The sequence below is a fragment of the Allorhizobium paknamense genome, assembly GCF_030815125.1.
Lineage (GTDB): Bacteria > Pseudomonadota > Alphaproteobacteria > Rhizobiales > Rhizobiaceae > Allorhizobium > Allorhizobium paknamense.
In genome coordinates this window covers 57672-173014 of record NZ_JAUSWH010000003.1, presented here as the reverse complement: position 1 = coordinate 173014, position 115343 = coordinate 57672, and the positions used below count along the sequence as shown (strand labels likewise).

Sequence of the window (115343 nt, the reverse complement as noted above, 5' to 3'; positions counted from 1 at the left end):
CTGCTGGTGGCCTGGGCCCGCATGGGGTCTGGCCGTGGCAAGGAAGCGCTGGCGCAGATCGATGCGCTGAAGGGTCCCGGCTGGTACGGCATTTTCAAGAACTACAATGCCGGCGTGATGGCGGCCGCCATGGGCGATACGGCCAAGGCCCGCAGCTATCTTTCCAGCGTCATCACCGACCGTGAAGGCGGTGCGACTGCGCCCGACACCTTCCTGCGCTCCGTCATGGCGCTGGCAACGCTGGAGGCGAAGGCCGGCAACAAGCAGAAGGCGCTGGATGCGCTGGCCGCTGGCGACGAAATGATCAGCAATTACGCGCCGTTCAAGGCCTTGCAGGAGAAGATCGAAAAGGGCGAAACACCGCCGCAGGCCATTACCACGGCTCAGCAGGGCGCCGCCTCCGTGCTGTTTTCCATTGGCGGCGCGCTGAACCGCCAGGGCGCGCAGGATACGGTGGCGCTCTACCTGCAGCTTTCGCGCGCGCTCGATCCCACGAGCGCCGACATGCTGATCATGCTGGGCGGCATTGCCGAAGCCAACAAGCAGACCGAGCAGGCCATCTCCTATTATCAGCAGGTGGCGCAGGATTCGCCGATGCGGCGCATTTCCGAACTGCAACTTGGCCTGGCGCTGGCCGAAACCGGCAAGACCGCCGAATCCCGGGAGCATCTGAAGGGGCTGATCGCCTCCGACCCTTCCGATATCCGCAGCTATCTCGCCTATGGCAGCGTGCTGTCCGACGCCAAGGACTACGCCGAGATGGCGGATAATTACGACAAGGCCGTCGCGGTGATCGGCCCGACGCCCGCAAAGAGCAACTGGTCAGTCTTCTTCCAGCGCGGCATTGCCTATGAGCGGCTGAAGAAGTGGGATCAGGCGGAGCCGAATTTCCGCAAGGCGCTGGAGCTTAACCCCGACCAGCCGCAGGTGCTGAACTATCTTGGCTATTCCTGGGTAGACATGAACCGCAATCTCCAGGAAGGCCTGGAGATGATCAAGAAGGCCGTGGAGCTGAAGCCGGATGACGGCTATATCGTCGATTCGCTCGGCTGGGCCTATTTCCGCCTTGGCCGTTTCGACGATGCGGTCAATGAGCTGGAACGCGCCGTGCAGCTGAAAGCGGGCGATGCCACCATCAACGACCATCTGGGTGACGCTTATTGGCGCGTGGGCCGTCAGTTGGAAGCCATCTATCAGTGGCGTCAGGCGCTGGCCTTCAAGCCGGAGGCCGATCAGGAACCGAAAATCCGCGAGAAGCTGGAAAACGGCCTGCCGGAACTGCCGCCCGGCCCCGGTGCTGCCGATGCCGTGAAGCCGACGCCGCCGGCCAGCACCGAGCCTCCGGCAGCCGATCCGGAAAAGAAGACCTGATCGTTTGTTCTCGACGCTGATGAAGCGTTTGGAAGAAAAGGCTCCAGCCAAGGTAAACCTCGCCCTGCATGTCACGGGAAGGCAGGATGATGGCTATCATCTGCTGGATTCGCTGGTGGGTTTCAGCAGCAAGGGGGACCGGCTGATCTTCGAACCGGCGGCAGTGGATGGCTTCACCATCTCCGGCCGGTTTGCCCCATTGTTGCTGGAGGAATCAGGCGGCGAAAATCTGGTGCTGAGGGCGCGGGATGCGCTTCGCCGCATGAGCGAGGCGCTTGGCCATGCCGCACCGCCGGTGGCCATTCATCTGGAAAAGAACCTGCCGCTGGCCTCCGGCATCGGCGGCGGCTCCGCTGATGCTGCTGCTACGCTCCACGGGCTGCAACGCCTCTGGCAATCGTCCCTTTCGCCTGAGAGGTTGATGGAAATCGGCCTGACGCTCGGAGCTGACGTGCCCATGTGCCTTGCGGGAAAGCCGCTACAGGCGCAGGGAATTGGCGAACACATCACACCGGTTGCGGATTTTCCGTCCTTCGGCCTCGTGCTGGGCAATCCGCTGAAACCGGTTTCGACACCAGCCATCTTCAAGAGACTTGAAAGCCGCCACAATCCGCCGATTGGCCACCTGCCGCGCCTGGGGGCGGATCAACGGACATGGATCGCCTTTCTGCAGACGCTGCGCAATGATCTGGAACCGGCGGCCCGCCTGCTCTGCCCCGAAATCGCCGATCTGGCCGCGCTGATGGCCGGAACCGGGGCGCTCATCACCCGCATGTCAGGCTCCGGCGCCACCTGCTTCAGCCTCTACGCCACGGAGGATGAGGCTGAAAAAGCCTGCGCCGCCCTTCTCTCTGCAAGGCCGGACTGGTATTTTTCCGCTTCAACCCTCATGGGATCAGGAGACTGACATGACCGGACTGGATAACGACAAGCCCTTCATCCCGCTGGGCATCGCCGTGCTCACTGTCTCCGACAGCCGCACGCTGGCCGATGACAAATCCGGCACGACGCTGGCCGAGCGCATCGAAAAGGCCGGCCATCGGCTGGTGGACCGCGCCATCGTGCCGGATGATCGCGACCGGATTGCCAATCAGGTCCGGGCCTGGACCCAAGCACAGGATATCGATGTGGTCATCACCACGGGCGGCACGGGCTTTACCGGCCGCGACGTCACGCCGGAGGCGATCGAACCCCTGTTCGACAAGCGGATGGATGGCTTTTCCGCCGTGTTCCACCGCATTTCCTATGAGAAGATCGGCACCTCGACCATCCAGTCGCGCGCGACGGCCGGGCTCATTAACGCCACTTTCGTTTTCGTGCTGCCGGGCTCACCCGGAGCCTGCAAGGATGCCTGGGACGGTATCCTGGGCCAGCAACTGGACTATCGCCACCGGCCCTGCAATTTCGTGGAGATCATCCCGCGTCTGGAAGAGCATTTGCAGCGCGGCAAGGGGTGAGACATTCACACCGCCGTTCCCATTCGGGAACCCTTCAAAGCCCGGGCGGGCACCAATTCGCTGGACAGCGCCTTGCTGGAAAGCCCGCTGACCAGATCGGCACTGCGCATTCCGGTACGCGCCAAGCTTAAAGCCTGCTGTTTTGGCAGCAGAAACCCGTGTTCCAGCGGCGGGCAGCGGCGGCCAAGACGCCGAAACAGCGAGGGGCGATGCGCCCGCGACGGGGAAAATCGTGCAGGCGCGGTATTCAGCGCCACATATTCGGCGATTTCCTCGATCCAGCCGGAATTGGGCCGCGCGCCTGGCTCCACCAGCAGCAGCCACTCGCCACGCGCGGCGGTAATGATATCCTTCAGCTCCCAGCGAGCATAAAACCGGCAGCCTGCCGCGTCAGCCAATCGCGGCGTACCGTCCCGTGAGCCGTTATCCAGAATCACGACATCGGAAATCACCCCTTCGACAGCGCCTGAAACCAGCGCCATCAGGGTGTGCGCAAGCTCGCTTTCCTGATCTTGGCATTCGATAATAACGGTCAGCATGGCTTTTCTTAACCCATCGCAAAACGCTTTGCCATATGTCCGCACTCGTACAAAACCGAAAAGCGGCATTTGGCATTTGCCCGCACGCACTCCGGTTTTTGTTCTTGCAATGTTCTCTTTTTGGGCGTAAGACTGAAGACACGAATGGACGACTGAAGCATGTCGCGCAAAAGTGTGCAGCGGTTTTGCGATAACGACATGCGTTAAAAAAAGAACGTAAAGCACGTTGCATGAGGCTGATAAGCCGCAACGGGCTTTAGAGCATAATCCGACCGGAGTGAAACGAGGATCGACAAGATTATGCTTCAAAAAGAAAACGTTAGAGCGCCGATCTGATTCAATCAGATCGAAAAGCGCTCTAAGTCCTAAGGAGCCCACAATGACACTCTTGTCTGATGTGCGGCAGGCTGCCTTTCAGCCTGCCCATACGCCGGATATTGCCGATGCTCTGGTGGCAGCCTCCGGCCTGCGCGTGGATGGCGAGCGGCGGCGCGGTCGAGGCGCGGGTCTCAATCCGTCCGGACGGTTAGAAAGCCAGGAACGCGTGGCCTTTGACGACGGCTGGCAGGGGCTTGCCGATCTGCCGGTGTTCAAGACCGAGGTACAGGTGGAGCGCCCGCGCAGCGTCATCACCCGCAACGATTCGCCGGATGTGCCCTTCGACCGCTCCATCAATCCCTATCGCGGCTGCGAGCATGGCTGCATCTATTGCTTTGCCCGGCCCACCCACAGCTTCATGGGGCTTTCGGCGGGGCTGGATTTCGAGGCGAAGCTCTTTGCCAAGCCGGATGCCGCTCGCCTGCTGGAACGCGAACTGTCCAAGCCCGGTTACAAGCCGCGCACGATTGCCATTGGCACCAATACCGATCCCTATCAGCCGATCGAGCGGGAATGGCGCATCATGCGGCAGCTTCTGGAAGTGCTGCGCGAGGCCAATCACCCGGTCTCCATCGTTACCAAATCGGCGCTGGTGCTGCGGGATCTCGATATTCTCGCTGGCATGGCCGAAAAGGGTCTGGCCCGCGTCGGCATCTCGGTGACGACGCTGGACCGCAAGCTTGCCCGCAGCATGGAACCGCGCGCCTCCACCCCGACACGGCGGCTGGAAGCGGTCAAGGGCTTGAGCGAGGCAGGGGTGCCGGTGGGGGTACTGGTCTCGCCGATCATCCCGGCGCTGAACGATCACGAGATCGAGCGGATCCTCGACGCGGCCAAGACCGCCGGCGCGCGGGAAGCGAGCTACGTGCTGCTGCGTCTGCCGCTGGAAGTCAGCCCGCTCTTCCGCGACTGGCTGCTGCAGCATTATCCGGAACGCTACCGCCATGTAATGTCGCTCATTCGCTCCATGCGCGACGGCAAGGATTACGACGCGGAGTTCGGCAAGCGCATGAAGGGGGCAGGCCCCTATGCCTGGCAGATCAGCCGCCGTTTCGAAATGGCGACCCGGCGCCTTGGCCTGGGACGGCGCAGCATGCAATTGCGCGACGATCTCTTCACGCCACCCAATGGCAGTGGGGTGCAATTGTCGCTTTTGTAATGCATCGCACGAAAGCCGGAAGCCCTTGGGTCAAGAAAAACCAGTCACGCTGCCCCGTTTGACCGAACGGAGCGAGGAACGTTTTATTGTTTCGCAGCACCTTTGATTTCGAAACGTGTGTCCGCCGCAAAGCATACGTTTCGCGAGAGCGGCGGCAATCCCCGATATCCGCCGCCGCTCTCCCCCTTTTTCCTTGGGCTGCTGAGGCCTTCCTTCCATCAGATTGTTCTTCCCGCGCGCATCATACCCGAAAACCGGAACCACTTTTCGGGATGCGCTTTGCCTGACGCGCATCTTATCCGAAAACCGGAACCACTTTTCGGGATGCGCTGTGTTTGCCGGCGCGGCGCGCTCCCCTGCCAGCCGCACCGGCGTCGCCGGTCCTGTTGTCGCTGCCATCGCGGGCGGGCGGCAGCATGGGCCGGCGATCATGCCTTCCAATACTCGGCAACCGGCCCGGTCAGCAAAGTTCTTGCGAGGTGCGTTCGGCTATGCCACCAGTTCCGGCATGGTAAAACGTTCCACGCCCCGCTCCTCCTCCGCCAGAGCTCCATCGCTTTTCGATGCGCTCCCTCCCGTTCCTGATTTTTCGCTGGAAGAACGCAGCCGATTACAGGGGCACTGGCCGATCGCAGGAACCGACGAGGCGGGGCGCGGGCCGCTGGCAGGGCCGGTTGTCGCTGCTGCGGTCATCCTCGACCCGGACAACATCCCAGCGGGCCTGAACGATTCGAAAAAACTCAGCCACGGTCGGCGAGAAGCGCTCTTCGAAGAGATCCTGGGCACCGCGACGGTCTCCATCGCCTCCTCCGGCCCCGCCCATATTGACCGCCGGGATATTCGCAAGGCCAGCCTCGACGCCATGCGCCGCGCCGTCGAAGGGCTGACACTGTTACCCGCCCATGTGCTCTGCGATGGTCGCGATGTGCCGGAGGGTCTGCCTTGCGGTGGCAGCGCGGTCATCAAGGGCGATGCCCGCTCCCTCTCCATCGCCGCTGCCTCGATTGTCGCCAAGGTGATGCGTGACCGGATGATGGCGCGCTCCGCCGCTCTCTTCCCCGCCTACGGCTTTGACCTGCACGCGGGATACGGCACGGAAGCCCACAGAAAGGCCATCGAGGCCCACGGCCCTTGCCCGCTGCATCGCATGTCCTTCCGCCCGCTCAAGCGGGACGAGAGTTGATCCCGGAGCGTTTCATTGTGTCGCGGAGCCACTTATACGAAGAGTCATTGAAAATGGCAGTTCGTATTCCCTTTTCGAATATCTCAAACCCCTGATGCATTTGAGATATTCGAAATCTCTTCAAGGCGAGGATGCGTTAGCATCTTCGAGCCTTGGTATTACAGCGCCCTGCGCCGTATAGGACGCACAAAGGTTCGCTGTAACGTTTTACATCTGCTGCATGCCCGGCCCCTGCCCAAAGAAAAACCCGGCCACATGGACCGGGTTGTCATCATCAGCGCTGAGGCCGTTTTCAGTTCAGGCGGCTCTTGACCTGGCCGATGGAGTCCTTGAACAGGCTTGCCTGCACATCGCCACCCGTCTGCTTGGCCAGCAGGGTTTCCGCAGCGGCAACAGCCAGATCGACGGCGGCGGAACGGACGGCCTTGATGGCGTCGTCTTCGGCCTGCTTGATCTTCTGCTCCGAGATCGCATTGCGACGGGCGACGAATTCCTCGGTCTTCTGGCGGGCTTCCTCGGTCAGCGCAGCGGCTTCCCGCTCGGCAGCGGCGAGAATGGCCTTGGCCTCTTCCTCGGCCTCGCGGCGCTTCTGCTGATATTCTGCCAGAAGCTGCTGGGCTTCCTCCCGCAGTTGCTTGGCTTCATCAAGCTCTGCCTGAATGCCGGTGGCGCGCTCGTCCAGGGCCTTGGCCATCATGCCCGGCACCTTGAGATAGGCGATCAGGGCGAAGAACAGCAGCAGGCCGACAAAAGCGTAGAAAGTTGCATCAAACTGCATCGTCTCAGGCTCCCTTACCAGCGGCGACAGCAGCCTTGGCGTCATCATCGCTGATGCGCTTGCCGGTCAGCTGTTCAACGATCGGGCCGACCGTTTCAGCGGCAATTCCATCCACCTCGGCAAAGGCGCGTGCCTTGATCTCGGCAATGCGGGCTTCGGCGCTGGCGATCTTGCTGGCCAGTTCCGCCTCGATGGCCGCGCGGTCAGCATCGGCCTTGGCCTTGGCTGCATCGCGGGCTGCATTGGCGATCTGGGCGCCCTTGGCGCGGGCGGCGCTCAATTCTTTTTCATAGGTTTCGACGGCAGCGTCTGCCTCGGCCTTCATGCGCGTGGCCTCCTGGAGGTCGCGGGCGATGCGGTCGTGACGCTGGTCGAGAATGGCGCCGATGCGCGGCACCAGCACCTTCTGCATGAGCATGTAGAAGAGGCCGAACGTGATGACCAGCCACAAGACCTGCGAGGCGAAGTGGGTATGGTCGAAGGGCGGGAATACGCCACCGCCATGGCCGCCCTCATGGGCAACGCCGGTCTCGGTATGGGTCTCAGCCGCCGCCGGAACATCCTCGGCATAGGCAGGAGTCACAAACATGCTCACCTCCAGGTGTATTCGCAAAAACACGGGATCACGGCTGCGCTTTCAGCAAGCCGTGATCCCGATCTCCAGCCGAAAATCAGACGGCGAACAGGAGAAGGAGAGCGATGAGCAGCGAGAAGATGCCCAGAGCTTCCGTAACGGCGAAGCCGAAAACCAGACGGCCGAACTGGCTGTCGGCAGCAGAGGGGTTGCGCAGAGCGCCGGTGAGGTAGTCACCGAAAATACGGCCGAGAGCCAGCGACGTACCAGCCATGCCGAGGCATGCGAGACCCGCGCCGATAAACTTTGCTGCTTCCGCTTCCATGTGGATACTCCTTCGAAATGGTTGTTGCGGCTAGTGAGGACACCCGGTCGCCCCGGGGCCAGCGACTGTTTTCTCAGTGACCCCCGTGCACGGCGTCATTCAGGTACATGCAGGTGAGTACCGCGAAGACATAGGCCTGCAGGAAGGCGACGAGAAATTCGAGGCCGGTCATGGCGACCGTCATCAAGAGGGGAAGGATTGCGCCACCGACGCCGAGCGCACCCAGCGCGCTCATCGAGGCGACGAAGCCCGCGAAAACCTTCAACGTGATGTGACCGGCCAACATGTTTGCGAAAAGACGCACGGACAGGCTGATCGGACGCGACAGGAAGGAAATGATTTCAATTGCGGAGACCAGCGGCAAGAGCGCCTTCGGCACGCCAGCCGGCGCAAAGATGCCGAGGAAATGCAGGCCGTGCTTGTAGAAGCCGTAGACCAGCACCGTGCCGATGACGAAGACCGCCAGCGCGAAGGTCACGATGATCTGGCTCGTCACCGTGAAGAAATAGGGCATCATGCCGAGCAGATTGGCCGTCAGCACGAACATGAACAGCGAAAACACCATCGGGAAGAAGGTCATGCCATGACCGCCGGTGCCCTCGCGCAGCATGGACGCCACGAATTCATAGGCCATCTCGGCGACCGACTGGGCGCGACCCGGCACCACGGCGCGGCGCGACGTGGCGAAATAGAGAAAGCCTGCCGCAGCGGCAACCGTGGCCGTCATGAACAGCGAAGCGTTGGTGAAGGACAGATCCACACCACCAATTTCGATCGGAATTATCTTCTGGATCAGGAACTGATGAGTCGGATCGTTTGACACCTGATGCTCTCTCTCGCTTTGCCGCCTTGGCGGCCACCCTCATTATCCATTACGGCAGAGCCGTAATCATTTCCGTTTTTCGTTCGGATCGCGATCCGCGGGATGCGGTGAAGCCACCTTTCCCACGGCACGCAATACGTTCAAAACTCCGGCACAGAAGCCGAGGAGCAGCAGAATGATCAGCCCCCATGGCGACGTCCCGGCAAAACGGTCGATCAGATACCCGAGCAACGCGCCGACAATGACGGCGGACAGAAATTCGCTTGAAAGCTTCATGGCCTCGCCAAAGCCTTTGCGGCTGGCGGAGGCCTGCTCGCCCCTCTTCGCGTCTTCCCCTGCCTGCAGATCCATCCGGGCCAGTTTATCCCCAAGCCGGCTGCGGCGACGTTCCAGGTCCTTCTCGTGCTCGTCCATGATGCCCCTCCTCCGTCCGAAACCGCCGGCCCCTCAGCAAAGGTCCGATGCGGTTATGCAAACGGCCTGGAAAACACCCGTCCGGCCCGTTTTGAAGTCGGGCGCACCATAATTTTGCCGCCTCATATAGTCAAGCGCAACCGGACGATTGCTCACCACAAATTAACTTTTTAGAATCAAACCCTTAACGGTCAAAATCGGTTTAAGTGCTGAAAGCTGCGCCAATTTCGCGCGCCGGGCAGGCGGGAATCTCCGGGAGAATCCCGGAAATCCCGTCTTTCAGGCCGTCAGATGATGACGTGGCTTCCCAGTTCCACAACGCGGTTTGCCGGCAGACGGAAATAGTCCGACGGATCGGCGGCGGAGTTGGCGAGCGCGATGAACAGCCTGTCCTGCCAGTTGGGCATGCCGGCCTTGGCATCGGGCACCAGCTTGCGGCGGCCCAGATAGAAGGAGGTGGACATGATGTCGAATTTCAGCCCGCCCTTCCTGAGTTTCGCCAGCGCCTGCGAGACGTTCTGCTGCTCCATGTAGCCGAAGCGGATCTCCACCCGCGAAAAGCGTTCCGACAAGCTTTCGGCCACAAAACGCTCGGCCTCGCTGGCGCGCGGGCGGTTCACCGTCTTGATGGTCAGGATGATGTTCTTTTCATGCAGAACATGATTGTGCTTGAGATTGTGCAACAGCGCCGCCGGTGCGGTTTCCGGGTCGCTGGTCAGGAAGATCGCCGTCCCGGGCACAGAGACCGGCGCATGATCGCTCTTGCGCTCGATCGAGGGAATGAAGGAGGACAGCGGAATATCGGCATGGCGGGTCTTGGCGAAGAGGATCGCCGTGCCGCGCCGCCACGTCCACATCACGATGGTGAAGCCTGCGGCAAACAGCACCGGAATATAGCCGCCATCGTGGATTTTCAAAAGGTTTGCGCCCAGGAACACCATTTCCAGCGCCAGAAGCGGCGTCAGCAGCAGCAGCGCCAGCAGCACCGACCATTTCCACTTCACCCGCACGAATTCGAAGGCCATGATGGTGGTGACCACCATGGCGCCGGTGACCGAGATACCGTAGGCGGTTGCCAGCGCATCCGAGCTTTCGAACAGCAGCACAAGGCCGAGAACGCCGATGAGCAGCAGCGTGTTGACCGACGGCAGGTAGATCTGGCCGGTATGGGTTTCCGAGGTGAAGAGGATTTCCATACGCGGCAGGAAGCCGAGATGGATGGCCTGACGCACCATGGAAAAGGCGCCGGTGATCACCGCCTGGCTGGCGATGACGGTGGCGGCGGTGGCGAGAATCACCACCGGCAGGATCGCCCAGCTCGGGAACATCAGGTAGAACGGATCGGACGCAAATTGCGGATCCTTCAGCACCAGCGCCCCCTGCCCCAGATAGTTCAGCACCAGCGCCGGAAAGACCAGCACGAACCAGGCCCACTGGATGGGGCGGCGGCCGAAATGGCCAAGATCGGCATAGAGCGCCTCGGCCCCCGTCACCGTCAGGAATACCGAGCCCAGCACCACGAAGCCGAGGAATTTTTCCTGAAACAGGAAGGTCACGGCGTGGATGGGGTTGAAGGCGCGGAAGATCGCCGGATCGTCGAAGATATGGGAAATGCCGCCCGCCGCCATCACGATGAACCAGACGGCGGTGATCGGGCCGAAGAAATTCGCCACCGTCTCCGTGCCGCGCGACTGCACGACGAAGAGCGCAATCAGGATGACCACGGAAATCGGCACGATGAAGCCGCCCGCATGCGGGGCGACGAGCTTGAGACCTTCCACCGCCGAGAGAACCGAGAGCGCGGGCGTGATCATCGCATCGCCGAGGAAAAGTGCCGCACCCACAAGGCCTAGCACCATCAGCACCACCGTATGCTTGCCCGCCGATTTGGAAAGCAGCGCCAGGAGCGACAGCGTGCCGCCTTCGCCGTCATTGTCGGCGCGCAGCAGGAACAGCACATATTTCAGGGTGACGATGATCGTCAGCGTCCAGACGATCAGCGAGGTCAGCCCGATGACTTCGAAACGGGTGATGCCATCATGGGAAATCGGCTTCAGCGCTTCGCGAAAGGCGTAAAGCGGGCTGGTGCCGATATCGCCATAAACGACGCCGACGGAGCCGAGCGCCAAGAGCAGGAAGCTGCGCAGGTCCTTTTTGGCTTCGGGCGTATGGGAGGTTTCCTGGGACATCGATCGATACAGGCTCTTCAGAGCCAGCCTTTCCAACGGAAAAACAGGAAGGGAATGACAGCGGACAGGGCCATGGCAAAGAGCGCGAAGGGATAGCCCAGGCTCCAGTCCAGCTCAGGCATGAGCTTGAAATTCATGCCGTAAACGGAGGCCACCAGCGTCGGCGGCAGAAACACCACGGAGGCGATGGAAAAAATCTTGATGATGGCGTTCTGCTCGACATTGATCAGGCCGAGCGAAGCATCCAGCATGAAACTGATATTGTTGCCGACAAAAGCCGCATGTTCCGACAGCGACTGAACATCATGCGCCACGACGTGACAGAGGGCCGATGCCTCTTCATGGCGGCGCAGCGGCTCCACGGACAGGACGAAGCCCACCAGCCGCGACAGCGAGACGAGGCTGTCACGGGTTTTGCTGACGAGGCGCTGGAAACCGGCAATGTCGAGAAGCTTGTCTTCCAGCTGCCGGGCCGGACGCTTCTTGGCGGCCCGGCGGTCCAGGAAGATTTCACTGGCCAGCCGGTCGAGCCGGGCGCCGGCCATTTCCAGGATTTCCGCCGTCCGGTCCGCGACCGTTTCCAGAAGCCCGGCCAAGACGGCCGCGCCGCAATGATAGCCGGCCTTGCTGCGGCCAAGGGCTGCGGTAAACAGATCGAAGGAGCGGGGTTCGGCGTAACGCACCGTAATCAGCCGGTTGCCGCCCAGAATAAAGGCCACATCGGCCAATACCGGCAGGTCGCTATCGGCCTTGCAGATCAGGGAAGCGGTCATGTAAACGCCATGATCATCCACATAGAGTCGGCTTGAGGGTTCGATGTCCTTCAAATCCTCGCGGGTTGGAAGAGGCATGCCGAGAAGCCCTTCCACAAGCCTTTCCTCGGTCTTGTCCGGATGAACGAGATCGATCCACACAATCGCATCGTCCAGCCTGTCCGGCGCTTCGCTGGGCAGAAGGATCCCCGCGGTCCCGTCACACCTGTACGCCCTGATCAAATATCCGATACCTTCGTCCGCTTTCGGCGGGAGCGCCCCCAGTTTCAGAAACGCTCCTGCTGTTGTTTTCAGATCTTTCCGAACGGCACCCGCTTCACGCCTGTCTCAGGTGCTCACGCGTCAGCGCGCTTTGGTCTTCAGCAGCGAACCAATAACACCTGCCGACAGGATGGCAAGGGTAATTACGAGCGAAACCAGCGGCGGCATCTTGCCCAGCCCCAGCATTTCACCCGCCAGAATCTTGCCGCCGATGAAGATCAGCACCGCCGAAAGCGCGTATTTCAACAGAACAAAGCGTTCCAGCATGGCCGAAAGGGCAAAATAAAGCGCGCGCAGGCCGAGAATGGCGGCGATATTCGAAGTGAAGACCAGATAAGGATCCGTGGTGATCGAGAAAATCGCCGGAACACTGTCCACCGCAAAGATGACATCGGCAAATTCCACCATCACCAGGGCCAGGAACAGCGGTGTGGCGAAGAGCTTCGGCTTGCCCACCGCATCGCCAGGCTGGGGCAGACGCACGAAGAATTTTTCCCCGTGCAGGTCTTCGGTGATCGGCAGGTGGCGGTGCAGGAAGCGCAGGATGGGGTTGCCCGCCACATCATATTCTTCCTCCGCCGACAGCAGCATCTTGATGCCCGTATAGACCAGGAAGGCGGCAAAAACATAGAGAACCCAGTGGAACTGGTCGACAATGGCCGTGCCCGCCGCCACCATGATGCCGCGCAACACCACCACGCCGATAATGCCATAGACCAGGGCGCGATGCTGGAGATGCTGGGGAATCTTGAAATAGCCGAAGATCAGGGCGATGACGAAGATATTGTCGAGCGAAAGGCTCTCTTCCACCACATAACCGGTGAGATAGAGCACGGCCGCTTCATGGCCCATGCGCCACCAGATGAAGCCGCCGAAGGCGATGCCCATGGCAATATAAAAGGCGGAAAGCTTCATGCTCTGCGCGACACTGATATGGCGCGACTTGGCGCTCAGCAGGCCAAGGTCGATAACGAGCAGGATGAAGACGAAAGTGAGAAAGCCAAGCCACATCCACAGTGGCTGACCGAGAAAATCAGCAGTGATCCATTCCATGATTGGTCAACTCTTCGGCGTTGTCGATCACAACAACTCCGACATCACGGGAAAGCCGAATTTTCCCGCCAGAGGGGCCCGCAGTTGCGCACCATTGCGTGCGTGACAGCGATATGCCGCAGGCTCACGGAAAATTCAAGGGTGCGTCACCAACTGTGAGTGGATTTGATTTCGGTCAATGCGACTGCATCTTTTTGTGGCATTATGGCGTCGTTGCAATCCGAGACTGGAGCATGGCGCAAGCGCCCCGGTCTGGGTGGGACCGCTTTCGCCGCTGTGGGCTTGATGCGTCGAAACCGGCTTCCCGGCAGCTTTCATCCCGCCGAAGAACCCTACACGTTGGCGGCGCCGCCGCGGTCCGGTCAAACCGGATCGCGGCGGCTCTTTACTGCATAATTCCTTAAACCGGAATCCGGTTTTCCGTCCGGAAATGCGTAAAAACCTTTATTCGAAGACGATCGTTGGCGCCTGTCTGCCGGGCGCCGTGCCGATCTGCTGCCAGAGCGCCGTTGCAATCTCTTTGTAGACGGCGGCCTGCGGACCTTCCGGCTCGGCCACCACCACCGGCGTGCCGGCATCGGAATGCTCGCGGATCGACATGGTCAGCGGCACTTCGCCCAGGAAGGGCGCGGAAATGGCCGCAGCCTCCTTGCGGGCGCCGCCATGGCCGAAAATATCGTAGCGCGCGCCCGTATCGGGGGCGATGAAATAGCTCATGTTTTCGATGATGCCGAGGACGGGCACTTCCACCTTCTTGAACATGGCAATGCCCTTGCGGGCATCGATCAGCGCCAGATCCTGCGGCGTGGAGACGATCACCGCCCCGGTCAGCGGCACCTGCTGGGCCATGGTCAGTTGCGCATCGCCGGTGCCGGGCGGCATGTCCACCACCAGGGCATCAAGCTCACCCCAGGCCACTTCCCGCAACATCTGCAGCAGCGCCGATTGCACCATCGGGCCACGCCAGATCATGGCCGTGCCCTCGTCCACCAGAAACCCCATGGACATGGCCTTGATGCCGTATTTCTCCATGGGCTTGATCAACCGGCCATCGATCTGTTCGGGACGGCCCGAAATCCCGAGCAGGCGCGGCATGGATGGACCATAGACATCGGCATCGAGAATGCCGACCTTCAGCCCGATGGCCTTGAGAGCGAGAGCCAGATTGACCGCCGTCGTGGATTTGCCGACACCGCCTTTGCCGGAGGCAACGGCAATGATCGTCTTGATGCCGGGCACACCGGCCTTGGTGGGCCGTGAGGCGGCTGAAGGCTGCGGCTGAGGCCGCGACGCGGGTTGGGACGGGCTCGCCTTTCGCTCTGCTGTCAGACTGACCAGAGCACCCTTCACACCGGGAATGGCCTTGACGACCCGTTCCGCTGCCTGCCGCATCGGTTCGAGTTCGCGGGCGCGTTCGGCGGGGACGTTCAGGGAAAAATAGACCTTGCCGTCGGAAATGAAGACATCCGACACCAGGCCATCCTCCACGATATTCCCGGAAAGGTCCGGGCCGCGCACCGTCTTCAGGGCCGCCAGCACAGTGTTTTTATCAAGCGCCATGGATCAAATCCTCGCGTCTGCCGGGGCAGGCGGAAAACGCCGCCGGACAAACAGAATGAAAAAAGGAGCCTGCCGGATCGCAGGCGCCTGCTCTTGTCGCTGAGATAAGGTGTTCGGGCGGAAAACGGAAGGGGCACGGACGGGCGCCGTACCCTCCGTGAACAGTCGCAACCAACAGAAAAGCCGTCCGGCAGTCTCTGCCGAACGGCTTTTTTGGACGAGGCGTCTTGTCGCGCCCTTCCCGTGGCCCCCTCTGGACCTTGTTTTGTAGAACGAGAAAGCAGGAAACGTGCCAGATGGCAGCGCATCGATGGCAGTTTCGGGCATGAGTGCAGCAAATACCCGTATTTTCGAGGGAATTTTCCATCATCTTTCAGATCACGGAGAAACCCTACACCTTCAAATACCATAAATATCAGGGGTATTTTGAAACAGAATTCCATAGCGTGCCCAACCCATGGGCAAAACGACCGGTTTTTGACCGATGATCTTAAGGATTTTCCAGATAGGCCTCGAACGCCTCCGGATCGAAGACCCGGGCATCGAAAAAACCGGCACCATGGCGTTCGTTATAATCTTCGCGCCTGAGATCGCCCTGCGGCAAAGGTGCGAAGATCGGGCGGAGCGCCCGGCGATAGAGATCGGTACGATAGCAATCGCGAACGCCTTGCACAGCGCCCGGGTCGAACCGCGCATGGCCCCAGCGAATCATCTGGGTGTAAAACCACAGCCCGTAACTTTGCCAGGGAAAACCAGTGAGCGGCGGGTCGAGCACCAGAAAATCGGCAATGAAGGCGTGGACACCGGGCGCAAGACTGAGCTGGCCGGTGAGAGACGGCGTGATGAGCCGGGCTTCGACGCCGAGATGGTGCGGGGCGGAGAGAATGGCTGCAAGTTCTTCCAGATTGGCCGGATTGGCGCACCACTCGCCCGCCCGGTAGCAGGCCCGCAGCAGTGCATCGGTGGCTTGCGGATGCGCCTCAGCCCAGCTTGCGGACAGGCCCAGCACCTTGTCCGGGCCGCCTTGCCAGATCATGCTGTCGGCCAAAGCCAGCCTGCCGATATCCCGGTCCACGGCAACGCTGAGCCAGGGTTCGCTGGCTGTGAAGCCGTCGATCTTGTCGGTGGCGAGTGCATCCACCATCAAAAGCGAGGGCAGTTCCACCAGTTCGACATCCCGGCCCGGCCGAATGTCGCAGGCTGCCAGCCAGTAGAGCAATTGATAGGCCTGGCTGGAATGGATATGCGCGACCGCAAGCCGCAGCGGCGGCAGGGTGCGGCGGCGGCGTTTGTCGGTCACGGTCTTGAAAGCGGTCCCGACCCGTTCCGGCTGAAGATCGGCTAGCGACAGGCCCTCATCCAGCATGGCATGATAAAGCGGCTTGGAAACGGCAATGCCGCCGCCCCCCAGCGACAGAACCAGAGGCGTCATGAGCGCCGAGGGCACGGGATCGAGCCCGAGCGCTGCCGCCACCGGCATGGGGGCCTGCATCAGCGCCCCTTCGAAATGGCCCACGGCGACGCGGTCACGGATGGTTTGCCAGGAGATTTCCCGTTTCAGGCGAAGATCGATGCCCTCATCGCCGGCAAAGCCCTTTTCACGGGCAATGATGAGGGCGGCGCTGTCGATCAGCGGCACATAGCCGAGGGTGATCTGCTGCCGCTCAGCCATGACGGCTCCGCGCCTTCCAGCGGAAAAGCATCACCCAGGACACAGGCCTATATCGCAAGAAAGCACCAAGCCGTTGGAATCACCTTGAAAACAGTTTTGACTGAAATCAGGTCGGGGAGCAAGGCGTCCTGCCAGCCATCTACTTGATCAACCCCAGCCTGAGCGCTTTTGCCACGGCCTGCGTGCGGTTGACGGTATCGAGTTTCTTGGTGGCGCGGTTGAGATAGTGATTGATGGTATGTTCGGACAGGCCCATGATTTCGGAAATTTCGATGGAGGTCTTGCCCGCAGCCGTCCAGTTCAGGCACTCGATCTCGCGTTCGGTAAGCGTTTCGGTTACGCGGGCATCCATGTCGCGAATTTCCGCCAGCCGGTTGAAGATATGGGCGGAAAGATAATTGAGCGCCATCATGTCCGGCGTTGAAAACGCCGGCATGTCGCCCGTCCAGGTGACGATGCCGCGATTGCCCGCGCCGTCACAGACGGGAAAGCACCCGCCCCTTGGCATGTTGAAGCGGGAAAACAGCGATTTGGTGATTTCCGAGGTTTTCGCGTCCCGCTCCCGCGCCACCGCCATCATGTCGAAGGCAAAGGGAACGGATACGCTGCGCAGGCGTTCGAAGACCGGACTGGACAGAAGAAGGTTGTGACTGTCGTATTCACTCAGCATTTCCGCCGGCCAGTTGGTGATGACCGAACTGGCGGCAAGGGTCGGAGAGCCGACCGGCGGCATGTTCATCACCATGAAGACGCGTGCGGAAAAATAATCCGTCACCCGTTTCATCAGACGAAAGACATCGAATTGCGTGCGCGACAGGCCAAGTTCCTTGATGAAACCTTCCACGGCATCCAGGCGCGCTTTCATCTGCTCGACGGGTAGCGGTGCGCTGATAAGATCGTCACCCATTCGCCTGCTCAATCCTGTCTTTGTCGTAAATATCTGTTCCGCAATCTGTCGCTTGTTGAAAGACAGCGGATGAGCACCATAACCTTAGCAGGTCTGGCTGTCACACCCGATCTTTCCACGAAATATCCTGCACCCGAGTAAAAAAGCGCAATAATGCTTCAGATGGCTGTGGCCGATACAGAAAAAAGCCGGAAGTTGCAATGACAGCTTTGCATTGCCGGTATTCGGCAGGCGTTTAGCAAAGTCTCACTTGCCTCTCACCAACACCGGCGCCTGACGCTTGCAAAAAGGGAAAATATCGCCCCCATTGCACCAAACCATGACCGTGGTGCATGACAGCGGAAACGGTTCGCAACCGTCGCAAGGACAGCCGGTCACCGGCCTTGTCCGCGGCGCAATTTCATCAGGGAGAAGTATTTTGGAACAGTCTTTCGACGGAACGATCCTGCCGGTGGCGCGCATGCATCTGGGCGAAGGCCCGACATATGATGCCGCGACCGATACCGCCTTCTGGTTCGATATTCTGGGACGCACGCTCTATGAATATGAACTGGGCAGCGGCGAGATCAGGGCGCACGGCCTGCCTTTCATGGCCAGCGTGCTGGCGCGGCTTGAGGATGGCCGTCAGTTGCTGGCCTCGGATGAGGGCCTGTTCCTGCGTGACCGCGCCAGCGGCGCATTGTCGCTCCACGCGCCGCTGGAAGCCGACAAGCCGGGCAATCGCTCCAATGACGGACGCGTGCATCCGTGCGGCGCGTTGTGGATCGGCACCATGGGCCGCAGCGCCGAGGATGGAGCGGGCGCCATCTATCATGTGGCGGGAACGAAGGTCACACGGCTGTTCGAAAGCCTCAGCATTCCCAACTCCATCTGCTTCTCGCCGGACGGCAGCATCGGCTATTTCGTCGACACAAGGGTCAATAAGATGATGAAGGTGGCGCTCGATCCGCAGACAGGTCTGCCGCTCGGGCAGCCGGACGTGCATATCGACGGCACCGGACAGGACGGCGGCATCGACGGGTCCGTCTGCGATGCCCGGGGCGGGATCTGGAATGCCCGGTGGGGCGTGGGCGCGGTCGATCATTATGACGCAACCGGACAGCATCTGGCCCGCTACCGCGTTCCGGCGGCCCAATCGACCTGCCCGGCGTTTATCGGGCGGGATGCCTCGCAATTGCTGGTGACCTCAGCGACGGAAGGCCTGGACGCAGCCGGGCTGGAAGCAGATCCGCATGGTGGCAAGGTATTTCTACTGTCGGTAAAAGTAGAGGGGCGGCACGACGCGGCCTTTCGCCTCTGAAAAAGCCAAAAGATAAAGCCATCTCTGCCGGATGGATGTATGAACAAAGCAATAAGGCGCGCAAGAGTTATAACGCTCTTGCGCGCATCCGCGCCCTAACCCTTGCAGGTTGCCCAGGGTTCCGGCCAAATGCAAAAATAAATTGCATGTTTTTTTAGGAACCAGCCTCTTTCTCAGGCATTTTGTTTTCGAACCGACGCGGCGGCCAGCCACTTGGCTTCGCGTTACTCACTCAACATATGAAAAGGTAGGTTCGAGATGAAAAAGTCGCTTAACGTCATCGCAGCAGCAGTTCTGGCAGGCACCACCGCGCTCGCCCCGATGGCTTTCGCCCAGGGCGCTGGCACAGGCGCAGCAGGCACCGGTGCGACTGGCGCCCCGAACACCGGCACCATGGGCACCACCGGCAGCGGTAGCGGCAACATGACGCCCGCCACCCCGGGTGCGACGGGTGCTACTCCGGCAGCGCCGGGCACCACCGCCGCCAGCGGCACCTACATCACCCAGCAGGGTGCCGACCAGCTCGCCGCGTCCAACTTCATTGGCCAGAATGTCTACACCTCCGACAACAAGAGCATTGGTGAGGTGAACGACCTCATCCTGCAGCAGAACGGCGGCGTCGTGGCTGTCGTAGTGGGTGTTGGCGGTTTCCTGGGCATGGGCCAGAAGGATGTCGCCATGCCGATGGACAAGATCAACGTGACGCGTGACGGGCAGGACGCCACCAAAGTGCGTCTGACCACGATGGAAACGGCAGATGCGCTGAAGTCGGCACCGGAATTCAAGACGCTGGAAAATCAGCGTGACGGTAGCACCACGTCTTCGACGACAAAGCAGTAAAGCTGAGCGTTTCCAGAAAAAGTGGGAACGGGCTTTCCAGCCGGAACCACGGAAACAATATAGTCACAAAGACGTGATATGACGTTCGTGTCGTAAGTAAGCAGGATTGATCTCCAGCTTGCGCAGGGGGCGGCTCTCCCCGGAAGCCGCCCCCTTCCTTTATTCTTCATCCCTCATTTCGCTTGGGCTTGACCAGCGGTTCCGGTTGCAGGACCGGACGGTTGAACAGCATGTGGCTGCCTGCCCTGACACCTTCGACGGCCTGGATCTGCAACCTTTCCTCATCGCGGCGGCGAATATCGGCCGTGATGGCTTCCGCCGTATCTTCATCCACGCCGAGCGCCTGGATGGCCTGCCTACCGAAAACAAGACCCGATTCCAGCGTCTCGCGCAGTTCGTATTCGACATTGCGCTCCCTGAGCGCCAGGCTGTGCACGCGGTCATAGGAGCGCACGAACAGCCGCACATTCGGATATTCGCTGCGAATGAGATCAACGATCCGGTCGGTGATCACCCGGTTATGGGTGCACACGGCGACGATCTTGGCCTTTTCAATGCCGGCAGCCCGCAAGATATCCAGCCTGCCGCCATCGCCGAAATAGATGCGGAAGCCGAAGGACGCGGCCTGGCGCACACGATCGGCGGAATCATCAATGATCGTCACGTCACGGCCACTGGCCAGCAGGATCTGCGCTGCGATCTGGCCGAAACGGGAAAAACCGATCATCAGGATATCGGAGCCAGCGCCGTCGAAATCCTCATCCAGTTCCTCATGGTCTTCACCGGAGAGAAAGCGCGAGGAAAGCGCCGCCACCACCGGCGTCAGCGCCATGGTCAGCGTCACAACCGAAATCAGCAGAGAGGCGGTCGCGCCTGAAAAAATGCTGACCCCGGTGGCCGTGGTGAACAGCACGAAACCAAACTCGCCGCCCTGCGGCAGAAGGGTGGCGATGCGGATGGCGTCATTATGGGGCGAGCCGCCGATCCGGCAGAGCGCATAGATGCTGAGGCCCTTGATCAGCATGACCGCCGGCACCGCCGCCAGCAGCACACCGAGATTGGCGAGGATGATATCGAACTGGACCGAAAGCCCCACCGCCATGAAAAACAGCGCCTGGAGAATGCCGCGAAAGGGCTCGATATCCGTTTCCAGCTCATGGCGGTAGGAGGATTCGGCCAGCATGACGCCGGATAGAAACGCGCCCATGGCCATGGAAAGACCGACCACCTGCATCAGCAGCGCCGACCCAAGAACGATGAACAGGGCGGCTGCAATCATGACCTCGCGCGCGCCTGTGCGCGCAATGATCTGGAACAGCGGATTGAGCAGGTAACGCCCGGCGAGAATCATGGCCGCGACGGCGGCCAGCGCCACGCCGATATCCCGCCACGCCGCCGCCGGGCTTGGCTGCGCCTGACTGGCGAGGATGGAAATCATCGCCAGCAGCGGCACGATGGCAAGATCCTGAAATAGCAGAATCGAAAAGCTGCGCTGGCCATAGCGGCTGTTTCGGTCATTGCGGTCGTTGAGGATTTGCAGCGCAAAGGCGGTGGAAGACAACGACAGGCCGAAACCAGCGACCAGCGCCCCCCGCCAGTCCAGGACGCCTGTAAAGACGGCCGCCCCCATCAAAAGCAGCCCGCTCACCACCACCTGCAGCCCGCCGAGTACGAAAATATCGCTGCGCATGCGCCAGAGCGTCGAGGGTTTCAATTCCAACCCGATGATGAAGAGCAGGAACACCACGCCAAGCTCCGCGACCGACAGGATTTCCTCCGCACCGGTGATCAGATGGGCGATGGGGCCGATCAGCGCGCCCGCCGCCAGATAGCCGAGCACGGTGCCGAGGCCGAAGCGGCGAAACAGCGGCGCGGCCACCACGGCGCCGCCCAGCAGCATCAACGCTTCTGCGAAAAAATGGTTGGGGGCGCTCATGCCAGTCCTTTCAATATCGTGCCATCAATATCGTGCCATCTGGCGAATCCCGCGGGGAGAATCACCGCACGGCCTTGATGCAGGTGCTGATGCACAATAAATGGGGAGGATGAGAAAGGCCAAGCCATGTCATCTGAAATCAGCCCCGATCATCTCCTGTCCCGTGCCGAACAGCTTGTGGAGCTTGCCCTGAAGGCAGGCGCCGATCAGGCCGATGCGGTGGTGGTGCGCTCCCGCTCGCGCGGCGTCAGCGTGCGGCTCGGCAAGGTCGAGTCGACCGAATCCTCTGAAAGCGACGATTTTTCCCTGCGGGTTTTCGTAGGCCGCAAGGTGGCCTCGGTCTCGGCCAATCCGGGCTTTGACCTGAAGGCACTGGCCGAACGGGCGGTCGCCATGGCGAAGGTTTCGCCGGAAGATCCCTTTACCGGTCTGGCCGACGAGCGATTGCTGGCCCGCAGCTTTCCCGATCTCGACCTTTTCGATGCCACGGACGTCTCCAGCGATCAATTGCGCGATGCAGCACTTGCCGCCGAAGATGCCGCACGTGCCGTCAAGGGCGTCACCAATTCGCTCGGGGCGAGTGCTTCGGCGGGCATGGGCGGGCTGGTGCTGGTGACCTCGCATGGGTTTTCCGGCAGCTATTCCGGCAGCCGCTTCAGCCGCTCGGCAGGCGCCATTGCCGGGGAAGGCACCGGCATGGAGCGCGACCATGATTACGATAGCCGCCTGTATTACGGTGACCTCGACAGTGCCGAGGAGATCGGCCGGCGCGCCGGTGAGCGGGCGGTCCGCCGCCTTGCCCCCCGCAAGATCGAAACGGGGCGCAATGTCACCGTGGTCTTCGATCCGCGGGTCGCGCGCGGCTTTGTCGGGCATATCGCCGGCGCCATCAACGGCGCGGCAGTGGCGCGCAAAACCTCCTTCCTGCGCGACCGCATGGGCGAGCAGGTTTTGAAGGCCGGGCTGAACATCACCGACGATCCGCTGGTGGTGCGTGGCTCCGCCTCGCGTCCCTTCGATGGCGAAGGCATCACGGGACAAAAGCTGACGATGATCGAGGACGGTGTGCTGAAGCACTGGTTCCTCTCCTCCTCCGCCGCCCGCGAGCTTGGGCTGGAAACCAACGGACGCGGCGCACGCGGCGGCACCTCCGTTTCCCCCACCTCGACCAATCTGGCGCTGGAACCGGGCGATATCTCCCCGGAAGAGCTGATTGCCTCGGTGGGCGATGGGTTTTATGTCACCGACATGATCGGTCACGGGGTGGACATGATCACCGGCGATTACAGCCGGGGCGCCTCCGGTTTCCGCATCGAGAAGGGCGAATTGACCTATCCGGTTTCGGAGGTCACCATCGCCTCCAACCTCAAGGACATGTTCATGCGCGTCACACCCGCCAGCGATATCGACCGTAAATTCGGCGTCGCGGCCCCCACGCTTGCGGTGGAAGGCATGACGCTTGCCGGAAAGTAAGGAGAAGACCGTGGCCCCAGCACCGGGACACAGGGCTGACGGCTGGCAGGACGACCTGGCGCTGATTGCCGAGGCCGCCCGCGCCGCCGGAGAGGTGGCGCTCGAACATTTCGGGCGCGATCCGGAAGTATGGTGGAAGAATGAGGGCCGCTCGCCGGTGAGCGCCGCCGATTACGCCGCCAACCGGCTGCTGTCCGAGCGGCTGCTGACGGCGCGCCCGCATTACGGCTGGCTTTCGGAAGAAACCGATGACGATGCGGCACGGCTTGGCCGCGAAACCCTGTTCGTCATCGATCCGATCGACGGCACGCGCGCCTTTTTGAACGGGTTGCAAACCTGGTGCGTTTCGGTTGCCGTGGTGCATCAGGGCCGCCCCGTGGCGGCAGCCCTGGTTGCGCCCGCCCTTCAGGAAACCTATCTCGCAACCGTTGACGGCCCCGCGACACTGAACGGCGCAGAAATCCGCGTGACGGAGCCGCAAACAGGCGACAGCCTGAAGGTGGCCGCCCCGCCTGAGCTTTTGAAAGCCTTTCCAGAAGACCTGCGCGACAGGCTGGTGCGGGTGCCGCATATTCCCTCGCTGGCCTATCGGCTGGCGCTGGTGGCAGCGGGCCGCATCGACGCCACCTTCGTGCTGAAGAACGCGCACGACTGGGACCTTGCCGCCGCCGATCTCATTCTCGAACGGGCGGGCGGCGCACTGGTGGACGGCGCGGGAGACCTTCTCTCCTATAACCGCCCCGACGTGCGCCACGGCCATCTGCTGGCGGGGGCTTCCCCTCTTCTTCCCCTCCTGGTCTCCAGCTTCAAGCTCACGTGAACCGGTTGACCTTTTCCTGGAAATACCCCAGAGAAATCTCCGGGGGAGACAACAAGCGGAAAAGACGACAATGACCGAAACAGGCGATAAAAGACAGCTTCTCCATCTGGTGTTCGGGGGCGAACTCAGCGATCTCAACGACGTGCAGTTTCGCAACCTTCAGGACCTCGACATCGTCGGCATCTTTCCTGATTATGCCTCGGCGCTGACGGCCTGGAAGGCCAAGGCCCAGCAGACCGTGGACAATGCGCATATGCGCTACTTCATCGTCCATATGCACCGTCTGCTCGATCCCTCCGTTGTAAAATAATGAAAAGATGTGCGGATAAAGCCTGAAGGTGATATCCGCTCCCTTTTTAAACCGTATTCGCCGTGCAAGAATTGATCTTGACCGTGATACGGAAAACACAACAAAACAGGGAATCGTCGCAGGGCCGTTTTGGTCGTCCTGCGGCATTGCAGGCACCTGTTAGAGGGCGCTCGGCGCTCTCGGCATGATGCTGAGACAGGCTGGAGGACAATGACCGCATTGGCCCGCATTGGATTGGCCGCCTATCGCTGGGCGGGTTTGATCGGCTATCCCCTGGCCGGGGTCGCGTTGCGCGCGCGTGCCGCGCGCGGCAAGGAAGACCCGAGCCGCCGTCTGGAACGCGTCGGCTATGCGGCGGCAGCGCGTCCGCACGGGCCGCTGGTCTGGCTGCATGCCGCAAGCGTCGGCGAGATGATGGCCGTTTCGGCGCTGATGCGGGAACTGAACCGCGCCGATATCCGGGTGCTTCTGACCACCGGCACCGTCACCTCCGCCGATATTGCCGGCAAACGGCTGCAAAACGAAGTGATCCACCAGTTTGCCCCGGTGGATCTCTGCCCCGCCGTGCGGCGTTTTCTCGATTACTGGCAGCCGGATGTGGCAATCTCGGTCGAATCCGAAATCTGGCCGACGACGCTGATGGAATTGCACAACCGGCAAATCCCGCAGATCCTCGTCAATGCCCGGCTGTCGGACCGGTCCTATGCGCGCTGGATGCGCCATCCGGCGCTGGCACAGGCGCTGTTTTCGAAGCTGGCGCTGGTGGTGGCGCAATCGGATATGGATGGCGAGCGCTTCCGCGACCTCGGCGCCTGGCCGGTGACTGTCTCCGGCAATATCAAGGTGGATACCGATGCGCCACCCTGCGATCCGGCGGTGCTGACCGCCTATGAACGGCAGATTGGCCATCGCAAGACCTGGGCGGCGATTTCGACCGCCGACAGCGAGGAAAAGATCGCCGCCATGGTGCACCGGGCGCTGAAGGCCTCGATGGGCCAGCTCAGCATCGTCGTGCCGCGCCATCCCGAGCGCTGCGACGAGATCGAGGCGATGATGACGGCGCAGGGCCTGACGGTGGCCCGCCGCAGCCGTAACGATGCGATCACGCCCGAGACCGATATTCTTTTGGGCGACAGCATCGGCGAAATGGGCCTTTACCTCCGGCTCACCGAAATCGCCTTTGTCGGCCGCTCGCTCTATCAGGGTGGCGGCGGCGGTAATCCCATGGAACCTGCGGTTCTGGGCTGCGCGGTGCTGAGCGGTCCGCATGTGGAAAATTTCCGCGAAAGCTATCAGCGTCTGGTGCGCAGCGGCGGCGCACGCATGGTTCGCGATGCCGAAATGCTGGCAAAGGGCGTGCATTTCCTGATGAACAACCATCTTGCCCGCCACAAGATGGCCGATGCCGGGATGGAAACGGTCCAGCAGATGCGCGGCGCACTGACCGCGACGCTGAAGGCCTTGGAACCCTACACCAATCCGCTCACCGTCAAAGCCCGCCTTGAACCGCGTGCGGCAGCGGGAGAGTGAGTGTGGAGAGCCGCAAGACGCCCGTTATTTCCGGTATCGTCTTCGACAAGGACGGAACCCTTCTCGATTATGACGCAAGCTGGGGGCCGGTCAATCGGCAACTGGCGCTGATGGCCGCCGATGGCGACCCGGTTCTGGCCGATCGTTTGCTGATGGCCTGCGGCATGGACCCCGAAAGCGGCCATGTGGTGCCGGACAGCCTGCTGGCGGCTGGCAATTCCGCCGAAATCGCGGAAGGCTTGGCCGAGGCGGGTTCCCCCTTCGACGCCGAGGTCCTCACCGCAAAACTGGACGCGATTTTCGCCTCCGCCTCCGAGCTTTCGGTGCCGGTGACGGAGCTTGCGCCGCTGTTTTCCCGGCTGAAGGCACGGGGCCTGAAGCTCGGTATCGCCTCTTCGGATAACGAACGCTCCATCCGCACCATCATCCGCCGTTTCGGGCTGGAGGAACTGGTGGATTTCGTGGCGGGCTATGACAGCGGCCACGGCTGCAAGCCGGACCCCGGCATGGTGCTGGGTTTTTGTGCCGCCACGGGGCTCACGCCGGAACAGGTGGCGGTGGTGGGCGATAACAATCACGACCTGATGATGGGCCGCAATGCCGGCGCCGGACTGGTGGTGGGCGTGCTCACCGGAACCGGCTCGCGGCTGACCCTGGAAGCGGGCTCCGATGCCTGCCTCAATGATATCACCGAGCTGGAGCAGATACTTGCCTAGAGCGTTTCATTGTTTCACGGAAACATTGAAACGCTCTAGTTCTTTGTTTCTACGCATTTCCGGACGGAAAACCGGCTTCCACTTTTCCTGGAAATGCTCTAGCATACCGGACCGGAGCGCAGGGGTCGATTTTCGGACAAATCCGTTGCGAAAACAGAAGCTTGACGCACCCTCCTTCTGGTGGCGAAAGCCGGATTGGCGCGCCTTTGCGCTGCTGCCGCTGAGCCTTCTTTACGGACACATTGCCGGACGGCGCATGGCGAGAGCCAAGCGGCAAAGCGCGGACTTGCCCGTGATCTGCGTCGGCAATTTCACCCTCGGCGGGGCGGGCAAGACGCCGACGGCGCTGGCGCTCGCCAAGGCGGCCAAGGCCATGGGCCTCAGGCCCGGCTTTCTCAGCCGTGGCTATGGTGGCCGGTTGAAGACGACCACGCTTGTGTATCAAACACGCCACACGGCGGCGGAAGTGGGTGATGAACCCCTGCTGCTGGCGCGCGAGGCCATGACGGTGATTTCACCCCACCGGACGGAGGGCGCGGCGGAACTGGCGCGGCAGGGCGTTGACCTGATCATCATGGATGATGGCTTTCAAAGCGCCCGGCTCACGCTCGATTTCGCGCTGGTGGTGGTGGATCGCAGGCGCGGCACCGGCAATGATCTGGTCTTTCCCGCCGGCCCCTTGCGCGCGCCGCTGCCCAAACAGATCGCCGCCATGGACGCCATGCTGCTGGTGGGTGAGCCAACGGCAGGGACCGATGGCTCCGAAAGCGTTGTGCGGCTTGTGGCCCGGGCCGGAAAGCCGGTGCTGACGGCACGGCTGCATCCGGTGACCGGAAGCCTCTCCGGTGAGCGCGTTCTGGCCTATTGCGGCATTGCCGATCCGACGAAATTCCACCGCACCCTGGAGGAATTGCAGGCGGATCTCGTCGTGACCCGCGCCTTCGGCGACCACCAGCCGCTGTCACCCGATGAGATCGAGGGGCTTCTCGCCACCGCCGATGAGCAGGATCTGCAACTGGTCACCACCGCCAAGGATGCCGTGCGCCTGAAAGGCGGCAAGGGCCGTACAGCAGAGCTTGCCGCCCGCTCCAAAGTCGTGGAGATCGAGATGCGCTTCGATGATCCCGATATGCCGCGACATGTCATTGAACAGGCGCTGGCGAATTTTCGGGCAAGGGTCGCAAAATAAAACGCTTCCAGAAAAGTGGAACCGTTCACCCCTTCTGGTTCGGCAGGTTTCCGGCGCGCTTTTCGGCCTCCAGCGAGGCGCCGGCATCGACATAGGCTTCCTGACGGTCGACGCTCCAGTATTTCAGCTCATCGACGGTGATCGGACGGCCGGTGATGGCGCAGACGACATAGGAGCCGGGATCGATGATCTGGAAATCGGCATCCAGATAGCGCACCGTTGCTTGCTTGCCGCCGCTCTTTTCAAACCGGTTCATCATCTGCTCCTTCAATGCCTGTCCCTGCACGGGATAAGACTGTGTGCCCTCAGGACTTGCGATGTCCTGAAATAAGGGCAGGCCGCCAAAATTACCAGAGATTTCCCGAGAGGGGGAGGTTTCCCGTCTGCGGGGAGGTGACCGCCCTGCCCTGCCGCCCATCTCAACTCCTGCCGAACAGCCGCTCGATATCGGCAAGCTTCAGTTCCACATAGGTGGGCCTGCCGTGATTGCATTGGCCGGAGCCGGGCGTTTCTTCCATCTTGCGTAGAAGCGCGTTCATTTCCTCGACCCGCAAGAGACGGCCGGACCGCACCGAGCCGTGGCAGGCCATGGTGGCGGCCACATGTTCCAGCCTCGCAAACAGGCCGCCCGCGGTCTCCCATTCGGCGATCTCATCGGCCAATTGCCTGAGCAGCGCCTGCACGTCCATTTCACCCAGCATGGCTGGCGTTTCCCGCACCGCCATCGCGCCCGGGCCGAAACGCTCCAGCGCCAGACCCAGCCGGTCGAATTCCTCGGCATGGGCGGCAAGACGGTCGCAATCCTCTTCCGGCAGGTCGACGATTTCGGGAATGAGCAGGCCCTGCGATGGCAGGCGGCGACCTGTCAGCGCCTTGCGCATGTCCTCGAACACCAGCCGCTCGTGGGCGGCGTGCTGATCGACGATGACCAGACCATCGCCGGTTTGCGCCACGATGTAATTGCCATGCACCTGCGCCCGCGCCGCGCCCAGCGGAAACTGCCGCTCTGGCCCGGCAGAGGCCGAAACCTCCGCCACCGGCTCGGAGAACTGCGTTTCGGCGCGGGCGGCGGGCATGGTGAGGCTATCGAACCGGCCCTGCACGCCTTCGCTGAGGCCCGGCTGCAGCGGTGAAAGTCCAAGCGGGCGGTGGGGCGAGGCAGAGGGCGTCCAGCCCGCCGCTGCGGCGGGACGGCCCGCAAAGCCTGCACTGGCGCCGGGATGAAACCCCGGACGGAAGGCCCGCAGCATGGCATCGGCGCCGGCGGTCGACGGGCGCGCGCCCTCCCGCGTCAAAGCTTCGCGAATGGCGCCGACGATCAGCCCGCGCACCAGACTCGGATCGCGAAAACGAACATCGGATTTCGCCGGATGGACATTCACATCGACATAGGCCGGATCGAGTGTCAGCGACAGCACCGCCACCGGATAGCGCCCCTGCGGCACGGTTTCCGCATAGGCGCCGCGAATGGCGGAGAGGATCAGCTTGTCCTGCACCGGGCGACCGTTGACGAAAGCATATTGATGGGCGGAATTGCCGCGATTGAAGGTGGGGATGCCGGCAAAGCCCTGAAGGCGCACCTCTTCCCGCTCCGCATCCAGTTCGATGGCATTGCTGCGGAAATCCGCGCCCAGCACCTGGCCGATCCGCGCCAGATGATCCTCGCCGGTGGCGGGAAATTCCAGAAGCGAACGGTCCGTGCCGGAGAGCACGAAGCGAATGGCCGGAAAGGCAATCGCCATGCGCTTCACCACCTCGGTGATGGCGGCGGCCTCGGCGCGCTCGGTCTTCAGGAATTTCAGCCGCGCCGGTGTGGCGAAGAAGAGATCGCGCACCTCGACAATCGTGCCGAAATTGCCGGAGGCCGGGCCAATCTCGGAGACCTTGCCGCCCTCCACCTGGATGCGCAGCGCATGCGGCGCGCCGGGCCTGCGGGTGGCGATGGACAGCTTCGCCACCGACCCGATGGAAGGTAGAGCCTCGCCGCGAAAACCAAGACTGCGGATCGTCGCCAGAGACCCCTCCAGCTTGGAGGTGCAGTGACGGCGCACCGCCAGCGCCAGATCGGCCTCATCCATGCCTGCGCCGTTGTCGGTGATCCTCAGCAGCGCCTTGCCGCCGCCCGCCGTGGCAATCTCGATGCGGGTGGCCCCGGCATCGATGGCGTTTTCGATCAATTCCTTGGCCGCGCTGGCCGGTCGTTCGATGACCTCACCGGCGGCGATCTGGTTGATCAGGGTTTCTGGGAGCTGCTTGACGACCATCTCTTTATTTTCAAGGATTCCCCGCCGTGAGGAAAGAGCGCACGGCCCTCTCTCCCCAGAAAGCGGGGGACAAGGGTGTTTGGATGCCGTTAAGCCGTCGTTAATCACAAACCCATAGGCTTGTTTCAATTCATAACGTCTTTGATTGAACGATCGAGGGGATCATTTCGGGCGAAAAACCAGGCGTCAGGGCTTGCCCCGCCGCCTGACGGACCGAAAAACCCTTCGCATCGCTAGGGATCGTCACCGATGCTGACCGAAGAAAGGGCCGCATTTCCTGCCACGCCGGCTTGGAAGGCTGCGCGATGACAGAGCATGTGCTGGAACGGGGGTTGCTGGATGCGGTCTGCGATGCCCAGGGCAGTGCCCTGCTGGTGATCGACCGCGACGATCTCGTCGTCTATGGCAGCCCGCAAGTTCTCGGCTTCTTTCCAATCCCTGAGTTCCACCTGCAGCCGGGCACCCGGCTCCGGGATCTGCTGGGCAGTATCTATGACCATTGCATCCGCAGGCTGAGCAACCCGCCGTCGCGGGAGGACTGGATTGCCGAACGGGTGGCCGGGCAATGGCGGGAGCGCTGGGAAGGTGTGGATCGCACGGAAAAGGGCCGCCAGGTCCGCATGTCGAAACGGCGCCTGCCCTCCGGCTTCGGCCTTTGCCTGATGACCGACGTGACCGAGCAGAAAAAGCGTGAGGAACAGTGGCGGCTGGATCAGGAGCGCGTCGAAGTCACCGAGGAAATTCTGGACCGCCTGCCGCAGCCGCTCTTCGTGCTGGATGATGCCGCTGTCATCGTGGCGATCAACCGCGCCATGGTCTCGCTCACCGGCCTCAGTGCCGCCGCCTTGCAGGGACAGAGCGCGGGCGTCATCTTTGCGGCGGAGTTCCTGGAAGAGATCCATCGCAGGCGTGACAATGCCGGCCATCTGGGCGAAGCCGTCGCGCTGGGCGACTACCGCGCCTGGCTTTACCGGGTGGAAAAGGCGGGCCGCATCTTCACCATCGTCAGCTTTGCCGCCGAGGCCGGTGACAGCCGCCGGATTCTGTCCGCAGCGCCGTCTCTAACGCTCACAAAGCCCACCGCCGTCACCCGTCTGGAAGGGCCTGCCATGACGCGGGCAGATCTTGCCGGTTTGAAAATTCTTGTCGTCAGCAGCGATGACATCTTGTCCCGGAGCCTGACGGCATGGCTTCAGGCGGCGGGCGTGGATTGTTGCGCGGTGGCCAGTGGAAGCGAGCAGCGGGCCTTTCTCGGCGTTGCCCGTTCCGCCGATATCCGCATCGACAGGGTGCTGGTGGACAGGCGCATGCCGCCGCTCTGCAGGGCGCTCGCCGAAGAACAGGCCCTTGCGGCGGTGATGGTCGACGCGGACTGGACACCGGAGACCTTGGGGACCGCCCTTGCCCAAAGCCGCGAAAAGCCCTTTGCCCTCACACCGCCAACAGAGGCTGTCCAGACGCCGCAGCCTGCCGCAGCCCCATCTCCTTCCGCCGGCATTCTGGTGGTGGAAGACAATGCGGTGAACCAGATTGTCTTTTCACAGATCCTGGAAGGGCTGGGCTGCCGCTATACGCTGGCGGCCAATGGAACGGATGCCTTGCGCATCTGGCAGGAATTGCGGCCTGAAGTGGTGCTGATGGATATCTCGCTGCCTGACATTCATGGCCTCGACCTTGCACGGGTGATGCGCGAGCAGGAAAAGGCAGGCGGTCCGCGCTCGCTCATCGTCGGCGTCCTCGTGCCCGCCTTCGATCAGGACCGACCGAAATGCCTGGAAGCGGGCATGGACGATGCCATCGTCAAACCGCTGAGCCCGGACATGATCGAGCATCTGCTGCAACGTCATGGGCATGTGGCCAGGTCCGTGCTTCAGGCATGAGGCGTTGCTGGCTTGAAATGGCACAGTTAATGATGATTTTCCCAAAATGAGCCATTTTCGCGCAGATTGAAGACCATCTGTGCAGGATGCGCAAACGGATAACGGGAAACCACCCTGTCAATATGCTAAATCACGGGTGAGAATCCACAGGTCCCGCAGTCGCCGAAACTAAAATTTTATTAGGATTTGCCGCCCATCCTAAGCATCGGAAGCCGTATCTCCAGATGCGTCTTTCGTGATGGCAGTGGAATGCGATGAAGAAATGAACAGATTCAGCGGAAGCGCGTTTCCTGGAATGATTGCAACGGACGCATTTTAGGGATTTTCCATGGGCGCTGCTGATATGCCGGCAGACGAGAGCGGGAGGGCCGGACCGGCCTTTACCGATTCCCTGACGGGGCTGGGAAATCAGCGCCGGCTGAAGGAAAAGGTATGTTCGCTCGCTGCCGAACGGGCAGCCGACCCTGCGCCGTTCACGGTTGCCCTCGTCAATCTCGACGGCTTCAAACCCATCAACGATCTCTTCGGCTCGCAAGCGGGCGATGAAATCCTCTGCCAGGTGGCGCACCGGCTGAAGGCCTGCATTCCCGATGGCAGCCTTGTCACCCGCCATGACGGCGATGAATTCGCCATCATCCTGCCGCTGATCTTCGAGGCGGGCAGCGCCGAACGTATCGGCCATCTCATCAAGGACGTGCTCTCGGCCCCTTACGATCTGGGCGACCGCAATGTGCGGCTCTCCGCCTCGCTGGGCTTTGCCATCTATCCGTTTGCGGGTGCGGAATTCGATGACCTGATGAAAAGTGCTGAAACCGCGCTTTATCGCTCCAAGCGGCGCGGGCGCGGACAGGTGACGGTCTATACGCGCGAAATCGCCCAGGAAATGCGCCGCTCCACCCAGCTTGAACAGGCGTTGCGCAATGCCATCATCAACGATGCGGTGGATGTGCATTTCCAACCCATCGTGTCGCTGGCCGATCAGCAGGTTCTGGGCTTCGAGGCGCTGGCGCGCTGGATCGATGCCGATCTCGGCTTTGTCTCCCCCGCCGTCTTCGTGCCGCTGGCCGAGGAGCGCGGCTTTATCGATACGCTCTCGGAAACCCTGTTGCGCAAGGCCGCCGATGCAGCACTCACCTGGCCGCGCGACCTGTTCCTTTCATTCAACCTGTCTTCCGTGCAACTGACCGATCCCTCCACCACCTCGCGCACGCTCTCCATTCTCAGCAGCGTCGGTTTGGACCCTGCACGGCTGGAGCTTGAAATCACCGAAACCGCCGTGATGGCCTCGGCCAGCACCGCCAGCCGGATTATTGAGGAATTGCGTCAGGCTGGCGTGAAGATTTCGCTGGATGATTTCGGCACAGGCCAGTCCAGCCTGGGGCGGCTGCGCGAATTCACCTTCGACAAGGTCAAGATCGACCGCGCCTTCGTCTCGGCCATCACCACGGACCGCACCTCCGAGCATATCGTCAAGGCGATCATTACCATGTGCGACGGGCTGAACCTCAAGGTCGTCGCCGAGGGTATCGAAACCGAGGTCGAGGCGGAAATGCTGCGCGGGCTGGGTTGCGCCATGGGCCAGGGCTATTACTTCGGCAAGCCTGCCGATGCCGCCGCCACGCTGCGCTATCTCTACCGCCACTATCAGGACCTGACGGCAACCCGGCACAGGGGCCAGTTCATCGCTGGCTAGGGTGTGTGGGGATTCAGCTTTGGGCGGGCTGCAAACGGCAATTTCCTGCGCTTACCTAGGCTCATGTACTCAAGTACACTCCGCTCCGGTTCTCGAAAATCACCGTTTTCGCCTCCCCCAAAACTGAATCCCCACACACCCTAGAGCATTGTCCCGAGAAAAGGGGAAACCGGTTTTCCGTCCGGAAATGCGTAAAACAAGAGATTACTGCATAATTCCTTAAATCTGAATCGATTTAAGGAGAAAATTATGCAGCAGATATAAAGCGCTACAGCGAACCTTTGTGCGCCATATATGGCGCACGGCGCTGTAGAGCATGTCCGGTGCAATCAGGCTTGAAGCAAAGCAAATTGCGCTTCCACCGCCCGCTTCACCTCATCCTTGACGGCAATCGACACCTCGAAAATCTGCCGGGCCTTCAGAAAGTCCAGCACGCCGAAGCCGTTGACGGGCGGGCGGATGAAAATGGCAGGCGCACCGAGCTTCAGCTTCAGCGCCAGATGCGATTGCATCATCAATTGCGAGGCGCCGAACAGGCTTTCAATCCGGTTCGGCAGTTCCAGCCCCGTTCCCACCGGCCCGCCGACGATATCGACGCCGATGACGATATCCGCCAGACCGAACAGATGCTCATAGGGCACCGGATTGAAGATGCCGCCATCGATCATCAGCCGCCCATCGAGATTGACGGGTGCAAACAGCGCCGGAATGGCAGCAGAGGCCGCAAGCGCCTGATAGAGATCGCCCTCCTCGCAGACCCGTTCGCAATGCCCGTAATAATCGGTGGCGATGACCTTGAGCGGCAGCGACAGCTCTGAAAAATCGGCGGGAATCCGCTCCGGCAGGAAGGCCCGCAGGATGCGTTCCAGATTGAACTGGCCCAGCCGGAAGCCGCCCAGCGCATGCTTGACGGAGGGCGGACGCAGGCTCCAGATGCGATTGAGGACGGCAGTACGGTTGCCCATGGTTTCCAGTGCATGTTCGCGCATTTCGGCAGCCGACATGCCGCAGGCCTTGCCAGCACCGATAATGGCGCCGATGGAGGCCCCCGCGATCGCCACGGGCTGGATACCCAGTTCCTCCAGCGCTTCCAGCACATGGATATGGGCAAATCCCCGCGCCCCGCCAGCCCCCAGCGCCACGCCAACAGTGGGGGTTGCGCGCGGCTTGCCAGCGGCCAAAGCGCTATGCTCATTCATTTTCTGCATTGCGTCTTCCTGAAAGCGCCTGCGCGATATAGCCGTTTTTCGTGTGCCCTCCTGCATAATTCCTTAAATCGGAATCGAGTTAAGGTGAAAATCATGCAGCACATTTAAAGTCTTACAGCGTCTTTTGTGCGTTTGATAAAACGCACGGCGCTGTAAGACTGTGGGAAACAAAAAGCACGACACCTCTCAAAACAAAATGAAGACAGGCGAAAATTGCACCTGATACCGTTGGCGCTTCCCTTGCCACCCGCGACAAGTGTCTACAAGACACGTTCGCGCGAGTGGGCATGGGATCAAGCCGGCCGGTAGCGATAGAAGTGAATGCGCGTATCCCCGAAGGTGCGGCTGTCCAGAGGTTCGAAGGGAGCCTCGACAGCCACCTCGACATCGCCGCGCTCCTCCAGGATGGCCAGCGCCCCCGGCACCAGCCAGCCGCCCTTGTGGGCCGCGGCAAAGGCCTTTTCGCCGAGGCCCTTGCCGTAGGGCGGGTCGGCAAACAGCAGATGGAAAGGCTCCATGGTGCTCACGGCCCCAAGATCGGTGGCATCGCGCCGCAGGATTTTCGCCCGGCCATGCAGGCCGAGACTGTCGATATTCTCCCAGAGCAGTCCCCTGCCCTCGACGCTGTTTTCCACAAACAGCGCCGAGCGGCAGCCACGCGACAGGGCCTCCAGCCCCACCGCGCCGGTGCCGGCGAAGAGATCGAGAATGCGCGTGCCCTCCAGGCTTTCGGGATGGGCATGCAGGATGATGTTGAACAGGCTTTCCCGCGTCCGGTCGATGGTGGGCCGGATGGCATTGGATTTCGGCGAGGCAATGGTGCGGCCGCGAAACTCTCCTCCAACGATCCGCATGGCTTACCTCTTGCCCTTGAAACCGCCTGGCTTGCCGCCCGAAGGCCTGCCCCCTGAAGGCTTGCCGCCGAAAGGCCTTCCACCCGGTTTACCGCCGGCTGGCTTCCCGCCAAAGGATTTGCCACCGCCCGATTTACCGCCAAAGGACTTGCCCGCACCTGGGGCACCCCTGCGCTCGTCGCCATTGCGCTCTGGGCGGTCCCGTCCGCCATCACGGCTGCCGCCGAACTTGCCGCCCTCGCGGCCCTTGCCGAAAGAACCGCCCTCGCGCCCTTTCCCAAAAGAGCCACCGTCCCGGCGGGGACGTGCGTCCTCTTCGCCCTGAGGCTTGCGGGCCGGGGCTTCGGCGCGAATCCATTCGCCCTCCTCGTCGCGGGCGCGGCTCACCGCCACGCGCGGGCCGCGATCCATCGGCCTGCCGCCGCTTTTGCGGTCCGGGTCGTGCTTGGAGAGCGTGCGGGTGGCGGAGCCATCCTTGTTGCGGCCATAGCGATTGTCCGGGCGCTTGCCATCACGGCTGCGGATCGGCTTTTCGCCTTCGGCAGCCCCTTCCGCCTTGGCGGCGGCCACCGGCCTTGCGCCGGGCGCCATCCATACATTGGCGGTGCGGCTGGTGCCGGCAGGCTTGCGTTTCGGCCTGTCGAAGTCGCGATCGTCGCGGCGGCTGGTGTCCAGCCGCTCCAGCGCCCGTTCGCGGCCACCATCCCTGCCACCTTTGCGCTCCGGCTTGCCGCTGCGGGCGGGCCGCTCGTCATCCTGACGCTCCGCCCTTGCGGCGCGGGCGGGCTTGGCCCCCTTCGGTTCCTCGTCTTCCTCGCGGCTTCCGGCAGCGTTGAAGATCGGCGCGTCGAAATTGGCCTTGGCCTCCTCGATCAGGCGGGGACCAAGCTGATCGCGCAGCATGCGGCCGCGCACCTCCATGGCCTTGCCTTCCGGCAGGTCGCCGAGCTGGAACGGGCCATAGGAAACGCGGATCAGCCGGTTCACGTCGAGACCCAGCGCGCCCAGCACATTCTTGATCTCGCGGTTCTTGCCTTCCCGCAGGCCCATGGTGATCCAGACATTGTGGCCCTGGGCGCGGTCCAGCGTCGCGTCGATAGCGCCATAGAGCACGCCATCGACGGCAATGCCGTCCTTCAGCTTGTCCAGTGCCGCCTGATCGACAGAGCCATAGGCGCGCACGCGGTAGCGGCGCAGCCAGCCGGTGGTGGGCAGTTCCAGCACGCGGGCAAGGCCGCCGTCATTGGTGAGAAGCAGCAGGCCCTCGGTATTGATGTCGAGGCGGCCGATCGACATGACGCGCGGCAGATCGGCCGGCAGGTTGTCGAACACTGTCGGGCGGCCTTCCGGATCGGAATTGGTGGTCACAAGCCCTGCCGGCTTGTGGTAGAGCCAGAGACGGGTGCGTTCGATGCCCTGCACCGGCTCGCCATCCACCTCGATGCGGTCGGCAAAGGTGGCGTTCAGCACCGGCGTTTCCAACACCTTGCCATTGACCGACACCCGGCCTTCCATGATCATCCGCTCGATATCGCGGCGCGAGGCAATCCCGGCGCGGGCAAGCAGCTTGGAAATACGCTCCGGCTTCATGGTCTCGTCGCCCGTCACGGCGCCAGGGGCCTCCGTACGCTTCGGGCGGAAAGCGGCCTTCACCGGCCGGTTGCCCTCGCCCTTCGCGGCAGCGGCCTTGAAAGGCTTGCCCGGGTTTGCGGTGCGCGCGCCAGACCTGCGGTCAGGTTTGCCGCCCGTCTCGCTGCGGGCCTCATCCTTGCCGCCAAAGCGGGCGGGCTTGCCCTCGCCCTTGGCAAAGCTGCGGCCACCCTTTCCGGAGCCACCCTTGCCGGACGCATTGGTTTTCTGGCCGAAGGGCTTGCCGCCCCGGCGCTGGAACTTCTCGTTATCGGTCATTTTTCTATTTGCCTGTCGTTTGGCCTGTGTCCTATCAGTTCCGGCAGGCTTGGTTAAGCAGAAAGTTTTCAACATGCTGCCGACACGGCGTTTCATGGACAAGGCCCTCCTTGAGGCAGAGGCCGCCGCCGCCCGCGGCGAGGTGCCGGTGGGCGCGGTGATCGTCCGGGAGGGTGAGATCATCGCCAGCGCCGGCAATGAAACCCGCGCCTTGAAGGACGTGAGCGCCCATGCCGAAATTCTTGCCATTCGCCGGGCAGCACAGGCGCTGGGCGAAGAGCGCCTCACCGATTGCGATCTCTACGTGACGCTGGAGCCCTGCGCCATGTGCGCCGCGGCAATATCCTTTGCCCGCATCCGCCGCCTGTATTACGGCGCGGAAGACCCCAAGGGCGGCGGCGTCGATCATGGACCGCGCTTCTTCGCCCAGCCCACCTGCCACCATGCCCCGGACGTCTATTCCGGCCTTGCCGAAACCGAAGCCGCAAGCCTGCTCAAGCGCTTTTTCCGTGATCGCCGCGACGGAAGCGGAGCCGCGTGACAGTCTCATGACAGTTTGTCATGGCCGATGGAAAGCATGTTGCGCCGCACCCTAAAATATTATGGGTTTATATTTCCCACGCATCGATTCTTTTTGTCATCTTCTTCAAATAGAATACCCCTACTTATTCCAGGATTCTGCAAATTTACGTGCTCAAGGCTTAAGCATCAACTGCCTAAAATTTGCGTTTATTTGACTTTTATCCAGTCCATCCCAATAAAGACCATCGCGAACAGGCTTCTCTCGTTGACTTTTCGAAAGTTAGCATGTTATGCGCGCAAAAGTCGCAACCTAACAAAATTACAATATTTTGTGGAGATTTTTGCATGAGTGACATTGAAGAGCTGATTCAGAAGCACACCGAAACCCGCAGCGGCGCGATCAATCTGATCGTCAGCGAAAACCGGATGTCCGAGAAAGCGCTGGCTGCTCTCAGCTCCGATCTCGCCTCGCGCTATGCCGCGCCCTTTTATGCCGGAACCGATTATTCTCAGCAGATCATGTCCCTGACGGAGGAAAAGGCCCGCCGCGTGTTCGAGGCCGATTACGTCAATATTTCTCCCATTTCCGGCAGCGCCAGCCTGATGGCGGTGGTCTTCGCGCTGACCTCGCCCGGCGACAAGGTGGGGCGCGTTCCGCCCTTCTTCCCCGGCGGCGGCTATCCGTTCCAGTATGAGGTGTTCGACCGCGTTTCGCTGCCGCTGCCCTTTTCCGACGAGGAATGGCAGCTTGACCTGGAAGCGACGCTGGAGCTTCTGGAGCGGGAAAAGCCGAAGCTCGTCATTCTCGGCGCCTCCATCTTCACCTTCCCCATGCCGCTGCAGGAAGTGGCGGATCTGGTGCACAGCTATGGCGGCATTGTCGCCTATGACGGCTCCCACAGCCTCGGTCTGATCGTCGGCAAGCAATATCAGGACCCGCTGCGCGAAGGCGCCGATATTCTGTTCGGCTCCACCCACAAGACCTTCCCCGGCCCGCAGGGCGGCATGATCGCCACCAACAACAAGGAACTGCATGAGCGGATCGAGCTTGTCTCCAACTTTACCCCGCTTAACGGCCCGACCATGATCTGCAACCCGCATCTGGCGCGCATCGCCTCGCTCGGCATCGTGCTGGATGAGGTTCCGTGGGAGCGTTACGCCGAGCAGGTGGTGAAGAATTCCCGCGCCTTTGCCCGCACGCTGAACGATGCCGGTTTTGAAATGCGCGGCCAGTCCACCAAGCGCTTCAGCGAATTCTCCTATTGCCATCAGGTTCTGCCGAAGATCGACAAGCAGATCGCCATGGGCCATCGCGACAAGCTGAAGCACCATAACATCCATGTGGATGGCTTCATGCGCGTCGGCACCGCCGAAATCACCCGCCTGGGCTATGACGAGGATGATTGCACGCGCATCTCCGAAATCATGCTGGAGGTGATCTCCAGCAATATGGATGTCATTCCCTCGCTGAAAAACGAAGTTATTGCGATGAACGCGGCCAAAAGCCGGATCGTGATGTAATACCAAGGCTCGAAGATGCTAACGCATCCACGCCTTGAAGAAATTTCGAATATCTCAAATGCATCAATGGCTTGAGATACTCGAAAAAGGAATACGAAGAGTCATCTTCAATGACTCTTCGTATAACGCCTGCCCAGTTTTGCGTATAAAAAGGCTTTTCCACTATGGCGACACCCGTCAACAATACATCTCTTCAGGAAGTCATCATCATCGGTTCGGGCTTCGGCGGCAGCGTTTCGGCGCTGCGGTTGAGCGAAGCCTTCCGCGACAAGGGCTGGACCGGCGACAAGCCGGTTCTGCTTCTGGAGCGCGGCCAGGACTGGTGGGGCAATCTCACCGGCAACCCGGTCACGACACCGCCCTTCTGCAATTATCGCCAGCCCGATCAGCGGGCAGGCTGGTTCGTCACGGCAGAACCGCTCGGTACGCCGCAGAACGGCCCGGCCATGGACGACCAGACGGTGAATTTCAACACCGCACAGACCTATGCCTGCCGCCCGATCACGCAGTTTCCAGGCCTGCTGGAAGCCATCGCCAATCCGGGCCTGACCATGACGGCACTGGTGGGTGCGGCGCTCGGCGGCACCTCGCATGTCTACAACACCTTCTTCCAGAAGCCGTCGAAGCTCGCCTTCACGCTGGCTTTCCGCGATCCGGAAAATCTCAGTTCCATCGATGATGTCCTGCTGAACTATGACGATCTTGAAGGACACTACGAGACCGTGAAGGCGATCATGGATCCGAACAGCATTCCGGATGGAGTCCTGAATAGCCCAGCCTATCTCTCGACCAAGGCTTTTATGGAACAGGTGGAAGCGATCAAAAAACACGATGGCGACGACAGCTTCCATCCGCCGATCAAAGAAACGCATCTGGAAAAAACCGAACTGGCGATGGACTGGGATGTCGTGAAGAATGAAATCGCAGCCACTATGCTGCCTTCGGCCATCATCGGCGAAATGTGGTATGGCATGAACAGCTTTACCAAGGAAACCGATGGCAGCCTGCGCGGCATCAAGAAGGCACTGGACCAGAACTATCTGAAACAGGCCAATGATACCGGCATGCTGCAAATCCAGTGCCTGTGCGAAGTCACGAATGTCTTCATCGACCCGGCCTCCTCGGCAGATGAGCCGATCTATGTCGTCACCGCCAACCTCATCAATCCACAGAACCCGCTCAGCCCTTCGCCGGTCGTCTACCGTGCCAGGAACGTCATCTTCTCGGCGGGATCGATGCACAGCGCGCCGATGCTCCTGGAATTTGCCAACAACCCGAACCCGCTGGACATCAGCCAGAACGGCCTGCCGGCGCTTAGCAGGTATGTCGGCATGTTCTGGGGGCAGAACGGCGATGTCATGGGCACACAGACCATGAATGGCCGAACCCGCCCGTCCGATGGCGGCCCCGGTTCGGTCGACGCTTCATTCTATTACGTCAAAGATCCCTCGCTCTTTGAATCAGATGGAAACAAGGTCGATGATGAGACTTTGAAAAAGGCCTTCGATGAGTGCATAGACTTCATGCTGGATCATCATGCCGCTCCATTCATCCGCTTTCTTCTCTACCCCGCATGGTATGAGGAAGTCGATAACCTGCAGAACACCTACAATATGGCGATCTGCTATAAGCCGGCTCCCGGTCAATTCGTACCGACCACCAAGCAGAAAGAGGGCGGGCGTCAGACCTATACGCTATTTTACCCGAGCAGCGAGGAGCCAGCCACCAACCCCCTGCTATCAAAAATGGTCAGGGGCGAGGCCTCTGAACTCAGCGGCAAGGGTGTGACAGACTCCCTGAATACTTTGATCACCACTCTACATCGCTGGTGCGAGGCGAACGAATCTAAAGGGCCAGGCGAACACTCTTATGGTCTTTCCAAGCCGCTTCGCTATGGCGGACCGATGCCGATTTTCCCATCGAGCGGTCTGTATGCTTCGAGAGACTCGGATAAAGAGCTGCTGAAGAGCACAAAGGAGCAGTTCATCACCGCTTATGGCATGACGGCGCATCCGCTCGGTGGTTGCGTGCTTGGCAAGGCCTGCGACAAGCGCGGGCGGCTGCTGGATTTCGGCCAGAACCCGATCAAGGGCCTCTATGTGGTGGACGGCTCGCTGATCCCGGGCTCCACCGGCGCCTGCACCCCGGCCTGGACCATTGCCGCCGTGGCGGAATATTGCCTGACGGACATCACCCGGGACATCGTGCACTAATCTTGTGCTATTAGAGCATGTCCAGCAAAAGTGCGTTAGCGGTTTTGCGTCCGGACTGCGTAAAAACAAATAGATAGAGCATTTCAGGTGATCCCGTTTTCACCGGAAATGCTCTAGTACCAAATGTCAAAGCGCCGGTCTGGTTCAATCAGATCGGCGCTCTACAAGCTCACGCCTCGTCGGCGAAGGCTTTCAAGGCATCGCCGGACAGGCGGTAGCGGATCCATTCGCTCTGCGGCTCGCCGCCGATGGACTCGTAAACCCGGATGGCAGGCGTATTCCAGTCCAGCACGCTCCATTCGAAACGGCCGCACCCCTCCTCCACCGCCCGGCGGGCGAGATGACGCAGAAGAAGCCGTCCGCCACCCTGGCCGCGAAAGGCCGGATCGACATAGAGATCTTCCAGATAGAGCCCCTTGCGCGCAAGCCAGGTGGAGAAACTGTAGAACCACAGCGCAAAGCCGGCAGGCTTGCCTTCGCTTTCGAGAATGACGGCGCGGGTGACGCTTGCCTCTCCGAAAAGGCTTTCCGCCAGGCTTTCCGGCGTGGCCTTGACCTCATGCTCGGCCTTCTCGTAAATCGCAAGATCAGTGATGAAACGCAAAATGACCGGCACATCGCCGACCTCGGCATCGCGAATGATAAAGCTCATGGTGTACCCAAAATAAAAAGGGGCCGAACCGGCCCGCAGATCAATGATCAGCCTCTGTGATCCCCATCGGTCATCCTCGGGCTTGACCCGAGGATCCATGCTGCAGGCGCCTTATGGATGGTCGGGTCAAGCCCGACCATGACGGAGGAAAAGCTGGGACCCTGGATTAGAAAATAATAATCGGCTCTTATTGGAAGGGCTGCCACCAGTTCTTGCCGGAATTGCTGATCTGCGCTTCCTTCTGGCGGCGCTTTTCCTTCTTGGCTTCCGGTTCACCCAGATCGGTCAGCTTGGATTCGTCCACCATGCGGTAGCTGTCCGGCGGATCGGAAAGCACGCGGCGCTGATCGAGATAGGCACCCTTCTGGATCTTGCGCGCGTCACGGAAGGCCTGCCACTTCTGGGTTTCTGTCATCGTGCCATTGGTGCCGTAACCGGCCAGCAGCGGCGAGCGGTAATTCGGATTGTTGGAATTGGCGTCGGCCTCGGCCACCAGACGCTTGCGCGTATCTTCCGGCGATTCCACCCATTCCGGATTGTCCTTGCTGGCAAGCGAGGTCTGCGGCTGCACAAGTTCTGCCTGGGCACCCTTGGGCGGCAGCACAAGATCGGGACGCGGGCTATACTTGCCCTCGGGCTTCTTGTTGCCGGAGATCGAGGCGGCGGAACCAAGGTCATCCGCCAGCTGTTCCATGGCGGTCTTGTCCGTCCCGTAGGTCGGGCCGCTCATGCAACTGCTCAAGCTGGTGCAGGCGGCAAAAATGCCGGCCAAGGTCATGCCAACGCGAACCATACGTGCCTTTACCATAAATCTTCCAGCCTTTCAGCATGACGCGCCAGAGCAGCGCCACAGCTCGATGCTCCACCCCAGCCACCACGGCCTGTGCAGCGTATCTGCGCAGGCTCGCGGAGATTTCAGGCGAGTGTCTCTCGCCTGAAAGAAAATTCCGGCCAATTTCAGGCAGCTTTTACCGAAAGATCAGCAAAAGAGCAAATGCCGCGAGAAGAAATCAACCCTGCACCGCAGCAAGTTCGCGCAAGGCAGCGGCATCGCGGGCCGAAACCTCGGGATAATCGGGATCGGAACCGACATCCGGCGTGATCCGCCACGAACGGGCGCATTTGCGGCCTTCCGCCAGTTTCGGCTCCACGGCAACGCCTGCGACCTCGGGCAGGCGGAAGGCTTCCGCCGGGCCCTCACCCTTGACCACGGAAATGGCCGAGGTGATGCAGATTTCCGCCATATCCACCCCGTCAAGGGCTGCCAGCAGCGCGGCATCGGCTACATGCACCACGGGGGCTGCCTCCAGCGAGGAGCCGATGCGCTTGTCCTTGCGCTCCACTTCCAGCGCGCCGGTAACGACCGAGCGGACCTTGCGGATCTTCACCCACTTCTCGTCCAGCGCCGGGTTCAGCCACTCCGCCGGAATGGTGGGGAACTGTTCGAGATGCACGGATTCAGCTTGCGGATTGCGCGACAGCCAGGCCTCTTCCGTGGTGAAGGGCAGCATGGGCGCAAACCACAGCACGATGCAGTCGAACAGCTTGCGGATGACATAGAGTGCCGCGCGGCGGCGGGCAGACGACGGCGCATCGCAATAGAGCGCATCCTTGCGGATATCGAAGTAGAAGGCCGACAGTTCGACATTGGCGAAATCGGTGAGCGCGCGGGTGATGCGCTTGAAATCGAAGGCGTCGTAGCCCTCGCGCACCAGCCTGTCCAGCTCCGCCAGCCGGTTCAGCATCAGCTTTTCCAGATCCGGCAGATCGGCATAGGCAAAGGCGTCGCCGGTGTCATGGGCCAGCGTGCCGAGCATCCAGCGGATGGTGTTGCGGATCTTGCGATAGGCGTCGATATTGGTCTGGAGGATGGTCTTGCCGAGGCGCTGGTCTTCGCCGTAATCGGTGTTCATCACCCACAGACGCAGGATATCCGCGCCCGATTGCGCCATCACATCCTGCGGCACCACGGTGTTGCCGAGGGATTTCGACATCTTGCGGCCCTGCTCGTCCATCGTAAACCCGTGGGTGACGACGGCCTTGTAGGGCGCGCGGCCCCGCGTGGCGCAGCTTTCCAGGAGCGAGGAATGGAACCAGCCGCGATGCTGGTCAGACCCTTCCAGATAGACATCGGCAGGCCATTTCAGATCGGGCCGGTCTTCCAACGTAAACGTATGGGTGGAACCGGAATCGAACCACACATCGAGAATATCCTTCACCATGGTCCAGCGGTCCTGATCGTCGCGACCGGCCAGGAAACGCTCCTTGGCGCCTTCGGCAAACCAGGCATCCGCGCCTTCGGCCTCGAAAGCTGCGATGATGCGGGCATTGACCGCGTCGTCCACGAGGATTTCGCCCTTTTCATCCGCGAAGATGGCGATCGGTACACCCCAGGCGCGCTGACGCGACAGCACCCAGTCCGGACGGTTTTCGATCATGGCGCGCAGGCGGTTCTGGCCACCGGCAGGCACGAAGCGTGTGTCATCGATAGCGGACAGGGCGCGAGACCGCAGGGTCGAGCCGTCACCGAAATCCTTGTCCATGGTGACAAACCATTGCGGCGTGTTGCGGAAGATCACCGGCTTCTTAGAGCGCCAGCTATGGGGATATTCATGCTTGATGCGGCCCCGGGCGAAAAGAGTGTTGGCGGCGATCAGCGCCTCGATGACGCGCTTGTTGGCATCGCCCTTCTTGCCGTTATCGTCCATGACACGGGCCGCACCGCCTTCCGCCGAGGGGCCGAAACCGGGCGCATCCTCGGTGTAGAAGCCGTCATCGCCGACAGTGAAGGGGATTTTCGAGGAAATGCCGCGCGCTTCCAGTTCACGGGCATTGGCCATCCAGGCATCAAAGTCCTCGCGACCATGGCCGGGGGCGGTATGGACGAAGCCCGTACCGGCATCGTCAGTGACATGATCGCCGTCGAGGAGCGGGACGGCGAAGTCGTAGCCGCCAGCGAGACCCTTGAGGGGGTGGGCGCAGGTGATGGCTGCCAGTTCCTCGGCCTTCACGTCGCGCAGACGCGTGAATTCCAGCTTTGCCTTGGCAAAGCACTCAGCGGCCAGCTTGTCGGCGAAGATCAGTTTTTCACCCGGCTGCGGACCGAATTCATTGGCAGCAGCGGTGACTTCATAGAGGCCATAGCCGATCTTGGACGAGAAGGAAATCGCCCTGTTGCCGGGGATCGTCCAAGGGGTCGTCGTCCAGATGACGACGAACGCATCGGACAGGCTGCCTGCACCACCCACCGGAAACTTCACCCAGATCGTATCGCTCTCGACCTCGGCATATTCCACTTCCGCTTCGGCGAGTGCTGTACGCTCCACCACAGACCACATGACGGGCTTGGAGCCGCGATAGAGCTGGCCGCTCTTGGCGATCTTCAACAATTCACCGGCAATGCGGGCTTCGGCGTGGAAATTCATGGTGGTGTAGGGATTGTCGAAATCGCCCTCGATGCCGAGGCGGCGGAATTCCTCGGCCTGCACCTTGATCCAGCCGCTCGCGAAATCCCGGCACTCCTTGCGGAATTCGTTGACCGGCACTTCGTCCTTGTTCTTGCCCTTCTCGCGGTATTTTTCCTCGATCTTCCATTCGATCGGCAGGCCGTGGCAATCCCAGCCGGGCACGTAATTGCTGTCGAAGCCGCGCATCTGGAAGGAGCGGGTGATGACGTCCTTGAGGATCTTGTTCAGCGCGTGGCCGATATGGATATTGCCGTTGGCATAGGGCGGGCCGTCATGCAGCACGAATTTTTCGCGGCCTGCGGCAGAGGCACGCAGGCGCTTGTAGAGATCCATCTTCTTCCAGCGCTCCACCAGTTCCGGCTCCTTTTGCGGCAGCCCGGCGCGCATGGGAAATTCCGTCTGCGGCAGATAAAGGGTGGAGGAATAGTCCTGCTTGTCCGTGGTCTCGGTCATGGTCCAACCATTGAATGGGCGGCTTTGCGCGCGCCTTGAAGTGCGATGAGGGAGGAAAGGGGCGTTTCGGCAGCACGTCTGCGCGCGGGGCAGACGCTGGACAAACGCCAAAAACCCGGACCCTTCGGCTGGCCTTCAGGCCGCGCGAAAGGCCGGGCCAATAATTCGCAGCGTGCTTATTGGCTCAAGCTTTGTCATCGGGCGGTTGTTTAAGCGCTTTTGCCCCGAAAGAAAAGCAAAAAGAAGGGTGGCAGCGGGCCTAGACCGCCGCCACCCGATCCCTCACAGTCCGTCCAATAATCGCCGCTGGCCGTCTGCAAATGGCAATTTCTGCGCTTCCGGTACTCACGTACGTTAGAGCATAATCCGACCGGAGTGAAACGAGGATCGGCAAGATTATGCTTCAAAAATAGAAGCTTAGAGCGCCGATCTGATTTAATCAGATTGAAAAGCGCTCTAAGTACGCTCCGTTCCGGTTCTCGAAATCACCATTTTCGCCAGGCCAGCAGCAATTCTTGAACAGACTGTCAGGCGCGGGCTTTGCCCCCGCCTGCGACAAGATTGACGAGCACCGCCACGAGGATGTTGGCGGCAAGCGCCAGCAGCCCGATATAGACGGTGACCGGCGCACCGCCGAGCGAGAGGGCATGCAGCGGCTTCCAGCCATTCAGCCAGACCAGCCAGGTGCCGCCGGCAAAGCCAACCACCCAGCCCGCCAGCAGGCCGGACGCGCGGAACCAGTTGGTGTAAAGACCGAAGACCAGGGCCGGAAGCGTTTGCAGGATCCAGATGCCGCCCAGCAATTGCAGATCCAGCGCAAACTGGGTGGGCAGGAAGACGATGACCAGAAGCGCCCCCACCTTGACCAGCAGCGACGTGACCTTGGCCACCTGCGCCTCACCCGCATGCGAGACATCTGGATTGACATAGGCCTTCCAGAAATTGCGGGTAAAGAGATTGGCCGCACCGATGCTCATCACCGCCGCAGGCACCAGCGCGCCGATGGCGATGGCCGAGAAGGCAAAGCCCGCGAACCAGTCCGGAAACAGCGTATCGAACAGCATCGGCACGATGTCGTTCGGGCTCTGGGGCTTGAGCCCCGCCGCATGGCCCATATAGCCGAGCAGCGCCAGCAGACCGAGCAGCAGCGTATAGGCGGGTAGCAGCACGGCGTTCTTGCGAATGGTATTGCCGCCATTCGAGGCGAAAATACCCGTCAGCGTGTGCGGATACATGAAGGCGGCCAGCGCCGAGCCCAGCGCCAGCGAGGCATAGGCAACAACCTGGTTGGAGCCGAGCAGCAGCCCGCCCGAGCCCTTGGCCTGGAAGGCGGCATCGGCGGCGGCAAACACATTGGCATAGCCGCCGAGCTTCAGCGGAATGGCGGCGACGGCCGTGATCACCACGATATAGATCATGATGTCCTTGACGAAGGCGATCAGCGCCGGGGCCCTGAGGCCCGCCGAATAGGTGTAGAGCGCCAGAATGATGAAGGAAATGGCAAGCGGCACTTCCCCATGCAGGCCGAGCGCCTTCAGCACCGTCGCCATGCCGACCAGTTGCAACGCGATATAGGGCATGGTGGCAATGACGCCGGTGAGCGCCACGGCAAGCTCCAGCGCGCGCGAACCATATTGGCCATGCACCACATCGCCCGCCGTGACATAGCCATGCTCCTTGGCGCGCCGCCACAAAACCGGCATGACCAGAAAAACGAAGGGATAGACGATGATCGTGTAAGGCAGCGCAAAGAAGCCATAGGCCCCGACCGCATAGACGAGCGCCGGAACGGCAATGACGGTATAGGCGGTGTAGAAATCGCCCCCCACCAGAAACCAGGTGATCCAGGTGCCGAACTTGCGGCCGCCAAGCCCCCATTCATCGATATGGGCGAGCGTTTCCGGCTTGCGCCAGCGGGCGGCGACGAAACCCATGACGGTGACGAGGACGAAGAAGAAGATGAAGACGGACAGCGCCGTCACGTTGATGTCATTCGTCATCGCGGAAGCTCCTGTAGGCGACGAAGATCAGGAGCGAGGCCAGCGGCACCCAGCCGAGCTGATACCAGTAGAAAAACGGAAATCCGAAAAGCTGCGGCTCGCTCTTGTTGTAGAACGGCACCCAGAGCAGCCCGATATAGGGAATGACAAGCAGCCAGCAGGCCGCCGTCCATAAAGGTTTGTGCATGAAAGCCTCCCAAGGCAGGACCGAGGGCGTTTTCCCCCGCCGAACGCGGAGACTTCCGCATTCGCTGGCGTGCCGCAACCCTAAAACCGCCCAGAATATGACTTTGCGCAATTTAACAACACTTTTTACGCAAAATAATGCAATATTAAAATCTAAAGTAGTAGTTACGAACAAAAAAACAGCCTGTCTTGAGTGAGACAGGCTGTTTTTTACAAATTTCTTGAACGCCCCCAAAGAGGCAGGCGCGTCAGGCGGCGCGGGAAAGGCGTGTTTCGCTGGCAGCAAGCTCGACCGTCATGGATGCGGGAGCACGGCTGATCTCGGCGGTGTGATCCTTGCATTCCTTCGATACGAATTTCAGCGCTGCTTCCTCGCTGGCGAAAAGGCCGCCGAGCCGGTTGGTCTTATCCTGAAGGACCCAGAAGCCTTTTTGATCACGGCCAATGGTAAAACGCGGGGAAGACCGGAAAAGCGAACGCTGATCAACACACTCATTCATGACACGTACTCCTTCTATCTGGCTCTCTGAACGGTTATGAGGCAGTTGCCTGCAAAAAATGCGCAAGCACGGGCTTCTACAGCATTTTTCACCGCGCAGACCCCGCTTTTCGGCAGACCTGCCCTGCGCCTGACGCAAGCCTTGCTACAGCGCCGTGCGCCATACATGGCGCACAAAGGTTCGCTGTAACCCTTTACATCTGCTGCATAATCCGACCGGAGTGAAACGAGGACGAATAAGATTATGCTTCAAAAAGAGAACCTTAGAGCGCCGATCTGATGCAATCAGATCGGCGCTCTAAAAAGCGATTTTCTGATCCAGGGCGCTCAGCGGCCGCACGCCGGAAAGCATGGCGCGGGCGTCCTGTTCATCCTTGCGGATCTGGGTGACGAGCGCGTCGAGGCCGTCGAACTTCCACTCGTCCCGCAGATGGCCGAAGAAAGAGACGGCGCAGACCTCGCCATAGAGATCGCCGGAAAAATCGAACACGAAGGTTTCCAGAAGCGGCGCACCGTCTTCCGTCACGGTCGGGCGGTAGCCGAAGCTTGCCACGCCATCGCGGATCACGCCATCGGCGCGGCGCAGGCGCACGGCATAGATGCCGGGCCTGAGGGTTGCTTCCGGCTGCAGCGCCATGTTGGCGGTAGGAAAGCCGAGCTGGCGGCCAAGCTGCTTGCCCTTGATGACCTCCGCCTCCACCGTGAAGCGATAGCCGAGCAGGCCGTTGACCTCGGCAATGCCGCCTTCCGCCAGCAGCGCCCGGATGCGGCTGGACGAGACGACCTCGGCATTTTCATCGCGGAAGGCATCGAGAAGCGTCACGCCGAAACCATGGCGGCGGCCCGCATCCATCAGAAAGGCCGGTCCGCCTTCGCGGCCCTTGCCGAAGTGGAAATCGAAGCCGGTGACGACTTCCGAAGCGCCCAGCCAATCCTGCAGGATGGACTGGACGAAATCCTCCGGCGAGCGCTGCGAGAAATCACGGTCGAAGGGATATTCCACCACCGACTGAAAGCCCATGGCCTCCAGCAGCCTCGCCTTCATCGGTGCCGGGGTGAGGCGAAAGACCGGGTTTGCGGGCTGGAACAGGCTGCGCGGATGCGGCTCGAAGGTCAGGACCAGCGCGGGCACGCCGCGTTCCTCGGCAAGATCCAGCGCGCGGTTCAGAACCGTCTGGTGGCCGCGATGCACGCCATCGAAATTGCCGATGGCGACAACGCCGCCCTTCAGGCCATCGGGCAGCGGGGTCTTTTTTTCATTGCGATGAAACACAGTCATGGAAAATGTCCGAAAACTCAGGCGAGGCGTTGCATCCAGAAGGCGGGCGTCACACCTTGGCCCACCAGATAGGTTTTCAGCAAGGCCTCATCGGTCTTGCCATGCAGGGAATATTCCGCCGCATGAATGCCGCCGGAGATATAGAGAAGATCAAGCCCGGCGGAAACCGCGCCGCGCACATCGGTGGGCATGCCATCGCCGATGGCGATGATGCGGCTCTTGTCGAGCTCGCCGCCGCGCGCCTCCCGGGCCGCTGTCAGCGCCGCCTCGTAAATCGGCGCATGCGGCTTGCCGGCAATACGGGTCTTGCCGCCCAGCTGTTCGTAATAGGCGGCAACGGCCCCCGCGCAGGGGATCATCCGGTGGCCGCGCTCGACGATCAGGTCAGGATTGGCGCAGATCAGCGGCACGGAGCGGGCGGCAAAGCCGGTCAGCATCTCATGATAATCTTCCGGCACTTCCGTCTCGTCATCGAAGAAGCCGGTGCAGACCACGCATTCGGCCTCTTCCGCCGGGGTCAGCGTCACATCCAGCCCATCGAACAGCGGCAGGTCGCGCTCCGGACCGAGCAGGAAAACCTTCTTCGGTCCCTCGGCAATCAGGCGGCGCGTGACATCGCCGGAGGTGACGATGCGGTCATAGGCGCTGTCCGGCACGCCAAGGGTGCGCAATTGCGGCACGACGCCGGAGGAAGGGCGCGGCGAATTGGTGATCAGCACCACCGTCATGCCCTTCTGCCGTGCTGCCGTCAGCACCTCGCCCGCGCCGGGAAAGGCATCGACACCATTGTGCAGCACGCCCCAGACATCGCAGAGCGCAACGTCGTAACGGCTGGCGGCATCGAGAAAGGTGGAAAGCTGCTGCGGCATGGATCATTCCTGACATGACTTCATCGGTGGGCTGACATTGCAAAGGATGAGAAGGATGGCAAGGGAATTTCTCTCTCCCCCTTCGGCCATAAGCTCCTCATAGCCACAGGCCGCCACGCCAGAGAAGGCCGAGGATTGCAGCCAGCGTCAGCACCCGGCCGACACCCTGCCGCAGCCCGAAGAGGAGCAAAGCGGAGACAAGCGTGATGGCCAGCGCCGGAAACTGGAGAGAGGCAAGCTGCGGCCAGGGGAATGCCGCCCCCGCCAACGGGCGGATCTCGCCGACATCGGCAAACAGCACATGCAGCGCCAGCCAGACGGCCAGATTGAGGATCACCCCCACCACCGCTGCCGTAATGGCGGAGAGCGCACCGGCGACCCGTGCCTCACCGCGCAGCCGCTCGATCAGCGGCGCGCCTGCGAAGATGAAGAGAAAGCTGGGACCGAAGGTGGCCCAGGCCACCAGCAGCCCGCCGACAAGGCCCGCCACCACGGGCTCCCATCCGCCCGAGGCGCGAAAGGCGGCGAGAAAGCCGATAAAGGAGAGAACCAGCACCAGCGGCCCCGGCGTGGTTTCGGCCAGCGCCAGCCCATCCAGCATTTCCTGAGGGCTCAGCCATCGATAATGCTCGACCGCCACCTGCCCGACATAGGCGAGAACCGCATAGGCCCCGCCAAAGGTGACGACGGCCAGTTTGGCGAAGAAGGAAAACAGCAGCGGAAAAATCCCGGACTGCGGCGCTGAGGCGAAGATCAGCAGCGGCGAGAGCCAGAGCGCCGTCCAGGCCAGCACGGACAGCGCGAGGGTTTTCGGCTGCAACGGGGGCAAAGGCCCCTCCTCTACCGGCGGCGCGGCGATCCGGACGCCAACCACCGTCCGCAGCAAACCGCAGAACGCCGCCAGGGCCACGACCAGCGGAAAAGGCAGGGAAAAGACGAAGAGCGCGAGGAAGGCGAGCGCTGCCAGCAGAAGGTGGAAACCATCCTTCAGCGCCCGGCGCGCAATGCGCAAGAGCGCCTCGAAGACAATGGCGATCACCGCCGCCTTGAGGCCGAAGAACAGGCCCGCCACCCAGCCGATATCATGCCACAGCGCATAGGCCGCCGACAGGCCGAGCATCACCGCCAGTCCCGGCAGCACGAAAAGCAGGCCCGCGATCAGCCCGCCCCGCACGCCCTGGAGAAGCCAGCCCGTATAGGTGGCCAGTTGCTGCGCCTCCGGGCCGGGCAGCAGCATGCAATAGTTCAAGGCATGCAGGAAACGCGCTTCGGTGAGCCAGGCCTTTTCCTCCACCAGCAGCCGGTGCATCAGCCCGATCTGGGCGGCGGGGCCGCCGAAACTCATGAGCCCGACCCGGAAAAAGGCGGCAGACAGGTCCGCTTTCGAAACGGCAGGGCGTGAGGGGGCAAGCGGCAGGGATGGACATGGTTCTGTCATATGCATGCTCTACCGTTTTTTCATGAATTTTTTTCGCACGATCATTCTTGACTCCCCTCGGGAGCGTGCTTATCTCAACGCCGCTAGCACTCGCAGGCAGTGAGTGCTAACAGGTTCAAGGCAATCCAACCCGGATTGCGAATGTCATTTGATCGAGGGATTAGACAATGGCAAGCACCAATTTCCGTCCGCTGCACGACCGCGTTGTGGTTCGTCGCTTGGAGTCTGAAGAAAAGACCAAGGGCGGTATCATCATTCCCGACACCGCCAAGGAAAAGCCGGCTGAAGGCGAAGTCATCGCTGTTGGCCCGGGCGCCCGCAAGGACAGCGGCGAGCTGATCGCTCTGGACGTCAAGGTCGGCGACCGCGTTCTGTTCGGCAAGTGGTCCGGCACGGAAGTGAAGATCGACGGCGCTGACCTTCTGATCATGAAGGAAGCCGACATCATGGGCGTGATCGGCTGATTTCAGCCGGATACCCTTCGTTCCAATCCACAGATTTAGGGGCGCAAGCCCGGGAGTCCTGAAAAATGGCAGCTAAAGAAGTCAAATTCGGCCGCAGCGCACGCGAAAAGATGCTGCGTGGCGTTGATATCCTCGCAGACGCCGTCAAGGTCACGCTCGGCCCGAAGGGTCGTAACGTGGTTATCGACAAGTCCTTCGGCGCTCCGCGCATCACCAAGGACGGTGTATCGGTCGCCAAGGAAATCGAACTGGAAGACAAGTTCGAGAACATGGGCGCCCAGATGGTCCGCGAAGTTGCTTCGAAGACCAACGACATCGCAGGCGACGGCACCACCACCGCAACCGTTCTGGCCCAGGCTATCGTTCGCGAAGGCCAGAAGGCTGTTGCCGCCGGCATGAACCCGATGGACCTGAAGCGCGGTATCGACCTCGCCGTTGCTGAAGTCGTCAAGGATCTCCAGGCCAAGGCCAAGAAGATCAACACGTCTGAAGAAGTTGCCCAGGTTGGCACGATCTCTGCCAACGGCGACACGCAGGTTGGCAAGGACATTGCCGAAGCCATGCAGAAGGTCGGCAACGAAGGCGTTATCACCGTCGAAGAAGCCAAGACCGCTGAAACCGAGCTGGAAGTCGTCGAAGGCATGCAGTTCGACCGCGGCTACCTGTCGCCCTACTTCGTCACCAATCCGGAAAAGATGGTTGCCGATCTGGAAGACGCCTTCATTCTCCTGCACGAGAAGAAGCTCTCCAACCTGCAGGCCATGCTGCCGGTTCTCGAAGCCGTCGTTCAGACCGGCAAGCCGCTCGTCATCATCGCTGAAGACGTTGAAGGCGAAGCTCTTGCAACGCTCGTCGTCAACAAGCTGCGTGGCGGCCTGAAGATTGCTGCCGTCAAGGCTCCGGGCTTCGGCGATCGCCGCAAGGCCATGCTGGAAGACATCGCCATCCTCACCGGCGGTACCGTGATCTCCGAAGATCTCGGCATCAAGCTCGAAAATGTCACCCTCGACATGCTCGGCCGCGCCAAGAAGGTTTCGATCTCCAAGGAAAACACCACGATCGTCGATGGTAACGGCCAGAAGTCCGACATCGAAGGCCGCGTTGCCCAGATCAAGGCCCAGATCGAAGAAACCACCTCTGACTACGACCGCGAAAAGCTGCAGGAGCGTCTTGCCAAGCTCGCTGGCGGCGTTGCCGTGATCCGCGTTGGCGGCGCAACGGAAGTCGAAGTGAAGGAGCGCAAGGACCGCATCGACGACGCTCTGAACGCGACCCGCGCTGCCGTTCAGGAAGGCATCGTACCGGGCGGCGGTACCGCTCTTCTGCGTTCGGCCCAGAAGATCACCGCCAAGGGCGCAAACGATGACCAGGAAGCTGGTATCAACATCGTTCGCCGCGCGCTTCAGGCTCTGGTTCGCCAGATCGCCGACAACGCCGGTGACGAAGCTTCGATCGTTGTTGGCAAGGTTCTCGACAAGGCTGACGACAACTACGGCTACAACGCCCAGACCGGCGAATATGGCGACATGATCGCCATGGGTATCGTCGACCCGGTCAAGGTTGTTCGCACCGCTCTGCAGAACGCCGCTTCGGTTGCTTCGCTGCTGATCACGACGGAAGCCATGATCGCCGAACTGCCGAAGAAGGACGCTCCGGCTATGCCGGGCGGCATGGGCGGCATGGGCGGCATGGACATGATGTGATAAGGCAGTAGCCTTATCGCAGCGCGGCCATAAAGCTTCGCCCATGCACTTAAAGTGGTTCAGCGCGTCAAGCGCGCGACATTCTTAGGGGTTCAGCGCGTCAAGCGCGCTGAACGGGCGGCATGGACATGGATCGTGATAAGGCAATAGCCTTACATATCTGAGCCAGTCGGTTCATTTCGGAAAGGGCGGTCTTCGGGCCGCCCTTTTTGCGTGCGCTTTAGAGAAAATCTGAGAAATGGCGTTAAAATCTTAATCTGTAACGTATCTGAAATATTGTATCCGTTTAAATTCGAATTTATGGCTGGATCGGCAAGAGGCAGCCACTGGGAGGAGCGAGGGCGACTTCGCCCGGAAATAGTCTCGCCAGACAACCACACAACTGACATCTTCCCGCTTTTTTTTGACAGGTTTTTTCAGTATGTGAGGATTATTCATTTTTCTCAGCGGGAATCACCGGGATCTGTTCAGGAAAGCGGGCGGGAATTCTTCATGGGAACGCATAAAAGCAAAACTCCGGCTGTTTCGGGTTTTCCGTCCGGACATGCGTAAAAACAAAAAGATAGAGTCTGTCCGGCAATCCTGTGTTCGCCGGACATGCTCCAGATGTCGGGACGGCAATGCCTCGCCCCGACCTTCGCAAGAGCATGCATCAAAGGTGGAGAAGGCCGGGTAAGGGGTATGACCCCGGTCTGCTCCGAACTGACATTTCCAGGGATGGTGGGACACCGTTTCCCGTTTGGACATGGCTGAAAAGCAGAGAACATGTCTGAGCCGGTTTTGCGCTTGGAACGAAAAAAGCAAGATAGAATGACAGCGTCCCTGGTGTGTCTGGCACAATCGGGGCGGAGTTGGGGACAAAGGAAGGGGTGGAGCCGTCCGCGTTCTACCTCGGGGGTGAGCACATTGTTTAAGATTTTAACGGCACTCGATCCGAAGGCAGACCTGACAACAGGCCTGGTGGCGGACAATGATGATTATCCCGCGATCGCCCCCTATGCCGCCGTGGAGGAATGGACGAGTGACCTTGCCAATGGCGTTTTGAAACTGGGGCCACGGGCGGTGGCGCTCCACGGTCTTTCATTGCCGGAATGCGGACTGCTCAGCCTGACACGCTGCTATGAAGCCGAAGACCGGGGCCATATCCTGTCGATCTTCGAACAGGCTGCCACGACGCCTTCGTCCTTCTGCTTTTCCGCCACCATCGTCAACAGCGGCTTTCGCTATCCGGTCTTCTGTCTGGGACGGTCGCTGGAGCGGCTGACGGATCCGTGCCCACCCTCCTCGCTGATGCAAGCGCTGGCAGGGGAGCCGCATCGGGTAAGCCTGCCGCTCTCCAGCGTCAGTCCACTGGACATGCTGCGGCCTCCGGTCGAGGTGATCCGCGGTATCTTCGTCTTTCCGCACTTTACCGCACCACCTGCCGGCGACGATCAACGGGTGATGGACTAAAAAAGAGACCCGAAATTTTCGGGTCCCTGTAGATGCGTGAATGCCGAGATGACCGATCAGCCGCCGAAGATCGTTCTCAAGATGTCAATGCCGCGATCGTCATAGCTGACATCGCCCTGCTTGTTGCCGGGGCCGACGACGATGACCTTGGTGCCGATTGGCGCGCGGGCATAAAGATCCTCGACATCCTTGTTGTTCATGCGGATGCAGCCGGAGGACAGGTTGAGCCCGATGGACCAGGGCTGGTTGGTGCCGTGAATACGGAAAATCGTATCCTGATTGCCCTTGTAGAGATACATGGCGCGCGCGCCCAACGGATTATCGATCCCGCCCGGCTGCACCACCGGCAGCATGTGACCCCGGCGCGCCTCGCGCACCCGCATTTCCTCGGGCGGACGCCAGCTCGGCCATTCTTCCTTGCGGCCGATCTTCACCACGCCGGACCAGCCGAAGCCTTCGCGGCCGACGCCGACACCGTAGCGCGTGGCGCGATTATTGCCTTCGACCAGATAGAGAAACTTGTTGTTGGTATCGATAATGATCGTGCCGGGCTGCTCGCTGGTGGAGAGCCGCACCAGACGGCGCTTGAACTTGTCCGGCACCGGACGCTTCATCATGTCCGGCGTCACCACCGAACTTGCGGTGGAGTTGGCCGGATCATCCGCTGGCCGGGGAGCGGCCTCGGCCGAAGCCGCCATCACCATCTGCAATGCCAGCATTCCGGCCAGCACGCTCTTTACCGTCATCATTCCCATGAATACCCCTCTCCATCGCTTGATGATCGTGATGTTTATGCAATGAAAGCAAGGTTTCAAGCATGCCCATCCGACCTTGACGCATTGGCGACACAATCTGTCTGCTTGCGACAAAAAAGCCTCACATGACAATCACTTTGGTGCCCACCGGCACGCGTTCATAAAGATCCGTGACATCCTCGTTGCGCATGCGGATGCAGCCGGAGGACACACCATAGCCGATGGTCCAAGGCGCATTGGTGCCGTGAATGCGATAGAGCGTCGAGCCAAGATAGAGCGCGCGCGCACCCAGCGGGTTTTCCGGCCCACCGGCCATGCGGGCGGGCAGATAATGGCCCTTGGCCGCTTCGCGCTCGATCATTTCCTGCGGCGGAATCCATTCCGGCCACTCGCTCTTGCGCGTCACGCGGTGCTCACCGGCCCATTCGAAGCCCGGCTTGCCGACCCCCACGCCGTAACGCTTCGCCTTGCCGCCCTCCATCACCAGATAGAGAAACCGGTTATTGGTATCGATCACCAGCGTGCCCGGCTTTTCCTCAGTCTGGTAAGAGACGATCTGCGGCAGGAATTGCGGCGCCGTCGGTGTGACCTGCCGGGGCAGCGGCTGCATGGCCACCTGCTGCGCCTTGGGCTGTGGCGCCATGGCCGGACGCAGCGGAACCGGCTGAACGGCAGCAGGACGGGCTGCCTGATAGACGACCCGGCGATTGTCCATGGGGGCTGGGCGCGGCGGATAGACGGGTGCCGTCTGACGCATGACCTGCGGGGCAGCGGCACGCGGCTGATCCACCGCCCCTCGCGGCTTGACGCCCAGTTGCAGCAGCCAGGGCGCCGCGAGATCGGGGCTGACGATCACCGGCGGGCGGCTCTGATAGCGGTCATCCGCGTTTGCGGCAAAGGGCAGAACAAGTGCGGCAAGGCAGAGGCTGAAAAGAGATTTGCGGCAAGACATGGCACGGCCCCGGAAAAAATATTGACGCGCCGACCGTGACACCACGCGGGTGCTCAAAAGGTAAACAGGCCTTCGCTTCAACTTTAACAATTGAGGAAAGCTTTTATCAGGGTTAGCAATCCGTTTGAAAAAAGAGTGAACAAATAGTAAACAAAACTGAAGACAAGGGAGAATCACCATGACGGAAACGGCCGGACTGATCGCGGATGAAAGCGGTGCGCTTCGCTGTTTCTGGCATGGCGGACTTGAGGATTATCGTCGCTATCATGACGAGGAATGGGGCCGCCCGGTCACCGATGACCATCGGCTGTTCGAGAAGATTTGTCTGGAAGGGTTCCAGTCGGGCCTGTCCTGGCTGACCATTCTGCGCAAGCGGGAGAATTTCCGCGCGGCCTTTGCGGGTTTCGATTTCGAAAAGGTCGCGCACTTCACCGAGGAGGATATTGCCCGCTGCCTTGCCGATGCCGGGATTATCCGCCATCGCGGCAAGATCGTCTCCACCATCAACAATGCCCGCCGGGCCGTAGCGCTGAAAGAGGAGTTCGGATCACTTTCCGCCTACTTCTGGCGTTTCGAGCCAGAAGCTCAGGAGCGCCCGGCACGGATGGATTATGAGACGCTGCGCGCCAACCCCACCTCGCCAACCTCCATCCGCCTTTCCAAGGATCTGAAAAAGCGCGGCTGGACCTTCGTCGGCCCCACCACCGTCTATGCCTTCATGCAGGCCATGGGTCTGGTAAACGACCATCTGGAAGGCTGCATCTGCCGCCCGCAGGTGGAGGCGCTGCGCGCCGCCTTTCTCCGGCCTACTGCATAATTCCTTAAATCCTAATCGATTTAAGGATAAAATTATGCAGCAGCTTTAAAGGCTTACAGCGTCCTTTGTACGTTTGATAAAACGACGGCGCTGTCGCTGATCAGCTATTGATGGAAGCCACAAGCTCCGGCAGGGCGCGCAGATCCGGCAGTTCGCGAAAGCGCGGCGCATCCACCGGCTTTTCGACATGTTCCAGCACCCAGGTCAGTTCATGGGGCACGAACACGCCCCAGGCCCCGGTGGCCAATGCTGGCACCACATCGGATTTCAGGGAATTGCCCACCATCATTGCCCGCTCCGGCTCCTCGCCATGCTTGGAAAAAATCCGGCGATAGACGGTCGCGGTCTTGTCCGACACGATCTCGATGGCATCGAAGAAATCGCCGAGGCCGGATTGCGCCAGTTTCCGCTCCTGATCGAACAGGTCGCCCTTGGTGATCATCACGAGGAAATAGTGACCCGCCAGTGCCTCCAGCACCTCTTCCACCCCCGGCACCGTCTCCACCGGATGCTGCAGCAGCTCGCGGCCAATCTCCAGAATGCGGCTGATGACCGCCCCCGGCGCTCGACCCTCCGTCACCTCCAGCGCCGTTTCGATCATCGACAGGGTAAAGCCCTTGATGCCGAAGCCGTAATGGGCAAGATTGCGCTTCTCCGCTTCCAGCAAACGCCCGGAAATCATCTCCGGCGCGGCATAATCGGCCAGCAGGCTGCGAAAATGCTCTTCCGTCAGGCGGTAATAATGTTCGTTCTGCCAGAGCGTATCGTCGGCATCGAGGCCGATCATGCACAGCGAACGGGTCATGCTCTCCTCCTTCTCAGAACCGGGAGCGGCGGCACCGCTCCCGTCCTGCCTCTGCTCTTCAGCATTTCTACACGGAAAACCGTGACGACACTTTTCTCAGGACAATGCTCTATCGCGAATGTTCGGCAAGCCACGCCTTCATCATCGCAATCTCACCCTCCTGGGCGGTGATGATGTCCTGAGCCAGTTTGCGCAGCTTTTCATCCTTGCCATATTGCAACTCCACCTTCGCCATGTCGATGGCGCCCTGGTGATGGGCGATCATGCCGCGCACGAAATCCACGTCGGCATTGCCGCTGTAGTCGATGTCCATGGCCTTGTGCATGCGGGCATTCGCAGCCGCAAAGGCCTGTGAGGACGGGCTTTGCGCCTGCTCCTGCCCCGCCATGGCGCCATGCATGTGCATGGGTTTGTCCTCGGCAGAAGCTCCGAAGGCGGCGGCCAGCAGCAAGGCTGCCGTGATGATGGTCTTTTTCATCTCTCGTTCCTTTTCAAAACAGTCTTTGTCGATGACCCGGCGCTTGGCCGGGCTGGAAAAGTCTGTTTCAGGAACGAGGGGGCGGCAGCGGCGGCGCAGCCTTTTCAAAGAGCAGCGCCAGGCTGAAATGCGGTGGCGGCGCGTCATGCAAAAGCGAACCTGCCCGCGCCATGGGCGGGGTGGCTGGTAGCAGAAAACAGAGCGCGCAATGACCGCTGAACATTTGCGCCCCCTGCCCGCCACAATGGGTTTTTTCGGCAGAGCCGGGCTTTGCCGTCTCCCCATGCGCGCTCATGTCATGATGCATGGCAGCCTGTATTTCATGGCCGCTCACATCCATTCCGCAACCCATGCCGGAAACAGGCAGGGCTGCGTAGCCAAGCACGGCCAACAACAGCAGCAGACGGACGACTGTTTTCATGCGTATATAGTAGGAGCGGGACCGCGGCTTGTGAAGTCACCATTCACGCGGGTCCAATGATCGGCGATCAAAACCACGCACCCACCTGGTGCACGATCTGATAATCGCGGCTTTCCTCGCCAAGCGGCGCTACCGGCCAGTTCCACTCGGCTTTCGCAGCGGCAAGCGGCACACCGGCCATGAGATCGGCTGCATCGCGCACCGCCCCGGTGCGATCGACAACCTCAAAGCGGGTATCCGTGACCAGACAGGTTTTGGCGGGAAGCTGATGCAATCCATCGATATGGGCGGCGATCAGGCGGGCCACCGCGTCCTCTGGCAGGGTGCCGGGCGGCTCTTTTTCCAGACGGCGCTTAACCCCGCGCCCGATCTGCGACAGCAGATTGGCCGAGATGACGAGATCGAGATAGGGAACGCGCCGCAGAAAATCGAGCGGCTCGGGTGTCTGCCCGGCCTTGAGCGCATCATAACCGGAAAGATCGCGCTCGATCAGCCGCACATTCTTCAGCCCCTGCACGCCAAGCCACAGCCTCACGCTGGCCAGATGCACAAGATCGATCAGCACCACCGTATCGAAGGCGGCGGCCAGCGGGCGCAGCGGCACATCGCGAAGCAGGCCAGAGCCCAGCACCACCGCCGTGCGGCGCGGCTTGGCAGCCGAAGCCGCCGCCAGAATGGCGCCACGGGTATTGTCCTCATGGGGTGCCCAGGCCTTTGCGCAGCGCCTTGCCCGCGACCAGAGATTGACCGAGGAACGGATAAAGGGCCGATGGGCGGGCGTGGTCACCGGAAAGGTCGCGGCATAATTCAGGGCTTCCAGGATCATGGCAGCTAAGCCGCCCTTTTGCGCGCAACCAGCGTTTCCGCCAGCGCAATCCACTGTTTGGCGCGGGTGGACCAGCTATAGGCCTCCCGGGCGTAAGCCGCGCGGGCGGCGCGGCGGGCTGCGGCCTCGGCAGGGTTGGCGCGGGCTTCCTTCAAGGCGCCGATGACCATGTCCGCATAGGGCAGGATATCGAAGGGCGTGCGCACCAGCGCCTTGCTCAGATCCGTCGGCGCGATCATCCGGCCATGGCCGTTCAGCGTTTCCGGCAGGGCGCCAAGGGCGGTGGTCAGCACATCGGCCCCGCTCGCCATCGCCTCCATCACGGTGATGCAGGAGGTTTCCTCAAAATTCGAAGGATAGGCGAGTGCCGCCGCATCGCGATAGGCCTCGGCCAGTTTCTGCTGCGGCACCGGGCCGACATAATCTGCCCCCGGCAACGCCCGCGTCAGATCGTAGAGATAGCGATAGGGATCGGTATTCGGGTCTTCACCGTAAAGCGCCATGCCGGCAAAGACCTTGAGCGTCACATCCGGCACGGCGGCGCGGATGGTGGGATAGGCGAGCAACAGCCGGTCCAGCCCGCGAAAGGGTGTGCTGCTGTAGAAAAGCGAGGGGGCGGCCCCCGTCTCGAACCAGGCGGGCTGCAAGGGCTCCCGTCCGAAGGCGGGAGAAATCGCATTGCCAATGACATGGACCTTGTCCAGCGATACACCGAGATGCTGGTGATAGCGTTCCGCCTGCCAGCGGCTGACGGTGACGAACCCATCCCAGGTCAGCATTTCCTCCTGCTCCAACAGCTTGCGCACGCCGGGCTGGTCGCTCATCAGATGGCACCAGAGCACCATGGGCGTGGACGGGCCGATACTCTGGCGCAGCTTCTGCCCGAAGGCGCCGGAAACCACCACCACCAGATCCTGACTGCGAACCTGATCGGGCGAAAAAGCCTGCGGCGGCACCACCCGCACCCCTTGCACCACCCGCTCCGGGGCTCTGGGGTTCAGCAACGTGACCGTTGCGCCAGCCCGCGCCAGTTCGGCGGAGAGATAGGCGACGGCGGATTCCGTGCCGCCCAAAGGCCGCTCATAGGGGGTCTGCGGATCGAAATCCGGGGCGAAGGGAATGAAGAACAGGATTTTCATGATGCACGCCAGCCTGACAGTTTCGAGCGGTGTAGCGCGTAACCGTTTCCTGAGGCTGACCTTGGGCAGAGATCGTCATGCGTCCAGAATGGTGCTTTCACCTTGCCCCGCCCTGCCGCATCCTCTAAGAGACAGGCACTTTTGAACACACAGACAATCGGTTGCCGATCATGAGCGAAAAGACCAAGAAGCCGCAGAAACTCAAAGCCCGCCTGCCGCGCGGTTTCGTGGATCGCGAGGCTCATGACATCCGGGCCGTCAACGAGATGGTGGAGAAGATCCGCGCCGTCTACGAGCGCTATGGCTTCGACCCGGTGGAAACGCCGCTCTTTGAATATACCGATGCGCTGGGCAAGTTCCTGCCCGATAGCGACCGCCCCAATGAGGGCGTGTTTTCGCTGCAGGACGATGACGAGCAATGGATGAGCCTGCGCTACGACCTCACCGCGCCGCTCGCCCGCCATGTCGCGGAAAATTTCAACGAGATCCAGCTTCCCTACCGCACCTATCGCGCCGGTTACGTCTTCCGCAATGAAAAGCCGGGGCCGGGCCGTTTTCGCCAGTTCATGCAGTTCGATGCCGATACCGTCGGCGCGCCCGGCGTGCAGGCCGATGCCGAAATGTGCATGATGATGGCCGATACGCTGGAAGCGCTCGGCATCAAGCGCGGCGATTACGTGATCCGGGTGAACAACCGCAAGGTTCTGGATGGCGTGATGGAGGCGATTGGGCTTGGCGGCGATGAGAATGCGGCGCGTCGGCTCAACGTGCTGCGGGCGATCGACAAGCTGGACAAGTTTGGCCCGGAAGGCGTGAAGCTTCTGTTGGGTGCAGGCCGCAAGGACGAGAGCGGCGATTTCACCAAGGGTGCGGGGCTGGATGAGACGCAGATCGGCAAGGTGCTGTTTTTCGTCGGCATCAAGGATTATGCGGAAAGTGCTGCCGATCTTGCCGCTCTGGTCGCGGGAACGACCAAAGGTGAAGAAGGCGTTGAAGAACTGAACATGATCGGCGCTCTGGTCGCGGGTGCAGGTTATGACGCCTCACGCATCAAGATCGACCCCTCCGTCGTTCGTGGCCTCGAATACTACACCGGCCCCGTCTACGAAGCCGAACTCACCTTCGACGTCACCAATGAAAAGGGTGAGAAGGTTGTGTTCGGCTCGGTCGGCGGCGGCGGGCGGTATGATGGTCTCGTCTCGCGCTTCATGGGCCAGCCGGTTCCGGCCACGGGCTTTTCCATTGGCGTGTCGCGTCTGATGACGGCGCTGAAAAACCTCGGCAAGCTCGGGGCCGATGAGGTGATCGCGCCGGTTCTCGTCACGGTCATGGATGGCGATGTCGAGGCCATGGGGCGCTATCAGCGCTTTACCCAGGCGCTGAGAGCCGAAGGCATCCGTGCCGAGATTTATCAGGGCAACTGGAAGAAGTTCGGCAACCAGCTGAAATATGCCGACCGTCGCGGCTCCCCCATCGCCATCATTCAGGGCGGTGACGAGCGGACCCAGGGCGCGGTGCAGATCAAGGACCTGATCGAAGGCAAGCGGCTTTCCGGCGCAATCACCGACAACACCGAATGGCGCGAGGCCCGCGTGGCGCAGGTCGTGGTGCCGGAAGCCGAACTGGTGGCCAAGGTGAAGGAAATGCTGGCTGCGCAGAAGGCCGATCGTGACCGGGCAAAGAACAACTGATGGCACTTCTCGGCTTTCACCACGTTCAGCTTGCCATGCCCGCCGGTGAGGAAGCGCGTGCGCGTGCCTTTTATAGCGCGGTACTCGGTCTTTCCGAGGTGGAAAAGCCTGCCGATCTCGCCGGGCGGGGCGGGTGCTGGTTTGAAAGCGGCAGCCTGCGGGTTCATCTGGGGGTGGAGGCGGATTTCCGCCCCGCCCGCAAGGCCCATCCTGCATTTCTGGTCGATGATCTTGCCCGGCTTGAACGCCGGGTGCGCGAAGGCGGCTATGAAACCGCAACCGATGTGCCACTTGCGGGGTTCACGCGGCTGCATGTGTTCGATCCCTTCGGCAACCGCATCGAACTCATCCAGGCGATGTGAGGGAAGATCATGCCGCGTGATGTTCTGGCCGAGGCCTGCCCCGTTTTCCTGACAGGAGCCCTTTCATGCCCCTGATTAACATGCCGGATTTTGCCGGCGCCCTTCTTGATAACTTCGCCGCGCGCGGGGCGGCGCGCGTTGATACGCCGGTTATCCAGCCCGCCGCGCCGTTTCTGGATATGGCAGGCGAGGATCTGCGGCGGCGGATTTTCCTCACCGAAAGCGAGACCGGTGAAAGCCTGTGCCTGCGCCCGGAATTCACCATTCCCGTCTGCCTCAGCCATATCGAAACCGCCACCGGCACACCGAAACGCTATGCCTATCTGGGCGAGGTGTTTCGCCAGCGGCGTGAAGGCCCCAGCGAATTTTATCAGGCCGGCATCGAAGACCTGGGCGAGACGGCGACGGCACGCGCCGATGCCCGCGCCATCAGCGATGCGGTCGGCATTCTGGAAACACTGCTGCCGGGCCGCCCGCTGGCGATCACGCTGGGCGATCAGGCGGTGTTCGAGGCGGTGGTGAAGGCGCTGGGCCTGCCCTCGGGCTGGCAGAAGCGGCTGATCCAGGCCTTTGGCGACAGCGCCCATCTCGATCATCTTCTGGACAATCTGGCGAGCCCGCAGCCTGTCTCCGGCCTGCCGGACGCGGTGGAGAAGCCGTTGGCCGCCGAGGATGAGGCAGGCCTGATGGCGCTGATTGCCGCACGCATGGAAGAAACCGGCTATTCCACCAATGCCAGCCGCAGCCCAAGGGAAATCGCGGCACGGCTGAAGGAAAAGCGGGCGCTGGCCAGGACGCGGCTCGACGGTGCGGCTCTCCTGCTGCTGCGCGAATTCCTGACACTGGATCTGCCGCTCAACGATGCCGCCAGCGCGCTGGCCGGTTTTGCCGATGCGGCGGGCCTGACGCTCGGCGACGCGCTCACCCGGTTCGAGGAGCGGGTGGCGGCCCTCACCCGGCTTGGCCTCGACCTCTCCCGCATGACCTACCGTGCTGCCTTCGGACGTCCGCTGGATTATTACACCGGTCTCGTCTTCGAAGTGGCCGAACAGGATGAAAAGGCGGTGCTGGCCGGTGGTGGCCGGTTTGACCGCCTGCTGACATTGCTGGGCGCGAAACAGCCCATTCCGGCCGTGGGCTTTTCGCTCTGGCTGGACCGGATCGAGATTGCGAGGTCGCGCTGATGACCATCACCATCGGATTGCCCTCCAAAGGGCGCATGAAGGAAGAGGCCTCGGCGATTTTCGAAAAGGCGGGGCTGAAAATCGTCGCCGTCGGCAATGATCGCTCCTATCGCGGCCGCGTGGAGGGCGAAGATATCGACATCGCCTTTCTCTCGGCCTCGGAAATCGCCCGTGAGATCGGCAATGGCACGGTGGATTTCGGCGTGACCGGCGAAGATCTGGTGCGGGAAGGGCTGGCCGATGCCGATGCACGGGTGGAAATTGCCGCCCGTCTCGGCTTCGGTCACGCCGATGTGGTGGTAGCCGTGCCGGAACTCTGGCTGGATGTGGATAGCATGGCCGATCTCGGCGATGTCGCCGCCGATTTTCGCGCCCGCCATGGCCGCCGTCTGGCGATTGCCACGAAATACTGGCGGCTGACGCAGCAATTCTTCTCCCGCCAGCATGGCATCCAGCTTTACCGCATCGTGGAAAGCCTGGGCGCCACCGAAGGCGCACCGGCTGCCGGGCAGGCCGATATCATCGTCGATATCACCTCCACCGGCTCGACACTGAAGGCCAACCACCTGAAGATCCTGAACGACGGGGTGATCCTGCGATCCGAGGCCTGCCTCGTGCGTGCCCGAAAGCCGGAGCATGAGGGCAATCCGCAGATTGCCCGGATCATCGAAAACATGCGCGCTGTCTTGTCATAATAAGATAGATGTAGAAAAAGCCCGCTGGTTTTGCCAGCGGGCTTTTTTAAGGGTTTAACTCTTTGTTTTTTACGCATTTCCGGGCGAAAAACCGAAGTCCACGGCTCCTGGAAATGCTCTGGCCATTAAGCCAGAACAGGCTTGTAAGCGCCGCGGCGGGCATCCAGCGAATAGGCGCCGGGGCCATAGGTGGCGAGCAGGATATAGGCGCCGGCCAGCGTGATATTCTTCATGAACATGATCTGGTTCATCACGCTCAGATAGCCGTTGGCGGCATCCGGGAAGCCCGGCACGTTGATGGCATGGCCGTGGAAGACCACCCCGGTGAAGATGCAGAACAGGGCCAGCGCCCAGCCGGCGAGACGGGTCTGGAAGCCGATAAGCACGGCAAGGCCGGTCACCAGTTCGAAGAGACCGGCCAGATAGGCAAGCACGGTTGCCGCCGGCATGCCGGCCTGGGTGATCATACCGGCCGTCCCCGCCGGATCGGCAAGCTTGCCGAAGCCGGACAGAATGAAGATGGCCGATAGCAGAATACGAGCCAGCAGAATGATGGCATTGTTGGCGTTGGACATGGGATGTCTCCGGTTATCGGCCCGATGGCCGAAGGTGTTTCAGCTCCGGCAGGATGGAAAGCCTTGATCCAAGCCCTGCGCTTGCCGCTATTCATGACAAAAATCATATGTCGTGAATAGATAAACAATCAAAGACATTTCGTTCACTTATTGAGAACAATAATACGAAGAGTCATTGAAGATGACTCTTCGTATTCCCTTTTCGAATATCTCAAGCCCTGGATGCATTTGAGATATTCGAAATTCCTTCAAGGCGAGGATGCGTTAGCATCTTCGAGCCTTGGTATAAGAGACTGGATCCGGGCTCAGAACCGGTTACACGTCAGGCTACCCTTCTGCTGCACGGGCTTCTGGCCGGGGCCGAGCACTGGCGGTTGAACGCTGATCGTATAGCCGCCGCGAAATACATTGATGTCATCGGGCGTGACGTGGCTCTCCAGCAACAGGCTGACCAGCGAAACATCCTCGTTCGTGCCGGAGCGGCTGGAGGTGTAGAGGCGCAGGGTTTCGCCGTCTCGCCAGTATTGTTTGACATCGCCGCCAGCAAGCGAGAGCTGGCCTTCCAGCGTCTGTTTGGTCCCAGGCTTGAACACGATGACGCCGCGCAGGTAGGCCAGCGGCCAGCCGGCATCTTCCCGGAAGGCCATTTCCACCACCAGCTTCACCAGCGGATCGTCAACGGCGCAGTAATAGCGGTCCAGCGCATGGGCCGGACGGCCTGTCAGCGCGAAAAAACCAAAAAGGGGGATGAAAAACGAAACCAGCGCTTGCCGGCATGCCAACTGTTTTTTCATGGGGCAGCCTCCCTGACTGCGCCTCCCTGCAGATGACACGGTATTGTTGCAGAACCCTGTTATAAATCCCTTAATTTTACCGGGGTCTCTCCACCATAGGCCCAGTCCAGCAATTCGACGCTGTGCAGGACCGGCGTTTGCGTGCCGGAACCGATCTGGGTGAGACAGCCGATATTGCCCGCCACGATCACATCCGGCTTCAGCGCTGCCAGAGAACGCAGCTTACGCTCCTTCAACTGCCCGGCAATCTCCGGCTGGAGAATGTTATAGGTGCCTGCAGACCCACAGCAGAGATGGGAGGCCGCCGGTTCGCGCACGCGAAAGCCTGCCCGCTGCAGGACCTGCTTTGGAATGGCGGTGATCTTCTGGCCATGCTGCAGCGAACAGGCGGCATGATAGGCCACGGTCAGCGGCCGCTGCGGCAATTCCGGCAGATCGAGCACGGCCAGATATTCGGTGATGTCGCGCGCCAGCGCCGCCACCTTAGCCGCCTTTTCGGCATAGGCGGCATCCTGGCGCAGCATATGGGCGTAATCCTTGATCGTCGTGCCGCAGCCGGATGTGGTGATCAGGATGGCGTCGAGCCCTCGCGCCTCGATTTCCCGGCACCAGGCATCGATATTGCGGCGGGCAAAGTCCAGCGCCGCCTCTTCACGGCCCATATGATGGGTGAGCGAGCCGCAACACCCCTCTCCCTCGACGGTGACGACCTCGATACCGAAACGGGTGAGCAGCCGCTGTGCCGCCGCATTGATACCGGGATCGAGCACCGTCTGCGCGCAGCCCTTGAGCAGCGCCACGCGGCCCTTGGGCGGCCCACTCGGCCTGACGTCTTCCCGCCGCGCGTCCGGCAGGCGCTTCGGGGCGAGATCGAGCATCGCCGCGAGCGGCCTCAGCGCCTTGCTGGCCCTGAACACCGGCATCAGCAGCCGCCCCAGCGGCGCCAGTTGCAGGGCCAGCCGCAGACGGCGCGGAAAAGGCAGCACGAAGGCGAGCAGCGCCCGCATCAGCCGGTCGGCCAGCGGGCGGCGGTAGGTTTTCTCGATATGGGCGCGGGCATGATCCACCAAATGCATATAATCCACCCCGGATGGACAGGTGGTGGTGCAGGCCAGACAGGAGAGGCAGCGGTCGATATGGGTGACCACCTCCTCATCCGCCGCGCGGCCATTTTCCAGCATGTCCTTGATGAGATAGATGCGCCCGCGCGGACTATCCAGCTCATTGCCCAGCGTCACATAGGTGGGACAGGTGGCCGTGCAGAAGCCGCAATGCACGCATTTGCGCAAAATGCCTTCCGCCTCGGCCAGTTTCGGATCCGCAAGCTGGGTGAGGGAAAAATTGGTCTGCATGTCATGCGCTTTCCGCAAAAGAGGCTTGGGGCGGCGTCATCAGGCCGGGATTGAAGAGAGCCTTGGGGTCGAGGCTCAGCCGAACCGCAGCGGTGAGCGCAGCCACCGCTGGCGAGAGCGGCTCGAAGGCGGGGGTTATCGCCCGCATCGGCTGATCGGCGCGCATCAGTGTGGCATGGCCGCCGCCCAGCGCCGCAATGCCCTGGCGGATGAGAGAGGCATCGCATTCGCTCTCCGGGCGCATCCAGACGAGCCCGCCCTGCCAGTCATAAAAGGCATCGATGGCGGCGTGCAGTCTCAGCCCCGCCACCAGTTGATGCCCTGCCATCGGCGCGACGGAGACGCGCCAGACCGGCTTGTTCTGACCATCGGCAAAAGGTATCACATCGCGCACCTGCTGCCAGAGCAGCTGGCTTTCCTCCGCGCCAAGCGAGGTGACGCTGCCGAGCCGTGACAGGGCTTCGCGGAGCTTCGCCACCCGCTCGGTGACGGAGGCGGGCAGGCCCTCCAGCCTGAGCAGCGTCGCCGGGCCGCTGGGCAGATGGCCACCCAGCAGCCGGGGGCTGACCAGTTCCGGCAGGTGCGCGGCACCACTCACCTCCACCGGCAGGGCCATGGCAATGGCGATGGCGCGGGCGGCCTCATCATCGAGAAGACCGGAGAGCACCACCGTCTCAACCGCACGCGGGCGCGGCAGCACCTTGAAGGTCACCTCGGTCAGAAAGCCCAGCGTGCCGTAGGAGCCTGCCAGCAGCTTGACGAGATCGAGCCCCGTGACATTTTTCATCACCCGGCCACCGGCCCTGATCCCCTCCCCCCTGCCGTTGACGAAGCGGATGCCGAGCAGATGATCGCGCGCAGCGCCTGCCGTGAACCGCCGGGGGCCGGAGGCGTTGGTGGCGAAGACGCCGCCAATGGTCGGCGTGCCGGTGGTGCCCATCAGCGGGCGGTGATCCGGCGGCTCGAAGGCCAGGCCCTGCCCGGCTTCGGTCACGGCGGCCTCGATCTCGGCCATCGGCGTCCCGGCCCGTGCCGTCAGCACCATTTCCGCCGGGTCATAGGCCACAATGCCCGAGAGGCCGCGCGAGGAGAGAACAGAATCAGCCTTCACCGCATGGCCGAAGCCTGACCGTGTACCGCCGCCCTGAAGATGCAGCGCCGCGCCATTCGTCGCTGAGGTCTTGATGATCTGCGAGGCTTCTGCCTCGGACGTGGGGGCATAAACGGGCATGTTCACGAGCGGCCCTCCAGCGGAAAGACCTTGGAAGGGTTGAGCAGCCAGTCCGGATCGAAGGCGGCGCGCACCGCCATCTGCTGCTTCAGATCGGCCTCGCTATATTGATGGCGCATCAGGTCGCGCTTTTCGATGCCGACACCATGCTCGCCGGTGAGACAGCCACCGGCATCGACGCAGAGCCGCAGAATATCGTTGCCCGCGGCTTCCGCCTTCGCGGCATCCTCCGGATCGTTGATGTTGTAGAGGATCAGCGGATGCATGTTGCCGTCTCCGGCATGGAAGACATTGGCGACCCTAAGCCCGTAGGAGCGGGTGATTTCTCCGGTTCTCTTCAGCACATGCGCAAGCTGGCTGAGCGGCACCGTACCGTCCATGCAGATATAATCGGCAATGCGGCCCGTGGCGCCGAAAGCGGATTTACGGCCCTTCCAGATCAGCGCCGCTTCGGTGGCGGACTGGCTTTCCCGCACGGTTTTCACCCCATGTGTGCGGGCAATATCGCAGATCAGCGCCAGCATGGCCTCCATCTCGGCCTCGGAGCCTTCCACCTCGACGATCAGCAGCGCCTCCACATCCATGGGATAGCCTGCCTTGGCAAAGGCCTCGCAGATCTCGATGGCGGGCTTGTCCATGAATTCGATGGCGACCGGCACGATGCCCGCGCCGATGATATCGGCCACACAGGTGCCCGCCGCCTCGGCACTGTCGAAGCCGAACAGCACGGGGCGCGCACCCTCGGGCTTGGCGAGCAGCCGCACGGTGGCCTCGGTGACGATGCCGAGCTGGCCTTCCGAGCCGCAGACGAGGCCGAGAAGATCGTAACCTGCCGCATCCAGCGCCTTGCCACCCAGCTCGATCACCGTGCCATCCACCAGCACCATCTTCACGCCGAGCAGATTGTTGGTGGTCACGCCATATTTCAGGCAATGCGCGCCGCCGGAATTCATGCCGATATTGCCGCCGATGGTGCAGGCCAGTTGCGAACTGGGATCGGGCGCGTAAAAAAAGCCTTCCGGCCCGACCGCCTCGGAAATCGAGAGATTGGTGACACCGGCCTGGACGGTGGCGGTGCGGTTGAAGAGATCGATGTCGAGGATCTTCGTCATCGCCGACAGGCCGACGATCACGGCATCTTCCTGGCCGATGGCGCCGCCGGAAAGCGAGGTGCCGGCACCCCGCGGCACGATCTTCACCTTGCGGCGATGACAGGCGGCCATAACGGCGGCAAGCTGGGCGGTGGTTTCCGGCAGGGCCACGGCCAGCGGCGTGCGGCGATAGGCGAGGAAGCCATCGGTTTCGAAGGGGGTGAGTTCGCGCGGGCGATGGATCAGCCGTTCCGGCGGCAGGATGGCGGCAAGCTCGGCGATGATCGCCTCACGCTCCGCCACAATCCGGGGATCGGGTTGAAGAAAGCGGATGGCTTCGGCCATGATATCCTCCCAGAGCATTGTCCCGAGAAAAGTGGGAGCCGGCTTTCCGTCCGGAAATGCGTAAAAACGAAAAGTCAGATCGATCAGGCGGATGCCACCCCTCACTCCGAATGGCCTGCCAGACGACAAGGAATATCAGCGCGGTGGCCGAAATTAAAGCCTCTTCATCCGCGGCGTCTTGCGCGGGGCCTGCCGCTGGAAAGCCAGGCATGGGTCTGATCCGCGGCAATGGGCGGCGAGTAGAAAAAGCCTTGCACAACCGTTGCACCCATGCGCTTCAGGAGATTGAGCTGGGCTTCGGTTTCCACGCCTTCGACGATCACATCCAGCCCCATGTCGGCGGAGAGCGACAGCACGGAGCGGACGATCTTGCGGCTGGAGGTGGAGGTTTCGATATCCACCACGAAGCTGCGGTCGATCTTCAGCTTGGTTAGCGGCAGATTGTGCAATTGGCTGAGACTGGAATAGCCGGTGCCGAAATCATCGAGCGCCACGCCGACACCCACCCGCCGCAACATTTCCACGGCGGCACGCGCCTGCTCGAAATCCTGCAACATCGAGGTCTCGGTGATTTCCAGATTGATCGCCGAAGGCGGCACGGCGCTGGCTTCGATGATGGCGATCAGCCGCAGCACGCCCTCATGGCTGGTCAGATCATTGGCCGAGAGATTGAAGGACAGGAAGGTGCCGGACGGCCAGGTGGCGGCAAGATCCAGCGCCTTTTTCAGAAGCTTGCGGGTGATGAGACCGATGCGGCCGGTATGTTCGGCAATCGGCACGAAATGCGCGGGCGGCACCATGCCGGTTTTCGGGCTGCTCCAGCGCGCAAGCGCCTCGAAGCCAATGCAACGGCCGGTCTTCACCTCGATGATCGGCTGATAGAGCAGCGACAGTTCCTCATCGAGATCGGCAGTGATGAAAGCCTCCTCGATGGCCTTCTGGCGTGACATCTCCACCGCCTGGGCGGGATTGAAGATCATCGTGCCGCCGCGGCGCGCCTTCTTGGCGCTGTAAAGGGCGTAATCAGCCTTTTCATAGATCTGCTGGGCATCCTCGCCATCGGTGGGATAGACGGCAAAACCCACCGAGCCGGTGACCTGCACACTGCCCGCCCCGATCTGCACCGGCAGGCCGATGGCAGCGCAGACATCCGCGCCCAGCCCTTCCAGCCGCGCCTGCGTGGTATCGCGCTCCACCACGATGCCGAATTCGTCGCCACCGAGGCGGGCGACGAAAATGTCGGCGCCGGTCAGCGCCGTCATCCGCTCGGCAATGTCGCAGAGCAGGCGGTCGCCGGCAGCATGGCCATGCAGATCGTTGACGGGCTTGAAGCCGTCAAGATCGAGAACGCCGACGGCAAAGCGGCTATTCTGTTCTGCCGCGCGCCCATGCACGCGATCCAGATGCTCGAAGAAACTGCGGCGATTGGGAATGAGCGTCAGACTGTCGAGATTGGCGAGCCGCAGATTTTCATCGGACAACCGCTTCACCGCGTCATTCTGCTGGCGCAAGGCCTGCTGCTGATCCTGCAACACCTGGCGCGATTCATGCAGGCGGCGGAAATCCCGGTATTGCGCCAGCAGGATCACGATCAACGCGCCGCTGACCAGCGCCACGTCGAAACCCATGGCCATCAGGGTTTCGACCCCGGTGGTCATGAAGGTGACGGCAATCACGGCATTGACGATCAGCGTGACGATCAGCGCCGCCGAGCGCAGATGCATCAGGCAGAAAATGCAGCCGATCACGGTGATGGCCATGAAGAAGGCCACATGCGACCGGTGATAGGCCTCGCCATAGGGCAGGAAACACAGCGACCAGCCGGAGCAGAAGATGGCAATCGGCCCGGCCAGCCAATTGGTGGACTTCAGGCGCCGATAGGCCGTCGCGGCATCCACCTCAACCTTGCGCTTGCTCAGCCAGCCCACCGTGCGCAGCGCGCAGACCAGGACGAATGCTCCCGGCAGATAGAGCGTCAACCACAGCGGCGCGATATCCCGATGCGCCCAGCACAGCGCAATCATATTGGTGCAAAGCGTAAAATAGAGCAGCGGCACCTGCCGGGAAAACGCCTTGAACTGTGCAAGCGTCAACTCGGGATTGTCATTGGGCACGGCAAAAAGCCGCCGCATCCTCAGGACAAGTCCGGGCAGGATGGAACGAAAAGCCATCAGTGACATACCTTGATCGGAACTGGATGGCGCATCCTAAAATAGCACGGGTTAAAATACAGGAAGTGTTTTTGCGCGATTTCGCCGCATGCTGAAACATTTCCGGGAGCATGCCGTCTTTGGCGCGTGCCAACGGCTTTATTAGATATACATCATAAAAATATTCCGAGACGGGTCATATTTTCGAATTATTTTTCCAGCAACATGGAACAATTCTCTTCCTGACCTATTATATGAGGTCATATTCGAAACAAGTTTTCAAAGCGGAAGCATGATCACCTCACCGGACACTGCCGAAACGCCTCGAATTGCCCTTGTTTCCACCCACGGCTATGTCGCCGCGAACCCGCCTTTGGGCGCTGCCGATACCGGCGGACAGGTGGTTTATGTTCTGGAACTTGCCAAGAAGCTGGGCCAGCTGGGCCACAAGGTGGACATCTACACCCGCCGCTTCGAGGACCAGCCGGAGATCGACATCGTCGATGACAATTGCCGGGTGATCCGCATTCCCTGCGGCGGGCGTGACTTTATCCCCAAGGAATATCTGCACCGGCATCTGAAGGAATGGAACGAGAAGGCACTGCGTTTCATCAAGCAGCACGGCCTCCACTATCTCTTCGTCAACAGCCATTACTGGGATGCGGGCGTGGCAGGCCAGCGGCTCTCGGAGGCGCTCACCATTCCTCATATTCATACGCCGCATTCCCTGGGCCTGTGGAAAAAGCGGCAGATGGAGACCGACTATCCCGAACGGGCCGATCGCTTCGAGGCGGAGTTCAATTTCAAGGAGCGGATCCAGCATGAGCTGATCCTCTACCGCACCTGCCAGCTGGTGATCGCCACCACGCCCATCCAGCTCGACATGCTGGTGGACGACTATAATGTGGCCCGGCACCGGGTGCATATGATCCCGCCCGGCTATGACGACAACCGCTTTTACCCGGTTTCCGGCGCCTCACGGCAGATGCTGCGCCAGCGCCTCGGCTTCGAGGGGCAGGTCGTGCTGGCGCTGGGGCGGCTTGCCACCAACAAGGGCTATGATTTGCTGGTGGACGGATTTTCCGTGCTGGCCGCGCGCCTGCCGGAGGCGCGGCTTCGGCTTGCGGTGGGCGGCGAAAACATGGACGAACAGGAAAGCGGGCTCCTGGCGCAGCTGAAAGAACAGGTCCATGCGCTTGGCCTTGAGGATCGGGTGGATTTCACCGGCTTTGTGCCGGATGAGGACCTGCCGGATTACTACCGCGCTGCCGACCTCTTCGTGCTTTCCAGCCGCTACGAACCCTTCGGCATGACCGCCATCGAGGCCATGGCCTGCGGGACGCCAACCGTGGTGACCATTCATGGCGGCCTTTTCCGCGCCGTCAGCTACGGGCGGCACGCGCTCTATGCCGATCCGTTCGACCGGGAAGACCTCGGCATCACCATGATGAAGCCGCTGAAACATCCGCGTCTCAACGGGCGGCTTTCGCGCATGGGTGCCCACAAGGCCCGCAGCCTCTTCACCTGGACGGGCATTGCCCAGCAGCTTGTCGCGCTGGTGGAAGGGCGCGCCGTGAGCCCCGCACTCGATGATACCGATTGGGACGAACCATGGAACGACGGGGATTGAAACCCATCCGGCTTTTCTCATCCGACCTCGACGGAACGCTGGCAGGCGACACCAAAGCCGCGCGCCGCTTTGCCGCCTTCTGGCAGAAGATCGAGCCGGAAAACCGGCCGTTGCTCGTCTATAACAGCGGCAGGCTTGTGGATGACGTTCTGCGCTTTGCCGCCGAACAGGGCCTGCCGGACGCCGATTTCATCATTGGCGGCGTCGGAACCATGCTGCATGGCGCAGCTGAGCCCGAGCTTGCCGACCACTACCATCTCAATATCGGAGCGGGCTATGATGTCGAAAAGATCAACGCCCTCCTGGCCGGGATCGAGGCACTGCAATACCAGCCCGAGCGCTATCAGCATGAACGTAAATCCAGCTGGTATCTGCACGAGGCAACGCCGGAGCAATTGCTGTCCATCGAAAACGCTCTGCTCGATCAGGGACTGGCCGTAAAGCTCGTCTATTCCAGCAAGCGCGATCTGGACATTCTGCCCGCCCGTGCCGACAAGGGACAGGCGCTGACCTGGCTCTGCCGGCAACTGGCCGTCCATCTGGATGAGGTGGTGGTGGCGGGCGATACCGGCAACGACCTTGAGATGTTCACGCTCTCCACCGTGCGTGGCATCGTGCCCGCCAACGGGCTTGACGAACTGACGGCGCTGGCCAAGGACAATCCGCTGATCTACCGCGCCCGCAAGCCGGAAGCCGATGGCGTCATCGAGGGCCTGAAACACTGGATGGCCCCCTGAAACAGCCGCGAATCACGCCACCATTGTGAGGTTCGGACAGGTCTGCAGAGCGCCAAGGCCCGGTTGCATGCTTTGTTTTTGACATAATGATATGTCATATGCCGTTTCCTTGGGGCTTGCTGGCCGTTTCCTCTGGATCCTCCCAGAAATACCAGAGGAAATTTTCAAAAAACTGTCATAAAACCTTACATTTATGCGCGCTATGGTGGGACACTGTCTGAAGCGCCAACCGGACCGTTGCTGTTCGTCGATGCCAGCGGCCCAAAAAGCACTTCTGACGGGAAAGCGAGAACAGGATTGACCATATTGGGCCGCATAGCCTCCGAGATAGAATTGATGTTCAGGCGGCCGCCCAGGCAGCAATTCGGCGCCATTTGCTACCGATGGAGCGAGGACGCGAACGGTTCGGCTCAACCCGAGGTTCTGCTGATCACCAGCCGGGATACGGGCCGCTGGGTCATTCCGAAGGGCTGGCCGATGGGCAACAAGAAGTCCCATGCGGTGGCCGAACGCGAGGCCTATGAAGAGGCGGGCGTCAAGGGCAAGGTGTCGAAAGAAGCCTTTGGCAGCTATCTCTATGACAAGGTCATGCCGGAGGGCATTGCCATGCCGTGCGAGGTCAAGGTCTTCCTCCTGGAAGTGCGCGAATTGAAGGATGATTATCCTGAAAAGGGCACGCGGCGGCTGGAATGGGTGCCCTGCGCGGAGGCGGCGCGGCGGGTGCGCGAGCCGCAATTGCAGGAGCTTTTGAAGACCATGCCGCAAAGGTTGGCGAAGCGTTCCTCCTGAGGGCTTGACGCCGGTTGTGGTTTGCGCTTTTTGCGATCCCACGGAAGGGACGGAAGGGCAGATTTGGTGCTTCGCACGCCTCCGCAGACGATTGAACTCCAAAACCTCACAGCCGCGATCATGACAGATTTCAAACCCGAGACCGGCAAGCCGGTTGCGGCCAAGCCCGGCAAGACGGTTCTGGACAAGGATCTGGACCGGTTGACCTTCCTGGAAACGGCCACCCAGCACGTCACCCGCGGGCTTGCGCCCTTTGGGCTTGCCCTGATCTTCGTGGTGCTGGCCGCCGCCTATGCGCTGAGCTTTGCCATTGGCCATCCTGACGCAGCCCTTTTGATTGCCGCTGCCGCCCTTGCGGCCTATATGGCCATGAATATCGGCGCCAATGACGTGACCAACAATGTCGGGGCAGCCGTCGGCGCCCGCGCCATCAGCATGCGCGGCGCTCTGCTGATGGCCGCCTGTTTCGAAATCGCAGGCGCGATGATCGGCAGCCGTGAAGTCGTGCGCACCATTTCCACCTCTATCGTTTCTCCGGCCCTCGTCGAGGACCCGCTGGTCTTTGCCTGGATCATGATGTCGGCGCTGTTTGCGGCAGCCCTCTGGATCAATCTCGCCACCTGGCTCAATGCGCCGGTCTCCACCACCCACTCCATGGTTGGTAGCATCATCGGCGCGGGCTTTTCCGCCGTCGGCTCCTCGGCCATCAACTGGCCGGCCATCGCCGGCATCACCCTGGGCTGGGTGTTTTCGCCGATGCTGGGGGGGCTGATTGCGGCGGGCTTCCTGTTTGTGATCTATGATCTCATCGTCTATCGGCCGGACAAGATCGCCGCCGCACGGCGCTGGCTGCCCATTCTGATCGGGCTGATGGCGGCGAGTTTTTCGCTCTATCTCACCATCCGGGGGGTCGATCAGGTCTATTCCGTCGGGCGGCTCCGGGCCTTTGGCGTCGCCTGCATCATCGGACTGGCGGTCTGGGCGCTCATGGTGCCGGTGATCCGCCGTCAATCGGTGGGGCTTGAAAACCGCAACCAGTCGCTGCGCAGCCTGTTTCGCCTGCCGCTCGTCGGTTCGGCTGCCCTTCTGTCCTTCGCCCATGGCGCCAATGACGTCTCCAACGCCATCGGGCCGCTGACCGGCATCGTCAATGCCTTGCGCTCCTACGGGCCGATCGGCTTTGGACCGTCGGCGGGCATCACCATTCCGTTCTGGGTCATGGCGATTGGCTCGCTCGGCATATCGGTGGGGCTTTTGCTGTTCGGGCCGCGGCTGATCCGCCTCGTCGGCTCGAAAATCACCAAGCTCAATCCGATGCGCGCCTTCTGCGTTGCCATGTCGGCGGCAGTGACGGTGATTACCGCCTCCTGGATCGGCCTGCCGGTCAGTTCCACCCATATTGCGGTGGGCGCGGTGTTCGGCGTCGGCTTCTTTCGCGAATATTACAATCGCCACTCCCGCCGCCGCAAAGCCTACCTCGCCGAAAAGGCGCTCAGCCTGCGGGGTGCTGAGACGCCAGATACAGACACGGACGAAACGGACGAGGCCCCGCCGCGACCGGCCAGGAAAAAGGCCAATCGCGATGAAGCCGTGCGCCGCAGGCTGGTGCGCCGTTCCTACCTGCTCAGCATTCTGCTGGCCTGGGCGGTGACGCTGCCGGTCTCCGCCGGGCTTGCGGCCATTGTCTACCGCGTTATGTTCGCGCTGTTTGGATAGGACCGGAACGAGAATGCGCGCCAATTACCGGATGCAACGCCTCTACGTGGAGGCCGATCTTTTCAAGGACCAGCCGGTTGAGGCCAATGCCGGTCAATTCAACTATCTCGCCAATGTGCTGCGGCTTGCCGAAGGGACGGAGATCCTGCTGTTCAACGGCCGTCACGGCGAATGGCGCGCCTCCCTCACCTATCCCACCCGCAAGAAGATCCTGCTCACCCCGCTTGAGGAAACACGCCCGCAGCCTGAGGCCCCGGACCTCGTCTTTCTCTTCGCGCCGCTCAAGGTGGGGCGGATGGATTATCTGATCCAGAAGGCGGTGGAGATGGGCGCGGGGCTGTTGCAGCCGGTGATGACCCAGCATGTGCAAGGCAAGATCACCAGTCTGGAGCGGCTTGAGGCCAATGCCGTGGAGGCGGCGGAGCAATGCGGCATTCTGGCGATCCCGACAATCGCACCGCCGCAGAAGCTGAAAACGCTGCTGGACACTTGGCCCGCAGACCGGCGCATCGTCTTCTGCGACGAAGACAGCGCCACCAACAATCCGATGGCCGCGCTTTCCGCCATCAGCGAGACGAAGCTGGCGCTGCTGGTCGGGCCGGAGGGCGGTTTTTCCGAGGAGGAGCGTGCGCTGCTGCGTGGACTGCCCTTTGTCACCGCCATTCCGCTGGGGCCGCGCATCCTGCGCGCCGACACTGCCGCCGTCGCGGCCTTGGCGGTGCTGCAGGCAACGGCAGGCGACTGGCGCTGATTTGCTGACCGTTTCCGGCCAAACCGTTTTCCATTTCTGAAGAGTGGCTTCGATAAAATTCACTTGCGCGGAGCTTCCAATCCGCCCTATCACCCCAAACCCAAGGTCCGGATTTTCGACAAGGATGCTTCATGGCCCGCGATACGATTGACGATACGCCGCTTGCCTCCGTGGACGTTCTGGCGGCTTATCTGGCAGAGGGGTCCAAGCCGCAATCGGCCTTCCGGCTGGGCACAGAGCATGAGAAATTCGGCTTTTATACCCGGGATCTGTCGCCCGTGCCCTATGAGGGCGAAACCGGGATCGGCGCGATCCTCAAGGCCATGCAGGCCCGGCTCGGCTGGGAGCCGATCATGGATGGCGAAAACATCATCGGTCTGGCCGGCGGCAGCGGCCAGGGTGCAATTTCCATCGAGCCCGGCGGCCAGTTCGAGCTGTCGGGCGCGGCCCTTGCCACCTTGCATGAAACGGCCACGGAAACACTCAAGCATATGCAGATGCTGAAAGAGATCTGCGATCCGCTCGGCATCTCCTTCCTGATGGTCGGCGGCAGCCCGCTCTGGCGGCTGGAAGAAACGCCGCGCATGCCGAAAAGCCGCTACGACATCATGACCCGTTATATGCCCAAGGTGGGCAGCAAGGGTCTGGACATGATGTATCGCAGTTCCACCATTCAGGTGAATCTCGACTTTTCCTCGGAAGCCGACATGCGCCGCAAAATGCGGGTGTCGATGAAGCTGCAATCGCTCGCCACCGCCCTCTTTGCCGCCTCGCCCTTTACCAATGGCAGGCCGAACGGCTTCCAGTCCTGGCGCGGCGACATCTGGTCCGACACCGACAACCAGCGCGCCGGGCTCCTGCCCTTCACCTTCCAGCCGGATTTCTGTTTCGGCGATTACGTAAACTGGGCGCTGGACGTGCCGATGTATTTCGTGGTGCGCGACGGCCGTTACCATGACTGTACCCACGTCACGTTCCGGCAGTTCATGAACGGCGCTCTCAAGGGCGCGCTTGCCGCCTGGCAGCCGACCATGGGGGACTGGACCAACCATCTGTCCACCCTGTTTCCCGATGTGCGGCTGAAGCGCTTCCTGGAAATGCGCGGCGCCGATAACGGCCCGGAAAGCCATATTCCGGCGCTGTCCGCCTTCTGGGTGGGGCTGCTCTACGACGATGCCGCACTTGCCAGCGCCGATGAGCTGACATCCGGCTGGGATTTCGAAGCCGTTTCGGCACTGCGCGCCAGCGTGCCGACGGCGGGACTGAAGGCGAAGATCGATGGCCGTAGCCTGCTGGAGATTGCCCGCGACGTGGTGGCGATTTCCCGCTCCGGCCTGAAGAACCGGAACCTTCTGAACGGCAAGGGTGAGGATGAAACCCTCTATCTCGCGCCGCTTGATACGATTCTTGAAAAGGGCCGGACACTGGCTGAGGAGATGCTTGCGCATTATCACGGCGACTGGAACGGCAGTGTGAAGCCTGTTTTCGACGCCTATCGCTATTGATCCCGGCGGCATGGGCGTTCACTGGCCTGAAAACGCTTGAGACTGAAGGATATGCAGTAGGCAAGAATCGTTTTCCCGTTATAGTCGCTGAAAGAAGCGACGGAGTGAGGAAAGCGCCATGATTCCACTGTTTGAAATGATGCTCAGGGCCCAGAACGGAGCAGCGGTGGAGGCCATGGCCAAGCAGTTCGGCCTGGCGCAGGAGCAGGCCGCGCAAGCCTTTGCGGCACTGGCGCCCGCCTTCTCCTCCGGGTTGAAACGGACGGCCGCCAATCCTTATGATCTCTCCGCCCTGTTTTCGGCGATCTATTCCGGCAATTATGCCCGCTATTTCGAAGATCTCGGCAAGGCCTTCACCCCCGAGGGCATTGCCGACGGCAACCGCGTGCTGGAACAGCTCTTCGGCTCAAAGGAGGTGTCACGCGCCATTGCCGCGCAGGCCGCCCAGATCACCGGCATCGGTCAGGATATTCTCAAACGCATGCTGCCGGGCGTGGCCGATACCATCATGGGCGGCTTGTTCAAGCAGGGCATGGGCCAGCTTTCCGATACGCAGAACGCCTTTTCCGGCACGCCCTTCGGCCCCATGGTAGAGCAATGGTTGCAGGCCACCGGCTTCCAGCCGAAGCCCAAGCCGAAGCAGCCCGACCCGATCTTCGACAATCCTTTCGTCAAGGCCTGGCCCTTCGTCAATGCCTGGCAAGACATGGCCGGGATCAAGACGGAGCCGGCAGCCAAAACGGCCAATCCCTTTCTCGACAATCCCTTCGCCAAGGCCTGGACGGATATGGTCAGCGCCTCGCTCGGGCAGGCGCCCAAAACTCCGGAACCGCCCAAGCCCGAACCGCAGGCCGAAGCCAAGGAGGCCATGCGCAGCATGGTCAACACCATGTTCGACAGCGGACTGGAAGTGCAGAAGAGCTACCAGAAAAGCATGGAGCAGATCTTCGAGACCTATATGAAGGGCTCGAAGACGCAGGCCGAACCCGAACCGGTGGAGCCGGAAGGGAAGTGAGATAAAACAGGTTTCCAGTTTTACCGGAGACAGTCTGACGTGTTTTGAGGAAAAGTGGGACACAGGAGCCGACGCTACTGCATAATCTTATCGATCCTCGTTTCACTCCGGTCGAATTATGCTCTAGAGCGTTTCATTGTTTCACGGAAACATTGAAACGCTCTAAGTCTTTGTTTTTACGAATTTTCGGACGGAAAACCGGTTTCCACTTTTCCTGAAAATGCTCTAACGCCCGGCGAGCGCCGCCGCCATCTCGGCATCGGCGTCCAGCCCGTCCAGCCAGCCCACCTGCAATTTCGGCACGGAGGCATAGAGCAGGCGGGAATAGGGATGGCTGCCTTCGCCGCCCAGACGGGACGGATCGGTGATCTCCACATTCTCGCCCTTGTACATCACCATCACCTCGTCACAGATGGAGCGCACGGTGGAAAGATCGTGGCTGATGAAGATGTAGGACAGCGACAATTCCCGCTGCAACTCCTTGAGCAGATCCACCACGGCGGCAGCGACCACCGTGTCCAGCGCGGACGTGATCTCATCGCAGAGAATGAGCTTGGGCTCGGCGGCAAGCGCCCGGGCCAGATTGATGCGCTGCTTTTGCCCGCCGGAAAGCTCGGAGGGGCGGCGGTGCTTCACCGTCTGCGGCAGATGCACCATATCGAGGAGCTGGTTGATGCGCGCCTCGCGCCCCGCGCCCTTCAGGCCGTGATAGAAGGTCAGCGGGCGGCCGAGAATATCGCTGATGGATTTGGCCGGGTTGAGGGCGGTATCGGCGAACTGGAAGATGATCTGCATCTTGCGCAATTCCTCGCGCAGCCGGTGGCGGCCATGGGCGGCAAGCTCCTTGCCGTCGAAAATGATCGAGCCTGAAACCGGCGGCAAAAGCCCGGCAATCACCCGCGCCAGCGTGGACTTGCCGCAGCCGGATTCCCCGATAATGCCGAGATTGCGGCCCGCATCCAGCGAAAATCGCACAGACTTGACGGCCACCATCAGCGGCAGACCGTTGGCCTGTGGCGTACCATACCCGGCCACCACATCCGTCACTTCCAGCAGCGGCCGCTTGATCGGCATATCCACCACGGGCGGCGGCACATAGGCCGCGGGCTCGAAGGCGGCGAGCAATTGCCGTGTATAGGGATGCTGCGGATGGGTGAGCAGGCTTTCCGTCTCGCCCTCCTCCAGCACCTCGCCGCCCTTCAGCACCACGATCCGGTCAGCGATCTGCGCCACCACCGCCAGATCGTGCGACACATAAACGCCTGCCATGCCCCCGGACTTCATCACCGATTTGAAGGCGCGCAGAACCTCGATCTGCGTGGTGACATCCAGTGCCGTGGTCGGCTCGTCGAAGATCACCAGCTTCGGCCCGCCGATCAGCGCCATGGCGGCGGAGAGCCGCTGCAATTGGCCGCCGGAAACCTGGTGCGGATAGCGATCGCCAATCGTTTCCGGGTTTGGCAGCGACAGGGCCCTGAACAGGGCAACGGCCTTTTTCTTCGCCTCGTCCACCGGCATCAGCCCGTGGATGCGCACCACCTCGATCACCTGTTCCATGATGGTATGGGCCGGATTGAACGCGGCTGCCGCACTTTGCGGCACATAGGATACCTGGGTGCCGCGCAACTTGGCCCGCTGCCGTTCGCTCATGGCGCCGATATCCTCGCCCGCCAGCATCACCGAGCCGCCGGAAATGCGGCAGCCTGCGCGGGTATGGCCCATCAGCGACAGGGCAATCGTCGTCTTGCCGGATCCGCTTTCGCCGATCAGCGCCACGATTTCCCCTTCCGCCACCTGCAAGCTGACACCCCGGATGATGTCCATCCTGCGGCCGGAATCGGTTTTGACCTCCACCTTGAGATCGCGAATATCAACGAGATTGGCCATTATGCGCTCCGGTCGCGGATCTTCTTCGGCAGGTTGTCGATCAGGAGATTGACGCTGATGGTGAGCGAGGCAATCGCCAGCGAGGGAAACAGCACCGCCGGTGCGCCAAAGGGCAGGCCGCCGATATTTTCCCGCACCAGCGCCCCCCAATCGGCATTGGGCGGCTGCACGCCAAGCCCCAGGAAGGACAGGCCCGACAACAGCAGCACGATGAAAACGAAGCGCAGGCCGAGATCGGCCAGCACCGGCCCCAGAATATTCGGCAGGATTTCCTCGAAGATCAGATAGGTCAGGCCCTCGCCGCGAATGCGGGCAGCGAAGATGAAATCCATGGTGTTGATATTGACCGCCAGCGCACGCGCGAAACGATAGGCGCCCGGCGTATAGATCACCGCCAGCGTGACGATCAGCACCGGAATGGAGGAACCGACGCCCGCCACCACCACCAGGCCGAAAAGCTTGCTGGGAATGGAGTTCAGGCTGTCGAACAGCCGGCTGAGCACCGTATCCACCCAGCCGCCGATCACCGCCGCCGCCATGCCGATGGCCACGCCGGAAAAGCAGGCAATGGTGACCGCCGCCAGCGAAATGCCGACAGTGTAGCGCGCGCCCATCAGAATGCGCGAGAGGATGTCGCGGCCGAGATAATCCGTACCCATCCAGAACTGGCCGGAGATCGGCCCGAAATAGTCGAAATCGACGATATCGCCGATCGGATAGGGAATGATCCAGGGCGCGGCGATGGCCACCGCCGCCCAGAAAGCAATCACGGCAAAGGCGATAAGCCCGACGAGGTTGATGCGATAGCCGGTGCTGCGGGAGAGTTTTTCCATGGCTCAGCGCAGCCTCGGATTGGAGAGGATGGAAATCACATCCGCAATGGTGATCAGCACGAGATAGCCTGCACAGAAGATGATGGCGCAGCTCTGGATGAGCGGCAGGTCACGGGTGGCCACGGCATCCACCATCAGCTTGGCCACGCCCGGATAGTTGAAAATGGTTTCGACGATGATGACACCGCCAAGCAGATAGGAGAGTGACAGCGCCACCGCATTGGCAATGGGGCCGATGGCGTTGGGCAGCGCATGTTTCAGCACCAGCCGGGCGGGAGAGGCCCCCTTCAGCAGGGCCATTTCCACATAGGGCGTGCTCAGCGTCTCCACCACGGCGGCACGGGTCATGCGGATCATCTGGGCGGAAATCACGAAGCTGAGTGTAATCACCGGCATGGCGAAGACCTTCAGCAATTGCCCGAAGGACTGCACCTCATTGGCCAGCGACAGGGCGGGAAGCCATTTGAGATAGACCGCAAACAGCAGCACGGCGGAGGTGGCGACCATGAATTCCGGCACAGAGATCACCGCAATCGTCATCACCGTCACCAGCCGGTCGAACAGCGAACCGCGCCAGATGGCGGCCAGAATGCCGAGCGTCAGCGCCACCGGCACGGAGAGAAGGGCCGTGACACCCGCAAGCTTCAGCGAATTCAAAAGCCGCGCGCCAATCAACTGTCCCACCGGCATGTTGTTGGCATAGGACATGCCGAAATCGCCGGTGAAGAGACCGGCAATCCAGCGCAGGAAGCGAAAGAGCGCCGGTTCATCGAGATGCATGGCGGTGCGCAGGCCCGCCACTGCCTCCGGTGTGGCGGACTGGCCGAGCAGGATCTGCGCCACGTCACCCGGCAACAGCGCCGTGGCCACGAAGACCGCGAAGGACACGATGGTCAGTGTTACCACGGCAAGACCGATACGGCCGAGCACCAGCGGCAGGACACGGGAGGTCATGGGCGCTTCCCCTTCCCCGACAAGACATGCGTCAAAACAAGACTGAAAGCGTGACGACCAGACACAAGGATCACGGCACGCTTTCGTGGACAGTGGCAGGGGCCCTTTAAGCCCCCGCCGCCGCAATCGCGATCAGGCTTCCAGCCACACATATTCGGCGAAGGCATAGCCCATCATGCCGCCGAGCGGGTTGGCTTCCAGACCCTGAAGCTTGGAGGATATGACATCCACGTTGGAAAGCCAGACGGGAATAGCCGTTCCGGCCTCATTGGCGATCATGGCCTGCATATCGCCATAGATTTCCTTGCGCTTGCCCTGATCCAGCATGCCGCGGGCCTCATGAAGCATCTTGTCGAATTTCTCCGACTTGAACTGGCTTTCGTTCCACGGCGCATCGGAGGCATAGAGCAACGAGAAGAGAATGTCCGGCGTCGGGCGCGGGTTGATATTGCCGAAATGCATCGGCGCCTTCAGCCAATAATTCGACCAGTAGCCATCGGAGGGCACGCGCTGGACATCGAATTTCATGCCGATCTTTTCACCGGCCTGTTGCAGGATCATCGCCATGTCGATGGAGGAGTTGGCGGCATCCGAGGCGACAACCGGAATGGACTGGCCGAGAAGACCCGCCTTCTGGAACAGCGACTTGGCTTTGTCCGGATCGAAGGCCTTCGGCTTCAGCTCGGCATTATAATAGAAGTTCGCGGGCGAAACCGGCTGGTCATTGGCAACCTCGGCCAGACCGCGCAGAGCGGATTTCTGGATCATCTCGCGGTTCAGCAGGTATTTCACGCCCTCGATGAAGCCGGCCTTGTCGCCGGGGCTCATGTCGAGGCGCATGTTGAGATTGGTGTAATTGCCCGAGGTGGTCTTGGAAAGCTTCACATTCGGCTGGCTTTCGGCAAGGCGCGTGGCGCGCGGATTGACCGCCGCACCAAGCTGCACATCGCCGGAAATCACTGCATTGACGCGGGCCGTATCATCGGCAATGGCGAAGAATTCGAAGCTGTCGAGATGGGCGCCCTCGCCCTTCCAGTAGTTCTTGTTGCGGGTGGCGATGGAGCGCACGCCGGGCTCGAACACTTCGCAGACGAAGGCGCCCGTGCCGTTGGCCTTGGTGAAATCCGTAGTGCCGTCGGCAAGGATCATGAAATGGTGCATGCCGAGAATGGTCGGCAGGTCGGCATTGGGATTGGCCAGCGTGATCTCCACCGTCAGATCGTCCACGGCCTTGAAGCCGGTCATCTGCTTGGCCAGCGCATTGACCTTGGAGCCCACCGCCGGGTCGAGATGGCGCTTCAGCGAATAGATGACATCGGCGGAGGTCAGCGTCTTGCCACTGTGGAAGGTCACACCCTTGCGCAGCTTCACGGTCCAGACCTTGGCGTCGGCGCTTTCGATGCTTTCGGCCAGTTCCATCTGCGGCACGCCGCTCTTGTCGATGAAGGTCAGGCGGTTATAGAAGGCGCAGCAGCGGACGTAATCGGTGGAAAGCGAGGCCTTGGCCGGGTCCAGCGTATCGGCGGTGGAGGCGGAAAAGCCTGCGGCCTTCATATTGCCGCCCTTGACGGGCGTTGCCGCCAGCGCCTGGCCGGCGCGGCCCAGAATGGCGCCGCCAGCCGAAAGGGCAACGCCGCCGGCCAGCAGCAATTGCAGAAGCTCGCGGCGGGTGGCGCCGCGGCGAATGGCATGTTCGACCATGGCGTCGTCAGCCGCGGTCCAATTGGTGATCTTGCTGTCTTGCATGACGTTCCCCTTACTTGTTTAGATTTTGACGTCCCGGCTTGTGGCTGCCGGGTTCGCCGATGAATGGCCGGGCTTTCATCCGCCACGGCATGATCTGCTGTCTTCCGAAACAAGCCTCCCGGGCTTGAAACGCGGCAACTTCACCTGGGATGAGGGGAAAAATCCGCGTATCGCTGGCAAACCCCCTCTTTGCGAGGCTGTCGTTCATCAGCTTGATCTTTAGTTTGGCAAGATCGGGGCCGGTTTTTAGCCGAAACCCGATCACCACACGGCAGAAAATTGCGAATCTCGCGCACTGGCGATATTTCGGGCCGCACCGGCCTGGACATGTCAGGCGAGCCCGCCGATGTGGAAGCTCTTCAATTCCAGATATTCCTCAATGCCGGCCTGAGCGCCCTCCCGGCCGAGACCGGATTGCTTGACGCCGCCAAAGGGCGCAACCTCGGTGGAAATGGCCCCGGTATTGAGGCCGACCATGCCGAATTCCAGCGCTTCGGCCACCCGCCAGGAGCGCTTGAGACTTTCCGTGTAGAAATAGGCGGCAAGGCCGAAGGGCGTGCCATTGGCAATGGCAAGGGCCTCCTCCTCCGTCTCGAAGCGGAAAAGCGGCGCGACGGGGCCGAAGGTTTCCTCCACGGCCAATTGCATGCCCGTGGTCGCCCCGGTCAGCACCACCGGCGCGGTATATTGCGCGCCGTCCGGAAGCAGGTGCGGCGTGGTGATGATCTCAGCCCCCTTGGCAAGCGCGTCTTCCACATGGCGGTTGATCTTGGCAATCGCCGCTTCGTTGATCATCGGGCCGATAGTGACGCCCGCCTGCGTGCCCGGACCCACCTTCATGGCATTGACCCGGGCGGCAAGCCGGGCGGCAAAATCATCGTAAACGCTGGCCTGCACCAGAATGCGGTTGGCGCAGACGCAGGTCTGCCCGCCGTTGCGGAATTTCGAGACGATCGCTCCTTCCACCGCCAGATCGAGATCGGCATCCTCGAAGACGATGAAGGGCGCATTGCCGCCAAGCTCCAGCGACAGCCGCTTGACGCTATCGGCAGCCCCCCGCATCAGCAGCGATCCGACGCGGGTGGAGCCGGTGAAGGAAATTTTCCGCACCGTCTCATTGGCCATGATCTCATTGCCGATCTCTGCGGGCATGCCGGTCACAATGTTGATGACGCCCGCCGGAATGCCCGCCCGCTCGGCCAAGACGCCGAGCGCCAGTGCCGAAAACGGCGTGAATTCCGAGGGCTTGATCACCACCGTGCAGCCAGCCGCGAGGGCGGGCGCGACCTTGCGGGTGATCATGGCATTGGGGAAGTTCCAGGGGGTGATGATGCCACAGACGCCAACCGGCTCCTTCAGCACGACGATGCGCCGATCCGGCGTGGGGGATGGAATCGTGTGGCCGCCGATGCGGCGGGCCTCTTCGGCGAACCACTTGACGAAGGATGCGCCGTAACGGATTTCGCCCTTTGCCTCCTCCAGCGGCTTGCCCTGTTCCAGTGTCAGGAGCAGGCCGAGATCCTCGACATGCTCGATCATCAGCGCAAACCATGTTTCAAGAAGCGCTGCACGTTCGCCATGGGTCTTCTGCTTCCAGGCCGGAAAAGCGTCATTGGCGGCCTCTATGGCGGCGCGGGTCTCGTCGCCGCCCATATCCGGCACCATGCCCATCACCTTTCCCGTGGCGGGGTTGATGACCTCCACCACCTTGCCGGAGGCGGCGGACCGCCAGTGGCCACCAATCAGACCCTGCTCGCGAAACAGCATTTTGTCTTTCAACTCGGACATGGAAAACCCCGGCCTTTAGAATAGTTGATTTCAAAGCGCGATGAGCACGCTCTTGGATTTCAGATTGGCAAGATAGGCTTCGCGGCCCAGATCCTTGCCGATGCCGGAGCGCTTGTAGCCACCGGTGGGCAGGATGTGATCGCGCGAGCGGCTATAGCGATTGACCCAGACTGTGCCCGCCTGAAGCCTGCGGGTCAGCCTGACCGCCCGCGACAGATCGCGGGTGAAGAGCCCTGCCGCAAGTCCATAGGTGGGGTGGTCGGCGAGCGCCATCGCCTCCTCTTCGTCGCGGAAGGTTTGCAGTGTCAGCACCGGGCCGAAGATTTCCTCCAGCACGGCCGGCGAAGACGGGGTAACGCCGGCGAGGAGTGTCGGCTGGTAGAAATAGCCTTCATGCTGCATGACGCGCCCGCCCGTCACGCAATCCGCGCCTGCGGCAATGGCCGACTGAACGATGCCATCCATGCGTGACAGCTGCTTTTGCGAGATGATCGGGGCATAGCGCGTCGCTTCATCCCACGTCGGCCCCGGCCTTGCGGCCTGCATGCGCGCCACGATCAGAGCCGACAGCGCCTCTGCCACACTCTCCTCGACGATCAGCCGCGAGCCCGCCACGCAGGCCTGTCCAGCATTGAAGAGAATGCTGGTGGCAATCGCATCTGCCGTCTTGTCCAGATCGGCATCGGCAAAGACCACTTGCGGGCTCTTGCCACCCAGTTCCAGCGTCATCGGCTTGATGCCGGTGCGGGCGACATTGGCCATGATCGCCTCGCCCGCGCCGGTGGAGCCGGTGAACGAGATCTTGGCGATCTCCGGATGGCCGGTCATGGCATTGCCGGTGACGGGACCATCCCCCAGCACGATATTGATGAGACCGGCCGGAATCCCCGCTTTGACCGAAAGCTCCGCAAGGCGAATGCTGGAAAAGGGCGTCATTTCCGAGGGTTTCAGCACCACGGCATTGCCCGCCGCCAGCGCTGGCCCCAGCTTCCAGCCCGCCATGGAGACCGGAAAGTTCCAGGGCGTGATGGCGCCGACCACGCCGTAGGGTTCGCTGATCGTCATGCCGAGGCTTGCGCCATCCGTCGGCACCACGTCGCTGCCTTCCTTGTCGGCAAATTCCGCGAAGAAGCGGATCTGCTCGGCGGTGACGGCAATGTCGCCCGCGATCAATTGCCCGATGGGCCGGGTGGAGGAGAGCGCCTCCAGCCTTGCCAACGGCTCGGCCTCCGCCTCGATCAGATCGGCCCAGGCCTGCATGGCCCGCACCCGCTCCCGCGGGCGCATCGTGGCCCAGCCGCTCTCCTTCAGCGCCGCCTTCGCGGCCTCGACGGCCTGATCGACGGTGTCAGCAGCAGCCTTCGGACAGGCGGCATAGGCACGCCCGTCCGATGGCCGCCGCATCTCGATTTCGCCGGGCGCGGGGTGCAGCCTGCCGCCGATGAAATGGCCGATAGGCAGGTCGATGCTGTCAGGATCGAAGCTCAGGCCCATGGCGCTCAATCCACCACGACATAGATCTTGCGCACGGTCTCGATGGTGCGCCAGGTGCCGACAAAGCCGGGCTTCATCACGAAGCTGTCGCCCGCCTTGTAGGTATAGGTTTCGCCGTTCTTTTCGGTGATTTCCACCAGACCTTCGAGAATGGTGCAGAATTCGAAGCGCTCACCCTTGATGGAATGGGTCAGGCCCGGCGTCGCTTCCCAGATGCCTGTCAGCACCTTGCCTTCCTTCGAAGCGTCCTGCGCCCAGGTCTTGAAGGCGGGATCGCCCTCGATCAGCCGGTCGGGATCGGGCTTGGCGTGCTTGGGCTCGAAGGCGGGATGAAGATCGAGGGTCTTGATGAGGGCCATGGGACTGTCCTTTTGGAAATTAGAGCATAATCCGACCGGAGTGAAACGAGGATCGACAAGATTATGCTTCAAAAATAAAATGTTAGAGCGCCGATCTGATTCAATCAGATCGGCGCTCTAATAACCGCGCTGACGGTCCACGAGACCTTCGGGGGCAAGCCCCGCCTCATGGCGGCGAATGGCGGCAATGACGGAGCGGGCTGCCGTTTCCGGCTGGGTGACACTGGCGATATGCGGGGTGACGATGACCCTGGGATGATGCCAGAGCGGGTGATCGGCGGGCAGCGGTTCGGGATCGGTCACATCCAGCACCGCGCCGGACAGATGACCGCTTTCCAGCGCCGCCAGCAGGGCAGGCTGGTCCAACTGCGGCCCGCGCCCCGCCTGCACCAGGGATGCGCCTTCCGGCAGCATGGCGAAAAGGTCTGCATTGAGAAAACTGCGCGTTTCCTGCGTCAGCGGCAGAAGGCAGATCAGCGTATCGGTTTCCTTCAGAAGCTGCGGCAGGGCCTCCACGCCATGGCGGCAATCGACGCCGTCGATCTGCCGCTCTGACCGGCTCCAGCCCTGAAGAACAAAGCCAAAGGGCTTCAGCCGCTCCAGCACGGCACTGCCCAGCATGCCGAGCCCCAGCACGGTGACGCGCCGCTCAGGCGCCTGAAGCACGGCATGGCTTTTCCATTCCCCCGCCCGCTGCTGGGCCAGATAGACCGGCAGGTTGCGATGGAGCATGAGAACGGCAAGCGCCACATATTCCTGCATCATCCGCACGATGCCTTCTTCCACCATGCGCACGATCTTGACCTGCGGCGGCACGAGGTCGTGATTGAACTGATCGACGCCCGCGCCAATGGAAAACAGGATGTCGAGATTTTCGTAGCGCGCCAGATCCTCCGGCACCGTCCAGGTGATGAGATAGCGCACCGCTTTCGGGTCAACGTCCGCCGCGCCGATATGGAAGGGCAAATCCGGCAGCGCCTCGGCAAAGGCCGCCCGGAAGATCGCGCCCCGCGCTGCATCGGAATTGAAAAGAAAGGCCATGGGCACATCCTGTTTGCGTTCAGCAGATTGTGCCGCAGCGAGGCGGTAGAAGACGCTGAATCCGGGACAGACGACGGCACATCCGGCTGAAAAGCGGCTTAGGACGGATCGAAATTCAGGCTGGAGGGAGGCGAAAACGGTGATTTTCGAGAACCGGAACGGAGTGTACTTAAGGTACATGAGTACCGGAAGCTGAGACAAATTGCCGTTTGCAGCCCGCTCAAGCCTGAATGTCGATCCGTCCTAAAATAAGTGCGCCGCAAGCCGCTCCAGCATCGCCTCGCAGGCGATGAGTTCATCCCGGGTGATGAACTCATCCGGCTTATGGGCGCGGGCAATGTCGCCGGGGCCGCAGATGATCGCTTCCATGCCTGCCTGCTGGTAGAGACCGGCTTCCGTGCCATAGCTGACGGCGGCCAGCGGTTCCTGGCCGGAGATCTCCCGCGCCAGCGCTGCCAGCGCCGAGGTGGGATCAAGCGCCAGCGCCGGGTACTCGCTGAGCAGCACCCAGTCCACGCCATAGCCAGCCTCCGTCAGCGCCTCAGCCGCACGCTCGACCGGGTGCAGCAGGTCCTTTGGCGACTGGCCGGCAATGGCGCGCACCTCAAGCTCGATGCGCGCGTCGGCGGGAATGATGTTGACCGCCTGCCCGCCGGAGATCACGCCCACCTGCAAGGTGGAGTAAGCGGGCGCGAAGGTAGGATCGAAAGGCCCCTTTTCCAGCGCCGCGCTGACGGAGAGGCAGGTGGACAGCACCTGCGAGAGCCCGTGAATGGCATTGAGCGCCAGATCGGGCCGCGAGGAATGGCCGGATTTGCCGGTGACCGTCAGCCGGGCCGCCGCCTTGCCCTTATGCGCCAGAATGGGCTGAAGCCCGCTCGGCTCGCCGATAATCGCGCCGAGCGGCATGTCGCACAACGCCGGCAAATGCGCCAGAAGATGCGGCACGCCCCGGCATCCGGCCTCCTCGTCATAGGAAAAGGCGAGATGCAGCGGCCTTTTCAGGCGCTTGCCCGCAAGTTTCGGCAGAAGGGCGAGCGAGGCGGCAAGAAAGCCCTTCATGTCGCTGGTGCCGCGCCCGTAGAGCCGCGCACCCTCCTGCCTCAGGGTAAAGGGATCGCTCGTCCATTGCGGCTCGTCGGCGCGCACCACGTCCATATGGCCGGAGAGGATATAGCCGCGCGCGTCCACCGGCCCCAGCGTGATGAAGAGATTGGCGCGGTCGCCTTCCGGCCCGGGAAGCAGATGCACAGCGGCGCCATGGGTGCTGGCATAATCGGCAATCCAGCCGGCAATGGCGTGGTTCCCCGTGCCGACCAGCGAGGGAAAGCCGATGAGCTTTTCCAGCAATGCCACGCAATCCATGTTTCACCTCGTTCCTGACTGTCGCCGTTGAAGAGTTTTATCCGCTCAAGGGAGTTTTGCCTGCTCCACTTGGCCTCACTTCGGCAAAACCTGCCGGGAAGGCGTGGAATAGAAGTTGAATATGTTGCCGCTACCGCCGCAGAATGATCCGTAAAACAGGGTGTAAAATAAACAGGGAAGGAGAGACCCGTGGCGGTAGGCAACTCGATCCAGATCGAATCCTTCGCGTTTGAACTGGCCGATATTGCCGATATTCCCGTGGAGGCGTTGCATGCGCTCTCCATTGGCGTGCGCTGGCCGCACCGCCCGGAGGACTGGGCTTTCCTGAAGGCGTTCGGGCAGGGCATCGTTGCACGCGACGGGATCGGCCGCGTGATGGGCACGGCCATGTGGTTTCCCATGCAGGACGATTTCGCCACCATCGGCATGGTCATCACCTCGCCGCGCCTGCAAACGCAGGGCACTGGCCGCTGGATGATGGATCATGTGCTGGAGCGCACGCAGGGCTTGCGGCTGGGACTGAGCGCGACGGCGGCGGCAAAGCGGCTCTATCTATCCCTCGGCTTCAATGTGGAAGCGACCGTCTATCAATGCCAGGGAGAGGCGTCATACGCTGCAACCGAGACGCCGGAATGTGCGATCCGCAGCCTCGGCACGGCGGATCTGGCCGCCATGGTGGCGCTGGACAAGGCGGCCTTTGGCGCGGGGCGGGAACCGCTGATGACCATGCTGCTTGCCCACTCAACGGCGATCGGCCTTGAACGGAATGGAAAACTCCAGGCCTTTTCGCTCTGCCGCCCCTTCGGTCGCGGACATGTGATAGGCCCGGTGGTGGCCGCCAATGATTCGGATGCGATTGCCGTGACGGCGCCGCATGTGGCGGCGCATCAGGGGCAATTCCTGAGACTGGATACCCGCCAGGCCACCGGGGCTTTCGCCGCCTTTGTCCAGCAAAGCGGGCTCACCGTCTTCGATACCGTCACCACCATGTCGCTTCATGCGCCCTGGCCAGTTGTGGGCGGCGAGACGGGACGCATGCTGACCTATGCCCTGGCCAGCCAGGCGGTGGGCTGAGCGCTCTAGCATTTTATTTTTGAAGCATAATTTTATCGATCCTCGTTTCACTCCGGTCGAATTATGCTTTAAAAGTCAAGTTTGCACGCTTCTTCGCGCTTTCAACCCCAACCTGTTGATTAATTTCTATTTTCTCTCCGAAGACCTGAAATGCGAGCTCTGCGTTTTTGGAATAGCTGAAGATTTTTCGCCGTGCGATAAGACCTCTTGTGCATTCCGCAACCTTTCATTAACAGACATCGCTTACCTGCCCGGGCCCGGCCATTCCACGATGCGCCGGCCAAAGTGAGTTGTGAGTAGATGCCGCAAATTATGCCTTCCATTGCCACCTTCCACGCGAAGATTGAAAGCTTCTGTGAGGTGCGCCTTGCCCCTGTTCTGGGCAAGCAAGATTATACCAACCTGCGCAGCTATATGCTGAGCCTGACCATGCGCCGCGCACTGCCGCCGCTGCATGCAGGGCGTTTGAACTGGCGCGAAATCGGCGCCACCTGTCAGTTGAGCGAGGATGGGCTGAAGGTTGCCAAGCGCGAGGCGCGCCATGGCTTCGAAGCCCTGATGCGCTGGATCAACGGTCCGAAGAAGCCGAAGCAGGTGGTCAAGCCTGTGGCTGTCGTGGCCGCCAAGCCGTTTACGCTGCGCCCGGCCCAGCCGCTGCGCCGCCCGCTGGAAAAGCCCGCAGCCAATGCCAACACCGTTGCCAAGCCCGCAGCCCAGCCGCTGCGCCGCGTTGTCGGTGGCAAAGGCTACTGAAGACCGGAAAAGGGTTTTCTCGAAAATAGAAAAAAGGCGGCTTTTAGAGCATTTTCCGGAAAAGTGGAAACCGGTTTTCCGTCCGGAAATGCGTAAACAAAAAGCCGCCTTTTTCATGCGATTTTCAGCCGTTGCGGAAGGCGTAGCCATAGCCGTTCAGCGCCGGTGCTCCGCCGAGATGGGCGTAGAGAACCTTCGAGCCTTCCGGGAAATAGCCCTTCTTCACCAGATCGATCATGCCCTGCATGGATTTGCCCTCATAGACCGGATCGGTAATCATGGCCTCCAGCTTCGCGACAAGGCGAATGGCCTCCTTGGTCTCTTCCGAGGGCACGCCATAGACGGGATAGGCGTAATCCTCGATCAGCACTACGTCCTCTGCCGTGATCTCGCGGCCAAGCTCCACCAGGTCGGCGGTGCGCTTTGCAATCTCCAGCACCTGGGCGCGGGTCTTCTCCGGGGTGAAGGAGGCGTCGATGCCGATCACCCTGTTTGCGCGGCCATCCTTGGCAAAGCCCACCGTCATCCCGGCATGGGTGGAGCCGGTGACGGTGCAGACGACGATATAGTCGAACTTGAAGCCAAGCTCCTCTTCCTGCTTGCGCACCTCTTCGGCAAAGCCGACATAGCCGAGGCCGCCATATTTATGGACGGAGGCGCCGGCGGGAATGGGATAAGGCTTGCCGCCCTTGGCCTTCACATCCTCGATGGCGTCTTCCCAGCTCTTGCGGATGCCGATGTCGAAGCCGTCATCCACCATCTGCACATCCGCGCCCATGATGCGCGACAGCATGATATTGCCGACGCGGTCATAAACCGCATCCTCATGCGGCACCCAGGCTTCCTGCACCAGACGGCACTTGAAGCCGATCTTGGCGGCAACCGCGGCGATCATGCGGGTGTGGTTGGACTGCACGCCGCCGATGGAGACCAGAGTATCGGCATTGGAGGCGATGGCATCGGGAATGATATATTCCAGCTTGCGCAGCTTGTTGCCGCCATAGGCAAGGCCGGAATTGCAATCATCGCGCTTGGCGTAAATCTGCACCTTGCCGCCAAGATGGTCGGTGAGGCGTTGCAGCTTTTCGATGTGGGTGGGGCCGAAGGTGAGCGGATAGCGTTCGAATTTTTCCAGCATGGTCTTTCCGGTGTTGCAAGGGTGAAACCGAGGGAAAGACTAGCGGAAGCAGGATGAAACGTCCTTTCTAATTCTCTGTGCAATTTTCCTCATTGACTACGCTTCTTCCTCTCATTTACTCAATATCCACCAATATTCCATTGCTTTTCGAAAGCTTCTTTCATGGCAGAACCGCTCGACCGCATCGATCTGAAAATCCTGCGCCTGTTGCAAAAGGATGGGCGGCTGACCAATGCGGAGCTGGCGGAAACCGTCGCCATCAGCCCCGCGACCTGCCACCGCCGGATCCAGCGGCTGTTTCGGGATGGCTACCTCACCGGGGTGCGGGCGCTGGTGGACCCATCAAAACTCGATCTCGGCACGCTGGTCATGGTCGGCGTGGTGCTGGACCGCTCGACGCCGGACAGTTTTGCTGATTTCGAAACCGCAGCCGCAAAGCTGAGCTGCGTGCTGGATTGTCATCTTGTGGCGGGGGATTTCGATTACTTCCTGAAAATCCGCGTCGGCGACATGGCCGATTTCAATCGCATCCATGGCAGCCAGTTGATCGCACTGCCCGGCGTGCGCCAGACCCGCACCTTCTTCGTGATGAAAGAGGTGGTCGATAACAGGCCCTTGGATTTTTGATCACGCAGTTTCGACGGATCGGGCAAAGGCCGCCAGCACCATGCGCTCGGAGCGCTGGAGATAGGCGTCGAGTGAGGCGGCCGCTTCGGCTGACTTGCCCGCCAGCACCAGTTCGAGGATTTCCCGGTTGAGCGGCACGAAGGGTGCATGCAGCAGTTCGGGATCGGCCAGCAGCCCGAAACTCAGGCGCAGTTCGGCGGCGATGCGGGCGTAAAAATCATTGAGGCGGCTGCTATCGGCCAGATCGACGATGGCGCCGTGGAAGCGCATATTGGCGCTGCCCACGCCCTGCCAGTCCTCGGCCTTCAGACAGGCATGGGCCTGCTCCACCGCCTGCCCCATGCGCCTGACCGCCGGATGATGGGGAAAGGCCTGCTCCAGTGCCCGGCACTCCACCAGCCGCCGCACACGGTAGATATCGATGATCGACGCCATGCTGGGGGTGGCGACGAAGACGCCGCGATTGGCCTCATGATGCAGAAGCCCGTCCTTGGTCAGCAACCGGAACGCTTCCCGCAGCGAATTGCGCGACACGTCGAGCTGGCTGCTGAGGGATGCCTCCGAAAGACGCTGCCCCGGTTTTAATTCGCCAGCAATCAGCCTGTCGCGGATCTGGCCGGCCAGCCGTTCGGCAAGGGAAAGCGCTTCGTTCTCTTCAGTCATGGCACGGTCCTGTTGTTGCGAGGACTATTGCCGATGCCCCGATTACCGGCAAGTGAGCCGCCCGCAGCACCGCATCTTTGCACAAGCAATGCGCAATCGCTGATCAAGGCTTGCGCAATGCGCTGCACAATTGAACAATATTGCAGAGCAATATCGAATTATTGTTCAACAATATTGACGGACCCGTAAAACATGGCAGAGTGATGGCCACAACATCCGCGAGGGGCGGATGACAAGAACAAGGACATCGCCATGCAACATACGGCACCGGGCCAGACCAGCCCAGAAAAGGCAGAGAGCAGCAAGAGCCGTCGCAATTCCCTGATGGCCGCCATTTTCCTGATGGCGACCTCGGCAATCGGGCCGGGCTTCATTACCCAGACCGCCACGTTCACGGCCTCTCTCGGGGCAGCGTTCGCCTTTGGCATTCTTGCCTCGGTGCTGATCGATTTCGTGGTCCAGCTCAATATCTGGCGGATCGTGACGCTCACCAAGCGGCGCGCCTCCGACATTGCCAATGCCGCCATTCCCGGCTCCGGCTATCTGCTTGCCGTTCTGGTGATTGTCGGCGGGCTATTTTTCAACATCGGCAATATCGGCGGCAGCGGCCTTGGGCTCAATGCCATGCTGGGCCTCGATCCCAAGATCGGCGGCGGCATCAGCGCACTGATTGCCATCGGCATTTTTCTGTCGCGCCGCGCCGGGCTGCTGGTGGACCGTTTCATCATCCTCGCCGGGGTGATGATGATCGCCTTGACGCTGTTTGTCGCCATCGTCTCGGGACCGCCGGTCGGTCAGGCGCTTTATGAAGCGGTCCTGCCCTCCACCATCAATTTTGCGGCCATCGTCACCATCGTTGGCGGCACCGTGGGCGGCTATATCACCTATTCAGGGGCGCATCGCCTGCTGGACAAGGGCATGGTGGGCCGTGAAAATCTCGCCGCCGTCAATCGCGCCGCCCTCACCGGCATTGCCGTCACCGGCCTTATGCGCTTCGTGCTGTTCCTCGCCGTTCTCGGCGTCGTGGCAGGTGGCCTCGTCATCGACACCTCGGGCAAGGGCGCGAACCCGGCAGCGCAGGCGTTCCAGGCGGCGGCTGGCGATCTGGGCCTGCGTATTTTCGGCGTCATTCTCTGGGCGGCGGCCATTACCAGCGTCATCGGCGCAGCCTACACGTCCGTCTCCTTCCTCACCGTCTTCAAGCAGGACATGAGCGACCGCGCCCGCAATATGGCAACGGTGATCTTCATTGCCGTCTCGCTGTTCTTCTACGTGGTCATCACCACGCCGCCTGCCCAGATGCTGGTGTTTGTCGGCGGTCTCAACGGCCTTATCCTGCCCATCGGCTTTTCCATTTTCATCTATGCCGCGTGGAAGCGTCAGGATCTCATGGAAGGATACAAATATCCGGCATGGCTGCTGGTGCTCGGCGCGCTGACCGCCGCCCTGACCTGGTATATGGGCTATAAGGCCATCGGCCCGATCTTCGCCCTGCTCGGCCTTTAATTCAAGGAGGAAACCATGCCCGCCATCGATCTCAACAGCGACCTTGGTGAAAGCTACGGCGCCTGGCGCATGGGCGATGACGCCGCCATGCTGGCCGTCGTCTCCAGTGCCAATATTGCCTGCGGTTTCCATGCCGGCGATCCGGCTGGAATCTATCGGACGGTGAAGGCCGCCGCCGACAGGGGCGTGGTTATCGGCGCGCATGTCTCCTACCCCGATCGCGTCGGCTTTGGCCGCCGCGATCTGGATGTCACCAGCGAAGAACTGATCGGTGACGTCATCTACCAGATCGGCGCGCTGAAGGGTCTTGCCGCTGCCGCAGGCACCACGGCACGCTATGTGAAGCCGCATGGCGCGCTCTATAACCGCATCGCCCACGACCCGAAACAGGGTCAGGCGGTGATCGCCGCCATCAAGGCCATCGATCCCTCGCTGGTGCTGATGGGCCTTGCCAATGCGCCGATCCTCGATCTGGCGCAGAAATCCGGCCTCAAGACCGTCGCGGAAGCCTTTGCCGACCGCGCCTATACGCCGAAGGGCGAGCTTGTCTCCCGCCGCGAGGCAGGCGCCGTGCTGCATGACACGCAAAAAATCGCCGATCGCATGGTGCAGCTTGCCCGGGAAGGCACACTGGAGGCCATTGACGGCAGCATCATCAAAATCGAGGCGCAGTCCATCTGCGTGCATGGTGACAGCCCCGGCGCGGTAGCGATTGCCGAGACGATTGCCAAGCGGTTTGCAGCCGAAGGCATTGCCGTGTCGTCCTTTGTTCCAACGGTTTGAGGCTGCCATGATATCCAGGGATTATCTCTCGCATGTGGATGCGACGGCAGCACGCGACGCCCGTGGCCGCTACCGCGCAGGCGCGGTGGCGCCGACGGCGGGCGTTGCGCCGGGCTTTACCCAGGCCAATATGATCGTGCTGCCGCGCGACTGGGCCTTTGATTTTCTGCTCTATGCGCAGCGCAATCCAAAGGCCTGCCCGGTTCTCGATGTGTCCGATCCCGGCTCGCGCCGCACGGAACTGGCGCCCGATGCCGATCTTGCCACGGACCTGCCGCTTTACCGCATCTGGCGTGACGGCAAGCTTGTCGAAGAAACGGCCGATGCCCGTGCGGCCTGGGGCGAGCATCCCGATCTCGTCAGCTTCCTGATCGGCTGCAGCTTTACCTTCGAGACGCCGATGGTGGAGGCGGGCATCGAAATCCGCCACATCACCGACAAGACCAATGTGCCGATGTATCTGACCAACCGCGCCTGCCGCCCGGCGGGCCGGTTGACCGGCAATATGGTCGTCTCCATGCGGCCCATTCCGGCGAGCCGCGTGGCGGATGCGGCAACGATTTCCGGGCGCTTTCCTGCCGTTCACGGCGCGCCCGTGCATGTCGGCGCGCCTCACGATATCGGCATTGCCGATCTGGCGAAGCCGGATTTCGGCGATGCCGTGCGCATCGAGCCCGGTGAAGTGCCGGTCTTCTGGGCCTGTGGCGTCACCCCGCAAGCCGCCGTGATGGCCTCGAAAGTGCCCTTTGCCATTACCCATGCGCCGGGGCACATGTTCATCACCGACATTCCCGATTCCGCCTATCACGCCTGAGGTTTCCATGCGCTTTCTTCCCGTCAGCCTGACGACGATCCTGGTGGAACTGGCCGATCTCGACGAGACGCTGGCGCTGTTCGCTTCGCTTGAGGCCGATCCTGTCATCGGCATCGAGGAAATGGTGCCCGCCGCGCGCACGCTGATGATCCGTTTCCGACCGGAAAAAATCAGCGCCGAGACGCTGGCGGGAGAGATAGCGGGGCGCGATCTTTCCGCGAAAATCCCGCCCTCCGACAAGCTTGTCGACATTCCCGTCACCTATGATGGCGAGGATCTGCCCGACGTGGCGGAACTGACGGGGCTTTCGGTGGAAGAGGTGATCCGCCGCCACACGGAGAGCCTGTTTACGGTGGCCTTTTGCGGCTTTGCGCCGGGTTTCGGCTATCTGGTCGGCGGCGATCCCAAGCTGCATGTGCCGCGCCGCAAGAGCCCGCGCACGCGCATTCCCGCAGGCTCCGTAGCGCTGGCGGGGGCCTTTAGCGGAGTTTATCCGCAAAACAGTCCCGGCGGCTGGCAGTTGATCGGCTCGACGCCGCTGAAAATGTGGGACATCAACCGCGATCCCGGCGCGCTGTTCCAGCCGGGCTACCGGGTGCGCTTCATCGACATGGCGAAGGAAAAGACCGTGATCCCCGTCGAGGCTGCGAAGGCCGAGCCGGAACCGATCCCGGAAAACGCCCCGCAGATCAGGGTTCTGGCCGCGCCCATGCCGCCCGTGTTTCAGGATCTGGGCCGCTTCGGCCAGACGGGTCAGGGGGTTTCGGCGTCAGGCGCACTGGATCGTAGCAGCTTCAATGCCGCCAACCGCATTGTCGGCAATCCGTTCAACACGCCGGCACTTGAAGTGACCCTTGGCGGCTTTTCCTTCGAGGTGACCTGCCGTGCCGTGATCGGCCTTGCCGGTGCGCCCTGCCCGATCAGCATTCGGGACGTATCCGGCAGGATGACGGAGGCGCAAGCCTACCAGCCGGTGTCGCTGGAGGCTGGCGATGTGGTGACGCTCGGTCATCCGGCCCGCGGGATGCGGTCCTATCTCGCCGTGCGCGGCGGCTTTGCCGTAAAGCCGGTGCTGGGCAGCGCCGCCACCGATACGCTGGCCGTGGTCGGGCCGGAGCCGGTCACGGCTGGAACCGTGCTGGCGCTGCAAGGAGATCGCCGCGGCCTTACGGCGGTCTCCATCGATGAACTGCCAGCCTTCGACCTGCCCGCCGCGAAGGAAGAGGTGGTGCTGGATGTGGTGCTTGGACCGCGCGCCGACTGGTTTACCGAAAAGGGTCTTGCAACACTGACGGCGCAGAGCTTTCAGGTCACGCCGCAATCGAGCCGGGTCGGCATCCGGCTCTCCGGCGAGATCGCCATCGAGCGCAAGGACAGCGCCGAACTGCCCAGCGAAGGCACGGCAACGGGGGCGATTCAGGTGCCGCATAGCGGACAGCCGGTGCTGTTTCTGGCCGATCACCCGCTCACCGGCGGTTATCCTGTCATCGGGGCGGTGGCCGAGCACCATCTCGACCTTGCCGGTCAAATTCCCATTCACGCGACGATCCGCTTCCGGCCTCTGAAGGCTTTCGCAGAGATCGCGCCACACCAAAAATAAGAGGAGACATCCATGAAGAAAGTGCTGATCGCCAATCGCGGCGAGATCGCGCTGCGCGTCATCCGCGCCTGCCGGGATTATGGGCTGCAATCGGTGGCCGTCTATGCCGATCCCGACGCCGAGGCACTGTTCGTCAAACATGCCGATGAGGCCTATGGGCTTTCCGGCAGCCGCCCGGCGGAAACCTATCTCGATATTGAAAAGCTGATCGCCATTGCCAGACGCTCCGGCGCCGATGCCGTGCATCCCGGCTATGGCTTTCTCTCCGAGCGGGCGGAATTCGCGAAAGCCGTTCTCGATGCCGGGTTGATCTGGATCGGCCCGAAGCCGGAGGTGATCGAAGCCTTGGGCGACAAGGTGAAGGCGCGTGACATTGCAAAACAAGTCGGCGCGCCGCTGGTGGCGGGCAGCGACGGCCCCGTTTCATCGGCTGCCGAAGTCGTTGCCTTTGCAGAACAATACGGCCTTCCCGTCGCGATCAAGGCCGCCCATGGCGGCGGCGGGCGCGGGTTGAAAGTGGCTTGGAAGCTGGAAGAGGTGGCCGAGCTTTACGGGTCCGCCGTGCGCGAGGCAACGGCTGCCTTTGGCCGGGGCGAATGTTTTCTGGAGCGGTTTCTTGACCGTCCGCGCCATATCGAGGCGCAGATTCTGGCCGATACCCATGGCAATGTCGTGGTGATGGGCACGCGGGATTGTTCGCTGCAACGGCGCAACCAGAAACTGGTGGAAGAGGCCCCTGCCCCCTTCATCAGCGAGGCGCAGCGGCAGAAAATTCATTCGGCGGCCAAGGCCATCTGCGCGGCAGCGGGCTATACCGGAGCCGGTACGGTGGAATTCCTGCTGGGCGTCGATGGCACGATTTCCTTCCTGGAGGTCAATACGCGGCTGCAGGTGGAGCATCCGGTGACGGAAGAAACCACCGGCACCGATCTGGTCATCGAACAGTTCCGCATCGCCGAGGGGCTGCCGCTCAGCATCACCGAGACGCCCGTACCGCGCGGCCATGCCATCGAATTCCGCGTCAATGCCGAAGACCCCGGTCGGGGCTTCCTGCCGACGCCGGGCAAGATTGCGGTTTTCGATGCGCCTTCCGGTCCCGGCATTCGCCTCGATAGCGGCGTGGTGAGCGGCTCCACCATTCCAGGGCTTTACGACAGCCTCGTCGCCAAGCTGATCGTGACCGGCGCGACCCGCGAACAGGCATTGCAAAGGGCAAGGCGGGCGCTCAAGGAGTTCACCATCGACGGCGTGGCGACCGTTCTGCCCTTCCACCGCGCCGTGCTGGAGGAAAAGGACTTTACTGGCGAAGACGGCTTCAAGGTGCATACCCGCTGGATCGAGACGGATTTTGCCGGACATCTGGACGCAATGGCACGGCCTGAGCCCGTTGCGGATGACGGGTTGATGCGGATGGACATCGAAATCGACGGCAAGCGTCACCGCATTGGTCTTCCGGCGGGTCTGCTGGCAGGCAGGGGCAACCTGACCGCGGCCCCTGCCGCTGCACCGGCGGGCGCTCCGTCAGCGGATGCCGTGACGGCCCCGGTTTCCGGCACGCTCCAGGCCTATAAGGCAGAGGATGGGGCCGCGGTCGCCAAGGGTGATCTGCTGGCGGTGATGGAGGCCATGAAAATGGAAACGCAGGTTTTTGCCGCGCGTGATGGGGTGTTCCACCGTCAGGCCGTCGAAGGAAGCTATCTGGCAGCGGGCGAGGTCGTCGCGCGAATCATCTGACATTTTCGTGATAAAAACGGCGTCAGGTGATCAGCCGTTACGAGCCGCCCCTTCAAAGGGCGGCTTTTTCGCGTCGTCATCCTTTGTGAATCACCTTGTCCACACGTTTTGCGTCTGAAAAACATCCCGCCTCTCCCTCCGTTGGAAGGTTGGTGTTAACCATTAGTTAACCATAACATACGTAGAGATGGTGGTCTTGGAGACTTCGTGTTTTAGGAATCACTGAAACTATTTAAGGATCGCTGCGACAGCAAGGATTCGGACTGAGAACAATCCTCGTTCGTCGTGATCGAGAACACAGCAGGCGGACGGCATGAAAGCCCCATCATCACCCCGTCAGCACGCTTTACCGGCAGCAGCCCTTCTGGTGCTGTTGCTGCAAGGCTGTGCCAGCACCGACGCCGCCCGGCCATTGCAGGGTGCGCGGCTGGTGGAGGCTGATCAGGCCATGATCCTGCCGCCGCCGGGCAGCCATGGCGTTCAAGGAGTGATCGAAAAGCGTGGCACCAATGTAACCGAGCAGCGCGTGTTGCTGGATACGCAGTCCGCGGTGCCGGGGCAGAATTATCTCGATGTGAAGCTCTACGGCGCCGACCCGTCGGACAATAGCAGCTATCGCCGCTTTACGCAGGCGCGCCTGCAAAACGAAGCCTATAATGCTACCAATGGCGTGGCGAGGCAGCCATCGGCGCTTTTCGTGCAGAACAGTTACGGCCCGTTCGGCTACGCCTCCGGCAAAGGGCCGAGCGGCGATACCTGCATTTATGGCTGGCAGCAGATCCGCAGCCCGGAAAATCTGCGCTCGTCGCTTGGCAATCTCGGCATCGTCCAGGTCCGCGCCCGGCTGTGCGACCGGCTGGCGGGAGAGAGCGAGCTTTTGAAGACCATGCTCGGCTACACCATTACCGGCGGCTATGGCTCGGAAGCCTGGAACCCCTATGGCAAGCCGAAATCGGCAGAAGCCGTGCTCACCGGCACGGTACAGCCGATGTCAGCGGCCTTCCAGCCCTCCCCGGACCCTGCCGCCACAGCCTCGATCCCGGCCCCTACGGTGGTGCGGCAGGCAAAACCGATCACAGCCGCAGCCGTGCCGCAGAGCATGATGGAACCGGCACTGAGAGGGCCTGCCGTTCCCCTGCCCGGCCCGGCGACCGGCCAGACAGTTCCAGCGGCAGGGGTAAAGCCTGCGAGCGCAGGCGGCACGGTGATGGTACCGATGCCGCCGGAAAAATGACATGTCCATCACGAAAGGGCTTCGGCCCCATTCGTGATCAAGAAAATTTCGCAAGGTCAGGGCGGGGAGAGATCCGCGCGCCCGGACCTGCAGACACACGGCAGCATGAGCTGCCGGCCGGAAGGGCACGGAGTAAACCGCGCCGGAACCGGCAAGAGGAGCGGATCGAATGCAGTTGATCTTGAACTCGGTGATGGCGGCGCTGGCGGCTTTTTGCCTGCTGTTTCTGGCGACCTTGCCGGTCAGCCTGCAAACGCAGCTGATTGCCAGCATTGCCGTGGTAACGGTGATGGCCATCATCAAGATCCTGAAGGCCGGTGGTGTCTGGCGGCTGATCGCGCTCTGCTTCGGTGCCGTCATCGTGCTGCGCTATGTCTACTGGCGCAGCACCAGCACCATTCCGCCCATCAGCCAGCCGGAAAACTTCATTCCCGGCATCCTGCTCTATCTGGCGGAAATGTATAACGTGCTGATGCTGGGTCTCAGCCTGTTCATCGTGGCGCTCCCCCTGCCCTCGCGGCCCTCGCGCAAGCAGAAGCTCGACCACTTCCCCTCCGTCGACGTCTTCGTGCCGTCCTATAACGAGGATGCGCATCTTCTGGCCAACACGCTTGCCGCGGCCAAGGCCATGGATTACCCGGAGGACAAGCTGACCGTCTGGCTGCTGGACGATGGCGGCACGCTGCAAAAACGCAATGCGCACGACCTGCAAGATGCCGGGCTTGCCGCAGCCCGTCATGCCGAATTGCAGGAATTGTGCCGGGAACTGCAGGTGAATTACCTGACCCGCGACCGCAATGAGCACGCCAAGGCCGGAAATCTCAACAACGGCCTGAAACATTCCACGGGCGAACTGATCGCCGTTTTCGACGCCGACCACGCGCCCGCCCGCGATTTCCTCAAGGAAACGGTGGGCTATTTTGCCGAAGACCCGAAGCTGTTCCTGGTGCAGACGCCGCATTTCTTCATCAATCCGGACCCCTTGGAGCGCAATCTCCAGACCTTCGACACCATGCCCAGCGAAAACGAGATGTTTTACGGCATCATCCAGCGCGGGCTGGACAAGTGGAACGCCGCCTTCTTCTGCGGCTCGGCGGCGGTGTTGTCGCGCAAGGCGCTGGATGCGACGGAAGGCTTCAGCGGCATTTCGATCACCGAAGACTGTGAGACGGCGCTGGCGCTGCACAGCGCAGGCTGGAACAGCGTCTATGTCGACAAGCCGCTGATTGCCGGTCTGCAACCAGCCACCTTTGCCAGCTTCATCGGCCAGCGCAGCCGCTGGGCCCAGGGCATGATGCAGATCCTGCGCTTCCGCTTTCCGCTGCTGAAGCGGGGGCTCAGCCTGCCGCAGCGGCTGTGCTACATGTCATCGACGCTGTTCTGGCTCTTTCCCTTTCCGCGCACGATCTTTCTGTTTGCGCCGCTCTTCTACCTGCTGTTCGACCTGCAGATCTTCACCGCCTCCGGCGGCGAGTTCATGGCCTATACGCTGGCCTATATGCTGGTGAACCTGATGATGCAGAACTATCTCTACGGGTCGTTCCGCTGGCCGTGGATTTCCGAACTCTATGAATATGTGCAGACCGTGCATCTCCTGCCGGCCATCGTCTCCGTGGTGCTGAACCCGAAAAAGCCGACTTTCAAGGTCACCGCCAAGGACGAATCGGTTGCCACCAGCCGCCTTTCGGAAATCAGCCGGCCCTTCTTCGTCATCTTTGCCGCCCAGCTTATCGCGGTGGCGATCACCGTCTACCGCATCTATGCCGAGCCCTATAAGGCCGATGTGACGCTGGTGGTGGGCGGCTGGAACATGATCAACCTCATTCTCGCCGGCTGTGCGCTGGGGGTGGTGTCCGAGCGCGGCGAACGGGCCTCGAGCCGCCGCATCCGGGTGCGGCGGCGCTGCGAATTCGGCTTCAACGGCCAATGGTCGCCTGCCTCCATCGAGGATGTCTCGGTGCGCGGCGCAAGGCTCAATGTCTTCAGCCGGCAGTTTTCGCAAATGCAGGCCGGCGCGATTGCCGAGATCCGCATGCAGCTGCATGGGCGCGACGAGATGGCCACTTTGCCGCTCGTCATCCGCAATACCGAACAGCAGGGAGAAATCCTGGCGCTGGGCTGCCAGTATTTGCCGCAAAGCGCCAAGGACCATCGCCAGATCGTCGATCTCATCTTTGCCAATTCCGACCAGTGGAGCGACTTCCAGAAATCCCGCCGCCGCAATCCGGGGATCATTCGCGGCACCGTGTGGTTCCTGGGCATGGCGCTGTTCCAGACCAGCCGGGGACTGGCCTATCTGGTGCGGACGCTGCGCCCGAAGGACAATGCTGGCGCGCATGAGGGGGCCAAGCCGTGATGCGTCCTGCCTCCCTCTGCCTCTGCCTTGCGCTTTCCGGTCTTCTGGCCGGGCCGGTTCTGGCTGAGACATCGCAGCCTTTCGACATGTCACCCGAGCGGCAGCAACTGCCGCCCGCAGCCGTGTCGCCTGAGCCTGCCGGCAAGGCCGCACCGCAGCCCCAGCAACAGCCCGTCGCCACGCAAGCCGCTCCAGCCCAGCCGGGCCGGACGCAACGCTATGTCATCCCGGCAGCGGAACTGAACCTCACCGGCGAATATGACCGTCAATCCTGGAGCGTCTATCTGACGCAGGAGGAGGCAGCCTCGCCATCCCATTTCGTCCTGAGCTACCAGAATGCCGTGCTGGTGGCGCCCGAGGCCTCGAAGCTGACGGTTCTCGTCAACAACCGCCCGATCGGCGAGAGCCAGATCCGTTCCTCCGCCAAATTCGAAACGCTCCGTTTCGACATTCCGGCAGGCCTTTTGCGCCCTGGCGGCAACAGCCTGACCTTTGCCGTCAGCCAGCGGCACCGGACCGATTGCGATATTCCCGCCACCTACGAATTGTGGACGAAGATCGCGGCACAGGGCACCTATCTCGACTTTTCCGGCGCCCCTGGCAGCCGCATCAACGCGCCGGACGTGTTGCGCGCCATCGGTGTCGATGCCAAGGGCGAGACGCGGTTTTCCTTCTTTGTCCCGAGCCTCGGGCAACCGGGCACCAGCCGCCCGCTGCTGACGCTGGCCGAGGGGCTTTCCGTCCTCGGCGCCATGCCCAATACTCGGATGGAGTTCAGCCGCGACCAGCTGCCGGACGCCACCCCCGGCACGCTGGTGGTGGCCGTGGGCACGCCGGAGGAACTGGCGCCTGCCCTGCCCTCGCTTCCCGCCGCCACGCGGCTCAGTGCCGGAGCGGCCTATATCAACGATCCGAAGACCGGACGGCCGATCCTGGTGCTGAGCGGCCCCACCTGGGCGGCCATTGCCTCGGCGGCCGATGCGCTGGTCAGCACCTATCGCCGTCCTGACACCAACAGCCGCGACGTCATGTCCACCGCGCGCTGGAGCGAGCCGGACGCGCCGCTGCTGACGGGTCCGCGCAGCCTTCGCTTTTCCGAACTTGGGGTGGAAAGTGCCGAATTTTCCGGCAGCCGCTACCGCACCGGCTTCAACGTTGCCGTGCCCGCCGATTTCTATGCCAATGCCTATGGCGAAGCGGAAATCCTGCTGGATGCCGCCTATACCGCCGATGTCGGACCGGGTAGCCATATCGATATCTATGTCAATGACCGCATTGCCACCACCGTGCCGATCACCTCGACACGCGGCGGGTTGTTCACCCGTTTTCCGGTGCGCGTCACGCTCAGGCATTTCAAGCCGGGGCTCAATCACGTAACGCTGGAGGCCAATCTGTTGAACCGGCCCGGCGCGGCCTGCCTGCCGGGCAATGCCGCCAAGGCGGCTCCCCGGTTTGCGCTGTTCGATACCTCGCAATTCGTCATGCCGGAATTTGCGCGCATCGGCCGCTCGCCCAATCTGGCGGCAACCGCTGGCACCGGCTGGCCCTATGCCGATTTGAGCGAGCCGCTGGCGCTTTTCCTGGATAGGACCGATAGCGATACGCTGGCTGCCGCCGCAACCTTTCTGGGGCGGCTGGCCATGGCGGCGGGCGAGCCGCTGCGCTTCGAACTGGTGAATGCCCCACAGGCCATTGGCGAGCGGGATGCGATCTTCATCGGCTCCATCGGCCAGATGCCCGCCCGCGTCCTGACCCGTGTGGGCATTGCCGCCGAAAGTGCATCAAGCTGGAAGGGCTCCTCCACCGAAAGCCGCGGCAGCGAGGAGCAGGTGAACCTCGATGACTGGCGCTCGAAGGTCAGCGGCGGCCTGATCCAGAGCAGGCTCCGGGCGCTGGAAGCCTGGATGCAGCGCAATTTCGACATTTCCGGCTCCGCCTTCCATTTCCTGCCAGGCAGCCGTCCCGAATTCACACCGGGCGCGCTCGAAAGCTTCCTGATTGCCCAGGGGCCGAGCCCCGAAGGCAGCCGGCACTGGACGGTGATTTCCGCCCCCGATGCCAGCGACCTGAACCGCGGCATGCAGGCCATGGCGAGCCTCAAGGACTGGGAGGAACTGAGTGGAGCCATCGTCACCTATTCCGCCCGCACCGGCGCCATCGAAACCCGGCCCGGGCTGCCGGAACGGCTGGAAAAACCGATGAATGCGACCCTGACCAATTACCGGCTGATCGCCGCCAACTGGCTGTCCTCGAACATTCTGTTCTATGCCTTCGGCCTTGTCCTGCTTGCCATGCTGTTCGGCGCCTTCATGGCCTTCCTCCTGCGCCGTCTGGGGAGGCCCTCATGAGACAGGCTGGCAGGAAAGACAGGGTGATGACGGCCTCTCGGCTGAGAATGCGGAGCCAGTGGTGGAGCGTCATGGCCGGGCTGGTGCTTGCCGTCTCCCCGGCGCTGGCGCAGGAACTGGATCTGAGCCCCGGCCATGACAAGGGCGCCGAGGAACCGGGCTTCCAGATGCTGGCGCAGGCCGATCCTTCGCCGATGCGTGGCACCCAGCCCGCCCCGCAGCCGCAGGGCGGAGCGCAGCCGCCCGCCGCCGCCCAGCCGCAGGTGGATGAAAGCGCGCTGCGCTATTTCGCGGCCCGGGGCGATACCGCCCGGCTGCAGGCCGAAATCAGCCGGTTGAAGACGCTTTACCCCAATTGGCAGCCGCCCGCCGATCCGCTGGCGGTGCCCGCCAATCCCGATCCGCAACTGGAAACGCTGTGGCGGCTTTATTCCGAAGGCCGCTATGGCGAAGTACGCAAGATGATCGGCGACCGGCTGGCGGCGGAACCCGGCTGGACGCCGCCGCAGGATCTGCTGGACCGGCTGGCCGCCGCCGAAAGCCGCATGGCGATCATCGATGCCTCCGACAAGGGCCGGTATGAGGAGGTGATCACCAAGGCCGCCGCTACGCCCAGCCTGTTGAATTGTAACGATGTCGATGTTCTGTGGCGGGTGGCCGAAGCCTTTGCCCGCACCGAGCGTCCGTCACGGGCGCTAGATGCCTATCGCTACGTTTTGAAAAGCTGTCAGGCCGAGCCGGAGCGGCTGGCGACGGTGCAGAAGGCCATGACGCTGCTTCCCTACGGGCCGATGCAGGACCTGCTGGCGCTCGAAAAACCGGCCTCCGGCGGCGGGCGTGAGTTCGATCCCATTCGCGACGATCTGGCCCGTCATTTCGTAGCGGAAGGCGGGACGGAAACGACCCTGACCGTGGCGGAGAGCTATCTCAACCGGCTGAAGACCACGGCCCAGGCAGGCAATGCCGGCGATGCGACGCTGCTGGGCTGGTACACCTTCCGCCGCAAGGACATGGCGGAGGCCGAGCGCTGGTTTCGCCTGTCCAACGACCGCAGCCCCAATGCCGATGCGGCGCAGGGGCTGGCGCTGACGCTGATCGAGCGCAAGGCCTATGATCAGGCCGAGGATGCGCTCTACCGTTGGCGCAACACCAATAATGACAGCCGCGCCACCTATTTTGCCGCCACGGCCAACCTGCTCGCCAAGGACCCGCCACCGCTTCTGGCGCAGGATGTGCTGGCGCGCATCTCGCAGGCAACGATGGAAGGCCGCGATGCGGCCACCGCCCAGCAATTCGGCTGGTATGCCCGTGGGCTGAACCAGAATGAAGCCGCTCGTCGCTGGTTCGAAACCGCCCTTTCCTGGAAGGCCGATGACGAGCCATCTGCCTATGGTCTGGCGCTGACCTTCGACCAGCAGAAAAATCTGGCCGCGCTTGAGGCGCTGAAACGGCAATGGGCCGCACGCTCGGAGCGGATCGCGGCTATCGGCGTGGAGGCAGAGACCGAACGCCCCGTCAGCAAACCGGCCACGGCCCGCACGGAACGCGCGCGAGCCCACAAGACCGAGGCCGTGGCCGAAACCTCCGCCATGGCGCAAGCTTCGGCGCGGCGCGAGGCGGCAAGGCCCGTTTCCGCCAATGGCTGCGACGGGAAAGCTGCCAGCACCGGCGCGCAGCTTGCCGCGGGCTGGTGCCTGATGCGCCTCAATCGCCCGCTGGAGGCAACGGCAGCCTTCGAACAGGCCCTGACGAGCACAGCCGCCACGGAACGGTCGGACGCCGCCTATGGTCTCAGCCTTGCCTATCTGCGGCTTGGGCTCACCGGCAAGGCGGCAGTGGCGGCCACGCGCGCGCCGCTGTCACCGCAGCGGGCGCGGGAACTGCAGGCGGCCATTCTCTCCGACCGCGCCATTGCCGCCTATAGCTCGAAACTCTATGCCAATGCGCTGCTGCTGCTCGACCAACGGGCGCAGCTTGCGCCGGAGCGCATCGATCTCATGGTATTGCGCGGCTATAGCTATATGGGCCTGAAGCGCTATGGCGATGCCATCCGCATCTTTGAAGCCGCCGCCGCCACCGGCAATGCCGAAGCCTCACGCGGGTTGAACGACGCCCGCGAAGCCTATGATGAACAGGCCGGGATCAGGTAAGACTATAACGCTTTATATCTGCTGCATAATTTTATCCCTAATACCAAGGCTCGAAGATGCTCACGCATCCTCGCCTTGAAAGAATTTCGAATATCTCAATTGCGTCAGGGGCTTGAGATATTCGAAAAGGGAATACGAAGAGTCATTTTCAATGACTCTTCGTATAAATCGATCAGGATCTAAGGAATTATGCAGTAGGATGTGCGGACATCCACCGGGCGGCAGGGTCTATGCCGCCGAGCGGAAAGAGATGCACGGCTGAGATGAGGCTTTCAGGATTGGCCTGTTTGTAGGCCGTCAGTGCCCCGGCAAGCTCCGTCGGCTCGAAGGGGGTCAGCAGCCTGCGCACATCCAGCGCGCGCTTTTGCAAAACCTTGAGCGAGGGGCCGACACCGCAGGCGATGGCATATTTGATCAGTGTCTGCAGCTTGGTCGGGCCAGCCAGCCCCACATGCACCGGCAGAGTGATGCCGAGCGCGGCGATCCGCTCGCTCCAGGTGATGAAACAGGTGGGTTCGAAGGCGAACTGGGTGATAATGGCCATGGCGATGCCGGTGCGGCGGGCATAATCCTGTTTCCAGAAGAGCGCCCGATCCGCCTCGCCGGTCGAGCCGTCGGGGTCGATATCGCGATTGCCCTCCGGATGACCTGCCACATGCAACCTCTCAAAGCCAAGGGCTTCGAAGAGGCCGGTTTCCAGCATGTCCCGGCAACTGGTGAAACGGCCCGCCGGGCTGGTGGCGCCACCGCCGAGCAGCAGAGCCTCGCGCACATCCGCTTCCTGCCGGTAGCGGGTGAGCAATAGCTGCAAGTCTTCCGGGCCGCCGATGGAGCGGGCCGGAATATGCGGCATGACGGCAAAGCCCTCCCCGCGAAGGCGCGTCGCCGTCTTCACCATGTCATCCACCGGCGTTCCATGCACATGCGCGATATAGATGCGCGTGCCGGGGGCAAGCAGGCTGCGGAAATCGGCAATGGCCGCTGCCGTGCGCGGCAACACCTCAATGGAGCCGCAAGGCAGGGCTGATGCCTGCGAAAGCGGAGAATGGGGGGCCGGTTGATCCATGATGCTCCAGTATCAAGGGCGCGTTCTGCTGGCCTGTCGTCAGCGAGAGGGCTTTAATACCAAGGCTCGAAGATGCGTGAGCCTCCTCGCCTTGAAAGATCTCGAATATCCCAAATGCATCAATGGCTTGAGATATTCGAAAAAGGAATACGAACTGCCATCTTCAATGGCACTTCGTATAAGCCGGAACAATAGAAAAACGCAATCTTTTGCGACATCTGGTCTGCGAATTTTCATCGTCGCGTGGGATGAATTTGCCATTTGATACCCATTTTCGGCGATCTCGAGGATCAAATGTCAAATTCGAAAATCCCACGAGAATCCAGAATTTGCTATTGGTCTTCAAGATTTTGACATTTGCTCTCGAGGGCGCTGCGAACGGGTGCAAATGTCAAAATCAGACCAATAGTGCCGACTGTCATGCGGCTGAAGCATTTGCCGGTGAAAAGGACGGGAAGATGGGGTGGACCCGGTGACCGCGTGAGCCGGATTTCCTTGAGCCGGGTTGCGTTTATCCGGCAAATTCCCTAGAGCATGTCGCGCAAAAGTGCGCAGCGGTTTTGCGAGAACGACATGCGTTAAAACAAGAATGTAAAGCACGTTGCATGAGGCTGATAAGCCGCAACGTGCTTTAGGGTCAAAACTCAATCAGGATGGGTGTTCTGTTGAACGGGATGGGATTGAATGGCCGCGAACAAGCGCAAGGCAAGGCCCTGAGGCCTTGTCGAGCATTGTTCGCAATCAGGCGGCCCATCCCGCTCAACCCTTCGGGCAAGGCGTATTTTGCGTCTGCGGGCGTCGGAAAGGTTTGAAAATGATCGGCATTTCCTGCACCTTTCCTCCTACTCAGACACAAAATACGCCTTGCAGAACACCCATCCTGATTGAATTTTGACCCTAGAGCATCGGACCGATAACGGCAGGCTCCAAAACAACGAGAGTACCACGGCGGGAGGCAAGTTCTACTGCATGATTCCTTAAATCGGAATCGATTTAAGGTGAAAATTATGCAGCGGATTAAAAGCGTTACAGCGTCCTTTGTGCGTTTGATAAAACGCACGGCGCTGTAAACGCATCCGCCCGGCTTCGGTATTCAGTGCGGTGAATTCAACAAGAGGTATGGCGTGGCGATGCAGACCCCTTACTACCTGGTGGACAAAACGAAGCTTCTTCGCAACATGGAGAAGATTGCGCTGTTGCGGGAAAAGTCCGGCGCGAAGGCGCTTCTGGCGCTGAAATGCTTTGCCACCTGGGGCGTGTTCGATTTCATGCGCGATTACATGGACGGCACCACCTCGTCCTCGCTATACGAAGTGCGGCTGGGCCGCCAGCGTTTCGGCAAGGAAACCCACGCCTATAGCGTGGCCTATGCCGATCACGAGATCGAGGAAGTGATCTCCTATTCCGACAAGATCATCTTCAATTCGATCAGCCAGTTGGAGCGTTTTTCCGAGAAGGCGTCCGGCATTGTGCGCGGCCTGCGCCTCAATCCGCAGGTTTCCTCCTCCTCCTTCGATCTTGCCGATCCGGCCCGGCCCTTCTCGCGGCTGGGCGAGTGGGACATGGGCAAGGTGGAAAAGGTCATGGACCGCGTCAGCGGCTTCATGATCCACAACAATTGCGAAAACAAGGATTTCAGCCTGTTCGACCGGATGCTGGCCGATATCGAGCAGAAATTCGGGCCGCTTCTGAAGCGCGCCGAATGGGTGAGCCTTGGCGGCGGCATTCATTTCACCGGCGAGGATTACCCGCTCGACCAGTTTGCCGAGCGGCTGAAGCGGTTTGCGGGCGAGTATGGCGTGCAGGTCTATCTGGAACCGGGCGAAGCCTCGATCACCAAATCAACGACGCTGGAAGTGACGGTGCTGGACACGCTCTACAATGGCAAGAACCTTGCCATCGTCGACAGCTCCATCGAAGCGCATATGCTGGATCTTCTGATCTACCGCGAGAATGCCAAGATCGAGCCGAACGAAGGCGAACACAGCTACATGATCTGCGGCAAATCCTGCCTGGCAGGCGATATTTTCGGGGAGTTCAAATTCCCCGCACCCTTGAAGATCGGCGACCGCATCTCCGTGCAGGATGCCGCCGGCTATACAATGGTGAAAAAGAACTGGTTCAACGGCGTGAAAATGCCGGCAATCGCCATCCGTGAACTGGATGGCA

The 115343-nt window shown here is 61.5% G+C and carries 99 protein-coding genes and 1 pseudogene (2 of these 100 cut by a window edge); 47 read left to right on the top strand and 53 right to left on the bottom strand.

What is annotated here, in order from left to right:
* The 3 genes in view from QO005_RS06670 to moaB are tightly spaced (at most 19 nt apart) and all read left to right on the top strand, a layout consistent with a single transcriptional unit that may run on beyond the window.
* Positions 1–1371: the 3' portion of a tetratricopeptide repeat protein gene (locus tag QO005_RS06670; RefSeq protein WP_307157215.1), read on the top strand. The gene continues 477 nt to the left of window position 1, outside the view; 1371 of the gene's 1848 nt are visible here — the last part of the coding sequence; its start codon lies off the left edge, out of view; the stop codon is at positions 1369–1371.
* A gap of 19 nt (positions 1372–1390) precedes the next feature.
* Entirely contained in the window at positions 1391–2278 is an 888-nt protein-coding gene (locus tag QO005_RS06665) for a 4-(cytidine 5'-diphospho)-2-C-methyl-D-erythritol kinase (RefSeq protein ID WP_307157214.1), read from the top strand.
* Between the two features lies 1 nt (position 2279).
* Positions 2280–2828: a molybdenum cofactor biosynthesis protein B gene (gene moaB, locus QO005_RS06660; protein ID WP_307157213.1), complete on the top strand. Its 549-nt coding sequence runs from the start codon at positions 2280–2282 to the stop codon at positions 2826–2828.
* 5 nt (positions 2829–2833) lie between these two features.
* On the opposite strand, the gene QO005_RS06655 is transcribed toward moaB, so the two are convergent.
* On the bottom strand, positions 2834–3367 hold the full coding sequence (locus QO005_RS06655; protein WP_307157212.1) for a glycosyltransferase family protein: 534 nt from the start codon (positions 3365–3367) through the stop codon (positions 2834–2836).
* Between the two features lie 379 nt (positions 3368–3746).
* Between QO005_RS06655 and QO005_RS06650 the strand changes: the two genes are divergently transcribed.
* Both QO005_RS06650 and rnhB read left to right on the top strand, forming a co-directional pair.
* Positions 3747–4904 carry a PA0069 family radical SAM protein gene (locus tag QO005_RS06650; RefSeq protein WP_307157211.1) on the top strand — a complete coding sequence of 386 codons (1158 nt, stop codon included), beginning with the start codon at positions 3747–3749 and terminating at the stop codon, positions 4902–4904.
* 508 nt (positions 4905–5412) lie between these two features.
* Positions 5413–6087 (top strand): ribonuclease HII, encoded by a 675-nt coding sequence (gene rnhB / locus QO005_RS06645; RefSeq protein WP_307157409.1) that lies wholly within the window; start codon positions 5413–5415, stop codon positions 6085–6087.
* A 292-nt stretch (positions 6088–6379) separates the two neighbouring features.
* Here rnhB and QO005_RS06640 read toward each other — a convergent pair whose 3' ends face one another.
* The 11 genes from QO005_RS06640 to QO005_RS06590 all read right to left on the bottom strand — a co-directional run bounded on the left by QO005_RS06640 (position 6380) and on the right by QO005_RS06590 (position 17374).
* On the bottom strand, positions 6380–6865 hold the full coding sequence (locus QO005_RS06640; RefSeq protein ID WP_307157210.1) for a F0F1 ATP synthase subunit B: 486 nt from the start codon (positions 6863–6865) through the stop codon (positions 6380–6382).
* Positions 6866–6869: 4 nt separating this feature from the next.
* Positions 6870–7454 carry a F0F1 ATP synthase subunit B gene (locus tag QO005_RS06635; protein ID WP_307157209.1) on the bottom strand — a complete coding sequence of 195 codons (585 nt, stop codon included), beginning with the start codon at positions 7452–7454 and terminating at the stop codon, positions 6870–6872.
* A gap of 82 nt (positions 7455–7536) precedes the next feature.
* The gene (locus QO005_RS06630) at positions 7537–7764 is read right to left on the bottom strand and encodes a F0F1 ATP synthase subunit C (protein WP_027487216.1); all 228 of its coding nucleotides are present in this window, start codon (positions 7762–7764) and stop codon (positions 7537–7539) included.
* 73 nt (positions 7765–7837) lie between these two features.
* On the bottom strand, positions 7838–8587 hold the full coding sequence (locus tag QO005_RS06625) for a F0F1 ATP synthase subunit A (protein WP_307157208.1): 750 nt from the start codon (positions 8585–8587) through the stop codon (positions 7838–7840).
* 66 nt (positions 8588–8653) lie between these two features.
* Positions 8654–9004, bottom strand: a complete 351-nt coding sequence (locus QO005_RS06620) for an AtpZ/AtpI family protein (protein ID WP_307157408.1) — start codon at positions 9002–9004, stop codon at positions 8654–8656.
* Positions 9005–9288: 284 nt separating this feature from the next.
* Positions 9289–11190: a potassium transporter Kup gene (locus tag QO005_RS06615; RefSeq protein ID WP_307157207.1), complete on the bottom strand. Its 1902-nt coding sequence runs from the start codon at positions 11188–11190 to the stop codon at positions 9289–9291.
* 17 nt (positions 11191–11207) lie between these two features.
* The gene (locus QO005_RS06610) at positions 11208–12185 is read right to left on the bottom strand and encodes a magnesium transporter CorA family protein (RefSeq protein WP_370878010.1); all 978 of its coding nucleotides are present in this window, start codon (positions 12183–12185) and stop codon (positions 11208–11210) included.
* Between the two features lie 120 nt (positions 12186–12305).
* Positions 12306–13277: a TerC family protein gene (locus QO005_RS06605; protein WP_307157206.1), complete on the bottom strand. Its 972-nt coding sequence runs from the start codon at positions 13275–13277 to the stop codon at positions 12306–12308.
* Between the two features lie 444 nt (positions 13278–13721).
* Entirely contained in the window at positions 13722–14837 is a 1116-nt protein-coding gene (apbC, locus tag QO005_RS06600) for an iron-sulfur cluster carrier protein ApbC (protein WP_307157205.1), read from the bottom strand.
* A 490-nt stretch (positions 14838–15327) separates the two neighbouring features.
* Entirely contained in the window at positions 15328–16509 is a 1182-nt protein-coding gene (locus tag QO005_RS06595; protein ID WP_307157204.1) for a CmpA/NrtA family ABC transporter substrate-binding protein, read from the bottom strand.
* Between the two features lie 139 nt (positions 16510–16648).
* Positions 16649–17374 carry a LuxR family transcriptional regulator gene (locus tag QO005_RS06590; protein ID WP_307157406.1) on the bottom strand — a complete coding sequence of 242 codons (726 nt, stop codon included), beginning with the start codon at positions 17372–17374 and terminating at the stop codon, positions 16649–16651.
* Between the two features lie 502 nt (positions 17375–17876).
* On the opposite strand from QO005_RS06590, the gene QO005_RS06585 reads away from it, so the two are divergent.
* Complete coding sequence (locus tag QO005_RS06585; RefSeq protein ID WP_307157405.1) at positions 17877–18716, top strand: SMP-30/gluconolactonase/LRE family protein; 840 nt, start codon at positions 17877–17879, stop codon at positions 18714–18716.
* 258 nt (positions 18717–18974) lie between these two features.
* Complete coding sequence (locus QO005_RS06580) at positions 18975–19556, top strand: PRC-barrel domain-containing protein (RefSeq protein WP_307157203.1); 582 nt, start codon at positions 18975–18977, stop codon at positions 19554–19556.
* Positions 19557–19722: 166 nt separating this feature from the next.
* Here QO005_RS06580 and QO005_RS06575 read toward each other — a convergent pair whose 3' ends face one another.
* On the bottom strand, positions 19723–21492 hold the full coding sequence (locus tag QO005_RS06575; RefSeq protein ID WP_307157202.1) for a monovalent cation:proton antiporter-2 (CPA2) family protein: 1770 nt from the start codon (positions 21490–21492) through the stop codon (positions 19723–19725).
* 126 nt (positions 21493–21618) lie between these two features.
* On the opposite strand from QO005_RS06575, the gene QO005_RS06570 reads away from it, so the two are divergent.
* The 6 genes from QO005_RS06570 to lpxK all read left to right on the top strand — a co-directional run bounded on the left by QO005_RS06570 (position 21619) and on the right by lpxK (position 27530).
* Entirely contained in the window at positions 21619–22965 is a 1347-nt protein-coding gene (locus QO005_RS06570; RefSeq protein WP_307157201.1) for a TldD/PmbA family protein, read from the top strand.
* Positions 22966–22975: 10 nt separating this feature from the next.
* Positions 22976–23785: a 3'(2'),5'-bisphosphate nucleotidase CysQ gene (locus QO005_RS06565; RefSeq protein ID WP_307157200.1), complete on the top strand. Its 810-nt coding sequence runs from the start codon at positions 22976–22978 to the stop codon at positions 23783–23785.
* A 70-nt stretch (positions 23786–23855) separates the two neighbouring features.
* On the top strand, positions 23856–24095 hold the full coding sequence (locus QO005_RS06560; RefSeq protein ID WP_307157199.1) for a DUF4170 domain-containing protein: 240 nt from the start codon (positions 23856–23858) through the stop codon (positions 24093–24095).
* A gap of 210 nt (positions 24096–24305) precedes the next feature.
* Positions 24306–25625: a lipid IV(A) 3-deoxy-D-manno-octulosonic acid transferase gene (gene waaA / locus QO005_RS06555; RefSeq protein ID WP_307157198.1), complete on the top strand. Its 1320-nt coding sequence runs from the start codon at positions 24306–24308 to the stop codon at positions 25623–25625.
* Positions 25626–25627: 2 nt separating this feature from the next.
* The gene (locus QO005_RS06550) at positions 25628–26341 is read left to right on the top strand and encodes an HAD family hydrolase (RefSeq protein WP_307157197.1); all 714 of its coding nucleotides are present in this window, start codon (positions 25628–25630) and stop codon (positions 26339–26341) included.
* Positions 26342–26486: 145 nt separating this feature from the next.
* A complete protein-coding gene (gene lpxK, locus QO005_RS06545) occupies positions 26487–27530 on the top strand; it encodes a tetraacyldisaccharide 4'-kinase (protein WP_307157196.1) in 1044 nt (347 codons plus the stop codon).
* Between the two features lie 25 nt (positions 27531–27555).
* On the opposite strand, the gene QO005_RS06540 is transcribed toward lpxK, so the two are convergent.
* Positions 27556–27786: a DUF2093 domain-containing protein gene (locus QO005_RS06540; protein WP_307157404.1), complete on the bottom strand. Its 231-nt coding sequence runs from the start codon at positions 27784–27786 to the stop codon at positions 27556–27558.
* Positions 27787–27949: 163 nt separating this feature from the next.
* Positions 27950–29794 (bottom strand): DNA mismatch repair endonuclease MutL, encoded by a 1845-nt coding sequence (gene mutL, locus QO005_RS06535; protein WP_307157195.1) that lies wholly within the window; start codon positions 29792–29794, stop codon positions 27950–27952.
* Positions 29795–30099: 305 nt separating this feature from the next.
* On the opposite strand from mutL, the gene QO005_RS06530 reads away from it, so the two are divergent.
* Positions 30100–31674, top strand: a complete 1575-nt coding sequence (locus QO005_RS06530; RefSeq protein WP_307157194.1) for a response regulator — start codon at positions 30100–30102, stop codon at positions 31672–31674.
* Between the two features lie 328 nt (positions 31675–32002).
* Positions 32003–33367: a putative bifunctional diguanylate cyclase/phosphodiesterase gene (locus QO005_RS06525; protein ID WP_307157193.1), complete on the top strand. Its 1365-nt coding sequence runs from the start codon at positions 32003–32005 to the stop codon at positions 33365–33367.
* Positions 33368–33696: 329 nt separating this feature from the next.
* Here the strand turns inward: QO005_RS06525 and QO005_RS06520 are convergent, their stop codons facing one another.
* From QO005_RS06520 to QO005_RS06510, 3 genes are all read right to left on the bottom strand, one after another.
* Positions 33697–34575, bottom strand: a complete 879-nt coding sequence (locus QO005_RS06520; protein ID WP_307157192.1) for a patatin-like phospholipase family protein — start codon at positions 34573–34575, stop codon at positions 33697–33699.
* A 293-nt stretch (positions 34576–34868) separates the two neighbouring features.
* A complete protein-coding gene (gene rsmD / locus QO005_RS06515) occupies positions 34869–35429 on the bottom strand; it encodes a 16S rRNA (guanine(966)-N(2))-methyltransferase RsmD (RefSeq protein WP_307157191.1) in 561 nt (186 codons plus the stop codon).
* 3 nt (positions 35430–35432) lie between these two features.
* Positions 35433–37337, bottom strand: a complete 1905-nt coding sequence (locus tag QO005_RS06510; RefSeq protein WP_307157190.1) for a pseudouridine synthase — start codon at positions 37335–37337, stop codon at positions 35433–35435.
* Between the two features lie 73 nt (positions 37338–37410).
* Between QO005_RS06510 and QO005_RS06505 the strand changes: the two genes are divergently transcribed.
* The 3 genes from QO005_RS06505 to QO005_RS06495 all read left to right on the top strand — a co-directional run bounded on the left by QO005_RS06505 (position 37411) and on the right by QO005_RS06495 (position 41593).
* Positions 37411–37878, top strand: a complete 468-nt coding sequence (locus QO005_RS06505) for a nucleoside deaminase (RefSeq protein WP_307157189.1) — start codon at positions 37411–37413, stop codon at positions 37876–37878.
* A 326-nt stretch (positions 37879–38204) separates the two neighbouring features.
* Positions 38205–39380, top strand: coding sequence for an aminotransferase class V-fold PLP-dependent enzyme (locus tag QO005_RS06500; RefSeq protein WP_307157188.1), 1176 nt, complete (start codon positions 38205–38207; stop codon positions 39378–39380).
* 164 nt (positions 39381–39544) lie between these two features.
* Complete coding sequence (locus QO005_RS06495) at positions 39545–41593, top strand: GMC oxidoreductase (RefSeq protein WP_307157187.1); 2049 nt, start codon at positions 39545–39547, stop codon at positions 41591–41593.
* A 169-nt stretch (positions 41594–41762) separates the two neighbouring features.
* Here the strand turns inward: QO005_RS06495 and QO005_RS06490 are convergent, their stop codons facing one another.
* The 6 genes from QO005_RS06490 to QO005_RS06465 all read right to left on the bottom strand — a co-directional run bounded on the left by QO005_RS06490 (position 41763) and on the right by QO005_RS06465 (position 48851).
* A complete protein-coding gene (locus QO005_RS06490) occupies positions 41763–42245 on the bottom strand; it encodes a GNAT family N-acetyltransferase (RefSeq protein WP_307157186.1) in 483 nt (160 codons plus the stop codon).
* A gap of 187 nt (positions 42246–42432) precedes the next feature.
* A complete protein-coding gene (locus QO005_RS06485) occupies positions 42433–43053 on the bottom strand; it encodes a hypothetical protein (RefSeq protein WP_307157185.1) in 621 nt (206 codons plus the stop codon).
* Positions 43054–43255: 202 nt separating this feature from the next.
* A complete protein-coding gene (gene ileS / locus QO005_RS06480; RefSeq protein WP_307157184.1) occupies positions 43256–46165 on the bottom strand; it encodes an isoleucine--tRNA ligase in 2910 nt (969 codons plus the stop codon).
* Between the two features lie 527 nt (positions 46166–46692).
* Complete coding sequence (gene mctP, locus QO005_RS06475) at positions 46693–48165, bottom strand: monocarboxylate uptake permease MctP (RefSeq protein ID WP_307157183.1); 1473 nt, start codon at positions 48163–48165, stop codon at positions 46693–46695.
* Complete coding sequence (locus QO005_RS06470; protein ID WP_307157182.1) at positions 48155–48352, bottom strand: DUF3311 domain-containing protein; 198 nt, start codon at positions 48350–48352, stop codon at positions 48155–48157. The genes mctP and QO005_RS06470 overlap by 11 nt, the downstream gene beginning before the upstream one ends.
* 247 nt (positions 48353–48599) lie before the next feature.
* A complete protein-coding gene (locus QO005_RS06465; RefSeq protein WP_307157181.1) occupies positions 48600–48851 on the bottom strand; it encodes a hypothetical protein in 252 nt (83 codons plus the stop codon).
* 199 nt (positions 48852–49050) lie between these two features.
* On the opposite strand from QO005_RS06465, the pseudogene QO005_RS24275 reads away from it, so the two are divergent.
* Positions 49051–49140 (top strand): annotated as a pseudogene (locus QO005_RS24275) (invasion associated locus B family protein); the annotation flags it as partial.
* 8 nt (positions 49141–49148) lie between these two features.
* Here the strand turns inward: QO005_RS24275 and QO005_RS06460 are convergent.
* The 3 genes from QO005_RS06460 to chrA form a co-directional block, all read right to left on the bottom strand.
* A complete protein-coding gene (locus QO005_RS06460) occupies positions 49149–50129 on the bottom strand; it encodes a bifunctional riboflavin kinase/FAD synthetase (protein WP_307157180.1) in 981 nt (326 codons plus the stop codon).
* A gap of 17 nt (positions 50130–50146) precedes the next feature.
* Positions 50147–50998 carry a TIGR01459 family HAD-type hydrolase gene (locus tag QO005_RS06455; protein WP_307157179.1) on the bottom strand — a complete coding sequence of 284 codons (852 nt, stop codon included), beginning with the start codon at positions 50996–50998 and terminating at the stop codon, positions 50147–50149.
* 97 nt (positions 50999–51095) lie between these two features.
* Positions 51096–52436, bottom strand: coding sequence for a chromate efflux transporter (gene chrA / locus QO005_RS06450; protein WP_307157178.1), 1341 nt, complete (start codon positions 52434–52436; stop codon positions 51096–51098).
* Between the two features lie 167 nt (positions 52437–52603).
* On the opposite strand from chrA, the gene groES reads away from it, so the two are divergent.
* From groES to QO005_RS06435, 3 genes are all read left to right on the top strand, one after another.
* Positions 52604–52900 (top strand): co-chaperone GroES, encoded by a 297-nt coding sequence (gene groES / locus QO005_RS06445; protein WP_307157177.1) that lies wholly within the window; start codon positions 52604–52606, stop codon positions 52898–52900.
* A 65-nt stretch (positions 52901–52965) separates the two neighbouring features.
* Positions 52966–54603 (top strand): chaperonin GroEL, encoded by a 1638-nt coding sequence (gene groL, locus QO005_RS06440; RefSeq protein ID WP_307157176.1) that lies wholly within the window; start codon positions 52966–52968, stop codon positions 54601–54603.
* Positions 54604–55509: 906 nt separating this feature from the next.
* On the top strand, positions 55510–56055 hold the full coding sequence (locus QO005_RS06435) for a hypothetical protein (RefSeq protein WP_307157175.1): 546 nt from the start codon (positions 55510–55512) through the stop codon (positions 56053–56055).
* A 56-nt stretch (positions 56056–56111) separates the two neighbouring features.
* Here QO005_RS06435 and QO005_RS06430 read toward each other — a convergent pair whose 3' ends face one another.
* Entirely contained in the window at positions 56112–56804 is a 693-nt protein-coding gene (locus QO005_RS06430) for a L,D-transpeptidase (protein WP_307157403.1), read from the bottom strand.
* A gap of 127 nt (positions 56805–56931) precedes the next feature.
* Entirely contained in the window at positions 56932–57762 is an 831-nt protein-coding gene (locus QO005_RS06425) for a L,D-transpeptidase family protein (protein WP_307157174.1), read from the bottom strand.
* Positions 57763–57940: 178 nt separating this feature from the next.
* Here QO005_RS06425 and QO005_RS06420 point away from each other — a divergent pair, with 178 nt between their 5' ends.
* The gene (locus QO005_RS06420) at positions 57941–58579 is read left to right on the top strand and encodes a DNA-3-methyladenine glycosylase I (RefSeq protein WP_307157173.1); all 639 of its coding nucleotides are present in this window, start codon (positions 57941–57943) and stop codon (positions 58577–58579) included.
* 100 nt (positions 58580–58679) lie between these two features.
* Here the strand turns inward: QO005_RS06420 and QO005_RS06415 are convergent, their stop codons facing one another.
* The 5 genes from QO005_RS06415 to QO005_RS06395 all read right to left on the bottom strand — a co-directional run bounded on the left by QO005_RS06415 (position 58680) and on the right by QO005_RS06395 (position 62248).
* Positions 58680–59384 carry an HAD family hydrolase gene (locus QO005_RS06415; protein WP_307157172.1) on the bottom strand — a complete coding sequence of 235 codons (705 nt, stop codon included), beginning with the start codon at positions 59382–59384 and terminating at the stop codon, positions 58680–58682.
* A gap of 109 nt (positions 59385–59493) precedes the next feature.
* A complete protein-coding gene (copM, locus tag QO005_RS06410) occupies positions 59494–59862 on the bottom strand; it encodes a CopM family metallochaperone (protein WP_307157171.1) in 369 nt (122 codons plus the stop codon).
* A gap of 67 nt (positions 59863–59929) precedes the next feature.
* Entirely contained in the window at positions 59930–60283 is a 354-nt protein-coding gene (locus QO005_RS06405) for a hypothetical protein (RefSeq protein WP_307157170.1), read from the bottom strand.
* Positions 60284–60350: 67 nt separating this feature from the next.
* A complete protein-coding gene (locus QO005_RS06400; protein WP_307157169.1) occupies positions 60351–61109 on the bottom strand; it encodes a hypothetical protein in 759 nt (252 codons plus the stop codon).
* Between the two features lie 5 nt (positions 61110–61114).
* Positions 61115–62248 (bottom strand): glycosyltransferase family 4 protein, encoded by a 1134-nt coding sequence (locus tag QO005_RS06395; protein WP_307157168.1) that lies wholly within the window; start codon positions 62246–62248, stop codon positions 61115–61117.
* Between the two features lie 170 nt (positions 62249–62418).
* Here QO005_RS06395 and hisS point away from each other — a divergent pair, with 170 nt between their 5' ends.
* From hisS to hisG, 4 genes are all read left to right on the top strand, one after another.
* A complete protein-coding gene (gene hisS, locus QO005_RS06390) occupies positions 62419–63939 on the top strand; it encodes a histidine--tRNA ligase (RefSeq protein WP_307157167.1) in 1521 nt (506 codons plus the stop codon).
* Complete coding sequence (locus QO005_RS06385; RefSeq protein ID WP_307157166.1) at positions 63939–64301, top strand: VOC family protein; 363 nt, start codon at positions 63939–63941, stop codon at positions 64299–64301. Before hisS ends, QO005_RS06385 begins: the two co-directional genes overlap by 1 nt.
* A gap of 65 nt (positions 64302–64366) precedes the next feature.
* Positions 64367–65485 (top strand): ATP phosphoribosyltransferase regulatory subunit, encoded by a 1119-nt coding sequence (locus QO005_RS06380; protein ID WP_307157165.1) that lies wholly within the window; start codon positions 64367–64369, stop codon positions 65483–65485.
* A complete protein-coding gene (hisG, locus tag QO005_RS06375; RefSeq protein WP_307157164.1) occupies positions 65485–66180 on the top strand; it encodes an ATP phosphoribosyltransferase in 696 nt (231 codons plus the stop codon). Before QO005_RS06380 ends, hisG begins: the two co-directional genes overlap by 1 nt.
* Positions 66181–66305: 125 nt before the next feature.
* Here the strand turns inward: hisG and QO005_RS06370 are convergent, their stop codons facing one another.
* The 6 genes from QO005_RS06370 to QO005_RS06345 form a co-directional block, all read right to left on the bottom strand.
* Positions 66306–66755: a DoxX family protein gene (locus tag QO005_RS06370; protein WP_307157163.1), complete on the bottom strand. Its 450-nt coding sequence runs from the start codon at positions 66753–66755 to the stop codon at positions 66306–66308.
* A 305-nt stretch (positions 66756–67060) separates the two neighbouring features.
* Positions 67061–67549, bottom strand: coding sequence for a hypothetical protein (locus QO005_RS06365; RefSeq protein WP_307157162.1), 489 nt, complete (start codon positions 67547–67549; stop codon positions 67061–67063).
* A 59-nt stretch (positions 67550–67608) separates the two neighbouring features.
* Positions 67609–68901, bottom strand: coding sequence for a glycolate oxidase subunit GlcF (gene glcF, locus QO005_RS06360; RefSeq protein WP_307157161.1), 1293 nt, complete (start codon positions 68899–68901; stop codon positions 67609–67611).
* Position 68902: 1 nt separating this feature from the next.
* A complete protein-coding gene (locus QO005_RS06355; RefSeq protein WP_307157402.1) occupies positions 68903–70132 on the bottom strand; it encodes an FAD-binding protein in 1230 nt (409 codons plus the stop codon).
* Positions 70133–70134: 2 nt separating this feature from the next.
* Positions 70135–71568 carry an FAD-linked oxidase C-terminal domain-containing protein gene (locus QO005_RS06350; RefSeq protein WP_307157160.1) on the bottom strand — a complete coding sequence of 478 codons (1434 nt, stop codon included), beginning with the start codon at positions 71566–71568 and terminating at the stop codon, positions 70135–70137.
* Positions 71569–71732: 164 nt separating this feature from the next.
* The gene (locus QO005_RS06345; protein WP_307157159.1) at positions 71733–73739 is read right to left on the bottom strand and encodes a putative bifunctional diguanylate cyclase/phosphodiesterase; all 2007 of its coding nucleotides are present in this window, start codon (positions 73737–73739) and stop codon (positions 71733–71735) included.
* A 271-nt stretch (positions 73740–74010) separates the two neighbouring features.
* On the opposite strand from QO005_RS06345, the gene QO005_RS06340 reads away from it, so the two are divergent.
* The 7 genes from QO005_RS06340 (at position 74011) to QO005_RS06310 (ending at position 81861) form a co-directional block, all read left to right on the top strand.
* On the top strand, positions 74011–75348 hold the full coding sequence (locus QO005_RS06340) for a glycosyltransferase family 4 protein (RefSeq protein WP_307157158.1): 1338 nt from the start codon (positions 74011–74013) through the stop codon (positions 75346–75348).
* A complete protein-coding gene (locus QO005_RS06335) occupies positions 75330–76085 on the top strand; it encodes an HAD-IIB family hydrolase (protein ID WP_307157157.1) in 756 nt (251 codons plus the stop codon). The genes QO005_RS06340 and QO005_RS06335 overlap by 19 nt, the downstream gene beginning before the upstream one ends.
* 336 nt (positions 76086–76421) lie before the next feature.
* Positions 76422–76874 (top strand): NUDIX hydrolase, encoded by a 453-nt coding sequence (locus tag QO005_RS06330; RefSeq protein ID WP_307157156.1) that lies wholly within the window; start codon positions 76422–76424, stop codon positions 76872–76874.
* 120 nt (positions 76875–76994) lie between these two features.
* A complete protein-coding gene (locus QO005_RS06325) occupies positions 76995–78590 on the top strand; it encodes an inorganic phosphate transporter (protein ID WP_307157155.1) in 1596 nt (531 codons plus the stop codon).
* 13 nt (positions 78591–78603) lie between these two features.
* Complete coding sequence (locus tag QO005_RS06320) at positions 78604–79341, top strand: 16S rRNA (uracil(1498)-N(3))-methyltransferase (RefSeq protein ID WP_307157154.1); 738 nt, start codon at positions 78604–78606, stop codon at positions 79339–79341.
* A 131-nt stretch (positions 79342–79472) separates the two neighbouring features.
* A complete protein-coding gene (locus tag QO005_RS06315) occupies positions 79473–80846 on the top strand; it encodes a glutamate--cysteine ligase (protein WP_307157153.1) in 1374 nt (457 codons plus the stop codon).
* A 118-nt stretch (positions 80847–80964) separates the two neighbouring features.
* Positions 80965–81861, top strand: coding sequence for a DUF937 domain-containing protein (locus QO005_RS06310; RefSeq protein WP_307157152.1), 897 nt, complete (start codon positions 80965–80967; stop codon positions 81859–81861).
* A gap of 225 nt (positions 81862–82086) precedes the next feature.
* On the opposite strand, the gene QO005_RS06305 is transcribed toward QO005_RS06310, so the two are convergent.
* The 10 genes from QO005_RS06305 to argE all read right to left on the bottom strand — a co-directional run bounded on the left by QO005_RS06305 (position 82087) and on the right by argE (position 93328).
* The gene (locus QO005_RS06305; protein WP_307157151.1) at positions 82087–83748 is read right to left on the bottom strand and encodes an ABC transporter ATP-binding protein; all 1662 of its coding nucleotides are present in this window, start codon (positions 83746–83748) and stop codon (positions 82087–82089) included.
* Complete coding sequence (locus QO005_RS06300; RefSeq protein WP_307157150.1) at positions 83748–84581, bottom strand: ABC transporter permease; 834 nt, start codon at positions 84579–84581, stop codon at positions 83748–83750. The genes QO005_RS06305 and QO005_RS06300 overlap by 1 nt, the downstream gene beginning before the upstream one ends.
* A gap of 3 nt (positions 84582–84584) precedes the next feature.
* Positions 84585–85535 (bottom strand): ABC transporter permease, encoded by a 951-nt coding sequence (locus tag QO005_RS06295; RefSeq protein WP_307157149.1) that lies wholly within the window; start codon positions 85533–85535, stop codon positions 84585–84587.
* Positions 85536–85667: 132 nt separating this feature from the next.
* Positions 85668–87281 (bottom strand): ABC transporter substrate-binding protein, encoded by a 1614-nt coding sequence (locus QO005_RS06290; protein WP_307157148.1) that lies wholly within the window; start codon positions 87279–87281, stop codon positions 85668–85670.
* Positions 87282–87291: 10 nt separating this feature from the next.
* Positions 87292–87489 (bottom strand): hypothetical protein, encoded by a 198-nt coding sequence (locus QO005_RS06285; RefSeq protein WP_307157147.1) that lies wholly within the window; start codon positions 87487–87489, stop codon positions 87292–87294.
* Positions 87490–87611: 122 nt separating this feature from the next.
* Positions 87612–89069 carry an NAD-dependent succinate-semialdehyde dehydrogenase gene (locus QO005_RS06280; protein ID WP_307157146.1) on the bottom strand — a complete coding sequence of 486 codons (1458 nt, stop codon included), beginning with the start codon at positions 89067–89069 and terminating at the stop codon, positions 87612–87614.
* 30 nt (positions 89070–89099) lie between these two features.
* On the bottom strand, positions 89100–90563 hold the full coding sequence (locus tag QO005_RS06275; RefSeq protein WP_307157145.1) for an aldehyde dehydrogenase family protein: 1464 nt from the start codon (positions 90561–90563) through the stop codon (positions 89100–89102).
* A 5-nt stretch (positions 90564–90568) separates the two neighbouring features.
* Positions 90569–90922: a cupin domain-containing protein gene (locus tag QO005_RS06270; protein ID WP_307157144.1), complete on the bottom strand. Its 354-nt coding sequence runs from the start codon at positions 90920–90922 to the stop codon at positions 90569–90571.
* 117 nt (positions 90923–91039) lie between these two features.
* Positions 91040–91963: a 2-hydroxyacid dehydrogenase gene (locus QO005_RS06265; RefSeq protein ID WP_307157143.1), complete on the bottom strand. Its 924-nt coding sequence runs from the start codon at positions 91961–91963 to the stop codon at positions 91040–91042.
* 243 nt (positions 91964–92206) lie between these two features.
* Positions 92207–93328, bottom strand: coding sequence for an acetylornithine deacetylase (argE, locus tag QO005_RS06260; protein WP_307157142.1), 1122 nt, complete (start codon positions 93326–93328; stop codon positions 92207–92209).
* Positions 93329–93517: 189 nt separating this feature from the next.
* Here argE and QO005_RS06255 point away from each other — a divergent pair, with 189 nt between their 5' ends.
* Positions 93518–94402: a GNAT family N-acetyltransferase gene (locus QO005_RS06255; protein WP_307157141.1), complete on the top strand. Its 885-nt coding sequence runs from the start codon at positions 93518–93520 to the stop codon at positions 94400–94402.
* A 300-nt stretch (positions 94403–94702) separates the two neighbouring features.
* Positions 94703–95155 carry a hypothetical protein gene (locus tag QO005_RS06250; RefSeq protein WP_307157140.1) on the top strand — a complete coding sequence of 151 codons (453 nt, stop codon included), beginning with the start codon at positions 94703–94705 and terminating at the stop codon, positions 95153–95155.
* Between the two features lie 124 nt (positions 95156–95279).
* Here the strand turns inward: QO005_RS06250 and QO005_RS06245 are convergent, their stop codons facing one another.
* Positions 95280–96293 carry a 1-aminocyclopropane-1-carboxylate deaminase gene (locus tag QO005_RS06245; RefSeq protein WP_307157139.1) on the bottom strand — a complete coding sequence of 338 codons (1014 nt, stop codon included), beginning with the start codon at positions 96291–96293 and terminating at the stop codon, positions 95280–95282.
* 162 nt (positions 96294–96455) lie between these two features.
* Here QO005_RS06245 and QO005_RS06240 point away from each other — a divergent pair, with 162 nt between their 5' ends.
* A complete protein-coding gene (locus tag QO005_RS06240) occupies positions 96456–96920 on the top strand; it encodes an Lrp/AsnC family transcriptional regulator (protein WP_307157138.1) in 465 nt (154 codons plus the stop codon).
* On the opposite strand, the gene QO005_RS06235 is transcribed toward QO005_RS06240, so the two are convergent.
* A complete protein-coding gene (locus QO005_RS06235) occupies positions 96921–97583 on the bottom strand; it encodes a GntR family transcriptional regulator (protein WP_307157137.1) in 663 nt (220 codons plus the stop codon).
* Between the two features lie 252 nt (positions 97584–97835).
* Between QO005_RS06235 and QO005_RS06230 the strand changes: the two genes are divergently transcribed.
* The 9 genes from QO005_RS06230 to QO005_RS06190 all read left to right on the top strand — a co-directional run bounded on the left by QO005_RS06230 (position 97836) and on the right by QO005_RS06190 (position 112108).
* A complete protein-coding gene (locus QO005_RS06230) occupies positions 97836–99089 on the top strand; it encodes an NRAMP family divalent metal transporter (RefSeq protein WP_307157136.1) in 1254 nt (417 codons plus the stop codon).
* Positions 99090–99104: 15 nt separating this feature from the next.
* Positions 99105–99872, top strand: a complete 768-nt coding sequence (locus tag QO005_RS06225) for a LamB/YcsF family protein (RefSeq protein WP_307157135.1) — start codon at positions 99105–99107, stop codon at positions 99870–99872.
* Positions 99873–99879: 7 nt separating this feature from the next.
* Positions 99880–100686 carry a putative hydro-lyase gene (locus QO005_RS06220; RefSeq protein WP_307157134.1) on the top strand — a complete coding sequence of 269 codons (807 nt, stop codon included), beginning with the start codon at positions 99880–99882 and terminating at the stop codon, positions 100684–100686.
* Between the two features lie 7 nt (positions 100687–100693).
* Positions 100694–102286 (top strand): 5-oxoprolinase subunit B/C family protein, encoded by a 1593-nt coding sequence (locus QO005_RS06215; protein ID WP_307157133.1) that lies wholly within the window; start codon positions 100694–100696, stop codon positions 102284–102286.
* Between the two features lie 12 nt (positions 102287–102298).
* Complete coding sequence (locus tag QO005_RS06210; RefSeq protein ID WP_307157132.1) at positions 102299–104020, top strand: acetyl/propionyl/methylcrotonyl-CoA carboxylase subunit alpha; 1722 nt, start codon at positions 102299–102301, stop codon at positions 104018–104020.
* A 313-nt stretch (positions 104021–104333) separates the two neighbouring features.
* Entirely contained in the window at positions 104334–105254 is a 921-nt protein-coding gene (gene bcsN, locus QO005_RS06205) for a cellulose biosynthesis protein BcsN (RefSeq protein ID WP_307157131.1), read from the top strand.
* Between the two features lie 169 nt (positions 105255–105423).
* Complete coding sequence (gene bcsA, locus QO005_RS06200; RefSeq protein ID WP_307157130.1) at positions 105424–107610, top strand: UDP-forming cellulose synthase catalytic subunit; 2187 nt, start codon at positions 105424–105426, stop codon at positions 107608–107610.
* Complete coding sequence (locus tag QO005_RS06195; protein ID WP_307157129.1) at positions 107610–109958, top strand: cellulose biosynthesis cyclic di-GMP-binding regulatory protein BcsB; 2349 nt, start codon at positions 107610–107612, stop codon at positions 109956–109958. Before bcsA ends, QO005_RS06195 begins: the two co-directional genes overlap by 1 nt.
* Before the next feature lie 26 nt (positions 109959–109984).
* A complete protein-coding gene (locus tag QO005_RS06190; RefSeq protein WP_307157401.1) occupies positions 109985–112108 on the top strand; it encodes a tetratricopeptide repeat protein in 2124 nt (707 codons plus the stop codon).
* Positions 112109–112295: 187 nt separating this feature from the next.
* Here the strand turns inward: QO005_RS06190 and QO005_RS06185 are convergent, their stop codons facing one another.
* Positions 112296–113174 carry a methylenetetrahydrofolate reductase gene (locus QO005_RS06185; protein ID WP_307157128.1) on the bottom strand — a complete coding sequence of 293 codons (879 nt, stop codon included), beginning with the start codon at positions 113172–113174 and terminating at the stop codon, positions 112296–112298.
* 1130 nt (positions 113175–114304) lie between these two features.
* Here QO005_RS06185 and nspC point away from each other — a divergent pair.
* On the top strand, positions 114305–115343 hold the 5' portion of the coding sequence (gene nspC / locus QO005_RS06180; RefSeq protein WP_307157400.1) for a carboxynorspermidine decarboxylase. Its footprint extends 56 nt past the window's final position; 1039 of the gene's 1095 nt are visible here — the first part of the coding sequence; its start codon is at positions 114305–114307; its stop codon lies beyond the right edge, outside the window.

What these genes read in the sequence shown, in the direction of transcription:
- rnhB (WP_307157409.1), top strand. Translation starts at nt 5,413, where the DNA reads ATGGTAAAACGTTCCACGCCCCGCTCCTCCTCCGCCAGAGCTCCATCG.
- QO005_RS06285 (WP_307157147.1), bottom strand. Translation starts at nt 87,489, where the DNA reads ATGAACGACAGCCTCGCAAAGAGGGGGTTTGCCAGCGATACGCGGATT.
- chrA (WP_307157178.1), bottom strand. Translation starts at nt 52,436, where the DNA reads ATGACAGAACCATGTCCATCCCTGCCGCTTGCCCCCTCACGCCCTGCC.
- QO005_RS06615 (WP_307157207.1), bottom strand. Translation starts at nt 11,190, where the DNA reads ATGTCCCAGGAAACCTCCCATACGCCCGAAGCCAAAAAGGACCTGCGC.
- QO005_RS06190 (WP_307157401.1), top strand. Translation starts at nt 109,985, where the DNA reads ATGACGGCCTCTCGGCTGAGAATGCGGAGCCAGTGGTGGAGCGTCATG.
- QO005_RS06580 (WP_307157203.1), top strand. Translation starts at nt 18,975, where the DNA reads ATGAAAAAGTCGCTTAACGTCATCGCAGCAGCAGTTCTGGCAGGCACC.
- QO005_RS06340 (WP_307157158.1), top strand. Translation starts at nt 74,011, where the DNA reads ATGATCACCTCACCGGACACTGCCGAAACGCCTCGAATTGCCCTTGTT.
- QO005_RS06530 (WP_307157194.1), top strand. Translation starts at nt 30,100, where the DNA reads ATGACAGAGCATGTGCTGGAACGGGGGTTGCTGGATGCGGTCTGCGAT.
- QO005_RS06250 (WP_307157140.1), top strand. Translation starts at nt 94,703, where the DNA reads ATGCCGCAAATTATGCCTTCCATTGCCACCTTCCACGCGAAGATTGAA.
- QO005_RS06485 (WP_307157185.1), bottom strand. Translation starts at nt 43,053, where the DNA reads ATGGTAAAGGCACGTATGGTTCGCGTTGGCATGACCTTGGCCGGCATT.
- QO005_RS06185 (WP_307157128.1), bottom strand. Translation starts at nt 113,174, where the DNA reads ATGGATCAACCGGCCCCCCATTCTCCGCTTTCGCAGGCATCAGCCCTG.
- QO005_RS06365 (WP_307157162.1), bottom strand. Translation starts at nt 67,549, where the DNA reads ATGAAAAAACAGTTGGCATGCCGGCAAGCGCTGGTTTCGTTTTTCATC.
- bcsN (WP_307157131.1), top strand. Translation starts at nt 104,334, where the DNA reads ATGAAAGCCCCATCATCACCCCGTCAGCACGCTTTACCGGCAGCAGCC.
- QO005_RS06370 (WP_307157163.1), bottom strand. Translation starts at nt 66,755, where the DNA reads ATGTCCAACGCCAACAATGCCATCATTCTGCTGGCTCGTATTCTGCTA.
- QO005_RS06640 (WP_307157210.1), bottom strand. Translation starts at nt 6,865, where the DNA reads ATGCAGTTTGATGCAACTTTCTACGCTTTTGTCGGCCTGCTGCTGTTC.
- QO005_RS06430 (WP_307157403.1), bottom strand. Translation starts at nt 56,804, where the DNA reads ATGATGACGGTAAAGAGCGTGCTGGCCGGAATGCTGGCATTGCAGATG.
- QO005_RS06505 (WP_307157189.1), top strand. Translation starts at nt 37,411, where the DNA reads ATGCTGCCGACACGGCGTTTCATGGACAAGGCCCTCCTTGAGGCAGAG.
- QO005_RS06380 (WP_307157165.1), top strand. Translation starts at nt 64,367, where the DNA reads ATGCCCCTGATTAACATGCCGGATTTTGCCGGCGCCCTTCTTGATAAC.
- glcF (WP_307157161.1), bottom strand. Translation starts at nt 68,901, where the DNA reads ATGCAGACCAATTTTTCCCTCACCCAGCTTGCGGATCCGAAACTGGCC.
- QO005_RS06220 (WP_307157134.1), top strand. Translation starts at nt 99,880, where the DNA reads ATGATATCCAGGGATTATCTCTCGCATGTGGATGCGACGGCAGCACGC.
- QO005_RS06470 (WP_307157182.1), bottom strand. Translation starts at nt 48,352, where the DNA reads ATGCACAAACCTTTATGGACGGCGGCCTGCTGGCTGCTTGTCATTCCC.
- QO005_RS06315 (WP_307157153.1), top strand. Translation starts at nt 79,473, where the DNA reads ATGGCCCGCGATACGATTGACGATACGCCGCTTGCCTCCGTGGACGTT.
- groL (WP_307157176.1), top strand. Translation starts at nt 52,966, where the DNA reads ATGGCAGCTAAAGAAGTCAAATTCGGCCGCAGCGCACGCGAAAAGATG.
- rsmD (WP_307157191.1), bottom strand. Translation starts at nt 35,429, where the DNA reads ATGCGGATCGTTGGAGGAGAGTTTCGCGGCCGCACCATTGCCTCGCCG.
- QO005_RS06300 (WP_307157150.1), bottom strand. Translation starts at nt 84,581, where the DNA reads ATGGAAAAACTCTCCCGCAGCACCGGCTATCGCATCAACCTCGTCGGG.
- QO005_RS06570 (WP_307157201.1), top strand. Translation starts at nt 21,619, where the DNA reads ATGTCATCTGAAATCAGCCCCGATCATCTCCTGTCCCGTGCCGAACAG.
- QO005_RS06400 (WP_307157169.1), bottom strand. Translation starts at nt 61,109, where the DNA reads ATGATCCTGGAAGCCCTGAATTATGCCGCGACCTTTCCGGTGACCACG.
- QO005_RS06310 (WP_307157152.1), top strand. Translation starts at nt 80,965, where the DNA reads ATGATTCCACTGTTTGAAATGATGCTCAGGGCCCAGAACGGAGCAGCG.
- QO005_RS06510 (WP_307157190.1), bottom strand. Translation starts at nt 37,337, where the DNA reads ATGACCGATAACGAGAAGTTCCAGCGCCGGGGCGGCAAGCCCTTCGGC.
- QO005_RS06240 (WP_307157138.1), top strand. Translation starts at nt 96,456, where the DNA reads ATGGCAGAACCGCTCGACCGCATCGATCTGAAAATCCTGCGCCTGTTG.
- QO005_RS06460 (WP_307157180.1), bottom strand. Translation starts at nt 50,129, where the DNA reads ATGACTGTGTTTCATCGCAATGAAAAAAAGACCCCGCTGCCCGATGGC.
- QO005_RS06275 (WP_307157145.1), bottom strand. Translation starts at nt 90,563, where the DNA reads ATGGGCCTGAGCTTCGATCCTGACAGCATCGACCTGCCTATCGGCCAT.
- QO005_RS06295 (WP_307157149.1), bottom strand. Translation starts at nt 85,535, where the DNA reads ATGACCTCCCGTGTCCTGCCGCTGGTGCTCGGCCGTATCGGTCTTGCC.
- QO005_RS06290 (WP_307157148.1), bottom strand. Translation starts at nt 87,281, where the DNA reads ATGCAAGACAGCAAGATCACCAATTGGACCGCGGCTGACGACGCCATG.
- QO005_RS06525 (WP_307157193.1), top strand. Translation starts at nt 32,003, where the DNA reads ATGGGCGCTGCTGATATGCCGGCAGACGAGAGCGGGAGGGCCGGACCG.
- QO005_RS06560 (WP_307157199.1), top strand. Translation starts at nt 23,856, where the DNA reads ATGACCGAAACAGGCGATAAAAGACAGCTTCTCCATCTGGTGTTCGGG.
- QO005_RS06655 (WP_307157212.1), bottom strand. Translation starts at nt 3,367, where the DNA reads ATGCTGACCGTTATTATCGAATGCCAAGATCAGGAAAGCGAGCTTGCG.
- waaA (WP_307157198.1), top strand. Translation starts at nt 24,306, where the DNA reads ATGACCGCATTGGCCCGCATTGGATTGGCCGCCTATCGCTGGGCGGGT.
- bcsA (WP_307157130.1), top strand. Translation starts at nt 105,424, where the DNA reads ATGCAGTTGATCTTGAACTCGGTGATGGCGGCGCTGGCGGCTTTTTGC.
- QO005_RS06395 (WP_307157168.1), bottom strand. Translation starts at nt 62,248, where the DNA reads ATGAAAATCCTGTTCTTCATTCCCTTCGCCCCGGATTTCGATCCGCAG.
- QO005_RS06305 (WP_307157151.1), bottom strand. Translation starts at nt 83,748, where the DNA reads ATGGCCAATCTCGTTGATATTCGCGATCTCAAGGTGGAGGTCAAAACC.
- QO005_RS06225 (WP_307157135.1), top strand. Translation starts at nt 99,105, where the DNA reads ATGCCCGCCATCGATCTCAACAGCGACCTTGGTGAAAGCTACGGCGCC.
- QO005_RS06330 (WP_307157156.1), top strand. Translation starts at nt 76,422, where the DNA reads ATGTTCAGGCGGCCGCCCAGGCAGCAATTCGGCGCCATTTGCTACCGA.
- QO005_RS06385 (WP_307157166.1), top strand. Translation starts at nt 63,939, where the DNA reads ATGGCACTTCTCGGCTTTCACCACGTTCAGCTTGCCATGCCCGCCGGT.
- QO005_RS06465 (WP_307157181.1), bottom strand. Translation starts at nt 48,851, where the DNA reads ATGAATGAGTGTGTTGATCAGCGTTCGCTTTTCCGGTCTTCCCCGCGT.
- QO005_RS06490 (WP_307157186.1), bottom strand. Translation starts at nt 42,245, where the DNA reads ATGAGCTTTATCATTCGCGATGCCGAGGTCGGCGATGTGCCGGTCATT.
- QO005_RS06265 (WP_307157143.1), bottom strand. Translation starts at nt 91,963, where the DNA reads ATGGCCTTTCTTTTCAATTCCGATGCAGCGCGGGGCGCGATCTTCCGG.
- apbC (WP_307157205.1), bottom strand. Translation starts at nt 14,837, where the DNA reads ATGGCGCTTGATAAAAACACTGTGCTGGCGGCCCTGAAGACGGTGCGC.
- hisG (WP_307157164.1), top strand. Translation starts at nt 65,485, where the DNA reads ATGACCATCACCATCGGATTGCCCTCCAAAGGGCGCATGAAGGAAGAG.
- QO005_RS06215 (WP_307157133.1), top strand. Translation starts at nt 100,694, where the DNA reads ATGCGCTTTCTTCCCGTCAGCCTGACGACGATCCTGGTGGAACTGGCC.
- QO005_RS06345 (WP_307157159.1), bottom strand. Translation starts at nt 73,739, where the DNA reads ATGGCTTTTCGTTCCATCCTGCCCGGACTTGTCCTGAGGATGCGGCGG.
- QO005_RS06280 (WP_307157146.1), bottom strand. Translation starts at nt 89,069, where the DNA reads ATGTCCGAGTTGAAAGACAAAATGCTGTTTCGCGAGCAGGGTCTGATT.
- QO005_RS06235 (WP_307157137.1), bottom strand. Translation starts at nt 97,583, where the DNA reads ATGACTGAAGAGAACGAAGCGCTTTCCCTTGCCGAACGGCTGGCCGGC.
- QO005_RS06540 (WP_307157404.1), bottom strand. Translation starts at nt 27,786, where the DNA reads ATGAACCGGTTTGAAAAGAGCGGCGGCAAGCAAGCAACGGTGCGCTAT.
- QO005_RS06325 (WP_307157155.1), top strand. Translation starts at nt 76,995, where the DNA reads ATGACAGATTTCAAACCCGAGACCGGCAAGCCGGTTGCGGCCAAGCCC.
- mctP (WP_307157183.1), bottom strand. Translation starts at nt 48,165, where the DNA reads ATGACGAATGACATCAACGTGACGGCGCTGTCCGTCTTCATCTTCTTC.
- QO005_RS06590 (WP_307157406.1), bottom strand. Translation starts at nt 17,374, where the DNA reads ATGAAAGCGCGCCTGGATGCCGTGGAAGGTTTCATCAAGGAACTTGGC.
- QO005_RS06585 (WP_307157405.1), top strand. Translation starts at nt 17,877, where the DNA reads ATGCATCTGGGCGAAGGCCCGACATATGATGCCGCGACCGATACCGCC.
- QO005_RS06335 (WP_307157157.1), top strand. Translation starts at nt 75,330, where the DNA reads ATGGAACGACGGGGATTGAAACCCATCCGGCTTTTCTCATCCGACCTC.
- QO005_RS06595 (WP_307157204.1), bottom strand. Translation starts at nt 16,509, where the DNA reads ATGGCTGAGCGGCAGCAGATCACCCTCGGCTATGTGCCGCTGATCGAC.
- QO005_RS06350 (WP_307157160.1), bottom strand. Translation starts at nt 71,568, where the DNA reads ATGGCCGAAGCCATCCGCTTTCTTCAACCCGATCCCCGGATTGTGGCG.
- QO005_RS06210 (WP_307157132.1), top strand. Translation starts at nt 102,299, where the DNA reads ATGAAGAAAGTGCTGATCGCCAATCGCGGCGAGATCGCGCTGCGCGTC.
- QO005_RS06575 (WP_307157202.1), bottom strand. Translation starts at nt 21,492, where the DNA reads ATGAGCGCCCCCAACCATTTTTTCGCAGAAGCGTTGATGCTGCTGGGC.
- copM (WP_307157171.1), bottom strand. Translation starts at nt 59,862, where the DNA reads ATGAAAAAGACCATCATCACGGCAGCCTTGCTGCTGGCCGCCGCCTTC.
- QO005_RS06500 (WP_307157188.1), top strand. Translation starts at nt 38,205, where the DNA reads ATGAGTGACATTGAAGAGCTGATTCAGAAGCACACCGAAACCCGCAGC.
- QO005_RS06425 (WP_307157174.1), bottom strand. Translation starts at nt 57,762, where the DNA reads ATGTCTTGCCGCAAATCTCTTTTCAGCCTCTGCCTTGCCGCACTTGTT.
- QO005_RS06635 (WP_307157209.1), bottom strand. Translation starts at nt 7,454, where the DNA reads ATGTTTGTGACTCCTGCCTATGCCGAGGATGTTCCGGCGGCGGCTGAG.
- QO005_RS06420 (WP_307157173.1), top strand. Translation starts at nt 57,941, where the DNA reads ATGACGGAAACGGCCGGACTGATCGCGGATGAAAGCGGTGCGCTTCGC.
- QO005_RS06495 (WP_307157187.1), top strand. Translation starts at nt 39,545, where the DNA reads ATGGCGACACCCGTCAACAATACATCTCTTCAGGAAGTCATCATCATC.
- argE (WP_307157142.1), bottom strand. Translation starts at nt 93,328, where the DNA reads ATGGATTGCGTGGCATTGCTGGAAAAGCTCATCGGCTTTCCCTCGCTG.
- groES (WP_307157177.1), top strand. Translation starts at nt 52,604, where the DNA reads ATGGCAAGCACCAATTTCCGTCCGCTGCACGACCGCGTTGTGGTTCGT.
- QO005_RS06520 (WP_307157192.1), bottom strand. Translation starts at nt 34,575, where the DNA reads ATGCAGAAAATGAATGAGCATAGCGCTTTGGCCGCTGGCAAGCCGCGC.
- moaB (WP_307157213.1), top strand. Translation starts at nt 2,280, where the DNA reads ATGACCGGACTGGATAACGACAAGCCCTTCATCCCGCTGGGCATCGCC.
- QO005_RS06455 (WP_307157179.1), bottom strand. Translation starts at nt 50,998, where the DNA reads ATGCCGCAGCAGCTTTCCACCTTTCTCGATGCCGCCAGCCGTTACGAC.
- QO005_RS06665 (WP_307157214.1), top strand. Translation starts at nt 1,391, where the DNA reads ATGAAGCGTTTGGAAGAAAAGGCTCCAGCCAAGGTAAACCTCGCCCTG.
- QO005_RS06355 (WP_307157402.1), bottom strand. Translation starts at nt 70,132, where the DNA reads ATGCCCGTTTATGCCCCCACGTCCGAGGCAGAAGCCTCGCAGATCATC.
- QO005_RS06650 (WP_307157211.1), top strand. Translation starts at nt 3,747, where the DNA reads ATGACACTCTTGTCTGATGTGCGGCAGGCTGCCTTTCAGCCTGCCCAT.
- QO005_RS06270 (WP_307157144.1), bottom strand. Translation starts at nt 90,922, where the DNA reads ATGGCCCTCATCAAGACCCTCGATCTTCATCCCGCCTTCGAGCCCAAG.
- QO005_RS06245 (WP_307157139.1), bottom strand. Translation starts at nt 96,293, where the DNA reads ATGCTGGAAAAATTCGAACGCTATCCGCTCACCTTCGGCCCCACCCAC.
- QO005_RS06230 (WP_307157136.1), top strand. Translation starts at nt 97,836, where the DNA reads ATGCAACATACGGCACCGGGCCAGACCAGCCCAGAAAAGGCAGAGAGC.
- QO005_RS06605 (WP_307157206.1), bottom strand. Translation starts at nt 13,277, where the DNA reads ATGGAATGGATCACTGCTGATTTTCTCGGTCAGCCACTGTGGATGTGG.
- mutL (WP_307157195.1), bottom strand. Translation starts at nt 29,794, where the DNA reads ATGGTCGTCAAGCAGCTCCCAGAAACCCTGATCAACCAGATCGCCGCC.
- QO005_RS06630 (WP_027487216.1), bottom strand. Translation starts at nt 7,764, where the DNA reads ATGGAAGCGGAAGCAGCAAAGTTTATCGGCGCGGGTCTCGCATGCCTC.
- ileS (WP_307157184.1), bottom strand. Translation starts at nt 46,165, where the DNA reads ATGACCGAGACCACGGACAAGCAGGACTATTCCTCCACCCTTTATCTG.
- QO005_RS06195 (WP_307157129.1), top strand. Translation starts at nt 107,610, where the DNA reads ATGCGTCCTGCCTCCCTCTGCCTCTGCCTTGCGCTTTCCGGTCTTCTG.
- QO005_RS06320 (WP_307157154.1), top strand. Translation starts at nt 78,604, where the DNA reads ATGCGCGCCAATTACCGGATGCAACGCCTCTACGTGGAGGCCGATCTT.
- hisS (WP_307157167.1), top strand. Translation starts at nt 62,419, where the DNA reads ATGAGCGAAAAGACCAAGAAGCCGCAGAAACTCAAAGCCCGCCTGCCG.
- QO005_RS06405 (WP_307157170.1), bottom strand. Translation starts at nt 60,283, where the DNA reads ATGAAAACAGTCGTCCGTCTGCTGCTGTTGTTGGCCGTGCTTGGCTAC.
- QO005_RS06415 (WP_307157172.1), bottom strand. Translation starts at nt 59,384, where the DNA reads ATGACCCGTTCGCTGTGCATGATCGGCCTCGATGCCGACGATACGCTC.